Origin of the sequence: Vogesella indigofera (assembly GCF_028548395.1) — a bacterium.
Taxonomy (GTDB): Bacteria; Pseudomonadota; Gammaproteobacteria; order Burkholderiales; family Chromobacteriaceae; genus Vogesella; species Vogesella indigofera_A.
In genome coordinates, this window is record NZ_JAQQLA010000012.1 from 57,451 (window position 1) to 169,242 (window position 111,792).

112 protein-coding genes and 1 tRNA gene (2 of these 113 cut by a window edge) are annotated in these 111,792 nt (G+C 64.5%); 69 read left to right on the plus strand and 44 right to left on the minus strand.

All coding sequences use genetic code 11. From position 1 onward, the window contains the following. Window positions 1-763: the 3' portion of a GlxA family transcriptional regulator gene (locus tag PQU89_RS15960; protein WP_120812012.1), read on the plus strand. 212 nt of this gene lie to the left of the window's left edge; only the last 763 of its 975 coding nucleotides appear in the window; its start codon lies beyond the left edge, outside the window; it ends in the stop codon at window positions 761-763. Window positions 764-786: 23 nt separating this feature from the next. On the opposite strand, the gene PQU89_RS15965 is transcribed toward PQU89_RS15960, so the two are convergent. Then, window positions 787-987: a hypothetical protein gene (locus tag PQU89_RS15965; RefSeq protein WP_272766666.1), complete on the minus strand. Its 201-nt coding sequence runs from the start codon at window positions 985-987 to the stop codon at window positions 787-789. An 83-nt stretch (window positions 988-1,070) separates the two neighbouring features. On the opposite strand from PQU89_RS15965, the gene PQU89_RS15970 reads away from it, so the two are divergent. From PQU89_RS15970 to PQU89_RS15985, 4 genes are read left to right on the plus strand one after another with little or no spacing between them, the layout of a single operon-like run. After that, window positions 1,071-1,532 (plus strand): MarR family winged helix-turn-helix transcriptional regulator, encoded by a 462-nt coding sequence (locus tag PQU89_RS15970; RefSeq protein WP_272766667.1) that lies wholly within the window; start codon window positions 1,071-1,073, stop codon window positions 1,530-1,532. Continuing rightward, window positions 1,533-2,069, plus strand: coding sequence for a cytochrome b (locus tag PQU89_RS15975; protein ID WP_272766668.1), 537 nt, complete (start codon window positions 1,533-1,535; stop codon window positions 2,067-2,069). A gap of 21 nt (window positions 2,070-2,090) precedes the next feature. Next, window positions 2,091-2,633, plus strand: coding sequence for a YceI family protein (locus tag PQU89_RS15980; RefSeq protein ID WP_047966149.1), 543 nt, complete (start codon window positions 2,091-2,093; stop codon window positions 2,631-2,633). A 20-nt stretch (window positions 2,634-2,653) separates the two neighbouring features. Next, the gene (locus PQU89_RS15985; protein ID WP_272766669.1) at window positions 2,654-3,223 is read left to right on the plus strand and encodes a YceI family protein; all 570 of its coding nucleotides are present in this window, start codon (window positions 2,654-2,656) and stop codon (window positions 3,221-3,223) included. Between the two features lie 69 nt (window positions 3,224-3,292). On the opposite strand, the gene PQU89_RS15990 is transcribed toward PQU89_RS15985, so the two are convergent. Together PQU89_RS15990 and PQU89_RS15995 are read right to left on the minus strand one after the other, a co-directional pair. Next, complete coding sequence (locus tag PQU89_RS15990; protein WP_272766670.1) at window positions 3,293-5,116, minus strand: sensor histidine kinase; 1,824 nt, start codon at window positions 5,114-5,116, stop codon at window positions 3,293-3,295. Next, window positions 5,113-6,759, minus strand: a complete 1,647-nt coding sequence (locus PQU89_RS15995) for an EAL domain-containing response regulator (RefSeq protein ID WP_272766759.1) — start codon at window positions 6,757-6,759, stop codon at window positions 5,113-5,115. The genes PQU89_RS15990 and PQU89_RS15995 overlap by 4 nt, the downstream gene beginning before the upstream one ends. 300 nt (window positions 6,760-7,059) lie before the next feature. Between PQU89_RS15995 and queC the strand changes: the two genes are divergently transcribed. The 3 genes from queC to queE are packed head-to-tail and all read left to right on the plus strand — an operon-like array spanning window position 7,060 to window position 9,410. After that, the gene (queC, locus tag PQU89_RS16000; protein WP_272766671.1) at window positions 7,060-7,752 is read left to right on the plus strand and encodes a 7-cyano-7-deazaguanine synthase QueC; all 693 of its coding nucleotides are present in this window, start codon (window positions 7,060-7,062) and stop codon (window positions 7,750-7,752) included. Window position 7,753: 1 nt separating this feature from the next. Next, window positions 7,754-8,764: a 6-pyruvoyl trahydropterin synthase family protein gene (locus PQU89_RS16005; protein ID WP_272766672.1), complete on the plus strand. Its 1,011-nt coding sequence runs from the start codon at window positions 7,754-7,756 to the stop codon at window positions 8,762-8,764. 10 nt (window positions 8,765-8,774) lie between these two features. Then, window positions 8,775-9,410 carry a 7-carboxy-7-deazaguanine synthase gene (queE, locus tag PQU89_RS16010; RefSeq protein WP_272766673.1) on the plus strand — a complete coding sequence of 212 codons (636 nt, stop codon included), beginning with the start codon at window positions 8,775-8,777 and terminating at the stop codon, window positions 9,408-9,410. 217 nt (window positions 9,411-9,627) lie between these two features. Here queE and phhA read toward each other — a convergent pair whose 3' ends face one another. Further along, window positions 9,628-10,518 carry a phenylalanine 4-monooxygenase gene (phhA, locus tag PQU89_RS16015; protein ID WP_272766674.1) on the minus strand — a complete coding sequence of 297 codons (891 nt, stop codon included), beginning with the start codon at window positions 10,516-10,518 and terminating at the stop codon, window positions 9,628-9,630. Window positions 10,519-10,653: 135 nt separating this feature from the next. On the opposite strand from phhA, the gene PQU89_RS16020 reads away from it, so the two are divergent. Continuing rightward, window positions 10,654-11,133: an Lrp/AsnC family transcriptional regulator gene (locus PQU89_RS16020; protein ID WP_238377257.1), complete on the plus strand. Its 480-nt coding sequence runs from the start codon at window positions 10,654-10,656 to the stop codon at window positions 11,131-11,133. Window position 11,134: 1 nt separating this feature from the next. Here the strand turns inward: PQU89_RS16020 and PQU89_RS16025 are convergent, their stop codons facing one another. The 3 genes from PQU89_RS16025 to PQU89_RS16035 form a co-directional block, all read right to left on the minus strand. Further along, window positions 11,135-12,025, minus strand: a complete 891-nt coding sequence (locus PQU89_RS16025; protein ID WP_272766675.1) for a DMT family transporter — start codon at window positions 12,023-12,025, stop codon at window positions 11,135-11,137. A gap of 83 nt (window positions 12,026-12,108) precedes the next feature. Continuing rightward, window positions 12,109-14,742 (minus strand): aminopeptidase N, encoded by a 2,634-nt coding sequence (gene pepN, locus PQU89_RS16030; RefSeq protein ID WP_272766676.1) that lies wholly within the window; start codon window positions 14,740-14,742, stop codon window positions 12,109-12,111. A gap of 79 nt (window positions 14,743-14,821) precedes the next feature. Further along, window positions 14,822-16,603 (minus strand): M61 family metallopeptidase, encoded by a 1,782-nt coding sequence (locus PQU89_RS16035; RefSeq protein WP_272766677.1) that lies wholly within the window; start codon window positions 16,601-16,603, stop codon window positions 14,822-14,824. Window positions 16,604-17,046: 443 nt separating this feature from the next. Between PQU89_RS16035 and ccoN the strand changes: the two genes are divergently transcribed. From ccoN to PQU89_RS16070, 7 genes are all read left to right on the plus strand, one after another. Beyond that, entirely contained in the window at window positions 17,047-18,471 is a 1,425-nt protein-coding gene (gene ccoN, locus PQU89_RS16040; RefSeq protein WP_189374372.1) for a cytochrome-c oxidase, cbb3-type subunit I, read from the plus strand. Window positions 18,472-18,489: 18 nt separating this feature from the next. Further along, on the plus strand, window positions 18,490-19,104 hold the full coding sequence (ccoO, locus tag PQU89_RS16045) for a cytochrome-c oxidase, cbb3-type subunit II (protein ID WP_272766678.1): 615 nt from the start codon (window positions 18,490-18,492) through the stop codon (window positions 19,102-19,104). A gap of 3 nt (window positions 19,105-19,107) precedes the next feature. Next, window positions 19,108-19,293 carry a cbb3-type cytochrome oxidase subunit 3 gene (locus tag PQU89_RS16050; protein ID WP_047966162.1) on the plus strand — a complete coding sequence of 62 codons (186 nt, stop codon included), beginning with the start codon at window positions 19,108-19,110 and terminating at the stop codon, window positions 19,291-19,293. Further along, window positions 19,290-20,204: a cytochrome-c oxidase, cbb3-type subunit III gene (gene ccoP, locus PQU89_RS16055; protein WP_272766679.1), complete on the plus strand. Its 915-nt coding sequence runs from the start codon at window positions 19,290-19,292 to the stop codon at window positions 20,202-20,204. Before PQU89_RS16050 ends, ccoP begins: the two co-directional genes overlap by 4 nt. A gap of 151 nt (window positions 20,205-20,355) precedes the next feature. After that, a complete protein-coding gene (gene ccoG, locus PQU89_RS16060) occupies window positions 20,356-21,780 on the plus strand; it encodes a cytochrome c oxidase accessory protein CcoG (protein WP_272766680.1) in 1,425 nt (474 codons plus the stop codon). Between the two features lie 2 nt (window positions 21,781-21,782). Next, window positions 21,783-22,304, plus strand: coding sequence for a FixH family protein (locus PQU89_RS16065; RefSeq protein ID WP_272766681.1), 522 nt, complete (start codon window positions 21,783-21,785; stop codon window positions 22,302-22,304). Then, window positions 22,301-22,717 carry a YbaY family lipoprotein gene (locus tag PQU89_RS16070; protein ID WP_272766682.1) on the plus strand — a complete coding sequence of 139 codons (417 nt, stop codon included), beginning with the start codon at window positions 22,301-22,303 and terminating at the stop codon, window positions 22,715-22,717. The genes PQU89_RS16065 and PQU89_RS16070 overlap by 4 nt, the downstream gene beginning before the upstream one ends. Window positions 22,718-22,946: 229 nt before the next feature. Here PQU89_RS16070 and PQU89_RS16075 read toward each other — a convergent pair whose 3' ends face one another. From PQU89_RS16075 to PQU89_RS16095, 5 genes are all read right to left on the minus strand, one after another. Then, window positions 22,947-24,038: an alpha-hydroxy acid oxidase gene (locus PQU89_RS16075; RefSeq protein WP_272766683.1), complete on the minus strand. Its 1,092-nt coding sequence runs from the start codon at window positions 24,036-24,038 to the stop codon at window positions 22,947-22,949. A gap of 122 nt (window positions 24,039-24,160) precedes the next feature. Further along, a complete protein-coding gene (locus tag PQU89_RS16080; RefSeq protein WP_272766684.1) occupies window positions 24,161-24,550 on the minus strand; it encodes a hypothetical protein in 390 nt (129 codons plus the stop codon). A gap of 136 nt (window positions 24,551-24,686) precedes the next feature. Continuing rightward, window positions 24,687-25,448, minus strand: coding sequence for a hypothetical protein (locus PQU89_RS16085; RefSeq protein WP_272766685.1), 762 nt, complete (start codon window positions 25,446-25,448; stop codon window positions 24,687-24,689). An 89-nt stretch (window positions 25,449-25,537) separates the two neighbouring features. Then, window positions 25,538-26,926 carry a tryptophanase gene (locus PQU89_RS16090; protein ID WP_272766686.1) on the minus strand — a complete coding sequence of 463 codons (1,389 nt, stop codon included), beginning with the start codon at window positions 26,924-26,926 and terminating at the stop codon, window positions 25,538-25,540. A gap of 433 nt (window positions 26,927-27,359) precedes the next feature. Then, window positions 27,360-30,179 (minus strand): EAL domain-containing protein, encoded by a 2,820-nt coding sequence (locus PQU89_RS16095; protein WP_272766687.1) that lies wholly within the window; start codon window positions 30,177-30,179, stop codon window positions 27,360-27,362. Window positions 30,180-30,527: 348 nt separating this feature from the next. On the opposite strand from PQU89_RS16095, the gene PQU89_RS16100 reads away from it, so the two are divergent. The 6 genes from PQU89_RS16100 (at window position 30,528) to PQU89_RS16125 (ending at window position 35,464) form a co-directional block, all read left to right on the plus strand. Continuing rightward, on the plus strand, window positions 30,528-31,847 hold the full coding sequence (locus PQU89_RS16100; protein WP_272766688.1) for a TRZ/ATZ family hydrolase: 1,320 nt from the start codon (window positions 30,528-30,530) through the stop codon (window positions 31,845-31,847). Window positions 31,848-31,856: 9 nt separating this feature from the next. After that, window positions 31,857-32,555 carry a bifunctional 2-polyprenyl-6-hydroxyphenol methylase/3-demethylubiquinol 3-O-methyltransferase UbiG gene (gene ubiG / locus PQU89_RS16105; protein ID WP_189374353.1) on the plus strand — a complete coding sequence of 233 codons (699 nt, stop codon included), beginning with the start codon at window positions 31,857-31,859 and terminating at the stop codon, window positions 32,553-32,555. A 55-nt stretch (window positions 32,556-32,610) separates the two neighbouring features. After that, a complete protein-coding gene (gene tadA / locus PQU89_RS16110) occupies window positions 32,611-33,354 on the plus strand; it encodes a tRNA adenosine(34) deaminase TadA (protein ID WP_272766689.1) in 744 nt (247 codons plus the stop codon). Beyond that, the gene (locus PQU89_RS16115; RefSeq protein WP_272766690.1) at window positions 33,354-33,968 is read left to right on the plus strand and encodes a L,D-transpeptidase; all 615 of its coding nucleotides are present in this window, start codon (window positions 33,354-33,356) and stop codon (window positions 33,966-33,968) included. Before tadA ends, PQU89_RS16115 begins: the two co-directional genes overlap by 1 nt. 2 nt (window positions 33,969-33,970) lie before the next feature. Then, window positions 33,971-34,387 carry a DUF2721 domain-containing protein gene (locus PQU89_RS16120; protein WP_272758839.1) on the plus strand — a complete coding sequence of 139 codons (417 nt, stop codon included), beginning with the start codon at window positions 33,971-33,973 and terminating at the stop codon, window positions 34,385-34,387. A gap of 405 nt (window positions 34,388-34,792) precedes the next feature. Further along, on the plus strand, window positions 34,793-35,464 hold the full coding sequence (locus tag PQU89_RS16125) for a GntR family transcriptional regulator (RefSeq protein ID WP_272766691.1): 672 nt from the start codon (window positions 34,793-34,795) through the stop codon (window positions 35,462-35,464). Window positions 35,465-35,522: 58 nt separating this feature from the next. On the opposite strand, the gene PQU89_RS16130 is transcribed toward PQU89_RS16125, so the two are convergent. Further along, window positions 35,523-36,017, minus strand: a complete 495-nt coding sequence (locus PQU89_RS16130; RefSeq protein WP_272766692.1) for a dihydrofolate reductase — start codon at window positions 36,015-36,017, stop codon at window positions 35,523-35,525. Then, entirely contained in the window at window positions 36,014-36,808 is a 795-nt protein-coding gene (locus PQU89_RS16135) for a thymidylate synthase (protein WP_272766693.1), read from the minus strand. Before PQU89_RS16135 ends, PQU89_RS16130 begins: the two co-directional genes overlap by 4 nt. 140 nt (window positions 36,809-36,948) lie before the next feature. On the opposite strand from PQU89_RS16135, the gene flhB reads away from it, so the two are divergent. The 6 genes from flhB to PQU89_RS16165 are packed head-to-tail and all read left to right on the plus strand — an operon-like array spanning window position 36,949 to window position 44,040. Beyond that, the gene (gene flhB, locus PQU89_RS16140) at window positions 36,949-38,112 is read left to right on the plus strand and encodes a flagellar biosynthesis protein FlhB (RefSeq protein ID WP_272766694.1); all 1,164 of its coding nucleotides are present in this window, start codon (window positions 36,949-36,951) and stop codon (window positions 38,110-38,112) included. A gap of 24 nt (window positions 38,113-38,136) precedes the next feature. Then, entirely contained in the window at window positions 38,137-40,218 is a 2,082-nt protein-coding gene (gene flhA / locus PQU89_RS16145; RefSeq protein WP_272766695.1) for a flagellar biosynthesis protein FlhA, read from the plus strand. Window positions 40,219-40,224: 6 nt separating this feature from the next. Further along, complete coding sequence (flhF, locus tag PQU89_RS16150; RefSeq protein WP_272766696.1) at window positions 40,225-41,658, plus strand: flagellar biosynthesis GTPase FlhF; 1,434 nt, start codon at window positions 40,225-40,227, stop codon at window positions 41,656-41,658. Beyond that, a complete protein-coding gene (locus PQU89_RS16155; protein ID WP_272766697.1) occupies window positions 41,655-42,518 on the plus strand; it encodes a MinD/ParA family ATP-binding protein in 864 nt (287 codons plus the stop codon). The genes flhF and PQU89_RS16155 overlap by 4 nt, the downstream gene beginning before the upstream one ends. A gap of 2 nt (window positions 42,519-42,520) precedes the next feature. Continuing rightward, window positions 42,521-43,261 (plus strand): RNA polymerase sigma factor FliA, encoded by a 741-nt coding sequence (locus tag PQU89_RS16160; RefSeq protein ID WP_272766698.1) that lies wholly within the window; start codon window positions 42,521-42,523, stop codon window positions 43,259-43,261. A 29-nt stretch (window positions 43,262-43,290) separates the two neighbouring features. After that, window positions 43,291-44,040, plus strand: a complete 750-nt coding sequence (locus tag PQU89_RS16165; protein ID WP_047966182.1) for a flagellar motor protein — start codon at window positions 43,291-43,293, stop codon at window positions 44,038-44,040. A 128-nt stretch (window positions 44,041-44,168) separates the two neighbouring features. On the opposite strand, the gene PQU89_RS16170 is transcribed toward PQU89_RS16165, so the two are convergent. From PQU89_RS16170 to PQU89_RS16210, 9 genes are all read right to left on the minus strand, one after another. Continuing rightward, window positions 44,169-45,365: a tryptophan--tRNA ligase gene (locus PQU89_RS16170; RefSeq protein WP_189353228.1), complete on the minus strand. Its 1,197-nt coding sequence runs from the start codon at window positions 45,363-45,365 to the stop codon at window positions 44,169-44,171. 34 nt (window positions 45,366-45,399) lie between these two features. Continuing rightward, window positions 45,400-46,038, minus strand: a complete 639-nt coding sequence (locus PQU89_RS16175; RefSeq protein WP_272766699.1) for a site-2 protease family protein — start codon at window positions 46,036-46,038, stop codon at window positions 45,400-45,402. A gap of 18 nt (window positions 46,039-46,056) precedes the next feature. After that, window positions 46,057-46,677, minus strand: coding sequence for an L-threonylcarbamoyladenylate synthase (locus tag PQU89_RS16180; protein WP_272766700.1), 621 nt, complete (start codon window positions 46,675-46,677; stop codon window positions 46,057-46,059). Between the two features lie 3 nt (window positions 46,678-46,680). Continuing rightward, window positions 46,681-47,553, minus strand: a complete 873-nt coding sequence (locus tag PQU89_RS16185) for a 3',5'-nucleoside bisphosphate phosphatase (protein WP_272766701.1) — start codon at window positions 47,551-47,553, stop codon at window positions 46,681-46,683. 1 nt (window position 47,554) lies between these two features. Then, window positions 47,555-47,740, minus strand: coding sequence for an oxidoreductase-like domain-containing protein (locus PQU89_RS16190; RefSeq protein WP_272766760.1), 186 nt, complete (start codon window positions 47,738-47,740; stop codon window positions 47,555-47,557). A gap of 5 nt (window positions 47,741-47,745) precedes the next feature. Beyond that, window positions 47,746-47,961 carry an RNA-binding S4 domain-containing protein gene (locus tag PQU89_RS16195; protein ID WP_120812230.1) on the minus strand — a complete coding sequence of 72 codons (216 nt, stop codon included), beginning with the start codon at window positions 47,959-47,961 and terminating at the stop codon, window positions 47,746-47,748. A 201-nt stretch (window positions 47,962-48,162) separates the two neighbouring features. Beyond that, window positions 48,163-48,723, minus strand: coding sequence for an AAA family ATPase (locus PQU89_RS16200; RefSeq protein WP_272766702.1), 561 nt, complete (start codon window positions 48,721-48,723; stop codon window positions 48,163-48,165). Window positions 48,724-48,983: 260 nt separating this feature from the next. Continuing rightward, on the minus strand, window positions 48,984-49,982 hold the full coding sequence (locus PQU89_RS16205; RefSeq protein WP_272766703.1) for an asparaginase: 999 nt from the start codon (window positions 49,980-49,982) through the stop codon (window positions 48,984-48,986). A 107-nt stretch (window positions 49,983-50,089) separates the two neighbouring features. Further along, window positions 50,090-51,412, minus strand: coding sequence for a sodium-dependent transporter (locus tag PQU89_RS16210; RefSeq protein WP_272766704.1), 1,323 nt, complete (start codon window positions 51,410-51,412; stop codon window positions 50,090-50,092). A 398-nt stretch (window positions 51,413-51,810) separates the two neighbouring features. Between PQU89_RS16210 and PQU89_RS16215 the strand changes: the two genes are divergently transcribed. After that, window positions 51,811-51,884, plus strand: a tRNA-Gly gene (locus PQU89_RS16215). Window positions 51,885-51,925: 41 nt separating this feature from the next. Then, a complete protein-coding gene (locus PQU89_RS16220) occupies window positions 51,926-54,100 on the plus strand; it encodes an AsmA family protein (RefSeq protein ID WP_272766705.1) in 2,175 nt (724 codons plus the stop codon). Between the two features lie 310 nt (window positions 54,101-54,410). On the opposite strand, the gene PQU89_RS16225 is transcribed toward PQU89_RS16220, so the two are convergent. Further along, window positions 54,411-56,378, minus strand: coding sequence for a monovalent cation:proton antiporter family protein (locus PQU89_RS16225; protein WP_272766706.1), 1,968 nt, complete (start codon window positions 56,376-56,378; stop codon window positions 54,411-54,413). Window positions 56,379-56,476: 98 nt separating this feature from the next. Here PQU89_RS16225 and PQU89_RS16230 point away from each other — a divergent pair, with 98 nt between their 5' ends. The 17 genes from PQU89_RS16230 to PQU89_RS16310 all read left to right on the plus strand — a co-directional run bounded on the left by PQU89_RS16230 (window position 56,477) and on the right by PQU89_RS16310 (window position 71,076). Further along, on the plus strand, window positions 56,477-57,457 hold the full coding sequence (locus PQU89_RS16230) for a KpsF/GutQ family sugar-phosphate isomerase (protein WP_272758856.1): 981 nt from the start codon (window positions 56,477-56,479) through the stop codon (window positions 57,455-57,457). A gap of 8 nt (window positions 57,458-57,465) precedes the next feature. Continuing rightward, window positions 57,466-57,990 (plus strand): 3-deoxy-manno-octulosonate-8-phosphatase KdsC, encoded by a 525-nt coding sequence (kdsC, locus tag PQU89_RS16235; protein ID WP_272766707.1) that lies wholly within the window; start codon window positions 57,466-57,468, stop codon window positions 57,988-57,990. Continuing rightward, window positions 57,987-58,550 (plus strand): LPS export ABC transporter periplasmic protein LptC, encoded by a 564-nt coding sequence (gene lptC / locus PQU89_RS16240; RefSeq protein WP_272766708.1) that lies wholly within the window; start codon window positions 57,987-57,989, stop codon window positions 58,548-58,550. The genes kdsC and lptC overlap by 4 nt, the downstream gene beginning before the upstream one ends. Next, window positions 58,540-59,049, plus strand: a complete 510-nt coding sequence (gene lptA / locus PQU89_RS16245) for a lipopolysaccharide transport periplasmic protein LptA (protein WP_272766709.1) — start codon at window positions 58,540-58,542, stop codon at window positions 59,047-59,049. Before lptC ends, lptA begins: the two co-directional genes overlap by 11 nt. Next, window positions 59,046-59,774, plus strand: coding sequence for an LPS export ABC transporter ATP-binding protein (lptB, locus tag PQU89_RS16250; protein WP_272766710.1), 729 nt, complete (start codon window positions 59,046-59,048; stop codon window positions 59,772-59,774). Before lptA ends, lptB begins: the two co-directional genes overlap by 4 nt. A 3-nt stretch (window positions 59,775-59,777) precedes the next feature. After that, window positions 59,778-61,220, plus strand: coding sequence for an RNA polymerase factor sigma-54 (locus tag PQU89_RS16255; RefSeq protein ID WP_272766711.1), 1,443 nt, complete (start codon window positions 59,778-59,780; stop codon window positions 61,218-61,220). 62 nt (window positions 61,221-61,282) lie between these two features. Further along, entirely contained in the window at window positions 61,283-61,603 is a 321-nt protein-coding gene (gene hpf, locus PQU89_RS16260; RefSeq protein WP_047966198.1) for a ribosome hibernation-promoting factor, HPF/YfiA family, read from the plus strand. A gap of 162 nt (window positions 61,604-61,765) precedes the next feature. Further along, on the plus strand, window positions 61,766-62,230 hold the full coding sequence (gene ptsN / locus PQU89_RS16265; protein WP_047966199.1) for a PTS IIA-like nitrogen regulatory protein PtsN: 465 nt from the start codon (window positions 61,766-61,768) through the stop codon (window positions 62,228-62,230). Continuing rightward, a complete protein-coding gene (hprK, locus tag PQU89_RS16270) occupies window positions 62,223-63,179 on the plus strand; it encodes an HPr(Ser) kinase/phosphatase (RefSeq protein WP_047966200.1) in 957 nt (318 codons plus the stop codon). The genes ptsN and hprK overlap by 8 nt, the downstream gene beginning before the upstream one ends. Then, window positions 63,160-64,002 carry an RNase adapter RapZ gene (rapZ, locus tag PQU89_RS16275; protein ID WP_272766712.1) on the plus strand — a complete coding sequence of 281 codons (843 nt, stop codon included), beginning with the start codon at window positions 63,160-63,162 and terminating at the stop codon, window positions 64,000-64,002. The genes hprK and rapZ overlap by 20 nt, the downstream gene beginning before the upstream one ends. A 7-nt stretch (window positions 64,003-64,009) precedes the next feature. Then, window positions 64,010-64,372 (plus strand): NusG domain II-containing protein, encoded by a 363-nt coding sequence (locus PQU89_RS16280; RefSeq protein ID WP_272766713.1) that lies wholly within the window; start codon window positions 64,010-64,012, stop codon window positions 64,370-64,372. Beyond that, window positions 64,353-64,880 carry a Gx transporter family protein gene (locus tag PQU89_RS16285; RefSeq protein ID WP_272766714.1) on the plus strand — a complete coding sequence of 176 codons (528 nt, stop codon included), beginning with the start codon at window positions 64,353-64,355 and terminating at the stop codon, window positions 64,878-64,880. Before PQU89_RS16280 ends, PQU89_RS16285 begins: the two co-directional genes overlap by 20 nt. After that, window positions 64,867-65,493: a flavin prenyltransferase UbiX gene (locus PQU89_RS16290; protein WP_272766715.1), complete on the plus strand. Its 627-nt coding sequence runs from the start codon at window positions 64,867-64,869 to the stop codon at window positions 65,491-65,493. The genes PQU89_RS16285 and PQU89_RS16290 overlap by 14 nt, the downstream gene beginning before the upstream one ends. Continuing rightward, a complete protein-coding gene (locus tag PQU89_RS16295; RefSeq protein ID WP_272766716.1) occupies window positions 65,480-66,976 on the plus strand; it encodes an NAD(P)H-hydrate dehydratase in 1,497 nt (498 codons plus the stop codon). Before PQU89_RS16290 ends, PQU89_RS16295 begins: the two co-directional genes overlap by 14 nt. Further along, entirely contained in the window at window positions 66,973-67,872 is a 900-nt protein-coding gene (locus tag PQU89_RS16300; RefSeq protein WP_272766717.1) for a DMT family transporter, read from the plus strand. Before PQU89_RS16295 ends, PQU89_RS16300 begins: the two co-directional genes overlap by 4 nt. A gap of 78 nt (window positions 67,873-67,950) precedes the next feature. Further along, the gene (locus PQU89_RS16305; protein WP_272766718.1) at window positions 67,951-69,480 is read left to right on the plus strand and encodes a sensor histidine kinase; all 1,530 of its coding nucleotides are present in this window, start codon (window positions 67,951-67,953) and stop codon (window positions 69,478-69,480) included. Between the two features lie 15 nt (window positions 69,481-69,495). Next, the gene (locus PQU89_RS16310) at window positions 69,496-71,076 is read left to right on the plus strand and encodes a DUF3369 domain-containing protein (protein ID WP_272766719.1); all 1,581 of its coding nucleotides are present in this window, start codon (window positions 69,496-69,498) and stop codon (window positions 71,074-71,076) included. 69 nt (window positions 71,077-71,145) lie between these two features. On the opposite strand, the gene adk is transcribed toward PQU89_RS16310, so the two are convergent. From adk to PQU89_RS16340, 6 genes are read right to left on the minus strand one after another with little or no spacing between them, the layout of a single operon-like run. Beyond that, complete coding sequence (gene adk / locus PQU89_RS16315; RefSeq protein ID WP_272766720.1) at window positions 71,146-71,802, minus strand: adenylate kinase; 657 nt, start codon at window positions 71,800-71,802, stop codon at window positions 71,146-71,148. A 32-nt stretch (window positions 71,803-71,834) separates the two neighbouring features. Next, complete coding sequence (kdsB, locus tag PQU89_RS16320; RefSeq protein WP_189374280.1) at window positions 71,835-72,605, minus strand: 3-deoxy-manno-octulosonate cytidylyltransferase; 771 nt, start codon at window positions 72,603-72,605, stop codon at window positions 71,835-71,837. After that, entirely contained in the window at window positions 72,602-72,784 is a 183-nt protein-coding gene (locus tag PQU89_RS16325) for a Trm112 family protein (protein ID WP_047966211.1), read from the minus strand. Before PQU89_RS16325 ends, kdsB begins: the two co-directional genes overlap by 4 nt. After that, window positions 72,765-73,739, minus strand: a complete 975-nt coding sequence (gene lpxK, locus PQU89_RS16330) for a tetraacyldisaccharide 4'-kinase (protein ID WP_272766721.1) — start codon at window positions 73,737-73,739, stop codon at window positions 72,765-72,767. The genes PQU89_RS16325 and lpxK overlap by 20 nt, the downstream gene beginning before the upstream one ends. A 38-nt stretch (window positions 73,740-73,777) precedes the next feature. Beyond that, window positions 73,778-74,200 (minus strand): ExbD/TolR family protein, encoded by a 423-nt coding sequence (locus PQU89_RS16335; protein WP_272766722.1) that lies wholly within the window; start codon window positions 74,198-74,200, stop codon window positions 73,778-73,780. A gap of 11 nt (window positions 74,201-74,211) precedes the next feature. Then, window positions 74,212-74,823, minus strand: coding sequence for a MotA/TolQ/ExbB proton channel family protein (locus tag PQU89_RS16340; RefSeq protein ID WP_272766723.1), 612 nt, complete (start codon window positions 74,821-74,823; stop codon window positions 74,212-74,214). Window positions 74,824-75,186: 363 nt separating this feature from the next. Between PQU89_RS16340 and xseA the strand changes: the two genes are divergently transcribed. The 10 genes from xseA to ettA all read left to right on the plus strand — a co-directional run bounded on the left by xseA (window position 75,187) and on the right by ettA (window position 87,888). Next, on the plus strand, window positions 75,187-76,542 hold the full coding sequence (gene xseA / locus PQU89_RS16345; RefSeq protein WP_272766724.1) for an exodeoxyribonuclease VII large subunit: 1,356 nt from the start codon (window positions 75,187-75,189) through the stop codon (window positions 76,540-76,542). Between the two features lie 131 nt (window positions 76,543-76,673). Next, window positions 76,674-77,144: a DUF4442 domain-containing protein gene (locus PQU89_RS16350; RefSeq protein WP_272766725.1), complete on the plus strand. Its 471-nt coding sequence runs from the start codon at window positions 76,674-76,676 to the stop codon at window positions 77,142-77,144. A 109-nt stretch (window positions 77,145-77,253) separates the two neighbouring features. Beyond that, window positions 77,254-78,780: a 2,3-bisphosphoglycerate-independent phosphoglycerate mutase gene (gpmI, locus tag PQU89_RS16355; protein WP_272766726.1), complete on the plus strand. Its 1,527-nt coding sequence runs from the start codon at window positions 77,254-77,256 to the stop codon at window positions 78,778-78,780. Then, window positions 78,777-80,075, plus strand: coding sequence for a murein hydrolase activator EnvC family protein (locus PQU89_RS16360; protein WP_272766727.1), 1,299 nt, complete (start codon window positions 78,777-78,779; stop codon window positions 80,073-80,075). The genes gpmI and PQU89_RS16360 overlap by 4 nt, the downstream gene beginning before the upstream one ends. A 23-nt stretch (window positions 80,076-80,098) precedes the next feature. Continuing rightward, entirely contained in the window at window positions 80,099-81,514 is a 1,416-nt protein-coding gene (locus PQU89_RS16365; RefSeq protein WP_272766728.1) for a S41 family peptidase, read from the plus strand. A 228-nt stretch (window positions 81,515-81,742) separates the two neighbouring features. Then, a complete protein-coding gene (gene argA, locus PQU89_RS16370) occupies window positions 81,743-83,050 on the plus strand; it encodes an amino-acid N-acetyltransferase (RefSeq protein ID WP_047966218.1) in 1,308 nt (435 codons plus the stop codon). An 88-nt stretch (window positions 83,051-83,138) separates the two neighbouring features. Then, complete coding sequence (locus tag PQU89_RS16375) at window positions 83,139-83,408, plus strand: oxidative damage protection protein (RefSeq protein ID WP_189352884.1); 270 nt, start codon at window positions 83,139-83,141, stop codon at window positions 83,406-83,408. A 63-nt stretch (window positions 83,409-83,471) separates the two neighbouring features. Then, on the plus strand, window positions 83,472-85,529 hold the full coding sequence (gene ppk1, locus PQU89_RS16380) for a polyphosphate kinase 1 (protein WP_272766729.1): 2,058 nt from the start codon (window positions 83,472-83,474) through the stop codon (window positions 85,527-85,529). A gap of 101 nt (window positions 85,530-85,630) precedes the next feature. Then, window positions 85,631-86,116 carry a DUF456 domain-containing protein gene (locus PQU89_RS16385; RefSeq protein ID WP_272766730.1) on the plus strand — a complete coding sequence of 162 codons (486 nt, stop codon included), beginning with the start codon at window positions 85,631-85,633 and terminating at the stop codon, window positions 86,114-86,116. A 104-nt stretch (window positions 86,117-86,220) separates the two neighbouring features. Next, entirely contained in the window at window positions 86,221-87,888 is a 1,668-nt protein-coding gene (gene ettA, locus PQU89_RS16390; RefSeq protein ID WP_272766731.1) for an energy-dependent translational throttle protein EttA, read from the plus strand. A 71-nt stretch (window positions 87,889-87,959) separates the two neighbouring features. On the opposite strand, the gene PQU89_RS16395 is transcribed toward ettA, so the two are convergent. The 3 genes from PQU89_RS16395 to PQU89_RS16405 form a co-directional block, all read right to left on the minus strand. Next, entirely contained in the window at window positions 87,960-88,583 is a 624-nt protein-coding gene (locus tag PQU89_RS16395) for a hypothetical protein (protein WP_272766732.1), read from the minus strand. Window positions 88,584-89,404: 821 nt separating this feature from the next. Beyond that, entirely contained in the window at window positions 89,405-89,977 is a 573-nt protein-coding gene (locus tag PQU89_RS16400; RefSeq protein ID WP_272766733.1) for a phasin family protein, read from the minus strand. Between the two features lie 133 nt (window positions 89,978-90,110). Beyond that, the gene (locus PQU89_RS16405; protein WP_272766734.1) at window positions 90,111-90,350 is read right to left on the minus strand and encodes a hypothetical protein; all 240 of its coding nucleotides are present in this window, start codon (window positions 90,348-90,350) and stop codon (window positions 90,111-90,113) included. Here PQU89_RS16405 and minC point away from each other — a divergent pair. Genes minC through PQU89_RS16425 form a run of 4 tightly spaced genes read left to right on the plus strand, consistent with a single transcriptional unit; the run spans window position 90,350 to window position 93,099 of the window. Then, on the plus strand, window positions 90,350-91,060 hold the full coding sequence (gene minC, locus PQU89_RS16410; protein WP_272766735.1) for a septum site-determining protein MinC: 711 nt from the start codon (window positions 90,350-90,352) through the stop codon (window positions 91,058-91,060). The two genes, PQU89_RS16405 and minC, sit on opposite strands and share 1 nt — an antisense overlap. 29 nt (window positions 91,061-91,089) lie before the next feature. Beyond that, window positions 91,090-91,902 carry a septum site-determining protein MinD gene (gene minD, locus PQU89_RS16415; RefSeq protein ID WP_047966226.1) on the plus strand — a complete coding sequence of 271 codons (813 nt, stop codon included), beginning with the start codon at window positions 91,090-91,092 and terminating at the stop codon, window positions 91,900-91,902. 2 nt (window positions 91,903-91,904) lie between these two features. After that, window positions 91,905-92,165: a cell division topological specificity factor MinE gene (minE, locus tag PQU89_RS16420; protein ID WP_047966227.1), complete on the plus strand. Its 261-nt coding sequence runs from the start codon at window positions 91,905-91,907 to the stop codon at window positions 92,163-92,165. Between the two features lie 4 nt (window positions 92,166-92,169). Continuing rightward, window positions 92,170-93,099: a LysR substrate-binding domain-containing protein gene (locus PQU89_RS16425; protein WP_272758883.1), complete on the plus strand. Its 930-nt coding sequence runs from the start codon at window positions 92,170-92,172 to the stop codon at window positions 93,097-93,099. A gap of 95 nt (window positions 93,100-93,194) precedes the next feature. Here PQU89_RS16425 and fabG read toward each other — a convergent pair whose 3' ends face one another. Continuing rightward, complete coding sequence (gene fabG, locus PQU89_RS16430; protein WP_047966229.1) at window positions 93,195-93,935, minus strand: 3-oxoacyl-ACP reductase FabG; 741 nt, start codon at window positions 93,933-93,935, stop codon at window positions 93,195-93,197. A 296-nt stretch (window positions 93,936-94,231) separates the two neighbouring features. Continuing rightward, window positions 94,232-95,863, minus strand: coding sequence for an ABC-F family ATPase (locus PQU89_RS16435; protein ID WP_272758884.1), 1,632 nt, complete (start codon window positions 95,861-95,863; stop codon window positions 94,232-94,234). A 170-nt stretch (window positions 95,864-96,033) separates the two neighbouring features. Between PQU89_RS16435 and dapA the strand changes: the two genes are divergently transcribed. Both dapA and bamC read left to right on the plus strand, forming a co-directional pair. Then, a complete protein-coding gene (gene dapA / locus PQU89_RS16440) occupies window positions 96,034-96,909 on the plus strand; it encodes a 4-hydroxy-tetrahydrodipicolinate synthase (protein WP_272766736.1) in 876 nt (291 codons plus the stop codon). Window positions 96,910-96,921: 12 nt separating this feature from the next. Further along, window positions 96,922-98,064 carry an NlpB/DapX family lipoprotein gene (bamC, locus tag PQU89_RS16445; RefSeq protein ID WP_272766737.1) on the plus strand — a complete coding sequence of 381 codons (1,143 nt, stop codon included), beginning with the start codon at window positions 96,922-96,924 and terminating at the stop codon, window positions 98,062-98,064. Window positions 98,065-98,186: 122 nt separating this feature from the next. Here the strand turns inward: bamC and PQU89_RS16450 are convergent, their stop codons facing one another. Further along, complete coding sequence (locus PQU89_RS16450; RefSeq protein WP_082133648.1) at window positions 98,187-98,381, minus strand: hypothetical protein; 195 nt, start codon at window positions 98,379-98,381, stop codon at window positions 98,187-98,189. A 263-nt stretch (window positions 98,382-98,644) separates the two neighbouring features. Continuing rightward, on the minus strand, window positions 98,645-99,772 hold the full coding sequence (locus PQU89_RS16455) for a ribosomal protein uL16 3-hydroxylase (protein WP_272766738.1): 1,128 nt from the start codon (window positions 99,770-99,772) through the stop codon (window positions 98,645-98,647). Window positions 99,773-99,900: 128 nt separating this feature from the next. On the opposite strand from PQU89_RS16455, the gene PQU89_RS16460 reads away from it, so the two are divergent. After that, complete coding sequence (locus PQU89_RS16460) at window positions 99,901-100,380, plus strand: FKBP-type peptidyl-prolyl cis-trans isomerase (RefSeq protein WP_047966234.1); 480 nt, start codon at window positions 99,901-99,903, stop codon at window positions 100,378-100,380. 31 nt (window positions 100,381-100,411) lie between these two features. Here the strand turns inward: PQU89_RS16460 and PQU89_RS16465 are convergent, their stop codons facing one another. From PQU89_RS16465 to PQU89_RS16490, 6 genes are all read right to left on the minus strand, one after another. Beyond that, a complete protein-coding gene (locus PQU89_RS16465; protein WP_373322823.1) occupies window positions 100,412-101,107 on the minus strand; it encodes a phosphatase PAP2 family protein in 696 nt (231 codons plus the stop codon). Between the two features lie 26 nt (window positions 101,108-101,133). After that, the gene (prmC, locus tag PQU89_RS16470; protein WP_272766740.1) at window positions 101,134-101,949 is read right to left on the minus strand and encodes a peptide chain release factor N(5)-glutamine methyltransferase; all 816 of its coding nucleotides are present in this window, start codon (window positions 101,947-101,949) and stop codon (window positions 101,134-101,136) included. Window positions 101,950-101,952: 3 nt separating this feature from the next. Further along, a complete protein-coding gene (gene mgtE / locus PQU89_RS16475) occupies window positions 101,953-103,395 on the minus strand; it encodes a magnesium transporter (RefSeq protein ID WP_272766741.1) in 1,443 nt (480 codons plus the stop codon). 205 nt (window positions 103,396-103,600) lie between these two features. Further along, the gene (gene mtgA, locus PQU89_RS16480) at window positions 103,601-104,284 is read right to left on the minus strand and encodes a monofunctional biosynthetic peptidoglycan transglycosylase (protein ID WP_047966237.1); all 684 of its coding nucleotides are present in this window, start codon (window positions 104,282-104,284) and stop codon (window positions 103,601-103,603) included. 3 nt (window positions 104,285-104,287) lie between these two features. After that, window positions 104,288-105,109 carry a shikimate dehydrogenase gene (aroE, locus tag PQU89_RS16485; protein ID WP_272766742.1) on the minus strand — a complete coding sequence of 274 codons (822 nt, stop codon included), beginning with the start codon at window positions 105,107-105,109 and terminating at the stop codon, window positions 104,288-104,290. A gap of 100 nt (window positions 105,110-105,209) precedes the next feature. Beyond that, window positions 105,210-105,659, minus strand: a complete 450-nt coding sequence (locus PQU89_RS16490) for a rhodanese-like domain-containing protein (protein WP_272766743.1) — start codon at window positions 105,657-105,659, stop codon at window positions 105,210-105,212. Window positions 105,660-105,975: 316 nt separating this feature from the next. Here PQU89_RS16490 and glnA point away from each other — a divergent pair, with 316 nt between their 5' ends. The 5 genes from glnA (at window position 105,976) to PQU89_RS16515 (ending at window position 111,253) form a co-directional block, all read left to right on the plus strand. Beyond that, window positions 105,976-107,394, plus strand: coding sequence for a type I glutamate--ammonia ligase (gene glnA / locus PQU89_RS16495; RefSeq protein ID WP_272766744.1), 1,419 nt, complete (start codon window positions 105,976-105,978; stop codon window positions 107,392-107,394). 223 nt (window positions 107,395-107,617) lie between these two features. Next, complete coding sequence (locus PQU89_RS16500; protein ID WP_272766745.1) at window positions 107,618-108,085, plus strand: DUF4124 domain-containing protein; 468 nt, start codon at window positions 107,618-107,620, stop codon at window positions 108,083-108,085. 120 nt (window positions 108,086-108,205) lie between these two features. Then, complete coding sequence (gene glnL / locus PQU89_RS16505; RefSeq protein ID WP_255908677.1) at window positions 108,206-109,270, plus strand: nitrogen regulation protein NR(II); 1,065 nt, start codon at window positions 108,206-108,208, stop codon at window positions 109,268-109,270. A 22-nt stretch (window positions 109,271-109,292) separates the two neighbouring features. After that, entirely contained in the window at window positions 109,293-110,744 is a 1,452-nt protein-coding gene (gene ntrC, locus PQU89_RS16510; protein WP_373322824.1) for a nitrogen regulation protein NR(I), read from the plus strand. Further along, window positions 110,741-111,253 carry a GNAT family N-acetyltransferase gene (locus PQU89_RS16515; RefSeq protein ID WP_272766746.1) on the plus strand — a complete coding sequence of 171 codons (513 nt, stop codon included), beginning with the start codon at window positions 110,741-110,743 and terminating at the stop codon, window positions 111,251-111,253. The genes ntrC and PQU89_RS16515 overlap by 4 nt, the downstream gene beginning before the upstream one ends. Before the next feature lie 71 nt (window positions 111,254-111,324). On the opposite strand, the gene PQU89_RS16520 is transcribed toward PQU89_RS16515, so the two are convergent. After that, a protein-coding gene (locus PQU89_RS16520; RefSeq protein ID WP_272766747.1) for a universal stress protein crosses the window boundary here: on the minus strand, window positions 111,325-111,792 show its 3' portion. It continues 378 nt past the right edge of the window; only the last 468 of its 846 coding nucleotides appear in the window; its start codon lies beyond the right edge, outside the window — the gene reads right to left on this strand; it ends in the stop codon at window positions 111,325-111,327.

The window sequence follows — 111,792 nt, forward strand, 5'->3', positions numbered from 1 at the left end:
GGCCCACGCGCCGAAGCTGGACGTGCTGGTGGTGCTGGCCGATGAAGTCGGCGTCGACATCGCCGCCGACGAGCTGGCGCGCGTGATCGGCAGCCAGCTCAACGAACACACCATGCTCGCCGGCATCAACTGCGGCAGCTACTGGCTGGCACGCGCCGGGCTGCTGGCCGGCCATCGTGCCACCATCCACTGGCAGGAAATCAGCCGCCTGTCGGACGAATTCCCCGACGTGATCGTGTCGTCCAACCTGTACGAGATCGACGGCAACCGCCTGACCAGCACCGGCGGCGCCGCCACCTTCGACTTCATGATGGCGCTGGTTGCGGCCAACCTTGGCCAGGAATTCGCCGCGCAGCTGTCGGAAGTATTCAGCATGGAACGGCTGCGTCCCGGCAGCGAGCGGCAGCGCATTCCGCTGGCCACCCGCATCGGCGGCAGCCAGCCGAAGCTGACCGAGGCGGTCAGCCTGATGGAAGCCAATATCGAGGAACCGCTGACCACCGACGACATCGCCTACTACGTCGGCGTGTCGCGGCGCCAGCTGGAGCGCCTGTTCAAGCAGTACCTCGGTACCGTGCCGTCGAAATACTATCTGGAGCTGCGCCTGAACCGCGCGCGCCAGCTCTTGCAGCAGACCAGCAAGTCCATCGTGCAGATCGGCCTCGCCTGCGGCTTCTCCAGCGGCCCGCACTTCTCCAGCACCTACCGCAGCCACTTCAACATCACGCCGCGCGAAGAGCGGGCGCAGCGCACCCAGGGCTGAGAGCGCATTCAGTCCTCGCGCACTCACGCGAGGCAAGGCGAAAGCGGCTGCGACTGCAGCATTGACCAGTGCTCCATGCGCCTTGCCGGCTCGCACTTGACGCCGTCTCGCGCCATTGACATCACGTTGCCGCAGATCGTGAACCGGCGCTCGGCGTCTCCGCCTTGCAGCAACGCCCCCGGCGCGGCCACGATCCCCTCGCGCACAGCGCCCATTTCACTCATTCAGTTTTTCTGAATAGATACTCAGAAATGCTGTGTTTTATTTTGTACTAACTAAAACTATCCTGACGAGAACCAAATCCGCGATGACCACTCCTATGCAACAGCGCAGTGTGACCCGTTCGATGGCGCTGGTACGCGAACTGGTACGCACCTACCAGGCGTTCGAGCAACTGAGCAGCAGCCGCATCCGCAGCCACGGCCTGACACCGCCGCAATTCGACGTGATTGCGACGCTGGGCAACACCCCGGGCATGAGCTGCAAGGAACTCTCCAGCCGCACCCTGATCACCAAGGGGACGCTGACCGGCGTGCTGGACCGGCTGCTGGACAAGGGGCTGATCAGCCGCCGTGTCGACGCCAACGACCGGCGCAGCCTGTTCGTGGCGCTGACCAGCGAGGGTGACAGCGTGTTCCGTGCCACCTTCCCGGATGTCACCGGCCACTGCGATGGCGCATTCGATGCGATGAGCGATGAAGAACTGAAGCAGATCACGGCCACGCTGGCCGGCCTGCGTTTGGCCATTACGGCAAAACTGGAGTCCTGAATGAAGATGAACCAACGTTACCACCCGAGCCAGATCCTGCTGCACGCGGTGATCGGCCTGCTGATCGTGCTGACCTTTGCCTTCGGCAAGTACGTGGCCGGCCTGCCGCTGTCGCCGGCCAAGTTCCAGCTGATCAGCTACCACAAATGGGGCGGCATCATCGTGCTGCTGCTAGTCGTGGTGCGCATCGTGCTGCGCCTGCTCAAGGGCACGCCGCCGCTGCCGGCCACCATGTCACCGCTGGCCAGACTGGCCGCCCACGCCGGCCACCTGGCGCTGTACGTGCTGATGCTGGCGGTGCCGCTGTCCGGCTGGCTGATGAGCTCGGCCTACGGCATCCCGGTGGTGCTGTTCAGCGTGCTGCCGCTGCCGGACCTGATTGCGGCCAACCCTGCGCTGGCGGAACAGCTGGGCGAGGTGCACGAGCTGCTCAACCAGCTGCTGCTGATCACCGTGATCCTCCACGTGCTGGCGGCACTGAAACACCACTTTATTGACCGCGACGGTCTGCTGCAACGCATGAGCCTGCGTCGTTAACCCGAAGGACGAAAGCCCCCGATGAAAGCCCTGTTGATCTCCGCCGGCCTGCTGCTGGCCAGCCCGGTGTTTGCCCAGAATGTCGACCTTGGCAAAAGCCAGCTCGTGTTCACCATGAAACAGATGGGAGTGCCGGTATCCGGCAGCTTCAAGAAATTCGCCGCCAAGGTCAGCTTTGACCCGGCCAAGGCCGACAAGGGCAGCGCCGACATCACCATCGACGTGAACAGCATCAGCCTGCCCACCGCCGACGCCAACGCCGAAGCCCGCAAGAAGGACTGGTTCAACACCGCCCAGTTCGCCCAGGCCCGTTTCGTGTCCAGCAGCATCAAGCCGCTGGGCGGCAACCGTTACCAAGTCAGCGGCAAGCTGACGCTGAAAGGCATCACCCGCGAGCTGAGCGCACCGTTCACCGCCACCAGCCAGGGCAAGGCCGTCAGCATCGACGGTACCCTGCCGATTTCCCGGCTCGCCTTCAAGATCGGTGAAGGCAGCTGGAGCGACACCGGCACCGTTGCCGACAATGTCGACCTGCGTTTCCGTCTTGTAGTAGCCAACCCTTGAACCACCCCGGAGTGTTAACCATGATTCGTACCACCCTGTTTGCGACCCTGTTTGCGTCTGCCGGTCTGGCATTTGCGGCCCCGGCCAGCTACACCATCGACCCGAGCCACACCTACGCTGCCTACGAAGTCGGCCACCTCGGCCTGTCCAGCCAGAGCGGCGTGTTCACCAAGATCAGCGGCAATCTGAGCGTGGATGAAGCGGCCAAGAGCGGCAACGTCGACATCACCATCGACGCCGCCTCGCTGCAGACCTTCTTCGCCGATCGCGACAAGCACCTGAAGAGCGCCGATTTCTTCAATGTCGAGAAATTCCCGACGCTGACCTACAAGTCGGACAAGGTGGTGTTCAAGGGCAACAAGCCGGCCGCCGTCGAAGGCAAGCTGACCCTGCTGGGCGTGACCAAGCCAGTCACCCTGCAGCTGGTCAACGTCAACAAGGCCAAGCACCCGATGACCGGCAAGGAAAGCTGGGGCGCCAACGCGGTGGCCACCATCAAGCGCAGCGAGTTCGGCATGAAGACCTTCATCCCGGCCGTCAGCGACGAAGTGAAGCTGAGCATCGTTCTGGAAGCCAGCAAGGCCGAATAAGCCTGCCGGTGACGGAACAGAAAAAGCCGCCAGCATGCTGGCGGCTTTTTTGTTGCGGCCAACCTTGCGCTAGTGGCGCTCGTCCAGCGCCGGCAACAGCGGCAGGCGCACGGTAAAGCGCGTGCCCTCGTCCTCGCTGCTGTCCACCGTGATGCTGCCGCCGTGGCGCTGTACCAGCTCCCGCACCAGCGCCAGCCCCATGCCGCTGCCGGGAATGCCCTGCGCGGTACTGGCGCGGAAAAAGCGGGTGAACAGCTTGTCCTGCTCGTCCGCCGGGATGCCCACCCCCCAATCCTGCACCGTGACGTGCACCTCGCGCCCGGCGACCGTGCAGTGCAGCGCCAGCCTCTGCCAGCGCGGCGAGTACTTGATGGCGTTGGAGATCAGGTTGCCGAACACCACGCGCAACAGCTCGGCGTCGCCATCGACGATCAGCACGTCATCGGCGGCAAACGACACCTCGATCTGGCAATCGGGATGGATGTCCTGGCTCTGCTCCACCAGCTCGGCCAGCAGCGGCACCAGCCGCACCGGCCCCTGCTGCACCACCAGCTGCCCTTCCTCCAGCCGCGTCAGCGTCAGCACGCTGTCGGCGAGGCTGACCATGTGCTTGACCATGTCGCGCAGGCGCTGGGCGCGGCTTTGCAGCTGCTCGCCGTGGAACTGTTCCGGCTGGCGCTGCAGGCGCTGCGCGATGCCGTCGATCACCGCCAGCGGGGTGCGGTACTCGTGCGACACCATGCTGACGAAGCGGCGCTGCATCTCGGCCAGCTCGCGCTCGTGCTGCAGCGTGGCTTCCAGCGCGTGTTCGCGCTGCAGGATGTGGCTGATGTCGAGAATGCTGGCCAGCACGCAGGGAATGCCACGGTAGTCGATCAGGCAGCCGGTGAGGCTGGCGTCGAACGGGCGCTGCTCGCGGTCGCGCAGCACCGCGTGAAAGTCGATCACCCGCCCTTCCTGCTGCAGAATCTCCAGGAAACGCTTGCGCTCCGCCGCGTGCTCGTACAGCGCGGCTGAGGTCGGCGTGAACTCGCTGCTGCTGCCCAGCCACATGCCGTAGCGCTCGATCGCCAGCCGGTTGGCGTAGCGGATGCGCTCCGACGCCAGCTCGGAAATCACCATCGGCAGCGGCAGCGCATCGAGAATGCCCTGCAGCTCCTCGCTGCGTTCGCGCTGCAGCTGCAGCAGCTTTTCGCGGTCGCTGACATCGTGCTGGCTGATCAGCATCGCGCTCTCGCCGGTGGCCGGATCGCGGATGCGGAACAGCTGCACCTGATGGCGCACCATACTGCCATCGGCCAGTCGCACGTCCACCACCCGGCGCACGCCGCGGCTTTCCATCGCCGCCAGCCGCAGCTCGGCCAGCAGCTTGGGGTCCGGCAGCGAGGCCAGCAGCGCATCGCCCTCCGACGGCGGCAGCGCCAGCGCGGCGGCCGGGTTGCGCTGCAGCACCACGCCGTTGTCGTCGTACAGCGACACCATCTCGCGCACGTGGCGCAGCATCTCCACGCTGCGCACGGTATCGGCGTCGACCGACGACACCGGCACCGCCTCCACCTTCATCAGCTCCGGCCAGTCGTTATCGAAGCGGGCGCAGTGGCAGCGCACCTGCAGCGGCAGGCCATGCGGGTACAGCGTCCAGTTTTCCTCCACCGCGCGCTGCTCGGCAAAGGCGGCCTGGTACACGGCAAAGCGGGTGCGCAGCGTCTCGCTATTGATGGAGAAGTCGCGCTCCTGCAGCGACGCCAGATCCGCCGCGTCCCACAGCTGCAGGGCCTGGCGGTTGGCCCACACGATGCTCTGCCGGCGCATGTCGAAAAACCAGACCGCCAGATGCAGGCGTTCCAGCAGCGGCATGGCCGCGGTCAGTGATGGCGGCAATTCGGTACTCATGGCGTCCCCAGTAACGACAGCAGTTCGGACAGCGGCATCGGCCGGTAGAAGTGGTAACCCTGTGCAAAGCGACAGCCCAGCTCCGCCAGCAGCGCCGCCTGCGCCGCGCTCTCCACCCCTTCGGCCACCACCATGCAGCCCATGGCGCGGCCGAGGCTGATCAACCCTTCGATGATGCGCGCGTCGATGCTGCGGCGGCCGATGTCCATCACGAAGCTGCGGTCGATCTTGATCACCTCGGCGTGCAGCCGCTTCAGGTAGTCCAGCGACGCGTAGCCCATGCCGAAATCGTCGACCGCCAGCTTCAGCCCCAGCGCGCGCAGTGCGGCGATATCGGCCTCGATGGCGGCGGTAAGGTAGGTCATCGAGGTTTCGGTGACCTCGATTTCAAGGTTGGCCGCCAGCGCCAGCCGCCCCGCCTGCAGCTGGGCGTTGAGAAAGGCCGGCACCCCGCGGCCTAGGCTTTGCGCCGAGATATTGAACGACAGGATGAAGCCTGGCCGCAGGCTGACCAGCTCGGTGACCGCCTCCAGCGTCTGCGCGATCACCCAGTGGTCGAGATCGGTGGCCAGCCCGCTACGCTCCGCTGCCGGCACGAAGGCCCCCGGCGACAGCGCGCCGATATCCGCATGCGGCCAACGTACCAGCGCCTCGGCGCCGACGATGCGGCCGCTGAGCAGGTCGACGCGTGGCTGGAACAGCAGGGTCAGCTCGCCGGATTTCAGCGCCTGTCCCAGGTAGCGCTCGGCGTGGCGCGCCGCCTGCAGCGCCTGGTAGTCGCCGCGGCCCAGCTCGATGAAACGGCGCGGGTTGCCGGCGCTCTCGAAGTTGAGATGCAGCGCGCAGGACTCCACCAGCGTGGCGGCCTCGAAGTGGCGCAGCGCCGGCGCGTGCCAGTCCAGGTGGATGCACAGCGCGCTGCAGGTATAGGCGATGCTGATACCGCCGACCTCGAGCGTCATCCTTTGCGCCAGCACCGCCGCGGCCTGCGGCGCGGCATCCTCCGCCAGCAACAGCGCCCAGCAGCCGTCGGACCAGGTAAACACCTGCCCGCTACCGGCCAGCGGCGCGAGACAGGCCAGCATATTGTGTTGCAGCAGTGGCTGTTCGGCGGGCGCCAGACGCATGGTCAGCGCCAGATAGGTATCGACCTTGACCAGCAGCAGCGTCTGCGACGCCTGCGCGGTGCGCGCCGCGGCCACCTGTGCCAGCAGCAGCGCCCGTCCCGGCACCACTGGCGGTGGCGGCAGACTGTCGCCACGGCGGCGACGCTTGACCTTGGCGGCGATGGCGGCCAGCAGCAGATCAAAGTCGACCGGCTTGACCAGATAGTCGTCGACCTCGAGCAGGCGGCCGCGCACCTGGCTCTGGCTGTCCGCCAGCGCGGTGAGCAGGATGAACGGCAACTGCGCCAGCTCGCCGCCCTGCGCCGCCATCGCTTCCACCAGCTCGAAACCACCCATGCCCGGCATCGACACATCGCTCAGCACCAGATCCGGCAGCTGCTGCGCCATCAGCGCCAGCGCGGCGTGACCGTCCACCGCTTCCAGCACGCGGTAGCCGGCGCTGAGCAGCTCCTCGCTGATCAGCTGCCGCAGGTTGGCATCGTCCTCAACACAGAGAATGGTGTACACATCCGACATAGGCACTCGTCTTTTCCTTGCTAAGCCAGGCCGCGAGGCCAGCGGCCATGCATCCTGCTAATAATTCATCATATGCAACAAGCCGCCAGCGCGCCGTCTTTCTCACCGTACCACAGCCCCGGTGCCCGCATGCGGTGCGCTGGCCGCTCCGGCACCCGCCGCAGCGCGGTGCCGCGGTGCCGCCGCAAAATGCTGCGCAAAAACGGCTTATAGTGGGTTAAAATGGCGGGTTAAGCATGCCGGGAGAGACCGATCCCGTGTGTGTCATCCTACTCACCTCGACTGTTTCTCGACGGAATCATGAACAAGACATCCAAAGCCCTGGTCGTCCTTTCGGGCGGCCAGGACTCCACCACCTGCCTGTTTTGGGCGCTGCGCGAATTCGGCGCGGCCAACGTTGAAGCCGTGACCTTCGACTACGGCCAGCGTCACCGCATCGAGCTGGACGCCGCTCGCAAGGTGGCCGCCATGGCCGGCGTGCGCCAGACACTGCTGCCGATCGACACCTTTGCCGCCATCGGCGGCAACGCGCTGACCGAAGCCGGCATCACGCCGGAACAAGGCGCGCGCGACGACGGCGACAGCACCATCCCCAACACCTTCGTGCCCGGCCGCAACCTGATCTTCCTCAGCTTTGCCGCCGCCTTTGCCTACACCCGCGGCATCGAGCACGTGGTCACCGGCGTGGCGCAGACCGACTACTCCGGCTATCCGGACTGCCGCGAAAACACGCTGAAGGCGCTGGAGCTGGCGCTGCGCCTGGGCATGGACAGCCGCGTCACCCTGCACACGCCGCTGATGTTCATGAGCAAGGCGGAAACGGTACAGCTGGCGCAGGAGGTCGGCGCCATGGACGCGATGGCGTGGAGCCACACCTGCTACAACGGCGCCGTGCCGCCCTGCGGCCACTGCGCCGCCTGCGAACTGCGTGCCAAGGGCTTTGCCGAAGCCGGCGTCGCCGATCCGCTCGTCGTACGCTGCGGAGAACACTGACATGAACAGCAGCCATATCCTGGCCGGCGCCAGCTTCGAGGCGGCGCGCAACCTCGCCGGCATCGGCGAGCACGGCCACAGCTTCCGCGTACTGGCGCGCGCCGACGCCCATCCCGGCAGCGAGGCGGCACTGCATGCCGAGCTGGCCGCCGCAGTGGCGCCGTTCCACTACGCCCACGTCAACGCCACGCTGGCCGACGGCAGCGACCTGTCGATTGCGCGCTATCTGGCGTCGCAGTGCGGCCAGGCCGTCAGCCTGCAGCTGGCCAGTGCCGCCGATCGCGGCGTGCTGCTGGACGAGGACGGCAACGAGTACGTCTATGTCGACACCCGCTTCGAGGCCGCGCACCAGCTGCCGCACGTCGGCCCCGGCCACAAGTGCGGCCGTCTGCATGGCCACGGTTTCGGCGTGCGCATCGTCGCCGATGCCAGCCGCAGCAGCCTCAACGACATCCTGCTCAAGGCGTGGCCGCCGCTGTTCGCACGGCTGAACCACAAATACCTGAACGACATCGCCGGCCTCGACAACCCGACCAGCGAAGTGATGGCGGCGTGGTTGTACCGCGAGCTGGCCGCCAGCCTCGCCGGCCTGGCGTGGGTGGAAGTGCGCGAGACGCACACCGCCGGTAGCCAGTTCGACGGCCAGACCTATCGCATCTGGAAGGAACAGCACTTCGAGAGCGCGGTGCCGTTCGACGCCGCCGGCAACTACACCGGCCACAGCTACCTGATCCGCCTGCTGCTGCAAGGCAGCATCGACCGGGTGATGGGCTGGGTGCTGGACTTTGGCGACGTCAAGGACCGCTTCAAGCCGGTCTACCGCCAGCTGGACCACAACCCGCTGGACAAGCTGCCCGGCATCCGTGCCGCCGACGCCGCCAGCGTGGCGGAGTGGGTGCACGGCGAGCTGAAGCCGCTGGTGCCGGAACTGGCCCGCATCGATCTGATGGAAACCCCGCAACGCGGCGTGTCGCTGACCTTCCGCGGCGACATGCAGTGGCCGCTGCTGTAAGGAGACGACGATGACCATCTATACCGTCAAGGAAATCTTCTACACGCTGCAGGGCGAAGGCCGCCAGGCCGGCCGCGCCGCGGTGTTCTGCCGCTTTTCCGGCTGCAACCTGTGGTCCGGCCGCGAGGAAGACCGCAGCAAGGCGATCTGCCAGTTCTGCGATACCGACTTTGTCGGCACCGGCGACGACGGCGGCAAGTTTGCCGGCGCCGCCGCGCTGGCCGCGCGTATCGCCGCCGAGTGGCGCGGTGTCGGCGGCCAACCCTACGTGGTGTTCACCGGCGGCGAGCCGCTGCTGCAGCTGGATGACGCGCTGGTCGACGCCATGCACGCACTGGGTTTCGAAGTAGCGGTGGAAACCAACGGCAGCCTGCCGGCACCGGCCGGCATCGACTGGATCTGCGTCAGCCCCAAGGCCGGCGCCGACTGGGTGCAGAAAAGCGGCCACGAGCTGAAACTGGTGTTCCCGCAGCCGACGCTGCTGCCGTCGGAGCTGCCGGACGACCTGCAGTTCGAGCATCGCTATCTGCAGCCGATGGACAGCCCGCTGCAGCGGCAGAATACGCAGGAAGCCATCGCCTGGTGCATGGCACACCCGGAGTGGCGGCTGTCGGTGCAAACCCACAAGGTGATCAACATCCGCTAAGCGCGGCACGCGCCCAGCAAAAAGCCACGACCGAGGTCGTGGCTTTTTTACGGCCGCGTTGCGGCCAACCTTGCTCAGAACCTGTTCAATGTCTGCTGCGCTTCGGCGATACGGCGTTAAAAACGCCTTCGGAATGCTCATTTACCCCGTGTAAACTCCGCTTCCTCAGGCGTTTTTGCCTTGTCTCGCTCTAGCTCGCGAGGCCTTGAACGGGTTCTCAGATATCGTCGGTATCGGCCCAGCCGGCGCGCGAGCCGCGGTGGAACACCCGGTCCTGCGGCAACACGTCGCCGGCGCCATGCGCCGCCACGCCCTGCAGCTGCCGGTAGTAGGCGGTGAAATCCGGCGCGGTGGCGTCGAACAGCTGCTGGAAGCTGTCGATGACGAAGTAGGTCTTCTGGAAGGTGTCGATGCGGTAGCGCGTGTTCATGATGCGCAGCAGGTCGAAACCGATGCGGTTCGGGCTGTCGCTGTCCAGGCTGTACACCGATTCCGACTTGCTGGACACGATGCCGGCGCCGTAGATGCGCAGCCCCTGCGGCGTGTCGATCAGGCCGAATTCCACCGTGTACCAGTACAGCCGCGCCAGCAGTGGCAGCGCGCCGAGGTCCTTCGCCTTCATGCCACCGAGGCCGTAGGCCTGCAGGTAGTCGGCAAACACCGGGTTCATCAGCAGTGGCACGTGGCCGAACAGGTCGTGGAACACGTCCGGCTCCTGCAGGTAGTCCAGCTGCTGCGGCTCGCGCAGCCACCAGGTCACCGGGAAGCGGCGGTTGGCCAGATGCTCGAAGAACACCTCATCCGGAATCAGCCCCGGCACCGCCACGATCTGCCAGCCGGTGGCGGCGGCCAGTTTCAGGTTCAGCCGCACGAAGTCCGGCACCCGGTCGGCATCGATGGCCAGCGCCTCCAGCCCGGCGAGGAATTCGTCACAGACGCGGCCGGGCAGCATCTCGCACTGGCGGCGGTACAGCGTGGCCCAGGTCTGGTGATCTTCGGCGCTGTAGCGCTCCAGCGGTTGCGGCAGGGTGAAGTCGGCGGCGTGCTCGAGGCCGACATTCTTGCGGACGGTGATGTCCGGCACGGTAAACGGGGTTGTCTCCATCATCGATCTTCTTGTGTAGGCGGCAGCAAGGCCAGAGCCAGCAGTGTAGGCGCGCTACGCTGCGGCTTGGCCGCAACATTTGCCATCGGCACGGTTTATTTGCATACTTCCCGCACCAAAAACCGGAATATGCACAAAATGCGCAATATCGACTTCGACCGTTTCGACTACCAGATTCTGGAGGCGCTGCAGAAAGACGCGCGCGCCACCCACCAGAAGCTGGCACAGGACATCGCGCTGTCGCCATCGCAGATCGGCCGCCGCATCCAGCGGCTGGAAGAGTGCGGTGTGATCCAGGGCTACCATCTGGCGCTGCGTCCTGACCTGCTCGACCTGTCGGTAACGGCCTTCGCTAATGTCAGTCTAGAACGTCACGGCGAGGCGTCCATCCGCGAATTCGCCGCCGCCATCACCGACCTGCCGGAAGTGCTGGAGTGTTACGCGGTGGCCGGCGAGGCCGACTACTGGCTGCGCATCGTGGTGCCGGACCTGCCGTCGCTGTCGCGTTTCGTGATGAACAAGCTGATGACGCTGCCGCTGGTGCGCAGCGTGAAATCGACGGTGGCGCTGGAGCCGATCAAGCACACCACGCGCCTGCCGCTGCCGGAGCGACGCTAGGCTAGCGCCGCCACTCGCGCCGTAACGCGTACAGCGAGATCAGGATCAGCGCGGCGGCGATCAGCAGCATGCCGAGCGCCTCGGCGTGGCTGGGCACCTCGGCCAGCAGCAGCCACGCCATCAGCACCGCCACCGCCGGTATCGCCAGGATGCTCATGCCGGCCATGCCGGCCGACAGCCTTGAGAGCAGCAGCATCCACACCAGCCAGCCCAGGCCGCCGGCGAGCACGCCGGAGAACAGCAGCACCCCCAGCAGCGGCCAGCCCCACTGGATGTCGCGCCCGGGGAACAGCGGCAGCAGCAGCGCCAGCACCAGCGTGCCCCACACCATCTGCCAGAAGGTCAGCGCCAGGGTATCGACCTGGTGCTGCGCGCGCAGCTTTTTGGCGATGATCGCCGAGCTGGCCCACACCAGGCCGCCGGTGATCGCCAGCGCGTCCGACAGCCAGTTGCCGCCGAGATCCCACGGTTCAAGGATCGCCATCAGCCCGACCAGGGCCAGCGCCACGCCCAGCCACTGCAGTGGCGCCAGCTTTTCGTGCAGGAACAGCCGCGCCAGCAGCAGCGTCCAGAACGGCATGGTGTAGCACAGCACCGACACCTTACCGGCACCGCCGGCCACCAGCGCCAGATTGGTGAACACCACGAAGCCGGCGGTCTGCGTCAGTCCCAGCCAGAAGGTTGGCCGCAACGGCGTCGGCGTGAAGCGGCGGCCGGTGGCGCGCATGATCAGCGCCAGCGTGGCGATGGCGAGCACGGTGCGGCCGAGGCCGAGCTGGAAGGCGCTGGCGTAGGCCAGCCCGAGCTTGGTGACCACCCAGTTGGCCCCCCAGGCGAACCACAGCGCCAGCAACATCAACACACTGGTAGTACGGTCAGAAACAGCAGACATGATGGATAAGGTTGGCCGCAAGAAAACAGGAAACAAAAACGGGCCGGAAGCATCCGGCCCGCGTCAGTACGCCATGGTACGCTTTATGCCGAAAGGTTTTTCGACACAATCTCGAACACATCGTTCGACAGCCCCGGCTTGGCCAGGATCTGCTGCAGGGCGGCGGTCATCTGCTGCTGGCGTTGTGGCTCCAGCTTGCGGCGACGGTTGAATGCCGCCACCAGCCGGCTGGCCACCTGCGGGTTGATGTCGTCCAGCAGCATGATCTGCTCGGCCAGGAAGCGGTAGCCGGAACCGTCGGCGGCATGGAAATGCAGCATGTTGCGGCCGAAGCTGCCCAGCAGCGCACGCGCCTTGTTCGGGTTCTTGAGGGTGAACGCCGGGTGCGTCATCGCGTTCCTGACGTGATCCAGCGTGCACGGCAGCTGGCTGCTGGCCAGCAGGCTGAAGTACTTGTCCATCACCAGCGCGTTGTCCTGCCAGCGCTCGGCAAAGGCGAGATAGCAGTCGTCGCGCGCGCTGCCGTCACGGTCGCGCAGCGCCAGCAGCGCGCCCATCTGGTCGGTCATGTTGTCGGCGTTCATGCACTGCTGCTCGGCCGCTTCCTCCGGCCAGGCGTCGGCCAGCCGCGTCAGCATCGCCAGCGCCAGGTTCTTCAGCGCGCGGCGGCCGGCATCGTCCGGCTGGTAGTCGCCACACTGGTTGATGTCGAAGGCCTCATGCCATTCGCCGCGCAGCGCCTGCGCCAGCGCCGCCAGCACGAATTCGCGCACCGCGTGGATGCGCGCCGGATCGGCAACGTCGACCATTTCCAGAATCTCGGCTTCCGACGGCAGCGTCAGCATCAGCACCTTGAACGCGGCGTCGGCCTCGTGGTCGCGCAGTACCGCACGAAGCGCCTCGACAAAGCCCTCCGCCAGCTGCAGCGGGCGGCCGGCGACGTGATCGGCGATCAGCTGCTTGAACAGGCGCTCGGCGTAGGCCTGACCGGCCTCCCAGCGCGCGAACGGATCGCTGTCGTTGGCCATCAGGAACGCCAGTTCGTCGTCGCGCCAGTCGAACACCAGTTTCACCGGCGCCGAGAAACCGCGCAGCAGCGACGGTACTGGCTGTTGCAAGACATTAACGAAGGTGAAGCGCTGCTCGGCGGCACGCACGTCCAGCACACGGGTGGTGGCGCCCGCCTCGGCCTCGCCCTGCAGTTGCAGCGGCAGGTCCTGACCGTCGCGGCCAACCAGGCCTAGCGCCAGCGGAATGTGGAACGGCTGCTTGTCGCCCTGCCCCGGCGTCGCCGGGCAGTGCTGCACCAGCTGCAGGGTGTAGCTGAGCGCGACCGGATCGTAGTCGCCGCGCACCGTCAACTGCGGGGTGCCGGCCTGGCTGTACCACAGCGCGAACTGACCCAGATCGGCACCGTTGGCGTTGGCCATCGCGGCGCGGAAGTCGTCGCAGGTCACAGCCTGGCCGTCGTGGCGCTTGAAGTACAGCTGCATGCCCTTCTGGAAGCCTTCTTCGCCGAGCAGGGTGTGGTACATGCGCACCACTTCGGCACCCTTTTCGTACACCGTCATGGTGTAGAAGTTGTTCATCTCGATGTAGCTGTCGGGGCGGATCGGGTGCGCGGTCGGGCCGGCATCCTCCGGGAACTGCAGCTGGCGCAGGTTCTTCACGTCCTGGATGCGCTGCACCGCACGACTGTGCAGGTCGGAGCTGAACTCCTGGTCGCGGAACACGGTCAGGCCTTCCTTCAGCGACAGCTGGAACCAGTCGCGGCAGGTGACGCGGTTGCCGGTCCAGTTGTGGAAGTACTCGTGGCCGATGATGGCTTCCACGCGCTCGAAGTCGGCGTCGGTGGCGGTGTCCTGCCGTGCCAGCACCGCCGAGGTGTTGAAGATGTTGAGGCCCTTGTTCTCCATCGCCCCCATGTTGAAGTCGCCGACAGCGACGATCATATAGATGTCGAGGTCGTACTCCAGGCCGAAGCGCTGCTCGTCCCACTGCATCGAGCGCTTCACCGCGCCCATCGCGAACTCGACCTTGTCCTGGTCGGCCGGCACGGTCCAGATTTCCAGCGCCACGCGGCGGCCGCTGGCGGTGATGTAGCTGTCCTTCAGCGCCGACAGCCGGCCGGCCACCAGGGCGAACAGGTAGGACGGCTTGCGGTACGGATCAACCCACTTCACCCAGTGCCGCTTCTTGTCGGCCATGCCCTCGCCCACCTTGTTGCCGTTGGACAGCAGTACCGGGTACTTCTGCTTGTCGGCGATGATGGTGGTGGTGAACTTGGCCATCACGTCCGGACGGTCGGGATAGAAGGTGATCTTGCGGAAGCCTTCCGGCTCGCACTGGGTATACAGGTTGCTGCCGCCGGAGGCGTACAGCCCCATCAGGCTGCTGTTGGCCACCGGGTCGATCTCGGTTTCCACGTCGAGGATGAAGCTGTCCGGCACGTTGGCGATGCTCAGACCGTCATCGCGCAGGCTGTAGGCGTCGGCGGCCAGCACTTCGCCGTCCAGCTGCAGCGACAGCAGCGTGGCCGAGCCGTCCAGCTGCAGCACGTTGGCCGCGGTGGCCGCCGGATTGCGGTGCATGATCAGGCGCGAACGCACGCGCACCAGATGATCGTCGAGGATGTCGAAGGTCAGGTCGACCTTGTCCACCAGATAGCACGGCACTTGATAGTCTTGCCGGTACTTGATTTGGGCTTGTTGGCTCATGCCATGTTTCCTGTGTAGGGTACGGGGCGGGTCAGCACACTGCCCGCCCTCCTTGTTGTCTACGCGAAAGCGTCCCCGGTTAATGCTTCAGCCAGCCGGCGCCATTGTCCTCCAGGCGCAGGCGGCAGGTATCGGCGGCAGAGGCGGCCAGCGTTACCTTGTAAGTACTCAGTTCGTCACGGCGGAAGGCGTGCAGCTTGACCGTGTCGCCGATACGGCAGCGGCTGATCGCCTTGTCCAGATCGCCAACCTTCAATCCGTTGACGGCGATGACCACATCGCCACCGGCCAGCCCGGCCGCCTGCGCCGCACCGCCGTCCAGCACGCTGACGAGGCGCACGCCGAGGGCGTCGGGTGCACTCTTCACACCCAGGGTTGGCCGCAGCGGTGCGGCACCCAATTCGTCGACCACGCTGCCGCTGTCGGCAGGGCCGTCGGCCGGCACCGTCTGCATCTGAACCCCCTGCGTGGCGAGGAGTTCCGCCAGCGGCAAATCGGTGGTGCTGCGCAGGGCAAGATCGAAGAACGGCGCCAGCGGCAGGCCGGTGACCTGCTCGGCGATGCGCTCCCACTCGCCTTCCGCCAGCCCCTGGCCGTCGGCCAGCCACTTCTGCCACAGCGCCAGCATCACCGTGTCCAGACTCTTGGCACCACCGGTTTCGTGGCGGATGTGTAGGTCCAGCGCCAGCGCCGCCAGCGCGCCCTTGGTGTAGTAGCTGACGATGCTGTTGGGGCTGTTCTCGTCCTGGCGGTAGTACTTGGTCCACGCGTCGAAGCTGGAGTCGGCCAGCGTCTGCTTGGTGCGGCCGTTGCCGCGCAGCACGCCGCTGATGGTCTTGGCCAGCAGGCCGAGGTAGCGCTTCTCGTCGATCAGGCCGCAGCGCAGCAGCGCAAGGTCGTCGTAGTAGGAGGTGATGCCCTCGAACGCCCACAGCAACGTGGTGTGGCCTTCGCGGTTCAGGTCGTAGGGGGTGAACGCCGCCGGCTTCATCCGCTTCACGTTCCAGCTGTGGAAGTACTCGTGGCTGATCAGCCCCAGCAGCTTGAGGTAGCCGTCGGAGACGCCGCTCTCGTCATGGCGCGGCAGGTCGTCGCGGCTGGCCACCAGTGCGGTGGAGGCGCGATGCTCCAGCCCGCCGTAGATGTCGCCGCCGACAAACAGCATGAACACGTAGCGATCGAACGGCGCCGGCTCACCAAAGAAGCGGATCTGCCATTCGCAGATGCGCTTGCTGTCTGCGGCCAACCTTTTCAGGTCGGCCTTATGTTTGCCGGAGACCACGAATTCGTGCGGTACGCCGCAGGCCTTGAAGCGGATGCGCTCGAACTCGCCCAGCTCCACCGGATGGTCGATCAGCTCGTCGTAGCTGGCCGCTTGGTAGCGGCCGAAACCGGATTTCTTGACGTCCAGCGCCGGCAGGCTGGTGGCCACCTGCCACTTGGCCAGCGCCTTGTCCGGCGGCGGCAGTAGCTCCACCTCGCACGGCTCGTGCTCGAAGCCGTCCGCCTGCAGGAACACGCTGGTACCGTTGTAGAAGCCGCGCTGCTGATCAAGATAGGCGCCGCGCACCGACAGGTCGAAGGCGTACACGGTGTAGTGCAGGGTCAGCGCGCCCTTGACCGGCGCCGCCTGCCAGCTGTGCTTGTCCAGTTTCTGCAGCGCCACCGCCTTGCCACCGCTCTCGGCGCGAATGGCCACGATGTGGCGGGCGAACTCGCGAATCATGTAGCTGCCGGGAATCCACGCCGGCAGCCGCAGTACTTGTCCTGCGGCGGCGGGCTGGCGAATGGTCAGCGAGACTTCAAACAGGTGCGCCTGCGGATCAAGCGGGCAGAGGCGATAGCGGACGGCAAAGCTCATGACACAACCCCAGACTGGAAGGGAAAGTGGGGGATTCTAGCACCATGTCCTGTCTGGCGCAGGCAGGGTGGCCGCTTGATCTTCATCAAAATGGGCAAAGGCAATGACAATATAATCGCAGTGGGCAAAAAGGGCTTTTCAGCCTGACACGCCGCGACAGACAGCGCAAAAAGCCGGGCTCACCGGCGCTGTCGTCTGGCCGCTGACACCCGATTTGATTTAGAATGCCTGATTGAATAAATGGGGATTCGGGGCGCTTTCACAGCGACTGGAATAACACCGATACCGTGCACCACCAAATATGGTCACCCGGTCTTATGCCATCCACGGCCCTCTGCCATCCCCGCGACTTGCCCGACTTCATTTTCATATGGGGTTACGCACCGGGGTTTCAAGTCGCTACGGTTTTACGTTCTAGTTCGCAACCTTGGAGAAAACCCTAAATGGAAACGCAATCCACTTATAACTATAAGGTGGTGCGCCAGTTCTCGATAATGACCGTAGTCTGGGGCATTGTCGGCATGCTGGTTGGCGTCATTATTGCGGCCCAGCTGGTGTGGCCGGAGCTCAACTTCGGACCGTGGTTCCACTACGGCCGTCTGCGCCCTCTGCACACCAACGCCGTGATCTTCGCATTCGGCGGCTGCGCGCTGTTCGCCACGTCCTACTACGTGGTACAGCGCACCTGTAACGTCCGTCTGCTGTCGGACAAGCTGGCTGCCTTCACCTTCTGGGGCTGGCAGGCCGTCATCGTGCTGGCCGCCATCACCCTGCCGCTGGGCCTGACCGCCGGTAAGGAATACGCCGAGCTGGAGTGGCCGATCGACCTGCTGATCACCGTGGTATGGGTCGCCTATGCCATCGTGTTCTTCGGCACCATCGCCGTGCGCAAGGTCAAGCACATCTACGTGGCCAACTGGTTCTACGGTGCCTTCATCCTGGCCGTGGCCCTGCTGCACATCGTCAATAGCCTGGCGATCCCGGTATCGATGTGGAAGTCCTACTCCATCTACGCCGGCGCAGTCGATGCCATGGTGCAATGGTGGTACGGCCACAACGCGGTGGGCTTCTTCCTGACCGCAGCCTTCCTCGGCATGATGTACTACTTCGTACCGAAGCAGGCCGGCCGTCCGGTGTACTCCTACCGTCTGTCGGTGGTCCACTTCTGGGCGCTGATCTTCACCTACATGTGGGCCGGTCCTCACCACCTGCACTACACCGCCCTGCCTGACTGGACCCAATCGCTGGGTATGGCCTTCTCGCTGATCCTGTTCGCACCAAGCTGGGGCGGCATGATCAACGGCATCATGACCCTGTCCGGCGCGTGGCACAAACTGCGTACCGACCCGGTACTGAAGTTCCTGGTGGTGTCGCTGTCGTTCTACGGCATGTCCACCTTCGAAGGCCCGATGATGTCGATCAAGACCGTCAACGCGCTGTCGCACTACACCGACTGGACCGTTGGCCACGTGCACTCCGGGGCCCTGGGCTGGGTTGCCTTCATCTCCATCGGCTCGCTGTACTACCTGCTGCCACGCCTGTTCGGCCGTGACGGCATGCACAGCACCAAGCTGATCGAAGCCCACTTCTGGCTGGCTACCGTCGGCGTGGTGCTGTACATCGCCGCACTGTGGATCTCCGGCGTGATGCAAGGCCTGATGTGGCGTGCACTGAACGCGGACGGCACCCTGACCTACGCCTTCGTGGAAGCGGTAAAAGCAACCTATCCGTACCACTTCGTGCGCCTGCTGGGTGGCCTGCTGTTCCTGTCCGGCATGCTGATCATGGCGTACAACACCTTCCGTACCGTTGCCGCTGGTCGTCCGGTTGATGCCAAGATCCCGGCCGTTGCCGCTCACGCGCACTAAGGGACAGAAAGAACCATCATGGAAAAAATCCAGAAACTGATTGAAGAAAACGTCGCCTATCTGATCGTGCTGACCCTGCTGGTAATCAGCATCGCCGCACTGGTCGAGATCGTGCCGCTGATGTTCCAGAAGTCGACCACCCAGCCGATCGCCGGCGTCAAGCCGTACAACGCGCTGCAGCTGACCGGCCGTGACCTGTACATCCGCGAAGGCTGCTACAACTGCCACTCGCAGATGGTGCGTCCGTTCCGTGCCGAAACCGAACGCTACGGCCACTACTCGGTCGCCGGCGAATCGGTCTACGACCATCCGTTCCAGTGGGGCTCCAAGCGTACCGGTCCGGACCTGGCTCGCGTCGGTGGCCGCTACTCCGACGAATGGCATCGTGTGCATCTGGTGAACCCGCGTGACGTGGTACCGGAGTCCAACATGCCGGCATTCCCGTGGCTGGCACGCAACCTGGCCGACGCCGAGGGTGTCGCTGCCAAGATGACCGCGCTGCGCAAGGTTGGCGTACCGTACACCGACAAGGAAATTGCCGAAGCCCAGGCCATGGTCGAAGGCAAGTCCGAAATGGACGCGCTCATCGCCTACATGCAAGGCCTTGGTCTTGCGCTGAAGAACGCGCGCTAAGTCATGGACTTGACCAATCTGGCCCGCATCCTGTTCACGGTATTCTGCTTTGTGACGTTTATCGTGATCCTGATCGGTGCCTTCGGTAAAAAATCGCAGAGGCGTTATGACGATGCGGCCAACCTTGTCTTCAATGGCGACGAGGAAGAGCAACATGGGATTGACGCCGCTAACGGAGCGAAGAAATGAGTGATTTCGTGAGTGATTTCTGGAGTATCTACATCACGGTGATCGTGATCGTAGGTATCGTCGGTTTGACGTACTTGCTGTTCAGCCAGTCGAAGACCACGGTACAAAAAGGGGAAGAAGTAAAAACCATGGGGCACGTCTGGGATGACGACCTCGAGGAATACAACAACCCGCTGCCTCGCTGGTGGATGCTGATGTTCTACATCACCCTGCTCTTCGGCGCCGTCTACCTGGTGCTGTACCCGGGTCTGGGTACCTGGAAAGGCATCCGTGGCTGGACTTCCGTTGGCCAGTACAAGGAAGAGAAAGCCCAGGCGGAAGCCAAGTACCAGCCACTGTACGACAAGTTCATGAAAATGGACGTGAAAACCGTAGCGGCCGATCCGGAAGCGCAGGCCATGGGTAAGCGCCTGTTCCAGACCTACTGTGTACAGTGCCACGGCTCTGACGCACGCGGCGCCAAGGGCTTCCCGAATCTGACCGACAACGACTGGCTGTACGGCGGCACTCCGGAAATCATCAAGACCACGCTGGATGGCGGCCGTCACGGCCAGATGCCGGCCTTCGGCGCCGCCTTCGGTGAAGAAAAGGTCAAGGATGTGGCCAACTACGCGATGTCGCTGTCCGGCAAGAAGCATGACGCCGAACGTGCCAGCCGCGGCAAGGAGACCTTTACCGCGGTGTGCGCAGCCTGCCACGGCCCGGACGGCAAGGGTAACCAGGCACTGGGTGCACCGAACCTGACCGACAACGTCTGGCTGTACGGAGGTACCGAGAAGACCATCATCGAAACAGTGACCAACGGTCGCAACAACCAGATGCCAGCCTGGAAGGACTTCCTCGGCGACGGCAAGGTTCACCTGCTGACCTCTTATGTCTGGGGCCTCTCCAACAAAGCCAAAGCAGAGTAATTGATGCTGCTCAATACTGCCCGCGCAAGCGGGCAGTATCTTTTGCGGCATACAATATATCTATTGGTAAAATAAATCGCCATTCAGAACAGTTCGCACAGTACATAATGGATTGTGTACTTCGCGAAATTTTCTAGCCAGGAACCGCAGCATGAGCCAAAAGCTGAAAGACATCCCGGTCAAGGTCGAGCCGGCCAAACCGGAAATGCAGACCGTGTCGCTGTACGAGGCACAGAAAAAGATTCATCCGCGCAGCGTCAGCGGCCTGTTCAACAACTGGCGCATCCTGTTCGTGGTCGCCACCCAGCTGTTCTACTTCGGCCTGCCCTGGCTGCAATGGAACGGACGCCAGGCGGTGCTGTTTGACCTGGTCAACCGCAAGTTCTACCTGTTCGGCCTCACCATCTGGCCACAAGACTTCGTCTACCTCGCCGCACTGCTGATGTGCTGCGCCTTTGCGCTGTTCGCCTGGACCACCATCGCCGGCCGGCTGTGGTGTGGTTACTCCTGTCCGCAGACCGTCTACACCGAGATCATGATCTGGATCGAACAGCTGGTGGAGGGTGACCGCAACAAGCGCCTCAAGCTCGACAAGGAGGCGATGGGGCTGCGCAAGCTGCGCCTGCGCGCCACCAGCCAGGGCTTGATGATCGTGTTCTCGCTGCTGACCGGCTTTACCCTGGTCGGCTACTTCACGCCGATGCTGGATCTGGTCGCCGCGCTGCCGAGCTTCGACTACGGCTCGTGGGAACTCTTCTGGATGTTCTTCTACGCCGGCTTCACCTACCTGCTGGCCGGCCACATGCGCGAGCAGGTGTGCAAGTACATGTGCCCGTACGCCCGTTTCCAGAGCGCGATGTTCGACGAAGACACGCTGATCATCTCCTATGACGAAAAACGTGGCGAACCGCGCGGCGCGCGCAAGAAAGGCCAGGACAACACCAATCTCGGCGACTGCATCAATTGCGGCATTTGCGTACAGGTGTGCCCGGTCGGCATCGACATCCGTAACGGCCTGCAGTACGAATGCATCGGCTGCGCCGCCTGTATCGACGCCTGCGACGAGGTGATGGTCAAGGTCGGCAGCCCGAAAGGCCTGATCCGCTACACCACCGAGGCGGCACTGGAAGGCAAGTATCCGGAAAGCGAATTCTGGTCGCGACTGAAACGGCCGCGCGTGGTGCTGTACCTGCTGCTGCTGGTCATCATTTTTGGTGCCGCGGTCACGTCCTTGGCGCTGCGCAAGCCGTTCAAGGTCGACATCCTGAAGGACCGCGCCTCGCTGGTGCGCGAGACCGACGACGGCTGGCTGGAGAACAACTACAGCGTGCGCATCATCAACGTTTCCGAAACGGAACAACACTTCCGCATCACGGTCGAAGGCCTGCCGGACCTGAAACTGGTGGTCGACCGCAAGGACATCGTGGTCAAGGCCACCGAGAACGAACAGATCGACGTGCGGGTGCAGGCTGATCCACAATACGCGACCAAGGGCAGCCACAAGATCTACTTCCGGGTCGAGTCGCTACCGGATGGCACCGCCATCGAGGAAAAATCGAGCTTTATCGGAGAATGACGATGCAGAAACAAACAGGGGCGGCTCGCCCCTGGTACAAGGAACGCTGGTTCTGGCTGTTGATGTCGGGGCCGCTGCTGGTGGTGATTGCCGGCTTTGTCACCTTCGGCATCATCGTGCGTGGCGCCGACGACATGGTCAATGACGACTACTACAAGCAGGGCAAGGACATCAACCTGGAGCTGAAACGCGACCTGGCCGCCCAGTCGCTGGGCATCAACGCCCAGGTGATGTTCAGTGACGACATGCGCAGCGTGCGCGTGGTCGACACCAGCGCCAAGCCGCTGACCGGCACCCCGGAACTGCTGCTGCTGCACCCGACCCGGCAGCAGGGCGACCAGCGCATCGCGCTGCAGCGCGTCGGCGACAAGCTGTACCAGGGCGTGCTGAAACCGGATCAGGTCAGCCACTGGTATGTGCGGCTGCAGGACAAGCAGGGCAGCTGGCGGGTACAGAGCGAATGGCTGCCTGCGGAAGGCGCGATGGTCACCCTTGGCAAGGCCAGCACGGAGCAAACCCCATGATGCACACCCCGTTTCCCCGCCGCCAGCTGCTGCTGGCGCTGTCGGCCGGCCTGCTGGCCGCCTGCGCCACCCCGTTGCGGCCAACCCTGGCCTATCTGAACGGCACGGTGTCGTACCGCGAGAAAATGCTGTGGCCGCAGGACAAGACCCTGCTGCGCGTGCGCCTGCTGGCGCTGGGTGACGGCACGGAGGCCGCGGCGGTGATCGCCGAGCAATCGCTGGAAAAGATCACTTTTCCGGCCGCCTTCGCACTGTGCTACGACCCGCAGGCCATCCAGGCCGGCCAGCGCTACGCCGTGGATGTGCGCCTGTTCGTCGACGGCGAGTTGCGCATGCACAGCGCCCACCCCCATCCGGTACTGGATGGCGGCACAACGGCACCGGACATCACACTGCAGATGATCTCCGCCTGAGAACCTGGTCACGAGCTGCTGCGACGAATATCAACGAGGTGATACGGCGTTGAAAACAGCTTCGGCATGCTGGTTTATATCCAGCTGAACGCTGCGTCCTCAGTCGTTTTCGCCTTGTCTCGCGTGAGTTCGCGAGATCGTGAACACGCTCCAAGCAAAACGGCCCGCGATTGCGGGCCGCTTTGCTTTAACGCGACAGATGGTTGCGGCCAACGTTGGCCGCAACGCCTCACTCGGGCCACAGCACCTCCGGCGAGATGTCGGCCAGTGTGCGGCAGCCGGTCAGCGCCATCGCTACCTCCAGCTCCTCCTGCAGCGTGCGCAGCAGGTGCGCCACCCCCAGCGCGCCGGCGGTCGCCAGCGCGTGAATGTAGGGACGGCCGATCAGCACCGCCGAGGCCCCCAGCGCCAGCGCTTTCAGGATGTCGCTGCCACGGCGGATGCCGCCGTCCAGCAGCAAGGGCAGCGCACCGTCCACCGCCGCGGCGATGCGCGGCAGCGCATCGAGGCTGGCTGGCACCGAATCCAGCACCCGCCCGCCATGGTTGGACACGATCAAGCCATCCACGCCCTGCTGCACGGCCCGCCGTGCATCGCGTGGCGCCAGCACCCCCTTCAGCAGCAGCGGCAAGCGCGTCTGCTGCCGCAACCAGTCGATATCCGCCCAGCTCGGCGCCACCGCCATCAACCCGTCAAACACCATGCTCTGCCCCGCCGCCAACGCGGGCTGGTACGGCGTCATGCCCACCAGGTTGGCGGCCTGTACCCGTGGCGGCAGCTGGAAGCCGGCGCGCGCCTCTGCATTGCGCACCCCGGCCAGCGGCGCATCCACCGTCAGCACCAGCGCGCGGTAACCGGCGGTCTCGGCGCGCCGAACCAGTTCCACCACCACCGCGCGATCGTGCTGCCAGTACAGCTGGAACCACAACGCGCCCTGCGCCGCGGCGGCGACCTCCTCCAGCGGCGTGCTGGCTAGGGTGCTGACCAGCATGCTGCTGCCCATGGCGGTGGCGGCATAGGCGGCCGCCCGCTCGCCGTCTGCGTGCACCAGCTTCTGGTACGCCACCGGCGCCAGCAGCAACGGATGGCTGAGCGACAGCCCGAACAGCTCGCTACGGCAATGGCCGCCGCGGACATCGGCCAGTACCTGCGTCTGCAACTGCCGGCGCGCGAAAGCGGCAAGGTTGGCCGCATGGCTCAGCTCGTCCGCGGCGGCGCTGTCGACATAGGCACGGGCATTGGCGCTCATGTGACGTGCAGCGTAGCGCTGGTAGTCGGCTGCGGACACCAGATCGGCGGGGATGTGATCGAGGGGGGGCAACTGGGCGGTCATGGCATGGCGCGGACGAAGTGAAAACCGCACCATAGCCAAATCGAGAATTACTATCAACTACAAGATGCGCACAAGCAACCGCTACCAGCCAATAGTACGATCAGGCACGGCTAGTTGCCGGCATTGCGGAACACGTTGAGGGCAAACAGCAGCACCGCGATGCCGAGCACGATGGACGCCACGCCGGCGACCGGCTCCATGGCGCGGTAGCCGCGGTGGATGGCCGCCACCGCCAGCATCAGCAGCGGCAGGCCGAGGTTGTACAGCCAGAACTGGATGCGCGCCAACGGCGAGGCACCCATGGCCGGAAACTTGCGGAACAGGATGCCGAACAGTGCCATCGACACCCAGCCCAGCAGGTTGAGGTGGGCGTGCACCGGGTACAGCAAGTGGTCACCGGAGGCGCCCATGTAGATGCCAAGCCAGACGCCGACCACGAAATACACGGCGGCCAGCCGCAGCCAGACGGTGCCGTGCGGATTGTTCAGTTTGATTTCCATGCCGGCAGCTCCCGGAAAACCTGCTCTGGCCTACCACCGTCGGCCGCGACAGGCAGCCAGCCGGAGCAACACTCTTGCCTAACCATAGAACAGTCCGGAGCAACATCAAACCCGGCCCGTACCCGCAACGGCAGCGTCATGACGCGCCGGCACAGTCCAGCAACCGGTCGATCGCCATGTCCGGCGCAATGCAACCGAAGCGGCCCGGCGCCTCGATCAGCAACAGGCCATGCCTGGCCGGGCGCGGAAACCAGCGCTCACCGCTGCTGACGCGAATATCTCGCACGCCGAATTGCGCCAGCATGGCCAGCGAATAAGTCCACGACGGGTAGCGCGCCAGGGCGGCGCGATACGGCGCCTGATAGGCATAGGAGGTGATGCGCTGATCCACGCCGATATCGCGGAAAAAGCGCGTTTCACGCTGCTGGGCGTCGCGCAGATAGCGTTCCAGCCGTGCCTCCACCGTTGCCGGGCTGCCCGGTGCAAGCTGCGCTTGCAGCTGCGCGCGGCGGTCGGCCGTGTCCGTCATGCCGCCATGAAAGGCGACGATGGCGTAATCGCCCAGCTCGCGGCTTGTCGCGGCGGTGAACACGTAATTGGCACAGGCGGAATTGCAGTACGCCGGCACATGCAGCTGCAGCGGCTGGCGATGCAGCCATGCGCCCAGCTCCAGACCGTGCGCGAAATGGCCGCCGGCACTGCTGATCACCAGCGTCACCGGCTTCACCGTCGCCGCGTCATAGAGGGCGAACAGGCGGCGGTTGGCGGCGGCGGTGAGCTCGCCGTCGTAGATCAGCGCGCGGCCGGAATAGGACAGTGTCACGGTGGTGACGGCCTCGGCCGGCGCCGACCAAGGCAGGCTGCTGGCAAGCAGGACCACGACAAGGAGCTGTTTCATCACGCTATCGTCGCCCGAGAAGCAAAAACGGACAAGCCGCGCGTCATGGTGAACGCCGGGCTTGTCCGTTTGAGGTGAGCGCTAGCGCGTTAAACCGGCTTCAGCCGTGCGGTGAAATGACGCAGGATAGGCGGCTCGTAATCGAAAGCGAGGCCGCGAATGCCGGCAGCACGCGACTGGATGTCGATCAGGCAATCGGCGATGTAGTCCATGTGGTCATTGGTGTACACCCGGCGCGGGATGGTCAGGCGCAACAGCTCGAACGGCGACGCCTCCTGCTCGCCGGTGGCCGGATTGCGTCCCAGCAGCAGCGAGCCGATCTCCACGCCACGGATGCCGCCTTCCAGATACAGCTCGCAGGCCAGCGCGTGCGCCGGGAACTGCCCGGCCGGGATGTGCGGCAACAGCTTTTTGGCATCGACGAACACCGCGTGACCGCCGGTCGGAGTCTGGATCGGGATACCGCCGGCCGCCAGACGCTCGCCCAGATACGCCACCTGGCCGATGCGGTAGGCGAGGTAGTCTTCGTCCATGCCCTCCCGCAGGCCGATCGCCATCGCCGCCATGTCGCGGCCGGCGAGGCCGCCGTAGGTGATGAAGCCTTCCATCGCCACGCAGCGTACCTGCACCGTGCGGAACAGCTCGATGTCGTCCTTGAAGCAGCACAGGCCGCCGATGTTGACCAGCGCGTCCTTCTTCGACGACATGGTGAACATGTCGCCGTGGCTGAACATCTCGCGCACGATGGCCGGCACCGGCACGCCGGCGTAGTCCGGATCGCGCTGCTGGATGAACCAGGCGTTCTCGGCAAAGCGCGCGGCGTCGATGATCACCGGGATGCCGTGCTGGCGCGCCAGCGCCGCCGCCTCGCGGATGCTGGCCATGCTCACCGGCTGGCCACCGGCGCTGTTGCAGGTGACGGTGATGATCAGGCCGGCGACGTTGGCCGCACCGACTTCTTCTATCGTTGCGGCCAACCTTGGCAGGTCGAAGTCGCCCTTCCAGTCGTACGGCGTGGTGGTGTCCAGCGCCTTCGGCGTCAGCACGTTGATGGCGCGGGCGCCGGCGATCTCGACGTGGGCCTTGGTGGTGTCGAAGTGATAGTTGGACAGGAACACCGGGCTATCGCCCTGGCAGCGCTTGACCAGCTCCGGGAACAGGATCTGCTCGGCGCCGCGGCCCTGGTGGGTCGGCAGCGTGTGCTGGTAGCCGAACGCCTCTTTTACGGTATCGGCCAGCTGGTAGTAGTTGCGGCTGCCGGCGTAGGCCTCGTCGCCGGTCATGATGCCGGCCCACTGCCGGTCGGACATCGCGCCGGTGCCGCTGTCGGTGAGCAGGTCGATATAGACATCCTCGCCACGCAACAGGAAAGGGTTCCAGCCGGCGTCGGCCAGTGCCTGGCGACGGAATTCCGGTGTGGTCTGCTTGATCGGCTCTACCATCTTGATGCGGAATGGTTCGGGAATGCGTCGTGCCATGATGATGCTCCTTGCCTTGCGGCCAAGCTTCAGGCGCACGCCGGCATGCTGCCGGGCACGGGATGTGCGCAGGCAGGCGGCGTGGCAGCGAGGGCCACAAGCGTCAATTCAATTGTAGGAAAGGAAAAGCAGGGGCAGCCGGACGGCTGCGGCAGGCATCAGGCGCGCGGGAAGTCGTAGGCAAGAACGATGTCGAGGGTGTACCAGTGTTCCGTCAGGCAGCCGGACATGGCGGCAGCCCGGAACGAGCAAGCGTTGCGCTTCATCGGGCAGTTTCTCCAGGGCTTGGCAACAGGTCGTGCCCATGCACGACAGACAACAGGCTACACCCGCCATCCGTCGTCAGCAAGCTGCGCTGCAACATGCGACGGCAACAAAAACGCCACGAGGCAGACTCGTGGCGTGGGGCGAAGCCCGGGCAAACCGCCACCGCTTACTCCAGTCGCGGCAGCAGGCACTTCTGCCGCAGCAGCGGCTCCACCGCCTCTGCAGACACCGGCTTGGACAGCAGGTAGCCCTGCACCTGGTGGCAGCCTTCCTGCGCCAGGAACTGCCACTGCTCCACCGTCTCCACCCCTTCCGCCACCACCTGCATGTTGAGGTTCTTCGACATGTTGATGATGGCGCGGGTAATCGCGGTATCGTCCTGGTCGCCCGGAATGTCGCGTACGAAGGAGCGGTCGATCTTCAGCTTGTCGGCCTTGAAGCGCTTGAGGTAGGCCAGACTGGAATAGCCGGTGCCGAAGTCGTCGATCGACATGCGGATACCCATCGCCTGGATGGCGCGGATGGTCTGCACCGTCGACTCCAGGTCGTCCATGATCACGCTCTCGGTCACTTCCACATCGAGGCAGCTGCCCGGCAACTGGTACTCGGCCAGCGCGTCCTGCAGCAAGCCGACCAGATCCTGGTGACGGAACTGCAGCGCCGACAGGTTGACCCCCACCGTCATCAGCGGCAGGCCCTTGCCGTGCCATTCCGCGATCTGGCGGCAGGCTTCGCGGATCACCCAGTTGCCGATCTGCACGATATAGCCGCGCTCCTCGGCGACATCGATGAAGTGCAGCGGCCCCAGCAGCCCCAGCGTCGGGTGGTTCCAGCGGATCAGCGCCTCGGCGCCGATGATGTTGCCGCTGCTCATCTCCACCTGCGGCTGGTAGTGCAGCACGAACTCGTGGCGGTCGACGGCGTGACGCAGCTGGCTTTCGATGGCCAGGATCTCGCGCGCCCGGGCATTGAGATCGGCGGTATAGAACTTGTAGTTGTTGCGACCGCTGGACTTGGCGTGATACATCGCCGCGTCGGCATTGCGCACCAGGGTGTCGAAATCGCGGCCATCGTCCGGGAACAGGCTGATACCGATACTGGCGGTGATTGCCAGCGAGTGGCTGTAGACGTCGATCGGTGCGGCGAACTCGGCGAGAATGCTTTCCGCCACATGCACCGCATCGGCGGCATCGTTGATCAGCGGCAGCAGCACCAGGAATTCGTCACCGCCCTGCCGCGCCACCACTTCCCCGGCACCCAGTACACGGCGGATGCGCTCGGAAGCGATCTTCAGCAGGATGTCGCCGGCGGCGTGACCCAGCGATTCATTGATGGTCTTGAAGCGGTCGAGATCGAGCAGCAGCACGCCAAGCTTGCCATTGTCGTGCGAGGCATTCTGGATCGCCAGCAGTGCGCGATCCTGCAGGTGACCGCGGTTGGGCAGGCCGGTGAGCACGTCGAAGTGGGCCAGGAACTGGATGCGTTCGTCGGCGGCCTTGCGCTCCGACTGGTCGCTGAAGATCGCCACGTAGTGCGTCACTTCGCCGGCCAGGCTCTTCACCGCATTGATCGCCAGCCATTCCGGGTACACCTCGCCGTTCTTGCGGCGGTTCCATACCTCGCCCTGCCACTGCCCCTGCTCGTTGAGCACCGACCACAGGTTGTCGTAGAACTCCTTGTTGTGGCGGCCGGAGCTGAGCACCGTTGGCCGCTGGCCCAGCACTTCGTCCTGGCCGAAGCCGGTAATCTCGGTAAAGGCGCGGTTGACGCTGCGGATGCAGACCTGGGCATCGGTGATCATGATGCCTTCGGCGGTGTTCTCGAACACCTTGGCCGCCAGCTGCATGCGTTCTTCCGCGGCTCGGCGCTCGGAGATGTCGCGCACCATGCGCCACACCGCGGTGATGCGGCCGTCGGCGTCACGCATCGCCACCGTCTTGACGCTGACCGGGATGGCGCTGCCAAGGCGGTTGATGTACTCGACCTCGAACTCGTCGCAGAAACCGAAGCGCATCACCTTGTTGTCGAGGTTGTAGCGCTCCACCGCCTCGCTGTTGTCGGATACCACCTTCCAGAAGTTCTGCAGCTTGAGCTGGTCGAGGCTGTAGCCGATCAGGCTGAGGAAGGCGGGGTTGGCGTCGATCACCTGCCCTTCCAGCGAGCTGATCACGATGCCGTCCAGATTGGACCAGAACAGCTCACGGTACTTGTTCTCGGAACGGCGCAGCGCGTCTTCCACTTCGCGGCGGCGCTCGATGTCCGCCTCCAGCGCCAGCGTCTTGGCCTTCAGCTCGTCGATCAGCCGTTTCAATTCGGCGCGCATCCATTCCAGATGCTTGCCGACGGTGCCAATCTCGTCCTGGCGCCCCCACTGGAACGGCTGGTCCAGCTTCAGTGCGGCCAACTGCGTGGCCTGCTCCGACAGCTGGCGGATCGGCTTCAGGAAGCGCGAGTTGAGGATACTCATGATCAGCACGATGGACAGCAACAGCTGCGCCGCCACGATCAGCAGCAGGTCTTTCAGCTGGTTTTTCTGGGCAATGCCCAGATGCTCGGTATCGAACTCGATATTGACCTGCCCGATTTCCTCACCGCGATAGACCACCGGTTTCTGCACGAAGGCCACGCCGCCGATACGGCGTTCGCTGCGCAGCGCGGACAGGAAGATGGTATTGGACTGGGTGTCGGAAACGCGGACCGAAATGATGCGTTCGTCGTCCATCACCGACGATACCAGCGGTGCACCGGCCTGACGGCTGAGGTTCCACAGCGGCTCCTGCATCCCCAGCGCCACGATTTCCAGCAGCCGGTTCTGGTCGACGGCCAGTTGCGTCTCCATCTTGTCGCGCTGCAGGTTGAAACTGAGGAAACTGATCAACAAGGCGGGAAACAGCAGGCCGAGCACAACGGCAATCAGGAATGCCTGGCGTAGCGACAATCGGCCGCCAGGCTGGGAGTAATCAAACGTTTCTGCTTGTCTTGTCATATATCGGGTTGCCGCAGGGCTGCCACATTATTTTATTTTTAAGAAAAGCCTGACTGTTACCAAGCCAGATCATTTGCCGCTCGCCACGGGTGGGGCGCTTGCAAGCCTGCAGTGACGGCTGCAGCGTGAATCCGCTTATGCGTCTGCGCTACAATCGTCGTACCGAATCATTGTGTCTCAGCGGCAAAGCGACTGCAAATGTTTGCCATCGCGCAGCGCAGCACGAGCCTACCGCCGCTTTGCCTTACAATTACGCTTTATCGCGCGCGCCGGCTACCGCAGGCGGGTTGTCGAAAGCGTACGGCGCTGCCTACAATCGCCGGCAATTATTTACAGGGTCACACACCAATGTCGCATCGTCATTACGACCAACTCATCACCGCACGCTGGATTATTACAGTAGAACAAGATGGTGTCATTCTTGACAACCACTCGCTGGCGATCAGCGATGGCCGCATTGTTGCCATTCTGTCGCCGGCCGAAGTCGCCGGTGTCAGCGCCAGCGAACACCTGAACCTCGACAACCACGTGCTGATGCCGGGCCTCGTCAACCTGCACGGCCACTCGGCGATGACCCTGCTACGCGGCATGGCCGACGACAAGGCGCTGATGGACTGGCTGCAGAACCACATCTGGCCCGCAGAGGGCAAACATGTCAGCGATGCCTTCGTGTTTGACGGCGCGCTGCTGGCGATGGGCGAGATGTTCCGCAGCGGCACCACCACCATCAACGACATGTACTTCTTCCATGCCGCGATGGCGCGCGCCGCGCTGGCCGCCGGCATGCGCACCTTTGTCGGCTGCTCGATCCTGGAATTCCCCACCGTCTACGGCCAGAACGCCGACGACTACATCAGCAAGGCAATGGCCGAGCGCAGCCAGTTCCTCGGCGAGGAGCTGGTGACCTTCACCCTGGCACCGCACGCACCGTACACCGTGGCCGACGACACCTTTCGCAAGGTGGTGACGCTGGCCGAGCAGGAAGACATGCTGATCCACTGCCACATCCACGAGACCCTGGATGAGGTCAACGGCAGCATCGAGCAGTACCAGCAGCGGCCGCTGGCACGCCTGGCCAATCTCGGCCTGCTGTCACCACGCCTGATTGCCGCGCACATGGTGCACCTCACCGACGCCGAAATCGCGCTGGTGGCCAAGCATGGCGTGTCCATCGCCCACAACCCGACCTCCAACATGAAGCTGGCGTCCGGCATCGCACCGGTGCAGAAACTGTTGGCCGCAGGCGTCAACGTTGGCATCGGCACCGACGGCGCGGCATCGAACAACAAGCTGGACATGCTGAGCGAAACCCGTATGGGCGCGCTGCTGGCCAAGGTAGGCACCCTGGACCCGACCGCGGTGCCGGCCGCCACCGCCATCCGCATGGCCACGCTACACGGCGCCCGCGCGCTGGGCATCGAGCACAAGGTCGGCAGCATCGCCGTCGGCAAGCAGGCCGACCTGATCGCCGTCGATCTGGCCCAGATCGAGACCAGCCCCAACTTCGATCCGATCTCGCACATCGTTTACGCCGCCGGCCGCGAACAGGTCAGCCACGTGTGGGTCAATGGTCGCAATGTCCTGCGCGAGCGCAAGCTGACCACGCTGGACGAAGCAGAACTGAAAGCCCGCGCCGACAGCTGGCGTGTCCGCATTCTCGGTAATTAAGGAACCAGCATGAGCAACGTTGACGAACAGGAACTCGACAAATTCAGCCAGATCGCCCACAAGTGGTGGGACATGGACAGCGAGTTCAAGCCGCTGCATGAAATCAACCCGCTGCGCCTCGACTTCATCGACCAGCACGCGGCCCTGGCCGGCAAGGCGGTACTGGATGTCGGCTGCGGTGGCGGCATCCTATCGGAAAGCATGGCCCACTACGAGGCCAGCGTCACCGGCATCGACCTCGCCAAGAAATCGCTGAAAGTGGCGCAGCTGCACAGCCTGGAATCCGGCGTCAGCGTCAACTACCGCTGTGTCGCGGTGGAAGACCTCGCCGCCGAGGCGCCGGCCAGCTTCGACGTGGTGACCTGCATGGAAATGCTGGAACACGTGCCCGATCCGCAGAGCATCGTGCGCGCCTGCGCGCAGCTGGTGAAACCGGGTGGTTGGGTGTTCTTCTCCACCCTCAACCGCAACGCCAAGTCCTACCTGCTGGCGGTACTGGGCGCCGAGTACGTGCTGAACATGCTGCCCAAGGGCACCCATGAGTACGCGCGCTTCCTCAAGCCGTCGGAGCTGTCGCGCATGGCGCGCAACGCCGGGCTGGGCGTGGAAACCCTGGCCGGCATCGGCTACAACCCGCTGACCCGCGTCTACAGTCTCAATGACGACACCGACGTCAATTACCTGATGGCCACCCGCCGCCTCGCCTGAGGCCGCCCCCCGGCCTGCGGCCAACCTCAAGGTTGGCCGCAACCGTCTGGATACCATGACCACACCCCTGCTCTCCCCACCGCTGCCCCCTGCCGCCATCCGCTGGCTGCACGAACTGGACATCAGCGATCGCCCGACACTGGCGCAATACGGCGCCGCGCGCGCCTATGCCCTGCTCAAGGCCGGCGGCCACACCGTGACGCTGAAGCTGCTGTACGCGCTGGAGGCGGCGATCCGCGGCGTACACTGGTCGCAGCTGAACGATGACGACCGCCTGCGGCTGCGCACGGCGCTGGCGCAATTGCCGCCGCAGCGCCCGCTGCCGCCGCTGGCCGAACGCCAGCGCTTCATGGCGCTGGCGCGCGAACTGGCGCAGCAGGCGGCGATGGAGGGCGAGGTGCCGGTTGGCGCGGTGGTGGTCAGGAATGGCGAGGTGATCGGCCGCGGCTACAACCGTCCCTGCGCCAGCCACGACCCGTCGGCGCACGCCGAGATGCTGGCACTGCGCGACGCTGCGGCCAACCTTGGCAACTACCGGCTGGCCGGCTGCCAGCTCTACGTCACGCTGGAGCCGTGCCCGATGTGCAGCGGCGCCATCCTGCACGCACGCATCGACCACGTGCTGTTCGGCGCCTTTGACGCCAAGACCGGCGCCGCCGGCAGCGTGCTGAACCTGTTTGCCGAGACTAAACTGAATCATCAGACCGCCATCGACGGCGGCATCGACGCCGAAAGTTGTGCCGGCCTGCTGGCCGACTTTTTCCGCCAGCGCCGCCACACCGCCAGGAAGGAAGCGTGATGAAATGGCTATTGCTACTGCTGCTGTGCTGCAGCGGCAGCCTCGTTGCCGGCCCGGCAGACTTCATCCTGCAGCAGCAGGACGGTCCGCTGGTGGCCGCCCATGCCAACCGCCTCAACCCCGGCCAGCCGTGGCTGCACGTCAGCGTCGCCGAGCAGTCGCTCACCCTCTACGACGGTCGCGGCCTGCCGCAGAAGCGCTACACCGTGTCCACCGCCAGGAACGGCGTCGGCGAGCGCGTCAACAGCTACCAGACCCCGCGCGGCTGGCACCGGGTGTGCGAACGCATCGGCGATGATGTCGCCGCCGACACCATCATCTACCGGCGCAAGGTGACGCCGTGGAAGTACACACCGCAGCTGGCCGCCGAATACCCGGACAAGGACTGGATCCTGACCCGCATCCTGTGGCTGTGCGGCATGGAGCCGGGCAAGAACCAGGGCGGCGAGGTCGACAGCTATGACCGTGCCATCTACATCCACGGTGCCGGCCAGCACGTGCCGTTCGGCACGCCGACCTCGCGCGGCTGCGTGCGCATGCGCAACGAAGACGTGATCGAACTCTACAACCTGACCGCCAACGGCATCGACGTGCTGATCAGCGAAGAAAACTAGCCATGCTCAACCTGACCACCCCGGCCCTGCTGTTTCCGGCCATTTCCCTGCTGCTGCTCGCCTACACCAACCGCTACCTGGCGCTGTCCAGCATCGTGCGCGGCCTGTATGACGACTATCAGCAGCAGCCCAGCGACAAGATCGTGCGCCAGATCGGCACCCTGCGCCGCCGCATCGCGCTGATCAAATGGATGCAGAGCATGGGCGTGGCCAGCCTGTTCCTGTGCGTGGTGGCGATGTTCCTGATCTATACCGGTTGGCCGCAGGCGGCGCAGATGACCTTCGGCGCCAGCCTGCTGTTGCTGATCAGCTCGCTGGGCATGTCGCTGCTGGAGTTGCGCATGTCGACCGACGCGCTGAACATCCTGCTGTCCGACCTGGTCGCCGCCGAGCGCGCGCGCGACAAGAGCCCGCACTGACGCGCGGGCAGGCAAAAAAAAAACCTCCCCGCGCTAGCGGAGAGGTAACACCCGTGTCGTACCTGCAAGGTTCCCGATGGAACACGCAATAACAAGCGACGTTATTGCTCTTGAAGCAGCTGTCTCAACCATTTCCTTGCGAGCCACTTATGATGTTAGCCCCTCATGATCCTCGCCCGGCCCTGATTTAAACAAGCGTTTGAATCGTAAGGTGAGGGGCGTTTTCGCGCAAGTGCTTTTTGGCGCCGGCGGCGAAAACGGGTGATTTTGCAACACGCGGCGCTTGCGGCGCTGCCGACCAGGGCACCGGTTTGATGCTAGAATGCGGATACAGTCCGATTGCCGGACAATATAAAGTTTACAGTGCGTGCCGCAACGCCCCAGTCGAATTCATCAGGAGCTTTAATGAGCTTCAAGGCCAACGATTCCCTCACCGAACAGATTGCCCGCTTTCTCGGCAACCAGATCATCAGTGGCAACATGCTGCCCGGCGAACGCATCCAGGAACTGCGCATTGCCGCGGAACTGAACGTCAGCCGCGGCTCGGTGCGCGAGGCCTTGCTGATCCTGCAGCGCCGCCATCTGGTTGACATCTATCCGCGCCGCGGCGCCATTGTCGCCAGCATGACCGCCGGCGACGTGCGCGACTTCTTCGAGCTGTGGTTCGTGCTACTGGAACAGGCGGTGTCGCATCTGGCGCACAACTGGCAGAACGACGACCTCGCCGACTTCTTCGAACTGATGACGGCACTGGGCGAGTGCAACCGCAACGACGATCTTGACGGCTTCTACCGCCACGGCGTCAGCTTTCTCGGCGCCCTGTATCAGCACGCCGGCAACCGCTACCTGGCGCAGACGCTGCATGACCTGCTGCCGCTGTCGCAGCGCTGCCTGTTTGCCATCCTGCGCGCCGGCAAGAGCCGCATCGAACAGACCCACGACTTCCTCGACGGCCTGCTGCAGGCGATCATCGCCCGTGACCAGACCAGGCTGCGCCACATGATCCAGCAGTTCGGCCACGACTACAGCCAGCTGGCGCAAGCCTCGGCCACGGCACTCGGCGCCGACGGCAGCTAAGCCGCAGCAGCCATGAAAAAGGCGGCCTCGCGGCCGCCTTTTGCTTGTTCACGCCGCGTCAGGCACGGCGCCGGTAATCGACGAAGCGGTACACCAGCCCGTTGGCGGCGGTCTGCGCCGGCTGCGCCGTGGCCAGCCACTCCTCGTCGCGCCACGCCGGGAAAGTGGCATCGCCGGCCACCGCCAGCTCGATATGGGTCAGCCGCAGCTGGTCGGCCAGCGGCAGCGCCTGGCGGTACAGCTCGGCGCCGCCGATCACGCACACCTCGTCAACGTTGGCCGCCAGCGCCAGCGCCTCGTCCAGCGAGTGCGCCACCGTCACGCCCTCGTGCTGCCAGTCCGGCTGCCGGGTAATCACGATGTTCAGCCGACCGGGCAAGGCGCGGCCGATGGAATCGAAGGTCTTGCGCCCCATCAGCACCGGCTTGCCCAGCGTTACCGCCTTGAAGTGCTTCAGGTCCTCCGGCAGATGCCACGGCAGGGTGTTGGCGATGCCGATCACGTTGCCGCGCGCCATCGCCGCCACCAGGGTCAAGGTTGGCCGCAGGCTCATACCGCCACCTCCGCCTTGATGTGCGGATGCGGGTCGTAGCCCTCCAGCGTGAAGTCTTCGAACTTGAAGGCGAACAGGTCGTTGACCTCCGGGTTGATGCGTATCGTCGGCAACGGCCGCGGCTCGCGCGTCAGCTGCAGGCGGGCCTGCTCGAAGTGGTTGCTATAGATGTGCGCGTCGCCCAGCGTGTGCACGAAGTCGCCCGGTTTGAGGCCGCACACCTGCGCCACCATCATGGTCAGCAGCGCATAGCTGGCGATGTTGAACGGCACGCCGAGGAAGATATCGGCCGAGCGCTGGTACAGCTGGCACGACAGCTTGCCGTCCGCCACGTAGAACTGGAACAGGCTGTGGCACGGCGGCAGCGCCATCTCGTCCACCAGCGCCGGGTTCCACGCCGACACCATCAGCCGGCGCGAATCGGGGTTGCGGCGAATCATGTCCAGCAGGTTGGCGATCTGGTCGATGTGGCGGCCATCCGGCGCCGGCCAGCTGCGCCACTGGTAGCCGTATACCGGGCCGAGGTCGCCGTTGTCGTCGGCCCATTCGTCCCAGATGCGGACGCCGTTCTCCTGCAGATAGCGGATATTGGTGTCGCCGGACAGAAACCACAGCAGTTCGTGGATGATGGAGCGCAGGTGGCACTTCTTGGTGGTCACCAACGGAAAGCCGGCGGCGAGATCGAAGCGCATCTGGTAGCCGAATACCGAACGGGTGCCGGTGCCGGTGCGGTCGGACTTGTCGGTGCCGTGCGTCAGCACGTGCTGCATCAGGTCGAGATACTGTTTCATGTAAAGCGCCAGTCAATTGAATGCACCAATTCTACTATCAACCGCTGGTGACGACACCTGCCGCGCGGCGCGCAGAGCACAGGCAAATACGCTACCATCGCGCATCGAATCATTAATCCACAGGGTCACATCACCGCGCCATGGCTGAAGACTCAGACAAGGAAGATCGCACCGAATCACCCTCGGCGCGAAAACTCGAACAGGCGCGCGAGGACGGCAACGTCCCGCGCTCGCGCGAGCTGAACACTTTTGCCGTCACCATGGCAGGCTTGGCCCTGCTCATCGCCACTGGCGGCCAGCTGTTCACCGCCATGAAGGAAAGCATGATCGCCTGGTTTACCTTCAACCAGGAAAGCCTGCGCGACCCGCTGGTCATCATGGAGCGGCTGCGGCAGAGCGTGCAGGACACCCTGCTGCAAATGGCGCCGCTGCTGGGCGGGCTGCTGCTGGTGGCGGCGCTGACACCGCTGCTGATCGGCGGCTGGAACTTCACCAGCAAGGGCTTCATGCCCAATTTCGGCAAGCTCAACCCGCTCAGCGGCATCAAGCGGCTGTTCTCGGTCAATGCCGCCACCGAAGGGCTAAAGGCGGTGCTGAAAAGCGCGCTGATCGGCGGCGTCGCCACCTGGACAATCTGGAACGAGCGCGACGAGCTGATGGGGCTGATCAGCATGCCGCTGGATGGTGCGCTGCTGAAACTGGTGGCGCTGATGGAGCACACCTTTCTGGTGGTGGTCGGTGCCATGCTGCTGCTGGTGGTACTGGATGTACCGTTCCAGCTATGGCAGTACCACAAGAACCTGCGCATGACCAAGGATGAAGTGAAGCAGGAATACAAGCAGCAGGAAGGTTCGCCCGAGGTCAAGGGCCGCATTCGCCAGCTGCAGCGCGAGGCGGCACGCAAACGCATGATGCAGGAGATCCCGAACGCCAATGTAATTGTTACCAACCCGACTCACTATGCCGTTGCATTCAAGTATGATGAAGAAATGGCCGCTCCGGTGCTGATCGCCAAGGGCAGCCTGAAGCTGGCGGAACGCATCATCAACGCCGGCCAGGAACACCGTATCGCCATCCTGCGCGCGCCCAGCTTTGCCCGCGCGCTGTACTTCAACGTCGAGCTGGGCGAGCAGATTCCGTCGCAGCTGTATACCGCCGCCGCACAGGTGCTGGCCTATATTCACCAGCTGAAACACTTCGAGCAAAGCGGCGGTCTGGCCCCGGTGTTCCCCGAGCAGCTGGACGTCCCTGCCGAACTTGACCCCGAAAGCAAACGCCAGCAACATACGCCGCCAAAAACCTAACGCAGCACGTCATCGCAACGAGGCATGAACACACTGCAGGACTTCCTGAAAAAGATTGATCTGAACACCCTGGCAGGCCCGGTCCTGATCATCCTGGTACTGGCCATGATGGTGTTGCCGCTGCCGCCGGTGCTGCTGGACATCTTCTTTACCTTCAATATTGCCGTCTCCATCATCGTGCTGATGGTGGGTATCAACACGCGCGAACCGCTGGAATTCTCCTCCTTTCCCTCGGTGCTGCTGATCACCACCCTGCTGCGCCTGTCGCTGAACGTGGCCAGTAGCCGGGTGATCCTGCTGGAAGGCCATAACGGCTCCGCCGCCGCCGGCGCGGTGATCGAATCCTTTGCCCACTTCCTGATTGGCGACAACGTTACCATCGGTATCGTGGTGTTCATCATCCTTACCATCATCAACTTCGTGGTGATCACCAAGGGTGCCGGCCGGATCGCCGAAGTCTCGGCCCGCTTCGCGCTGGACGCGATGCCCGGCAAGCAGATGGCGATCGATGCCGACCTCAACGCCGGCCTGATCGGCGAGGACGAGGCGCGTACCCGCCGCGCCAAGATCGGCGAAGAGGCCAACTTCTTCGGCTCGATGGACGGTGCCTCCAAGTTCGTGCGCGGCGATGCCGTGGCCGGCATCATGATCATCGTGATCAACATCGTCGGCGGCTTGATCATCGGCATCGTACAGCACGACCTGCCGGTGGCCGAGGCCGCCGAAACCTATACCCTGCTCACCATCGGCGACGGCCTGGTGGCACAGATCCCGGCGCTGATCATCTCCACCGCCGCCGGCATGGTGGTAGCACGGGTCGGCACCGAAAAAGGTCTGTCGGAACAACTGCTGGGGCAGATGTTCGCCAACCCGACGGTGCTGTACCTCACCGCCGCGGTGATCGGCATGCTGGGCCTGATCCCGAACATGCCGCACGTTGCCTTCCTGATGATCGCTGCCATTCTCGCCGGCAGTGCCCGCTGGCTGGAAATCAGCGCCGCGCGCCGCGCCACGCAGCCAGCCGAAATCGAAGTGCTGCCACCGGCGGTGCTGGACCAGCCGCTGACCGAAGTCAGCTGGAAAGACGTGCAGCCGGTCGATGCCCTCGGGCTGGAGGTCGGCTACCGTCTGATCCCGCTGGTCGATCGCGAACAGGACGGCGAGCTGCTGCGCCGCATCCGCGGCATCCGCAAGAAAATGGCGCAGGAACTCGGCTTCCTGGTGCCGCCGGTCCACATCCGCGACAACCTGGAAATCCGCCCCAACGCCTACCGCATCCTGCTCAAGGGCGTGGAAGTGGGCAGTGGCGAGGCTTTCGTCGGCCAGTTCATGGCCATCAACCCCGGCCAGGTCAGCGGCGAGCTGCAAGGCAGCCCGACGACCGATCCGGCCTTTGGCCTGCCGGCAATCTGGATCGATGCCAGCAAACGCGACGAGGCGCAGACGCTGGGCTATACCGTGGTCGACGCCAGCACCGTGGTCGCCACCCACCTGTCCAACCTGCTGCAGACCCACGCTGCCGAACTGCTCGGCCGCGAGGAAGTGCAGGCGCTGATCGACCACCAGGCCAAGGAAGCGCCGAAACTGATCGAGGACCTGGTACCGAAGGTGGTACCGATCGGCACCCTGCAGAAAGTGCTGCAGCAGCTCTTGACCGACGGCATCCACCTGCGCGACTTCCGTACCATCATCGAGACGCTGGCCGATCACGTCGGCGTTACCGCCGACATCGACGAACTGACCTCGGCGGTGCGTACCGCGCTGTCGCGCGCCATCGTGCAGCAGCTGTTCCCCGGCGAGCAGGAGCTGCCGCTGATGACGCTGGACCCGCAGCTGGAAGGCATCCTGCTGCAGGCGGTACAGAGCAAGGGCGGCGGTCTGGAGCCGGGGCTGGCGGAAAACCTGCTGGCCAATGCCGCGGAACAATCGGAACAAGTCGAAAACCAGGGCTTTAATCCCGTATTATTGACCCCACCGGCATTACGGCCTTTGCTGGCACGCTTTCTGCGCCGTGCCCTGCCGCAGTTACGCGTGATTTCGCATAATGAAATACCGGACAGCAAATCCATTCGTATAATTGCGGTGATCGGGGGGAGCAAAAGCTAACGCATCATGGTGGTCAGAAAGTTCTACGGCAAAACAACACGGGATGCGCTACGCCAGGTTCGCGAAGAACTGGGCGCCGATGCGCTGATCCTGTCCAACCGCCCTACCCTGGGCGGTGGCGTAGAGATCATGGCCGTCGCCGATGCCGACGTGTCCGCGCTGGCCACCACCCTGACGCCGCCGTCGCAGCCGAAACACCCGCCGCGCAATGCGCCGACACCGTCACCGGTGCCCGCGCCCGCCGCCGCGGGCGGCAGCATGAACCGCGCCATCGCCCGCACCTACGCGATGCCGGTGGAGCCACTGGAAGCGCCGGCGGTGCCGACACCGCCACCACCACCGCCGCAGGCAAAAGCCAGCACCGAACCGAAACCGTTCCTCGCCCACGTGCAGGGCAACAGCCCGCCACCGAAGGCGGCACCACAGCCGCAAGTTGCGCCGGCCCGGCCTGCGGCCAACCTTGCCAGCAACAGCGACGTCGAGCGCGAGCAAATGGCGCAGGAACTGAAACAGATCGGCGACGAGATCAAGCAGCTGCGCAGCCTGCTGCAAAGCCAGCTGGCCGGTTTTGCTTGGTCGGACATGGAGCAGCGCACACCCAACCGTGCCGAGCTGTTCCGGCACCTGCTCACCGCCGGCTTCAGCTCGACGCTGATCCGCCAGCTGACACAGAAGCTGCCGCCACAGTACGAAGGTGATGTCGCGCAGAAGTGGGCGCGTTCGGCGCTGATCCACAACCTGAAGTGCATGGACCCGCAACACGATCCGATCGAGCGTGGCGGCATCTACGCGCTGGTCGGCCCCACCGGCGTCGGCAAAACCACCACCGTCGCCAAGCTGGCCGCCCGCGCCACCATGCGCCACGGCGCGCAGAATGTGGCGCTGATCACCACCGACACCTACCGGATTGGCGCCCAGGACCAGCTGCGCATCTACGGCAAGATCCTCGGCGTGCCGGTGTTCTCGGTGCAGAACGAAGGCGACCTGCAGCTGACGCTGGCTGATCTGGCGCAGCGCAAGATCGTGCTGATCGACACCGTCGGCATGGGCCAGCGCGACGCGCGGGTGCAGGCGCAGCTGGACATGTTCAACCAGACCGGCCGCCCGGTGGAGCGCCTGCTGCTGCTGGCCGCCAACGCCGACGGTCACACACTGGAAGACGTGGTGCGCCACTACCGCGGCGACGGCCTCGCCGGTGCCATCCTGTCCAAGATCGACGAGGCGCTGATGCTGGGACCGGGGCTGGACGTCGTCATCCGCCACCGCCTGCGCCTGTTCTACGTCACCAACGGCCAGCGCGTGCCGGAAGACATCCATGCCGCCCATGCCGAGCTACTGATCGACCGCGCGCTGCGCGCCGCACAGCTGGCCTCGCCGTTCAATCCGGAAAGCGATGAAATGGCGATGCTCAATGCCGCGCAGTCCGGCTGGCTGTCATGAGCGTGCTGGATCAGGCTTCCGGTCTGCGCCGCCAGGCACAGCACGACTACCCGCCGTCCTTCGCCTTTTTCGGCGCCGACCACTGCGGCCAGAGCACCGTCGCCGGCGAACTGGCGGCGGCGCTGGCGCTGCAGCGGCAACGCCCGCTGCTGATCGAGCACCGTAACGGCCAGCAACTGGCGCGTCGCCTCGGCTTGCCGGCGGCCGGCACGCTGGGCAGCGTCGCGGTGAGTCTCGGCGATCTCAACGAACTGATGGTCAGCAACCGCCACGGCCTGACCCTGGTCAACCTCGCCGCCAGCGTCGACGAGCGCACGCGGCTGTCGCCGCGCATCTGGCGCCGCCTGATCAACGAATTCGCATCGGTGGAACAGGACGCGGCACTGCTGCTGCTGGATACCCCGTCGCTGAGCGAAGACCCCGGCCCCTGCTGCATCGCCGACAACCTGGTGCTGGTGCTGACCCCGTCCTCCGACAGCCTGATGGGCGGCTACGCGCAGCTGAAGCGGCTGGCACAGGACTACGCGCGCCGCCGCTTCAACGTGCTGGTCAACCGTGCGGCCAACTTTGACGAGGCGCAGGCGATCTTCAGCCGCCTGCAGCGCGTGGCCGGTGACTACCTGCCGGTCGGCCTGCGCTGGGTCGGCTTCGTCCCTGATGACAACACCATCAGAAAGAGTCAGACTTTACGGCGCCCGGTGGTGGAGGCGTTTCCGGACAGCGAGGCCGCGCACGCCTACCTGCAGCTGGCGCAGATGCTGCCGCAGTGGCACGCGCCCGACGACGACACCCCGCGCGGCAGTTATCTCGAACATCTTTTAATGACAAGCAAAGCGCTTGCAGATTTGACAGGTCATTAAATATGGCAGTAGCAAATAAATGGCAGGCCTATCAGCAGCACAGCCAGCGCGAAACCATCGACATCAACCAGCACGCACCGCTGGTCAAGAAACTGGCCAGCCTGATGATGGCGCGGCTGCCGGCCAGCGTCGACATCAACGACCTGATCCAGGTTGGCACCATCGGCCTGATCGAGGCCGCGCGCCAGTTCGACAGCGCGCAGGGCGTGCTGTTCGAAACCTTCGCCAGCCAGCGCATCCGCGGTGCGATGCTGGACGAGCTGCGCCGCGAGGACTGGCTGCCGCGCCAGGCGCGACGCAATGTGCGCCAGATCGAAAGCGCCATCCACCAGCTGGAACAGCAGCTGGGACGCAGCCCGGCGGAAAGCGAGATCGCCGACAGCCTATCCATGCCGCTGAGCGACTACCAGGCGATGCTGGCCGAGTGCAAGGGGCTGACCCTGGTGCACTTCGAGGACTTCCACGATGACGAAGGCAATGGCAGCAAGCAGATCGACAACATCGTCGACGGCGACGCCGCCACCCCGCTGGACAACCTCGCCGAAGACCACTTTCGCAGCGCGCTGATCGACGCCATCAAGCTGCTGCCGGAGCGCGACCAGCTGGTGATGAGCTTGTACTACGAGCAGGACCTCAACCTGAAAGAAATCGGCGCCGTGCTGGGCGTCTCCGAATCCCGCGTCTCGCAGCTGCACAGCCAGGCCATCGCCCGCCTGCGCACGCGTCTGCGCGACTGGACCTGAACCCGCCACGCGTACGGAAACCATAACCTGTGGATAAAATCAGCCTCATAGCCATCATCGGCGGCCTGACCGCCATTCTGGCCGGACAAGCACTGGAAGGCGGCCATATCGGCTCGCTGATCCAGGTCACCGCCTTCATGATCGTCATCGGCGGCACCTTCAGCGCGGTGATGCTGCAGTCGACGCCGAAGCAGTTCCTCACCGGCCTGCGCATGGCCGGCTGGGTGCTGCGCCCGCCGGTGCACGACCAGGAAAAGCTGATCCGCGACCTGGTCAGCTGGAGCCAGGCGGCACGCCGCGGCGGCCTGCTGTCGCTGGAAGGCTATATCAACAACCAGAAGGACCCGTTCGTGCGCAAGGGGCTGCAGATGCTGGTCGACGGCGCCGAGCCGCAGATCATCCGCGACGTGCTGGAAACCGAGATCGGCATCTTCGAGCACGCGCGCAAGCAGGCGGCCAAGATCTGGGAGTCCGCTGGCGGCTACGCGCCGACGATGGGCATTCTCGGCGCGGTGCTGGGCCTGATCCACGTAATGGAAAACCTGTCCGATCCGTCCAAGCTCGGCGGCGGCATCGCGGTGGCCTTCGTCGCCACCGTGTACGGTGTCGGCATCGCCAACCTGTTCCTGCTGCCGATCGCCAACAAGCTGAAAAACCTGATCAGCCTGGAGGTCAATCTCAAGGAGCTGACGCTGGAAGGCCTGATCGCCATCGCCAATGGCGAGAACCCGCGCATCATCGAGGCCCGCCTGCGCAGCTTCCTCGGCCTCAACGACTGAGGCACCCCGCCCACGGCCTTGCGGCCAACCTTGTGCCGCATGGCAGACAAAAACCCCCGCCAGCGGCTGCCAGCGGGGGTTTTGCCTTGCAAGGTTGGCCGCAACAGCGGCCAGTCCGGGTATGGCGCTCAGTAGCCCAGGCCCATCGCCTCGCGCACTTCCTTCATCGTCTCGCGCGCCACCAGTTCCGCCTTGTGGCAGCCCTCGAACACGATCTCCTTGACCAGATTCGGGTTGGCCAGGTACTTCTCGGCGCGTTCGAACATCGGCTGCTGCTCGCGCACCACCGCCTCGATCACCGGCTGCTTGCACTCCAGGCAGCCGATGCCGGCGCTGGTACAGCCGGCCTTCACCCACTGCTTGGTATCGTCGCCGCTGTACACCTCGTGCAGTTGCCACACCGGGCACTTGTCCGGATTGCCGGCGTCGGTGCGGCGCACGCGGGCCGGGTCGGTCGGCATCGCGCGGATCTTCTTGCTGACCTCTTCCGGCGTCTCGCGCATGGTGATGGTGTTCTTGTACGACTTGGACATCTTGTTGCCGTCCAGCCCCGGCATCTTCGACGCCGCGGTCAGCAGGGCCTCGCTCTCCGGCAGGATGATCTTGCCCTTGTTTTCCAGATAGCCCTGCAGCCGCTCGCGGTCGCTGTTGCCCAGGTTCTGGCTGGCGGCTAGCAGCTCGCGCGCCGCCAGCAGCGCCTCGCCGTCGCCGTCCTGCAGGTAGCGGGTACGCAGCTGCTCGAACTGCTTGCCGGCCTTGCCGATCTTCTTCACCGCCGCGCGCGCCAGCTCCTCGAAGTTCGGCTCGCGGCCGTACAGGTTATTGAAGCGGCGCGCCACTTCGCGCGTCAGCTCGATGTGCGGCACCTGGTCTTCGCCGACCGGCACCAGCCCGGCCTTGTACACCAGGATGTCGGCGGCCTGCAGCAGCGGATAGCCGAGGAAGCCGTAGGTGGCCAGATCCTTGTGGTTCAGCTTGTCCATCTGGTCCTTGTAGGTCGGCACCCGTTCCAGCCAGCCCAGCGGCGTCACCATCGACAGCGCCAGGTGCAGCTCGGCGTGCTGCGGCACCTTGGACTGGATGAAGATGGTGGCCTGCTCCGGATCGACACCCGAGGCCAGCCAGTCGATCACCATTTCCCAGATCGACTTCTCGATGATGGCGACTTCGTCGTAGTTGGTGGTCAGCGCGTGCCAGTCGGCGACCATGAAGTAGCAGTCGTGGCGGGTTTGCAGCTCGACCCAGTTCTTGATCACGCCGTGGTAGTGGCCCAGATGCAGGCTGCCCGTCGGGCGCATGCCGGAAAGAATGCGGTTGGCAAACATGGTGTGTCGGGTTCCGTGAGTGACAGGTTAAGGCTCAGAGCAAAAAGCCGAGCAGCTCGTAAACCATGGTGGTAAAGGGACGCAGGATCGGGGACAGCAGGCCGGTAAACACCAGCGCCAGCAGGATCCACATGCCGTACGGCTCCAGACGCGAGAAGTTGTAGGCCAGCCGGCGCGGCAGCAGGCTCTCCACGATGCGGCCGCCGTCCAGCGGCAGGATGGGCATCAGGTTGAGCACCATCAGCACCACGTTGATGCCGATGCCGGCCTGGCTCATCAGCGCCAGCGGCCGGCTGTAGTCGTTGTCCATCACGATGGCCAGCTTGAGCAGCAGCACCCACAGGATCGCCATCAGCAGGTTGGCCGCAGGCCCGGCGGCGGCGACCCAACGCATGCCGACACGCGGATTGCGCAGCGCGCCGAAATTGACCGGCACCGGCTTGGCCCAGCCGAACAGGAAACCCCCGATCACCAGCGACAGCAGCGGCAGCAGCACGGTGCCGACCGGGTCGATGTGTTTCAGCGGGTTGAGCGTCATGCGCCCCATCATGTAGGCGGTGGCGTCGCCAAAGCGCTTGGCGGCGTAGGCGTGGGCGGCTTCGTGCAGGGTGATCGCCAGCAGCACCGGCAGTGCGTAGATGGCGATCTTCTGGATCAGGTTCAGTTCTTCCAAGAGGGTTTCCTTGTCGGGTTACAGGCCCAGCAGTGCCGGGTCGCCCTTGCCGCGGCGGATCAGCTCGATGCCGTCGGTCATGTCGATCACGGTGGTCGGCTCGGTACCGCACCAGCCACCATCGATCACCAGATCGACCAGATGTTCCAGCCGCTCGCGGATTTCGTAGGGATCGGTCAGCGCCTCGGCGTCACCGGGCAGCAGCAGGGTACAGGACAGGATAGGCTCGCCCAGTTCCGCCAGCAGCGCCAGCGTCACCGGATGGTCCGGCACGCGCAGGCCGATGGTGGCGCGCTTGGGGTGCAGCGTGCGCTTGGGCACCTCGCGGCTGGCCTGCAGGATGAAGGTGAAGCTGCCCGGCGTCGCCGCCTTCAGCTGGCGGAACTGCGCATTGTCCACCCGCGCGTAGTTGGCCAGCGCCGACAGGTCGGCGCAGACCAGGGTCAGGTGGTGCTTGAGGTCGAGCTGGCGGATGGCCAGCAGCCGCTCCATCGCCTTCTTGTCGCCGAGGTGGCAGCCCAGCGCGTAACAGGAGTCGGTGGGATATACCACCACCCCGCCCTCGCGGATGATCTTGGCCGCCTCGCGGATCAGCCGCGCCTGCGGCGTTTCCGGGTGGATCATGAAAAATTGCGACATCGGCTACTCCTCAACGTTGGCCGCAGCGCGGTGGATGCGTGGCGCCAGCGCCTGCCAGATCGGCTGGCAGATCGGCGGCAGGTCAGTGGTGCTGCCGACATCACGGCCGCCCTCGCCGGGGGCGTGGAAATCGCTGCCGGCACTGGCGTACAGGCCGTGCTTCTGCGCCACCAGCGCGAAGCGCAGCATGTCGTCCAGGCTGTGGCTGCCGCTGACCACTTCCAGCGCCTCGCCGCCGGCGGCCTTGAAATCGGTCACCAGCCGCTCGATCAGGGTGCGGCCCATGTCGTAGCGGCCGGGATGGGCGATCACCGCCATGCCGCCGGCGCCGCGGATCCAGCCGACCGCGTCTTCCAGCGTCGCCCACTCGTGCGCCACGTAACCGGGCTTGCCGGTGGTCAGGTATTTGCGGAACACGCTCTTGACATCCTTCACCTCGCCGCTTTGCACCAGGTAGCGGGCAAAGTGGGTGCGGCCGATCATCTCCGGATTGGCCGCCAGCCGCATCGCGCCGTCGAAGACGCCGGGAATGCCGATCTTGGCCAGCGATTCACCCATCTGCCGCGCGCGCTCGACGCGGCCGTCGCGGATAGACTGCAGGCCGGCGCGCAGCGCCGCGTTGTCCGGGTCGATGCCGAGGCCGAGGATGTGCACGGTGTGACGCTCGTTCCACGTCACCGACACCTCGACACCGTCGAGGAAATCGACACCGGCGGCCAGCGCCGCGGCGCGTGCCTCGGCGAGGCCAGCGGTGCAGTCGTGGTCGGTCAGCGCCAGCAGGCTGGCCTCGCGTGCCGCGGCGCGCCGGATCACCTCTGCCGGCAGCAGGCCGCCGTCGGAGGCGGTGGAATGAAAGTGCAGGTCGATGCTCGCCATGTCAGTTACCGGGCTTGGCCGCCTGGCGTGCCGCTTCGCGCGCCTGCCAGTCCGCCAGTTGGCGGCGGTAGAGCTGCACCGCCGCATTGTAGGTGTCCCACACGCAGGGATCGCAGCCGCTGCCGCAGCACATGTCGTCGCCCGGTGCTTCCGGTGCCTCCGGCATCGGGTCGAACACGTCGTCCATCACGCTCACGCCGCGATCACCTTGATCTCGAAGCCGTCGCCGGATACCACCTGCCCGGCGCGGATCTTGTTGGTCTTGCGCAGCTCGACCTGGCCGTCGACCAGCACATTGCCCTCGGCAATGAACTGCTTGGCGATGCCGCCGGTCTCCATGATGCCGGTGGTCTTGAGCAAATCACACAACGCGATGTATTCACCGCGCAATTCAAAGATTTCGTTCATGTTCTGCACACTGTCTTTTGACAGCCTTGTGAGTGGCCTGTGCATAAGCGGCACAAGCCATTGATCAAATTAGCCATTTTCACGTTGCCCATTTTTTGGGCAATCACGCCGGACTTTCCACACCACGACGGGACAGGGCTGTTGAGTGGCTGTGGACAAGCGTCACAAGCTCCTGATCAGACAGGGAAAAGTCGCGGCTGTTCAAAAATTGGGCAGCTGCGGCAGCCACTGCTGCAGCGCGCGCCACGCTGCGGCCAACCTTGCCTGCCGCGTCCCGGCCAGCAGCAGCGGCGTGACGCCGGCGTCGACCAGCGCCTGTTGATACAGGCCGAACAGCCAGTCGCGCTGCTGCGGATGGCTGCGCAACGGGTCCGCCTGCCACGGGATGTCGGGACAGGCCAGCAGCGTCAGCGCGTAGTCCTGCGGCCTGTCCAGCGCCAGCAGCGCCGGCTCGGCGGCGCCGAACGCCACCTCGGCCCAGATGCGGCAGGTCAGCACCGTGGTGTCGCACAGCAGCACTTGGGCACCCGCAGCCGCCGCGGCAGCTTCGGCCGCCAGCTGGCCACGAGCGATCGCCAGGATGTCGGCGGGGCTGACGTGGTAGGCGCGCGCGGCGTAATACTCGCGCGCGTACTCCGGCACCCACGCGGCGGCGATGCCCTGCGCCTGCAAGGCGGCGCACAGCTCGGCGGCCAGCGTGCTCTTGCCACAGCACTCCGGCCCGACAATGGCAAGCCGCAACGGCACGGGATAAGTCGGCAACATAAGCTGCCATTATACGCTGTGCACCGGCCGCACGGAAAACGCCCACACGCTGCGGGGACAGCAGTGTGGGCGGCATGTGTACGCGCTGTGGAAAACTGTGCTAACTGACTGATGGCAAAGGGCAAGCCGCGCGCTGCACAAAAAACAGGCAACGGCGGCGTTTTACCCACGGCCGGACTGCATAGCGCTGTGGGCGGCCTGTGGACAAGCCGCACAAGCCCTTGATGCGGCAGGCAGAAAAAGCCGGCGCCTGTTTTTTAGGCAGCCGGCGTCAGCTCGCCGCGGCAGTCTTCCGCCAGTTGCGCACGCACCTGCGCCGGACTCAGCGACTGCGACAGCAGCCACAGCAGCTTGGCCTGCGCCGCCTCCGGCGTCATGTCGCCACCGGCGACCGCGCCGGCCTGCGCCAGCGGCTGGCTGGCGGCATAGGCACCGACCGCCACCGCACCGCGCACGCACTGCGTCAGGTTCAGCACCACGCAGCCCCTGGCGCTGGCGGCCTGCACGCCGGCCAGCAATTCGGCATCGGCCGGCGTGTTGCCGTTGCCGTAGCTGAGCAGGATCGCCGCGTCGGGCGTGTCCTGCGCCAGCCAGCGACCAAACGCCGCCGCCATCGCGCCGGGCAGCAGCATGCCGCAGCGGATGTCGGGGCTGGCCGGCAGCTGCGGCCGGAACGGGCCGCTGGCCTGGCGCCAGCTGGCGCGATGCCACTGCGGCTGGATGCCGAATTGCGCCAGCGGCGGTGCATTGGGGCTGTCGAAGCCGGCAAAGCTGGCGGCATCCAGCTTGCGCGCGCGCACGCCGCGCAGCAGCAGGCGGTTGAAGCTGATCGCCACCTCGTGCAGCTCGCTCTGGCAGGCGGCCTCGATGGCGTCGGCAAGATTGCCCCAGCCGTCGCTGCGCGGGTGCACCAGCGGCAGCTGCGAGCCGGTGACCACCACCGGCTTGGCCAGCCCCTGCAGGCAGAACGCCAGCACGCTGGCGGTATAGGCCATGGTGTCGGTGCCGTGGATCACCACGAATCCGTCGAAGGCGTCATGGTTGGCCGCGATGTCGGCCACCAGCCGCTGCCAGTCGGACAGCGTGATCGCCGACGAGTCCAGCAGCGGCGCGTATTCGCGCACCTCCCAGCTCACCCCGTCGCGCGCCAGCCGCGCCAGCTGTTGCGGCAGGAAGCCGGGCACCGGCGCCAGCCCCTCTGGGGTGTGGTCCATGCCGATGGTGCCGCCGGTATAGAGAATGAGCAGTCGCTTCATCACAGGTACTCCTGACAACAATGACTAAATGATAGGCGTCGCCCGCGATGGCGGGCAGACGGAAAAACGGCGTGGCTCCGAGCCGGAGGCCACGCCGCAGGTGACGGTTACAGATTGTGCACCAGGATACCGGCAATCAGCGCCGGCGCCACGTAGCGGCAGAAGCCGCGCATCGCCCGCAGCCAGGCCGGCACCCGTGCGCCGCCGGACAGCTCGGCCTCGATCACCGGCCACACCTTCCAGCCGACGAAGATCGCCAGCAGCACCTCGCCCACCGGCATCAGCAGCTTGGAGGTAAGGAAGTCGAGCAGGTCGAAGAAGCCGAGGCCGAACACGGTGTACTCGCTCCAGATGCCCAGCGACAGCGACGCCGGGATGCCGAGCAGAAACACCAGTAGCGACACGCCCAGCGCCGCCGCCTTGCGGCCAACCTTGAACTCGTCGATCACGAAGCTGACCACCACCTCCAGCAGCGACACCGACGAGGTCAGCGCCGCCACCAACAGCAGGAAGAAGAACAGCACCGCAAACAGCTGGCCGCCCACCATCTGCGCGAACACCGCCGGCATGGTAACGAAGGTCAGCCCCGGGCCGGTAGACGGATCGAAACCGAAGGCGAACACCGCCGGCAGCACCATCAGGCCGGCAAGGAAGCAGGTCAGCACCGTCAGCGCGATCACCCACAGCGAGGAGCTGAGCAGGTTGGCCTCCTTATCGACATAGGAGCCGTAGGTAATCATGATGCCCATGCCCAGCGACAGCGAGAAGAACGCCAGCCCCATGGCATCGACCAGCATGGTGCCGGTGACCTTGGAGAAGTCCGGGGTCAGGAAGTACAGCAGCCCGTCCACCGCGCCCGGCAGGGTCAGCGCGCGCGCGATCAGCACCAGCATCAGCACGAACAGCGCCGGCATCAAGAATTTCGACAGGTTCTCGATGCCCTTCTGCACGCCGCCGATCACCACCGCCAGCGTCAGGCCGGCAAACAGCCCGTGATACAGCAGCGGCTGCGCCGGATCGGTGATGAAACCGTTGAAGATATTGCCCAGCGCCTTGGCGTCGGAGGTAAGGATCTCGCCGCCGAAGGACTTGCCGATATAGGCGATGGTCCAACCACCGACCACGCTGTAGAAGGAGTAGATCAAAAAGCACACCAGCACGCCGACGAAACCGACCAGCGGCCAGCGGCCGCCGCGCAGGTCGCGGAAGGAGCCGACCGCGCTGTTGCCGGCGGCACGGCCGAGTGCCATTTCGCCCAGCATCAGTGCCAGGCCGACACTGAGGCAGATCAGGAAGTAAATCAGCAGGAACGCCCCGCCGCCGTTGGTGGCGGCCACGTAGGGGAATTTCCAGATTGCGCCCAGGCCGATGGCCGAGCCGGTTGCTGCCAGGATGAAACCGAGGCGCGAGCCCCATTGAGATCTAGCCATACATCACTTCTTTTCAAAAACGGAACGAAAACCGCCGGCGGGTAGCCGGCTGCGCAAGAAACCGCCGGGTCGGTGAACCGGGCGGCTCGTCTGGCGCTCGTTGCAGCCGCCGGCCGGCATGATTGCTGCCGGTTGGCGGATGACTGCAGCCGGGTAGGCTGTCCGTTGCAGGCCAGGCAGGCGCAGTACCGGTTGACTGCGCGCCGCCGCCCGCTCAGGAAAGAACGCATGGCCTTGTCAGAAAGCCACGACCGCCCGCGGCCATGTCGGCAGGGGCGGCCCTGTATACGGGATACAATCGGCGAAAATACCATGTCTGGCGATGCAGGGGAACCGCTGGCGGCCACGGCTGCGTTGCAAGGCGCACCCGCTATGCGTATACTCTGCGCTCGCCTTGTGCGGGTGTAGCTCAATGGTAGAGCAGAAGCTTCCCAAGCTTACGACGAGGGTTCGATTCCCTTCACCCGCTCCATGACCGCCCTCCCCCTTTGACCGTCCCAGAACCGCACGCCCATGAACTGGAACTCCGGCCGGCTATGGCTCAAAATCTCCGTCTATACGCTGCTGACACTGGGCATCCTGTTCGTTGCCATCCTGACGCTGTTCTTTACCCGTTTTGACGCCGACAGCGCGCGCCGCAACCTGGAGCGTTCGCTGGCCGACAGTGGCCGCACGCTGAGCATAGGCGGCACCATTTCGCCGATGCTGTTGCCGTCGCCGGGGCTGGAAATCAGCGAGGTGCGCGTCAGCGAACAGGACGGCAAGACCGCGTTTGCCCACGTCGCGCAGATCGAGGCACGGCTGGCGTGGCTGCCGCTGCTGTTCGGCCGCCTGGAAATCACCCATGTCGCGCTGCACGACGCGCAGCTGACCGTGGTGCGGCAGACCGACGGCAGCCTCAACTTTGCCGACCTGCTGCGCAGCCGCCCGTCGAGCAAGTTCATGTTCAACCTCGATTCGCTGGCCATCAACGGCACCCGCCTGGAATACCAGGACCGCGTCAACGGCCAGCTGCTGAAACTGGAGGACGCCAGCCTGCTGGCCGACGAGCTGCGCGCCAATGCGCAGATGGCGTTCGGCGGCCGCCTGCAAAGCGGCGGCCGGCTGGTGAACCTATCGCTGACCGCACCGTTCACCCGCAACGACGACCAGATCGACATTCCGCAATTCAGCGCCACCGCCATCAGCAGCAGCGAAGAGCTGGGCGAGATCCGCGCCAACGCCAGCGGCAAGCTGCAGCTGAACCTGGCCACGCTGCTGGCACAGGGCGAAACGCTGAAGGTCGCCATCGACACCACCAAGCCGAGCAGCCACAGCGAGATCCTGATCCCCACCGTCAGCGCCAGCCTCAGCGAACTGAGCACGCCGGCGGCCAGCCTCAGCGGCAACATCAGCTACCAGCGCACGCAATACCGTTTCAGCAGCCGGCTGGCGCAGCTGCAGCTCAACCAAAACGGCCTGTTCGCCGCCAGCAGCAATAACGACTTCTCGTGGAGCGTCGGCCCACACTCGCTGAACATGGTGGTGCAGGCACCGTTGAAGCTGGCCCAGTTCAGCCTGCTCAGCATGAGCCCGCTGACGCTGTCGGCACACCTGAAGACGCCGGAACTGCCGCGCGGCCAACTGCGCGCCACGCTGCAGGGCGCGCTGGAAGGCGACCTCGCCGACAGCCGCCTCAACCTGCGCGTCAGCGGCGAGCTGGACGGCGCCAAGCTCGCCTCCACCATCACCCAGTACGGCTTTGTCGCGCCGCGCCACGAGGCGACGCTGTCGATCGGCAAGCTCGACCTCAACCGCTACCTGCCGGAACAGAAGGCGGAGCAGGCGGTGGCGCTGTTCCAGAACGACAAGCCGTTCCGTCTCGACTGGATGGACTTCATCAATGTGCAGGGCAAGCTTGCCATCGGCGAGCTGGCGGTCGGCAATTTCCGCGTCAACGGCATCAACGCCGACGTCACCGGCACCCCGCAGCAGCTGCAGCTGGACAACCTCACCGCCGACATCTACGAAGGCCACCTCACCGGCCGCGCCACGCTGTTCCGCGAGCGCATCCCGCGCCTGACGCTGCAGCAGGAGCTGACCGGGATGCAGATCCGGCCACTGATGCTGGACCTGTTCGCCTTCAGCCGCATCGAAGGCAGCGGCAACGGCTGGGTGCAGCTGGAGGCGAGGGGGCAATCGCTGCAGGCACTGCGCAACACTCTCAACGGCAAGGTCGCCGCGCGACTGGAACGCGGCGCGCTGACCGGCATCGACCTCGTCGCCGCGCTGCGCGACCTGCCCGGCGAGAGCGAACGCTGGAACGGCCCGGTCAGCACCGCGCCGGACCAAAAGACCACCTTCTCCGCGCTGTCGGCACAGTTCGAGCTGCAGGACGGCGTGGCGCGCAACCAGGACATGAAGCTGGCGTCGTCGCTGGTCAATGTCCGCGGCAGCGGCAAGTTCGACCTGACGCAGAGCATCATCGACTACACGCTGGACGTGCAGGCCAACCCCAGCGCCTTCGCCAAGCTGGGCGGCATCAGCATCCCGCTGAAGATCACCGGCCCGCTGCAGCAGCCAGTGTACTCGCTGGACTTCAACGCCATGGTCAAGGGCAAGAAAACCGAAGGCGAGAAGCAACAGGTGCTGAAGCAGGAACTGGGCAAGCAGATCACCAGCATCCTGCCGGTCAAGCCTTCGCCGTAGTCGCAGCCCGGCACGGAACATTGATTGCGGCCAACCTTGGCATCAAGGTTGGCCGCAGTGCTTTGTACCGCCGACAGGCGAGGCGGTGCTGATACGAGCAGGCCCCGCGTCTGGCACCACGGCCACGGGGTGAACACTGGTGGCCGCAACGGCACGCGGCGGCTGGCGACGCCCAGCAACCGCCCGCGCGCCCTACACACCGCCGCATGTAGCCAGGTCCGACATCGCCATGCCACCGCAGCCCCAAGAAAATGGCGGCCAACCCCGATACCAGGGTTGGCCGCCATCTCCGGCAACGGTCCACACGCCACTAGCCCTGCAGCAGCAGCGCCTCCGCCTGCGCCAGCGCCGCCGGCCGGCCGAGCAGCACCAGCACGTCGCCTTCTTGCAACTCCGAATCCGCCGCCACGTGGGCGAGACGGATATTGCGGCGGCGGATGCCGCGCACCCCGACGCCGAGGCTGTCCAGCTTCACCCCGCCCAGCGGCATGCCGATGGCGTGGGCACCGGCCACCAGCTGCACACTGAGCAGGCGCGGCTGATCGCTGTCGTCGATGCCGTCCAACTCGTCGCTGGCGCCGCGGAAGAAGCCGGTGAACAGGCTGTAGCGCTGTTCGCGCACGGTACGGATGCGGCGCAGCACGCGGCTCATCGGTACTCCCATCACCATCAGTGCGTGCGAGGCCAGCATCAGGCTGCCTTCCATCACCTCGGCCACCACCTCGTCGGCGCCGGCTTCGCGCAGGCGGGTGATGTCGGAGTCGTCGATGGTGCGCACGATCACCGGCAGGTCGCGGCGCAGGTCGTGCACCATGTGGATGATGCGTTCCGAGGCATGGGTATCGGCAAAGGTGATCACCACCGTCTTGGCACGCATCGCGCCGGCCGCCATCAGCACCTCGCGCTTGGCGGCGTCACCGAACACCACCGGGTCCCCCGCCTCGCCGGCCTCGCGCACCCGCTCCGGGTCCATGTCCAGCGCGAAAAAGGAAATACCTTCCGCCTCCAGCAGGCGCGCCAGCGACTGGCCGCTGCGGCCGTAGCCGCAGATGATCACGTGTTCGTCCTTGGCCATGCTCTGCACCAGCACCTGGTGCAGGTCCACCGCCTGCAGCGCCCAGTCCTGCTTGATCAGGCGGCTGCAGATGCGCTCTGCGTGCTGGATCAGGAACGGCGCCACCAGCATCGACAGCACGATCGCCGCCAGCGCCGACTGCTCCACCGGCGACGAGATCAGCCCCAGGTTGCCGGACAGCGCCAGCAGCACGAAGCCGAATTCGCCGCCCTGCGCCAGCGCCAGCGCGCCCTTCAGGCTGTCCTTGGCACGCTGGCCGAACAGTCGCGCCAGCAGGTACACCACCGCCAGCTTCACCGGCAGCAACAGCAGCAGCATCACGCCGATGTCGCCGGCACGGTCGAGCAGCACGCCGATGTCCAGCTTCATGCCGACGGTGACGAAGAAGAAGCCGAGCAGGATGTCGCGGAACGGCTTGATGTCCTCCTCCACCTGGAAGCGGTACTCCGTTTCCGAGATCAGCATGCCGGCGACGAAGGCGCCCAGCGCCAGCGACAGGCCGGCCAGCTGGGTGAGAAAGGCGATGCCCAGCGTCACCAGCAGCACGTTGATGGTGAACAGCTCGCCGGAGCGCTGCCGCGCCACCAGGTGGAACCACGGCCGCATCAGGCGCTGGCCGAACACCAGCAGCAGGCTCATCACCACCACCACCTTGACCAGCGCGAGGCCGAGGTCCATCCACAAGCGGTCAGAGTTGGCCGCAAATGCCGGCAGCAGGATCAGCAGCGGTACTACCGCCAGGTCCTGGAACAGCAGCACACCGATCGCCAGCTGGCCGTGCGGCTGCGCCATTTCCAGCCGCTCCGACAGCAGCTTGCTGACGATGGCCGTCGACGACAGCGCCAGCGCGCCGCCCACGGCAAAGCCGGCCAGCGGGCTGCCGGTCAGCCACCACACGATGGCACCGATCAGGAACAGGGTCAGCAGCACCTGTGCCAGGCCGATGCCGAACACCAGCTGCCGCATCGCCTTCAGCTTGGCCAGCGAGAACTCCAGCCCGATGGAGAACATCATGAACACGATGCCGATTTCCCCGAGGAACTCGGTCTCCTCGCCCTGCGGGATCAGGTTCATCACGCCGGGGCCGGCCATGAAACCGACCACTAGGTAACCCAGCATGGGTGGTACGCGCAGACTGCGGCACGCGGTCACCGCCAGCACGGCGACCAGCAATACCAACACGATGGGAGACAGGGAGTGCATCGAAAAAACGGCTCCAGAAGAGAATTGAATGGCGCTCAAGCAAAACTTGCACCTGCCAGGCAGTGCCCGGCGATTATAAGCTGATATAATTGCGCATTATGAAAAATGACCAAAAACAATCCTGCCTCGCGCTGGCGCGCGACGTCCTCGCCATCGAGGCCGCCGCCATTACCCGGCTGGCGTCGCGGCTGGACGACAGCTTCAGCGCGGCGGTCGCCCTGATCCTGGCCTGCGAAGGCCGCGTGGTGGTCAGCGGCATGGGTAAGTCCGGCCACATCGGCAACAAGATCGCCGCCACACTGGCCAGCACCGGCACGCCGGCGTTTTTCATGCACCCGGCGGAAGCCGCCCACGGCGACCTCGGCATGCTGACCGAACGCGACATCCTGCTGGCGCTGTCCAACTCCGGCGAGAGCGACGAGCTGCTGGCGCTGTTGCCGGCGCTGAAGCGCAAGGGCGTGCCGATCATCGCGCTGACCGGGCGCCCGCAGTCGACCCTGGCGACCGAGGCCAGCATCCACCTCGACGCCGGCGTAGAGAAGGAAGCCTGCCCGCTGGGGCTGGCACCGACCGCCAGCACCACCGCGGCACTGGCACTGGGCGACGCACTGGCGGTGGCGCTGCTCGACGCGCGCGACTTCAAGCCGGAAGACTTTGCGCTGTCGCATCCGGGCGGCAGCCTCGGCCGCAAGCTGCTGGTCCACATCAGCGACCTGATGCACGGCGGCGAGGCGCTGCCGCGGGTCATCAGCGGCAGCAGCCTGAAGGACGCGTTGCTGGAGATGACGCGCAAGGGTCTCGGCATGACCGCGGTCTGCGCCGCCGACGGCCAGCTGCTCGGCATCTTCACCGACGGCGACCTGCGCCGCACGCTGGACAAAAGCCTGGATCTGGCCGGGCTGCGCATCGATGACGTGATGGCACGCCAGCCGCGTACCATCGAGTCACACCGTCTGGCCACCGAAGCGGCCAACGAAATGGAACACCACAAGATCAACGGCCTGCTGGTCACCGACCGCGCCGGCAATCTGGTGGGCGCCCTGAACATGCACGACCTGCTCAAGGCAGGCGTGGTCTGAGAGACACCATGCAAACCATCACCGAACTGGCCAAACGCACGCGACTGCTGATCATGGATGTGGACGGCGTGCTGACCGACGGCCGCATCTTCATCACCGCCAGCGGCGAAGAGCTGAAAGCATTCAACACCCTGGACGGCCACGGCCTGCGCATGCTGCAGTCCACCGGCGTGCAGCTGGCGATCATCACCGGCCGCGACGCCCCCGGCGTCGCCCACCGTGCCCGCGGCCTCGGCATCGACCACTACTACGCCGGCGTGCACGACAAGCGCACCGCGTTTGCCGAACTGCTGCACAAAACCAGCCTTGCCGCGGAAGACTGCGCCTACATCGGCGACGACGTCATCGACCTGCCGGTGATGAGCCGCGTCGGTCTGGCGGTGGCGGTACCGGACGCACCCAGCTTCGTGCGCCAGCACGCCCACTTCGTCACCGGCTGCAGCGGCGGCCAGGGCGCGGTGCGCGAACTGTGCGAGCTGATCCTGCAGGCGCAAGGCAACTACGACCGCCTGATGGCCGGCTACCTGGCATGAACCGCGCCGCCCGCCTGTTTCCGCTGGGCCTGATGCTGGGCATGGCCCTGCTCGCCTTCTGGCTCAATGTGCTGACCATGCAGCGCGGCGATGCGCCGGGCAAGATCGACCTGAGCCGCCCGGAATACACCATCAACCGGCTGACGGCGAAGCGCTTCGACGCCCAGGGCCGGCCGCAGCAGTACCTGCAGGCAGCCCAGATGTGGCAACTGCCGCGCAATCCGAATGTCTATCTCAGCAAGCCGCGCATCGAAGTCTTCCAGCAGGGCATCCCCGACTACACGGTGACGGCCGCGGCCGGGCGCTACCACAAGCAGCAGAAAACGGCGGACTTCAGTGATAATGTGCGCTGGGAACGCAAGGCCACCGCCGCCGCCCCGGCCATCCTGCTGCAAACCTCGGTACTGCATGTCGACACCGTCGCGCGCAGTGCCAGCAACCGCGCACCGCTGGTGGCCGACTACGGCACCTCGCAACTGAAATCGACCGGCTTCATTTACCAGCAGGACAGCGGCCAGCTGAACCTGCTGTCCAACGTAAGGATTACCTATGCGCCATAGTGTGCTGATCGCGCTGACCGCCCTCGTGCTGAGCGCCCCTGTCATGGCTGAAAAGGCCGACAGCGAAAAACCGATCGAACTGTCCGCCGACCGCGGCTCGCTGGACCAGAAGAAAGGCGTGACGGTATGGGAGGGCAATGTCGTGGTGGTACAGGGCACGCTGAACCTGAAAGCGCAGCGCGTGACCGTGACCCGCGACGCGCAGGGCAACCAGCAGCTGCAGGCGCAGGGCAGCCCGGTCACCTTCCGCCAGAAGGTCGACGGCAGCAATGAATATGTCGAGGGCAGCGCCAGCAACGTCAACTACAACACTGCGGCCAACCTTGCCACCCTGACCGGCAACGCCCGCGTCAAGCGCGGCCAGGACTCGGTCAGCGGCGCCGTCATCGTCTACAACACCGCCACCGAAACCTACCAGGCCAGCGGCGGCACCGCCGCCAGCGGCACCAGCGGCCGCGTGACGGTGATCCTGCAGCCCAAAGCACAGGGTACGCCATGACCCAGAGCCAGCTTTCCATCCAGCACCTGAAGAAGACCTTCAAGAAGCGCACCGTGGTGCGCGACGTGTCGCTGGAGATCGCCAGTGGCGAGGTGGTCGGCCTGCTCGGCCCCAACGGCGCCGGCAAGACCACCAGCTTCTACATGGTGGTCGGGCTGATCGCCGCCGATGCCGGCGAAATCCGCCTCGACGGCCAGACCATCACCCACCTGCCTATCCACCAGCGCGCGCGGCTCGGCCTCGGCTATCTGCCGCAGGAAGCGTCGATCTTCCGCAAAATGACGGTGGACGAGAACATCCGCGCGGTACTGGAGATTGCCGGTCTGAAGGGCGAGGAGCTGGAAAACGAGCTGACCCTGCTGCTGGACGACCTCAACATCAGCCACCTGCGCGACAGCAACGCGCTGGCGCTGTCCGGTGGCGAACGCCGCCGCGTGGAAATAGCCCGCGTGCTGGCCACCCGCCCGCGCTTCATCCTGCTGGACGAGCCGTTTGCCGGCGTCGATCCGATCGCGGTGATCGACATCCAGAAGATCATCGCCTTCCTCAAGGAACGCGGCATCGGTGTGCTGATCACCGACCACAACGTGCGAGAAACGCTGCGCATCTGCGATCGCGCCTACATCATCTCCGAAGGCAGCGTGCTCGCCTCCGGCCTGCCGGAAGCGCTGGTGCTGAACGAACAGGTCCGCCAGGTGTATCTGGGCGAACACTTCCATCTGTAAGCCATGAAACAGACCCTCCAGCTCAAAACCAGCCAGCAACTCACGCTCACCCCCCAGTTGCAGCAATCGATCAAGCTGCTGCAGATGTCGACGCTGGACCTCAGTACCGAGCTGGAGCGCTACCTGCTGGAAAACCCGCTGCTGGAACGTGCCGACAGCGACAGCCACGACGAGCCCGACAGCCCGTTGCCGGTGCTGACACCCGGCGGCGACACACCGGTGACGGACAGCGGCAGCGAGGCGGAGCGGCCGGAAGCGGACAGCAGCCGTGACGACGGCGAACTGCTCGGCGACTGGGGCAGCAGCGGGAGCGGCAGCAGCCGCAACGATGACGACGACGAATTCGACCCCATTCTCAACACCCCGTGCCGGCCGTCGCTGCGCGAGCACCTGACCGCGCAGATGGGCGAAACCCAGCTCAGCCAGCGCGACAAGGCGCTGATGTCGCTGCTGATCGACGAACTGGACGACGACGGCTATCTGCCGACCTCGCTGGACGACATCGCCGCCGAGCTGCCGCTGGAGCTGGAAGTGGAAGGCGACGAACTGGAGTGCCTGCGCAAGCTGCTGACCCAGTTCGAGCCGACCGGCATCGGCAGCCGCAACCTCACCGAATTCCTCAGCCTGCAGCTGCAGCAACACGCGGCACCGGCCGCGGTGCGCCAGCTGGCGCTGGACATGGTGCAGCAGCACCTGCCGCTACTGGGCAACCGCGACTTCACCAAGCTCAAGAAGCTGCTCGCCATTGACGAGCAGCAGCTGAAAACTGCCCACGCGCTGCTCGCCAGCCTGCGGCCGCGCCCCAGCAGCGGCTTCGATCAGGGCGAGACCCACTACGTCGCCCCCGATATCCTGGTGGTGAAGCGCCAGCAGCGCTGGGTGGCGCGCCTCAACCAGGGCACGCTGCCCAAGCTGCGCGTCAACCAGATGTATGCAGGCATGCTACAACAGAAGGGCAGCAGCCATAATCTGGGTGGCCAGCTGCAAGAGGCACGCTGGCTGGTAAAAAACATTCAACAACGGTTTGACACCATCCTGAAAGTGGCAGAATCTATTGTTGACAGACAGCAAGCGTTCTTTGAACAAGGTGAAGTGGCCATGCGCCCGCTTATCCTGCGAGACATCGCGGAAGAACTCGGTCTGCATGAGTCAACCATCTCCCGTGTCACCACGCAAAAATACCTGCTGTGCAGCCGTGGCTTGTTCGAACTCAAATATTTCTTTGGCAGTTCGGTCGATACTGACAGTGGTGGCGAGTGTTCCGCCACCGCGATCAAGGCACTGATCCGGCAGATCATTGATGCGGAAGACCACAACAAACCGCTGTCTGACAGCGCCATTGCAGACAAGCTGATCGCACAAGGTATTCAGGTTGCAAGACGTACCGTAGCCAAGTATCGTGAAGCCATGCAGATCCCGCCGGTCAGCCAGCGCAAGAATTTTTAGGTTGTTCATAACAAGATCGCCATGCCCAGTCCGGATATGGCACCAACAGAAGGAGTTAGGGTATGAACCTCAAGATTACCGGCCTCCACCTCGACGTTACCCCGGCGCTTCGTGACTACATCGAAAGCAAACTGGAACGCATTACCCGCCATGTCGATAATGTGATCGGTGTCAACGTGACACTGTCTGTCGACAAACTGGTACAGAAAGCCGAAGTCAATGTTCATCTGGCAGGCAAGGACATCCATGCCGAAGCCACCGAAGCGGACATGTACGCGGCCATCGACCTGCTGACTGACAAACTGGATCGTCAGGTACTGAAATTCAAGGAAAAACAGGTCGAGCATCGCGCACCGGTACCGCAAGAGCAAGCGTCGCTCTGATCAGGATTTGCTGAACAAAAACGGATAATGCAAGCGCTGCTTGCTTATCCGTTCTTTTTTTGGCTACCGCTTTTTCTCCTGACGATCATCCTGCGCTTTCCGCTATGGTATTCCGTGGACTCGGCGTAGAATGGCCCTCGATTTTTTCGGGCAAATGGCATTATGGGCTTGATCAGTAAAATACTCTCCGTGGACAACGTCATTGCTGACATGGACGTTTCCAGCAAAAAACGACTCTTTGAACAAGTCGGCCTGATGGTCGAAAACAGTCACGCCATCGCGCGCAGCGATGTCTTCGACAGCTTGTTTGCCCGAGAAAAACTCGGCTCCACCGGCCTGGGACAAGGCGTCGCCATCCCGCACGGCCGCATCAAGAGCCTGAAGGAAGCCACCGGCATCTTCATCCGCCTGAAGGCACCGATTCCGTTCGATGCCCCCGATGGCAAACCGGTCTCGCTGCTGTTCGTGCTGTTGGTGCCGGAACAGGCCACCGACATCCACCTGCAGGTGTTGTCCGAGCTGGCTCAGCGCTTCTCCAGCAAGGCGCTGCGCGAACAGATGAACGATCCCGCCTGCGATGCGCAGAAGCTGTTTGAACTGATTTCCGACACCCCAGACCATGCCTAATATCAGTGTTCGCCGCCTGTACCAGGACAATCAGCACAAGCTCAACCTGAGCTGGGTCGCCGGCCGTTCCGGCTCCGACAACCTGATTTCGAATGATGAACAGCGGCCAACCCAGGCACTGGTCGGTCACCTCAACTTCATCCACCCCAACCGCGTCCAGGTCCTTGGCCTCGCGGAGGTGGAATACCTGAACAAGCTGGAGCAGGCCGCTGCACGGACCGCCCTCGACCAGCTGTTCCACCGCACCATGGCGGTGGTGATCGTCGCCAATGCACAGCCGGTACCCAACCTGCTGCGCGACTACTGCCAGAGCCACAATGTGCCGCTGATGAGTACGCCGCTGGAAAGCCCGTACCTGATGGACGTGCTGCGCATCTATCTGGCGCGCGCGCTGGCGGTATCCACCGTGATGCACGGCGTGTTTCTCGACGTGCTGGAAATCGGCGTGCTGATCATGGGCGATTCGGCGATGGGCAAGAGCGAACTGGCGCTGGAGCTGATCTCGCGCGGCCACGGCATGGTTGCCGATGACGCGGTCGAGCTGTACCGCATCGGCCCGGAAACGCTGGAAGGCCGCTGCCCGGCGCTGCTGCGTGACTTCCTCGAAGTGCGCGGTCTCGGCATCCTCAATATCCGCACCATCTTCGGCGAAACCGCGGTGCGTCCGAAGAAGGTGCTGAAGCTGATCATCCACCTGATGAAGGCCAACGACCAGGCGATGCAAACGCTGGACCGCCTCAACATCCAGTCCGAGACGCAGGACATCCTTGGCGTCACCGTGCGCAAGGTGATCCTGCCGGTGGCCGCCGGCCGCAACCTGGCGGTGCTGGTCGAGGCTGCGGTGCGCAACTACATCCTGCAGCTGCGCGGCATCGACAGCACCCGCGAATTCATCGATCGCCACACCAACCTGCTACGGGACCAGGAACATGCAGCTGATTCTGATTAGCGGCCTGTCCGGCTCCGGCAAGTCGGTTGCCCTGCGCCTGCTGGAAGACAACGGCTACTACTGCGTCGACAACCTGCCGGCCACCATGCTCACCGACGTGGTGGCGCTGTACAGCGAACAGGGCTACCAGCATGTCGCCATCAGCGTCGATACCCGTTCCGCGCCAACGTTGGCCGCATTGCCGGAGGTGATGGCCAGCCTGAAAGCGATGCGGGTCGACGTGCGCCTGATCTATCTGGAAGCCACCACCGAAGTGCTGGTGCAGCGCTTCTCGGAAACGCGGCGCCGCCACCCGCTGTCCGGCAACGGCCTGACGGTGGAGGAGTGCATCCGCCTCGAACGCGAGATGCTGGAGCACATCCACGAGCTGGGCCACCGCATCGACACCAGCCACCTGTCCGCCAACGCGCTGCGTGCCTGGGTCAAGGTACTGGTCGACGCCGGCGCCGACTGCCTGACCCTGGTGTTCGAATCGTTTGGCTTCAAGCACGGCCTGCCGCTGGACGCCGACTTCGTGTTCGACGTGCGCTGCCTGCCCAACCCCTACTACGAGGTCGCGCTGCGGCCGCTGACCGGCCAGGACGAGGCGATCTGCCGCTTCTTCGAGGGCGAAGCCAGCGTGGCGCAGATGCTGGCCGACATCCGCCAGTTCCTGCAAAACTGGCTGCCGCGCTTCCGCCAGGACAACCGCAGCTACGTCACCGTCGCCATCGGCTGCACCGGCGGCCAGCACCGCTCGGTCTATCTCGCCGAACAGCTGGCCAAGGCCTTTGCCGGCGAACAGGTCCTGCTGCGCCACCGCCAGCTGCCCGCCAAAAAATAAGCCGGCCATGTTCAAGGCCGGGGACTATCTGGTGCTGCTGGCACTGTGCGCGCTGTTGCTGGCCGCCTTCCTGCAGCTTGGCCGCCACGCCGGCGAGGCCAGCAGCGTCATCGTGCGCCAGAACGGCACCGAAACCCTCCGCCTGCCGCTGCGCCTGAACCGGCTCCATATTGCCCACGGCCCGCTGGGGCTGACCGAAATCGAGATCCACAATGGCCAGGCCCGCATCCGCCGCGATCCGAGCCCGCGCCAATACTGCGTGCAGCAGGGCTGGCTGCGCCACAGCGGCGACATTGCCGTGTGCCTGCCCAACCGCGTCAGCATCGAGCTGGCCGGCCCCGACCTAGCCCATGACTCGCTCGCCTACTGAACGCACGCTGCAAGCCAGCACCGACGATCACCGCATCGCCAGCCTGGCCGCGCTGGCCATCGCGCTGGGCATGGTCGATGCCGCCATTCCGTCGCCGCTGCCCGGCGTCAAGCCGGGGCTGGCCAACATCATGACCCTGTTCGCGCTGCATACCCTGGGCTGGCGCGCCGCGGTGTGGGTCACGCTGCTACGCGTCGTCGGCGCCGGCCTGCTGCTGGGCAGCCTGTTCACCCCCGGCTTCTGGCTCAGCCTCGGCGGCGCACTGGCCAGCCTGCTGCTGCTGGGCGCCTGCCGGGCGCTGCCCGAGCGCCATTTCAGCCTGGTCAGCCACAGCCTGCTGGCGGCGCAGGCCCATCTGCTGGGACAATTGCTGCTGGTCAGGCTGTTCCTGATTCCATACGACAATATACTGGTACTGTTCCCGCCGCTGGCGCTGGCCGCCCTGCTAGGCGGCGTCGCCAACGGTCTGATAGCAAGCCATCTGGTACAAGCGCATGACAAAGATTGATACCGTTACCGTCGCCCTCACCGGCGCCTCCGGCCTGCCCTACGGCCTGCGCCTGATCGAATGCCTGCTGCGTGCCGGCAAGCGGGTGTGGGTGATGTATTCGCAGGCGGCACAGGTGGTGGCGAAACAGGAGATGAACCTGACGCTGCCATCGCGGCCGGAAGGTTTCCAGCAGTGGCTGCAAGAGCGCTACCAGGCCGCCGACGGCCAGCTGGCGGTGTTCGGCCGTGAGGCCTGGTTTGCGCCACCCGCCTCCGGCTCCAATCCGGCCGACGCGATGGTGATCTGCCCGTGCTCGATGGGTACCCTCGCCGCGGTGGCGCACGGCATGAGCGACAACCTGATCGAACGCGCCGCCGACGTGATGCTGAAGGAACAGCGCAAGCTGGTGCTGGTACCGCGCGAGGCACCGCTGTCGGTGATCCACCTCGAAAACATGCTCAAGCTGGCTCGCCTCGGCGTCTGCATCCTGCCGCCGTCACCCGGTTTCTACACCCACCCGCAGACCATAGCCGACATGGTCGACTTCGTGGTGGCGCGCATCCTCGATCAGCTGGCGGTACCGCACCAGCTGCTGCCGCGCTGGGGAGAGAGTCACCATGCCGGCGAATGAACGCGCGCTGATCGACGCCGCCGCGCTGCGGCAGTGGGAGCGGCAGGCGGCACAAGCCGGCCTCGACCTGATGGCCCGCGCCGGCGCTGCCATCGCGCAGTGGCTGCGCCAGCACTACCCGCCGCCACGCCAGCTGCTGTTCGCCGCCGGTAGCGGCAACAACGGCGGCGACGCGCTGATCGCGGCACGGCTGCTGCTGGCCGATTACGAGGTCGGCGTGTGGCAGCCGCAGCCGCCTGCCACTGCCGCCGCGCAGGCGGCACGGCAGCAGTACCTCGCCGCCGGCGGCCGGCTCGACAGCACACTGGCCGCGCTCCCTCCGGCCGAAGTCCTGATCGACGGCCTGTTCGGCGCCGGGCTGAACCGGCCGCTGGACGCCGGCTGGCAGGCGCACCTCGCCGCGCTGGACGCGCTGACCTGCCCGCGAGTGGCGCTGGACGTACCCAGCGGCCTCGACGCCTGGAGCGGCTGCGTGCAGGGTGCCGCCCTCCCCGCCGACCATACCCTGGCGCTGCTGTGCCACAAGCCGGGGCTGTTCACCGCCGACGGCAGCGACTACAGCGGCCGCGTCGAGCTATTGACTCTCGACTGCCCGCCGGCGCTGCTACCGGCGGCACAGGGCGAGCTGCTTGCGACCGACCTTGCGTCGCTGCGGCGCCGACACAACAGCAACAAGGGCAGCTTCGGCTGCGTCAGCATCATCGGCGGCTGCGCCGGCATGGGCGGCGCAGCGCTGCTCGCCGGTCGCGCGGCACTGGCGCTGGGGGCCGGCAAGGTGCGCATCCACAGCCTCGATGCACGACTGGCGCTGGACCCGCTGTGGCCGGAGCTGATGATTGCGCCGCTGGGCAACAGCAGCCTTGCCGCCGACGAGGTGGTCGCCATCGGCCCCGGCCTCGGCCAGAGCCCGCAGGCGCACCGCATCCTCGCCAGCGTGTTGGCCCATCCCGGCGCGCTGCTGCTCGACGCCGACGCGCTCAACCTGCTGGCCGGCGACGATGCCCTGCAGCAACAGCTGCGACAGCGCCCGCGCCCGGCGGTGATCACCCCGCATCCTGCCGAAGCGGCGCGCCTGCTCGGCTGCAGCACCGCTAGCGTGCAACAGGACCGCCTCGCCGCGGTGCGCCGCCTTGCGGCCAACCTTGGCGTGATCGCCGTGCTCAAGGGCGCCGGTTCGCTGCTCTGCGGCGCGGACGGCTACTACCGGCTGTGCACCGCCGGCAACGCCGCGCTGGCCAGTGCCGGCCAGGGCGACATCCTCAGCGGCAGCATCGCCGCGCTGCTGGCACAGGGCCAGGACGAGACCACCGCCGCCGGCAACGCGGTGTGGCTGCACGCCAGCGCCGGCGACCGGTATCTGGCCGATGCCGGCGGCCCGATCGGCCTGCGCGCCAGCAGCACGCTGCCGCTGATGCAACGGCTGCTCAACCAGCAACTCGCCGCCAGCGACCACGATCTCCACCACAGAAAGCCCCCGTTTTGACCTCGCAACAAAAAGCCTACCTCTACGGCCTCGGCGCCGTGCTCGCCTGGTCCACCGTGGCCACCGCCTTCAAGATCAGCCTGCAACACCTCAGCCCGGCACAGCTGGTGCTGTACGCCAGCGCCTTTTCGCTGCTGTCACTGCTGTCCATCCTCGCCTGGCAGGGCCGTCTCGGCGAGCTGCTGCCGGCACTGCGCCGGCACTGGCAGCGTTCGCTGCTGCTGGGCGCGGTCAATCCCTTCGTCTACTACCTGATCCTGTTCCAGGCCTACCACCTGCTGCCGGCGCAAGAGGCACAGGCGATCAACTACACCTGGGCGCTGACCATGACCCTGCTCGCCATCCCGGTGCTGAAGCAGAAACCGCGACCGCAGGACGCGCTGGCGGCGCTGGTCTGCTACGCCGGCGTGCTGGTGATCGCCACCCGCGGCCAACCTTTGGCGCTGGAATTCAGCAACCTCGCCGGCGTCGGCTATGCGCTGGTCTCCACCGTGCTGTGGGCTGGCTACTGGCTGTTCAATACCCGCGACCAGCGCGAGCCGGTGCTGGGGCTGACGCTGAACTTCCTGTTCGCGCTGCCGCTGGCCTGGCTGTGGTGCCTGTGGCGCGGCGAGCTGGGCGCGGTGGCGTGGCAAGGCATCGCCGGTGCTGCCTATGTCGGCTCCCTGGAAATGGGCTTCACCTTCGTGCTGTGGCTGGCGGCGATGAAACTGACCAGCAGCACCGCGCGCATCGCCAACCTGATCTTCCTCGCGCCGCTGCTGTCGCTGCTGCTGATCTACCTGCTGATCGGCGAGCAGATCCTGCCCTCCACCCTCAACGGCCTGGCGCTGATCCTGGGCGGCCTGATCCTGCAAAAAATCCCGCTGCCGCGTCGCCCCGCCAGCAGCGTCTGAAAAAACCGCCGCGCCGGTACACCGGGCGCGATCGGCTGCGTTACCATGACCAATGCCTTATCTGTGCAGGGTGACGACATGAGCAGCATAAAAAGCCGGCTGGCGATCTGGATCATTTCGGTACTGTCCGTCGTGATGGGGCTGACCGGCTTTCTCAGCTACGAAGCCGCCCGCGACGCCGAGGAACGCGACTACCTGCAGATGAAGCAGGGCCTGCAGGAGCGGCTGGCACTATCGCTGCCGCACGGGGTGTGGCAGCTGGACGACCAGTTCATCCGTCTGACGCTGGACGCGGAGCTGAAATCGGCGGCGGTGGTCGGCCTGATGGTGGAAGGCGATGCCGGGCTGTTCTTCGGCCGCATGCGCAGCGCGGACGGCCGCATCACCTCGCTGGCCAAGGCGGCACCGCCGCCGCACGACGAAACCCTGCTGCTGCCCATTCTTTACCAGCAGCGCAACAACCTCGGCCAGATCACGGTGTATCTGTCGCGCGACAAGATCACCACCCGGCTTGCCCACGAACTGACACGCCAGATCGTGCAGGCGCTGCTGATCAACCTGTTGCTGTTCATCATCCTGATCGCCGGCCTGAAACGCTACGTGTTCTCGCCGCTGCACGAGCTACAGCAGGCGCTGTACGGCGCCGCCCGGCTGGAAGCGGAAGCCGACCTGCAGCTGCCGCAAAGCCGTTTCAGCGAGTACGCCGAGCTGGTCGGCGGCGTCAACCTGATCATCCACAAGATCAGCCGCGAGCTGGGCCTGCGCCGCGGCGCGGAACAGGCCGCCATTGCGGAAAAGGAACGCGCTGAAGTTGCCTACCGGCAACTGCTGGACACCCAGAACACGCTGGTGGAAACAGAAAAACTGGCGTCGCTGGGCAGCCTGGTGGCCGGTGTGGCGCACGAGATCAACACCCCGGTCGGCATCACCCTTACCGCCGCCTCGCACCTGGCGCTGATCACCGGCCAGGTCGGGCAACAGTTCCAGAGCGGCCAGATCAAGAAAAGCGAGCTGGAACGCTATCTCGACGACGCCCGCGAATCCACCGCACTGATCCTGAGCAACACCGAGCGTGCGGCCAACCTGATCCAGAGTTTCAAGCAGGTCGCCGTCGACCAGACCAGCGAGGCGCGGCGCCAGTTCGACATCGCGCACTACATCGGCGAAATCATCACCAGCCTGCGTCCCAAGCTGCGCCACAGCAAGGTGATGATCGATGTCGACTGCCCGCCCCAGCTGCAGATGGACAGCTACCCCGGCGCCCTGTCGCAGGTGCTGACCAACCTGCTGATGAACGCGCTGCTGCACGCCTACGACGACGGTGCCGAGGGCAGCATCCAGATCCGCGTCGACGCGCTGGCCGAGCAGAAGATCCGGCTGTCGGTGACCGACGACGGCAAGGGCATTCCGCCGGAAAACCTGAAACGCATCTTCGAGCCGTTCTTCACCACCCGCCGCGGCAGTGGCGGCAGCGGCCTGGGGCTGCACATCGTGTTCAATATCGTGTTCAAACGCCTGGGCGGCACGATTCGGGTTGACAGCACCGTCGGGGAAGGCACATCTTTTATTCTGGTGCTGCCCTGCACGGCACCGGAAACGGCCAACTGAAGGGGGCGGCACGTGATGAATCTCGACAATAACAATGACTGGCTGATCGACGACAGCAGCAGCGTGCAGGACAGCCATCCGGCACTGCGACCGTGGAAAGTGCTGATCGTCGACGACGAAAAGGATGTCCACACCGCCACCCGGCTGGCAATCCAGGACCTGCGCTACAAGGAGCGGCCGCTGACGCTGCTCAATGCCTACAGCGCGCAGCAAGGCTTCGAGCTGGTGCGCGAGCATCCCGACGTCGCGCTGATCCTGCTCGACGTGGTGATGGAAACCGACAATGCCGGCCTCAAGCTGGTACGGCGCATCCGCGAGGAGCTGGGCAACAGCCTGGCGCGCATCGTGCTGCGCACCGGCCAGCCGGGGCAGGCGCCGGAACAGGACGTGATCCTCAATTACGACATCAACGACTACAAGACCAAGACCGAGCTGACGGTGCAGAAGCTGTTCACCGTGGTCATCGCCTCGCTGCGCGCCTATGAAAACCTGGTCGCCATCGAGAAAAACCGCCAGGGGCTGGGCAAGATCCTGGAAGGCGCCAGCGACCTGTACCAGCTGCGTTCGCTGAAGGAATTCGCCTCCGGGGTGCTGAAACAGATCAGCGCCATTCTCGATGTCGGCACCGACGGCGTGCTGTGCATGGAAAACACCCCTGCCAGCGCCGGGCGGCCGAAGCTGGAGGTGCTCGCCGCCACCGGCGAGTTCGAGGGGCTGCTCGGCGGCGTGCCGCTGGCCACCTTTCCGCAGCTGCAGCAGGCGATCAACGACGCGCTGGCCGAGAAGCGCACCATCTACCGTCATCCCTACGACGTGCTGTACATCACCGCGCAGAACGGCCGCGAATTCGTGGTCCACTTCGAGCCGCCGTGGCCGCTGGAGGACGTGGAGCGCAACCTGCTGGAGGTCTTCTGCCAGCGCATCTCCTCCGCCTACGACAACCTGTACCTGTACTCGCAGCTGGTCAGCGCCCAGGAAGCCACGGTGGTGGCGCTGGCCGACCTCGCCGAATTCCGCGACAGCGACACCGGCGAACACGTGCTGCGCGTGCAGCGACTCAGTGACGCCATCGCCAGGGAGCTGCAGCGCATGGGCGCCTATCCGGAGCTGCTGACACCGCAGTTCATGGAGATGATCGGCATGGCCAGCATCCTGCACGATGTCGGCAAGGTCGGCACCCCCGACCACATCCTGTTCAAGCCCGGCAAGCTGGACCCGGAAGAGCGCGTCATCATGGAGCAGCACGCCAGCATCGGTGCCAACATCCTGCGCAAGGCCAGCAAGCTGGTGGAAGGCACCAGCTACCTGTCACTGGGCGCCGACATCGCCGGCGGCCACCACGAATACTTCGACGGCAGCGGCTACCCGCAGCGCCAGGCCGGACAGGACATCCCGCTGGCGGCGCGCATCGTCGCCATCGTCGACGTGTTCGACGCGCTGCTGCACAAACGGCCATACAAGGATCCGTGGACGCTGGGCGACACCATGAGCTACATCAACGGCCGCTGCGGCACCCAGTTCGACCCGCTGGTGATCGAGGCGCTGGACCGGCTGGTGCGCGAGAAACGCATCCCGATCAGGTTGCCGGAACAGTAAACCGCCTGCGGCAGGCGACAAAAAAGGCAGCCTGAGCTGCCTTTTTGCTTGCCTGCGACGCTAGCGCGCTCAGGCGCCCAGTGCCGCCAGCACGTTGTCGCGCACGGTTTCCACCGCCTGGGTGCCGTCGATCTTCACGTACTGCGGTGCCTTGGCATCGCCGGAGGCGGCCATCTGCGAGTAGAAGCCGACCAGCACTTCGGTCTGCTCGTGGTAAACGTCGAGACGCTTCTTCACGGTTTCCGCCTTGTCGTCGTCACGCTGCACCAGCGCTTCGCCGGTTTCGTCGTCGATGCCTTCCACCTTCGGCGGATTGTACTTGACGTGGTAGGTGCGGCCGGAAGCCACGTGCACGCGGCGGCCGGACATGCGGTCGATGATGTTTTCATCCGGCACGTCGATTTCGACCACGAAGTCGATATCGACACCGGCTTCCTTCATCGCTTCCGCCTGCGGGATGGTGCGCGGGAAACCGTCGAACAGGAAACCGTTGGCGCAATCCGCCTCGGTGATGCGTTCCTTGACCAGACCGATGATGATGTCGTCGCGCACCAAGCCACCGGCGTCCATGATCTTTTTCGCTTCCACGCCCAGCGGGGTACCGGCTTTCACCGCGGCACGCAACATGTCGCCGGTCGAGATTTGCGGAATACCGAATTTCTCGCGGATGTAGTTGGCTTGGGTACCTTTACCGGCGCCAGGAGCGCCCAACAGAATCAATTTCATCTCTCTAAACTCCCATCGTTAACTTCGTTGTGTTATCCGGAAAGGTTGGCCGCAAAGTAGGCGCGCACCCGGGCCAGGTCCTCCGGCGTGTCGACGCCGGCAGGTGGCGCCTCGGCCACGCACTCCACGACGATGTCGTAACCGTGCCACAGCATGCGCAGCTGCTCCAGTGCCTCGAACTGCTCCAGCGGTGCCGGGGCCAGGCTGCCGTAGGTGTGCAGCAGGCTGGCGCGGTAGGCATACATGCCGATGTGGCGATACACCGGCAGGCCGGGCGGCAGCTGTGTCTTGTCGGCGGCGAAGGCATCGCGGGCGTAGGGAATCGGGGCGCGGCTGAAATACAGCGCCTTGCCGTGGCGGTCGAGCACCACTTTCACCACATTCGGATTGAACATCTCGGCGGCGTCGTGGATCGCGTGCGCCACGGTGGCCATCGGCACCGCGCGTGCCGCCATCAGCGCGGCCAGGCGGTCGATCAGCGCCGGATCGATCAGCGGCTCGTCACCCTGCACATTGACCACGATGGCGTCGTCCGGCAGCGCCAGCAGTGCGGCGACCTCGGCCAGACGGTCGGTGCCGCTGGGGTGATCGGCCCGCGTCAGCAGCACCTCGACGCCGTGCTGGCGGCAGGCCGCCTCGATGCGGGCATCGTCGGTGGCCACGATCACGCGGCTGGCGGCCGATTGCGCGGCGCGCTCGGCGACGCGGACCACCATCGGCTTGCCGCCGATGTCCGCCAGCGGTTTTTCCGGCAGCCGGCTGGAAGCCAGTCGCGCCGGAATCACCACTACAAAACCGTTCATTTCACTTCTTCCTCGGCGGCCAACTCGCGGGCTTCGCCTTCCAGCATCATCGGGATGCCGTCACGGATCGGGTAGGCCAGGCGGTCACCCTTGCAGATCAGTTCCTGCGCGCCCTTGTTGTAGACCAGTGGGCCTTTGCACAGCGGGCAAACCAGGATTTCAAGAAATTTTGCGTCCATTTTTTAGTTCCAGTTGGGACAGAATCCACGCGGACAGGTCCGGTTCCAGCCGGGCCGAAACCGGCAGAACCCATAGTCTAGCATGATTGATGCACTGCAACTTAACCGCATCCTTGGCGGTGACGATCACCGCATCGGCATCCTGTGGCAGATCCGCAGCGACGAACTGGTGGTGGTCGGGAAAGGCGTGCGTGGCCGCCAGTTCCACGCCCAGCTCGCGCAGGGTGCGGAAGAAGCGCTCCGGATGGCCGATACCGGCCACCGCCACCACGCGCTGGCCGGCAAAATCGGCGGCCGTGCGCGGCGGCAGCAGGCCGCCGGCATGGACAAACGCCCCCGCCTGCAGCCGCTGCTGGAACTGCGGCACTGACTCCGGCAGGCGCAGGCTGGTGCGCGACTCGCCATTGATCACCAGCGCATCGGCTGCGGCCAACCTTGACACCGGTTCGCGCAGCGGGCCGCCGGGCAGCAGGTGACCATTGCCGACGCCGCGAGCGCCGTCGAGCACCACGATCTCCAGCGTGCGCGCCAGCGCGTAATGCTGCAGCCCGTCGTCGCTGAGGATGAAACGGGTCTGCGGATACAAGGCCAGCAGGTGGCGGCCGGCGGCGACGCGATCGCGGCCGACCACTACCGGCACGCCGCTGGCGGCCAGCAGCAGCGGCTCGTCGCCGACCTCGGCAGCCGTGCTGTGCCGCGTCACCAGCGTCGGCTGCTTGTGCGCGCCACCGTAGCCGCGGCTGATCACTCCCACCGGCACGCCCAGGCGGGCAAAGTCCTGCAGCAGCGCCAGCGTCAGCGGCGTCTTGCCGACGCCGCCGACATTGATGTTGCCGATCACCACCACCGGCACCGACAACTGCTTGGCCCGACACCAGCCCAGACGATAGGCAAGACGACGCAACGCCGCCAACAGGGCAAACAGCCCTTCCGGCAAGGCCAGAAGGGCTGTCATCCACCACGATGGCTGATACCAGTGCCGCTCCAGCCGGGTCACGGCGTCCCCTGCTGGGTGGCAAAGGTCAGCTGCAGCAGGCCGGCGAGACGGGCCGCCTCCATCACCGTCACCACAGACTGGTGGCTGGCCTTGGCGTCGGCGTTGATCACCACCACCGGCGCCGGGTTTTTGCCGCTAGCCTGCCGCTTCAGGCGCTCGCCGAGCTGGGCCACGTCGCTGCTGGCCACGGCCTCGCCGTCCACCGCGTAGCCGCCGCTGGCGCTGATGTCGACGCGCAGGCGGCTATCCTTCTGCATCTCCGCCGGCCCGCTGGCCTGCGGCAGATTAACTTCCAGTTCAGAAAAGCGGGCGTAGGTGGTGGTCACCATCAGGAAGATGAGGATGACCAGCAGCAAGTCGATCAGCGGGATGAAGTTGATTTCCGGCTCTTCGCGATGACGGTGACGGCGAAAGTTCATGGTCGTCCGCCTCAGTCGCCGCGACGTTCGCCGTGCACCGCTTCCAGCAGGTGCACCGCCTGCGCTTCCATCTCGACCAGCAGGCCGTCGATCTTGGCGCGGAAATGACGATAGAAGAACATGCTGGGGATGGCCACGATCAGGCCGAAGGCAGTGTTGTACAGCGCCACGGAAATGCCGTGCGCCAGCGCGCGCGGGTCGGTGCCGCCCGGCGCCTGCGAGCCGAAGATCTCGATCATGCCGATCACGGTGCCGAGCAGGCCCAGCAGTGGCGCCATCGCGGCGATGGTGCCCAGCATGGTCAGATAGCGCTCCAGCAGGTGCGCCACCACGCGGCCCTCGTCCTCGATCGCCTCTTTCATCACCACACGGCTGCTGCCAAACTGGCGCAGCCCGGCGGCGAACAGCCGGCCCAGCGGCGAATGGTCGCGCAGTTCAGCCAACATGCTCTGGCTCACCGCGGCACGGCGATACTCTTGCAGCGTCTGCGACAGCAGGTTTGGCGGTATGATCAGCGCCGCGCGCAGACTGTAAAAACGCTCCAGTACGATGGTCGACGCCACCACCGACGCGAGAATGATGGTCCAGATCGGCCAGCCGGCCGCTTCAATGATTGACCACACGGGCAATTCCTCAGGCGTTATCCAAGGCCGAGACTTTATCGGCTCAGGCTGTCGCCTGCAACCGCCACGCTCGGCCGGTGCCATGATGTTGCGCTTTAAACAAAAGCGCTAAGTCGCGAATTTACAAGGGAATTACCCGCTCGCCCACAGCGCCTGTGCATAACTTTGTGGACAACCCTGCCGCCGGCACGACAAAGCCTTGCCGTTGCTGGCCGGACATTACGGCAATATTATTGCCACAAAATCACTAAGCCACTGATTAACAACAATTTTTAGTTTATCTATTTATGTGCCGGTGGCGTATTAAGATAAACAATCGACGCCAGCCGCCGCCCCAACCTGCCTGTGGATGACTTGACAAGCATGCTTTTCAGCCAACACCAAAACGACGTCATCAGCGTCACCTCGCTCAACCGCATGGCGCGGGATCTGCTTGAAAGCGGCCTGCCACCGATGTGGATTGCCGGCGAAATTTCCAATCTGACCCTGGCCGCATCCGGCCACGCCTACTTCTCGCTGAAGGACGAACGCGCGCAAATCCGCTGCGTGATGTTCCGTAACCGTCTGAGCGGACTGGGATTCCGGCTGCAGGAAGGCATGCAGGTCGAGCTGCGCGGCACGGTGTCGCTGTACGAGGCGCGCGGCGACTACCAGATCAACGTCGACCTGATGCGTTCGGCCGGCCTCGGCCGCCTGTACGAGGCCTTCGAGCAGTTGAAGGCGAAACTGGCTGCGGAAGGATTGTTCGACAATCGCCACAAAAAAGCGCTGCCCGGCCACCCCGCCGCCATCGGCATCGTCACCTCACCGGCCGCCGCCGCGCTGCGCGACGTGGTCACCACCCTGCGCCGGCGCATGCCCAGCATCCCGCTGATCCTGTACCCGACGCCGGTACAGGGCGACAGCGCCGCGGCGCAGATCGCCGCCGCCATCGATGCGGCCAACCTTCGCCAGGAGGTAGCGCTGCTGATCGTCTGCCGCGGCGGCGGCAGCATCGAAGACCTGTGGGCGTTCAACGAAGAGGTGGTCGCCCGCGCCATCGCCCGCTCCACGCTACCGGTGATCAGCGGCGTCGGCCACGAGACCGACACCACCATCGCCGATTTCGTCGCCGACCACCGCGCGCCGACCCCGACCGCCGCCGCCGAGCTGGCCTCGCCCAGCCGCGAGGCGCTGCAGCAAGGCGTCGACTACGCGCAGCGCCGGCTGGAGCGCGCGCTGGGACGGCTGCTGACCGACAAGTCGCAACAGCTGGACTTCCTCGGTCGCCGCCTGCAGCACCCCGGCGAGCGGCTGCAGCGCCAGCGCCAGTTGCTGCAGGCGCAGCAACTACGCCTGGCCCGTGCCAGCACCCAGCTGCTGCAAGCGCGGCTGCGACAACTGGAGCAGTGCCAGCACCAACTGCAGCGCATCCGTCCCGATCTGGCGCGCTGGCAGCAGGTGCTGGCGCGGCGCGGCGACCAGCTGCGACAGCTGATACACCAGCACTGGCAGCAGCGGCAGCTGGTGCTGGCGCGACATCAGGCGACGCTGGCCGCCATCAATCCGGAGGCGGTGCTGCAACGCGGCTACGCCATCGTGCAGCAGCAAGACGGCAGCGTGGTGCGCTCCGCGGCGCAACTGCGTGCCGGCGAACTGCTGCACATCCGGCTGGCGGAAGGCGAAACCACCGCCGTGGTCGGCCAGCAGCAGGGCCGGCAAAGCGAGCTGCCGTTCTGAAACGGATCCGCTGACGGGCGTCCCGGCGCCAGCGGCGGGCACGGGTGGGCATGGCAGGACGGGCGACGGCTTGACGGCGGCCGCCGTTGCCGCGACGATAGCCTGATTCAAACAATCGTTTTATCGCCACCATGAACCATCGTCTCGCCAAGTTCGTCCTCAATCTGTGGCCGCCCTTTCTCGGCGCCGGGGTCAAGGTGCGCCGCATCAGCCCGGACTGGAAGGAAATCGACGTCCAGCTGCGGCTGGGGCTGACCAACCGCAACTATGTCGGCGTCCATTTCGGCGGCAGCCTGTACGCGATGACCGACCCGTTCTACATGCTGATGCTGCTGAAAAACCTCGGCAATGACTACATCGTGTGGGACAAGGCCGGCAGCATCGACTACCTGAAGCCCGGCCGCGGCGTGGTCTGCGCCCGCTTCCGCATCGACGACGACATGCTGCAGCGTTTTCGTGACGCCACCGCCGGTGGCGACAAGCATCTGCCGGCGCTGCACGTCAGCGTCTACGACGCCGAAGGAGCCGAAGTGGCACGCATCAACAAGACGCTGTACATCCGCCGCAAGCCGCCGCGCAGTAGTCGCCAGGCTACAAGCTGAGGCACTGACAGCCAGCGTCCGATGCTTTACTATCTTGATTGCTCAACCGTGGCCGCCTGCTGCCACGGCTTCGGGTTTTCCTGCTCTCACCACAAGATAATTGGACATCATGGCTACTGTTACGCCGGTTTTGCTACTCATCCTTGACGGTTTCGGTCACCGCCTCGAAGGCGACGATAATGCCATTCTGGCGGCAAACACCCCGAACTGGGACGCGCTGAAAGCGCGCTATCCCTACAGTACGCTGGACGCCTCCGAGCACAATGTCGGCCTGCCCTCCGGCCAGTTCGGCAACTCCGAAGTCGGTCACCTCAATATCGGCGCCGGCCGCATCGTGCAACAGGACATCAGCCGCATCGACTGCGACGTCGAGGCCGGCACGCTGGCCGCCAACCCGGTGCTGGCACAGGCGATCGCCACCGCCAAGCAGCAGGGCAGCACCCTGCACCTGATGGGCCTGCTGTCCGATGGCGGCGTGCACAGCCATGAAAACCACATCCACGCGCTGATCGAAGGCGCGCAGGCGGCCGGCGTTGGCCGCATCGCCCTGCACGCCTTCCTCGACGGCCGCGACACGCCGCCGCGCAGCGCCGAGACCTACCTCAAGCGCCTCGACGCGGTGCTGGCCCGCTGCCCGAACGCGCGCGTCGCCACCGTCTGCGGCCGCTACTGGGCGATGGACCGCGACAAGCGCTGGGAGCGCATGGCGGCACCGTACCAGGCCCTGGTGGAAGGCGAAGCCGAATTCCACGCCGCCAATAGCCACGACGCGCTGGCCGCCGCCTACGCCCGCGACGAGAACGACGAATTCGTCAAGGCCACCATCGTCGGCGAGCCACTGCAGATGCAGGACGGCGACGTGGTGGTGTTCATGAACTTCCGCGCCGACCGCGCCCGCCAGCTGACCACCGCGCTGACCGATCCGGCCTTCGACGGCTTCAAGGCACGCCAGCCGAAATTCGCGCTGTTCACCAGCCTGACCTCCTACGGCGAGGCCTACAGCCACCCGGTCGCCTACGCACCGCAGAAGATCCGCAACGGCCTCGGCGAATACCTGTCCAGCCTCGGCCTGAAGCAGCTGCGCATCGCAGAAACCGAGAAATACCCGCACGTCACCTACTTCTTCAACGGTGGCGAGGAGCAGGTCTACCCCGGCGAGGACCGCATCCTGGTACCGTCGCCGAAAGTGGCCACCTACGACTTGCAGCCGGAAATGAGCGCGCCGGAGGTGACCGACAAGATCGTCGACGCCATCCACAGCCGCCAGTACGCTGTCATCATCTGCAACTACGCCAACTGCGACATGGTCGGCCACACCGGCATCTTCGACGCCGCGGTCAAGGCGGTAGAAACGCTGGATGCCTGCGTCAAGCGCTGCGTCGACGCGATGCAGGCCATCGGTGGCGAAGTGCTGATCTCCGCCGACCACGGCAACTGCGAGCAGATGAACGACGAGATCCACCACCAGGCGCACACCCAGCACACGCTGGAAAAGGTGCCGCTGCTGTACGTTGGCCGCAACGCCACGCTGCAGGACGGCGGCGCGCTGCGCGACCTCGCCCCGACGCTGCTGGCGATGATGGGGCTGCCGCAACCGGCCGAAATGACCGGTCACTCGCTGATCGAGTTCCAGTGAAAGCACGCCTGACGCTCAGCCTGCTCGGCGCGCTGTACGGCGTGGCGCAGGCCGCCCCACCGGCGGCCGCGCCGCAGCAGGACCTCAACACGGTGCGCAAGGAAATCAGCAGCCTGCAACAGGACATCGCGCGCAAGGAAGCCGAGCGGCAGCAGACCGCCGGCGAAATCGCCAAGTCCGAACAGGCGCTGCAGGCCACGCATCAGGTGCTGAACGAGCTGGAGAAGAAGCAGGATGCCAGCAGCAGCCAGCTGGACACGCTGCAGGCCGAGCTGCAGACCATCCGCATCAAGGTGGCCGAGACACGGCAGCGCGTCAGCCGCCTGCTGGCGGCGGAGTACAAGCGCGGCCAGCAGGACGCGATGGCCATCATGTTCAATACCCAGGACCCGAACCAGAGCGCGCGCGACCTCACCTACTACACCCACATCCACCGCGCGCAGCAAAGCCTGATCCAGACACTGCGCGACCAGGAAGTGCAGCTGCAGGCGATGAGCGAGCGCATCGAGGACGAACTGGTGCGGCTGGGGCGCTTGTCCAGCGCCAAGGTGCAGGAAAAGCGCCAGCTGCAGCAGGCTCGCAACCAGCACAGCCAGCAGGTCAGCCAGCTGGACAGCGCCATCCGCAACCAGCAGCAGAAACTGCAGCAGCTGAAGGAAGACGAGCGCGAACTGAGCGCGCTGATCGCCCGCATCAACGCCGACATCCGCCGCCGCCAGCTCGCCGCCGCCGCCAAGGCCGCACAGGCGAAAAAGGCGCGCGAACAGGCGACAAAGTTGGCCGCAGAGAAACGCCGCCAGCAGGTCGCCGACGCGAAAAAGCAGGGCAAACCGCTGCCGGCAGAACCGAAAGCCCCGGCCAGGGTCGAAACGGTGGATGAGGTGGCCGATGCCAGCCTGTCCGGCAACGCCTTCCGCAGCCTGCAAGGGCGGCTGAAACTGCCGGTGGCCGGCGAAATCGGCGGCCGCTTCGGCGCGCGCCGCGGCGAGGGCGCCAGCTGGAAGGGCATGTTCATCAAGGTCGCCCCCGGCAGCCCGGTACGCGTGGTCGCCGACGGCACCGTGGTCTATGCCGACTGGTTGCGCGGTTTCGGCAATGCGATGATCATTGATCACGGCGGCAACTACATGACGGTCTATACCGGCTTTGCCACCATGGTGCGCGGCAACGGCGCCACGGTCCGCGGCGGCGACGTGCTCGGCGCCAGCGGCAGTCTGGAAAGCGGCGAAACCGGGCTTTACTTCGAGCTGCGCTATATGGGCCGGCCGATCAATCCACAGTCCTGGGCACGATAGCCCGTACGAACGGAACACACACCATGAGCTCTCCCCGCTTACGCAAACTTGCCTTGCTGACCACCGGTGCCCTGGTGGGCGGTGCGCTCACCATCAGCATCCAGGCCTTTGCCGACAAGAATAACGGCATCCTGCCGCTCAACGAGCTGCGCACCTTTGCCGAGGTGTTCGGCCGCATCAAGCAGGACTATGTCGAGCCGGTCGAAGACAAGAAGCTGATCAACGAGGCGATCAAGGGCATGCTGTCCGGCCTGGATCCGCACTCCGACTACTACGATCCGGAGGCGTTCAAGGAATTCCGCGAAGGCACCCAGGGCGAGTTTGGCGGCCTCGGCATCGAGATCGGCACCGAGGACGGTCTGGTCAAGGTGGTGGCGCCAATCGAGGACACCCCGGCACAGAAGGCCGGCATCAAGAGCGGTGACCTGATCGTCAAGATCGACGACACCCCGGTGCGTGGCCTGTCGATCAATGACGCGGTGAAAAAGATGCGCGGCGCGCCGGGCAGCAAGGTGACGCTGACCATCGCGCGCAAGACCGAATCCAAGCCGCTGGTCTTCACCCTCACCCGCGCGGTGATCAAGACCAAGAGCGTGAAGTCGCGGCTGCTGGAACCGGGCTTCGGCTACGTCCGTGTCGCCCAGTTCCAGGAACACACCGTCGAGAACTTCGCGCAGGCACTGACCCAGCTGTACAAGGACAACAAGACGCCGCTGAAGGGCATGGTGCTGGACCTGCGTGACGATCCGGGCGGCGTGCTGCACGGTGCCGTCGGCGTCTCCGCCGCCTTCCTGCCGCAGGATGCGCTGGTGGTGTACACCGAGGGCCGCGCCAGCGACTCCAAGATGCGCCTGTACGCCAACCCGCGCGACTACCAGCGCACCAAGGGGACCAGCGACTACGCCAAGGTGCCACCGGCCATCAAGAACGTGCCGCTGGTGGTGCTGGTCAACGCCGGCTCCGCCTCCGCCTCGGAGATCGTCGCCGGTGCGCTACAGGATCACAAGCGGGCGCTGATCGTCGGCACCCAGACCTTCGGCAAGGGCTCGGTGCAGTCGGTACTGCCGCTGGCCAACAACGGCGGCATCAAGATGACCACCGCGCGCTACTTCACCCCCAACGGCCGCTCGATCCAGGCCAAGGGCATCGTGCCGGACATCGTAGTCGAGGAAGGCAACGAAGCGCTGGCCTCGCTGCGCGTACGTGAGGCCGATCTGGAACGCCACCTGCAGAACCCGAACGATCCGGCGGAAAGCGCCAAGCCGGTGGCCAAGCCGGCCGCCAAGCCCGCCAGCAACGGTGACAAGCCGAAGAACGGCGACAGCAACGGTAACGGCAATGGCAATGGCAACGGCGATGCCGCCAACGACGTGCAGCTGAACCAGGCGCTGAACATCCTCAAGGTGCAGCAGATCATGCTCAAGAAGACCCCGTCCTGAGTCTTTGCCGCTGTCCGTCATGGCCGGGTCGCCGCAAGGTGCCCGGCCATTGTCATTGCCGCGGCGGGCGGCCGTTGCGGCCAACCTTGGCCCGCGACCGGTCCCCGGCGGCGGGCAGCGCCGAGCCGCTAGCGTGCCGCAGCGCGCACGCCGGTGCCGGCACTGTCTATAAAGCCATCATTCCTGCTAATCTTGCGTTTTTGTGGCTGTCTACCTGTGGGGCCCATCATGCTGCACCCTGATTTTGTGCTCGCCTTTCGCGAGGCGGCGCCTTACATCAACGCCTTTCGTGGCAAAACCTTCGTCGTCGCCGTCAATGGCGAGAGCCTGGCGCGCGGCAACCTGTACGGTCTGGCGCAGGACCTGAACCTGCTGGTCAGCCTCGGCGTGCGCATCGTGCTGGTGCACGGCGCGCGGCCGCAGATCGACGAACAACTGCGCCTGCGCGGCATTGCGCGCCACTTCCACCAGGGCCGCCGCGTGACCGACGGCCCGACGCTGGAGGCGGTGAAATCGGCGGTCGGCGGCTTGCGCCATGATCTGGAAGCCTTCCTGTCGATGGGGATGCCCAATTCGCCGATGCACGGCGCCCACCTGCGCGTCGCCGGCGGCAACTTCGTCACCGCGCAGCCACTGGGCGTGATCGACGGCGTCGACATGCAGTACAGCGGCCGCGTGCGCAAGATCGATACCGAGGCCATCAACGAGCGCCTCAACCGCGGCGAGCTGGTGCTGACCTCGCTGATCGGCTACTCGCCGACCGGCGAGGCCTTCAACATGACCATGGAAGAGGTCGCCTGCCATACCGCCATCGAGCTGAAGGCGGAAAAGCTGATCTTCCTGGTGCAGGGCCACGGCCTGGTCGATGCCGACGGCGTGCTGCACAACGCCATCTCCGCCGACCAGGCGGAGGCGATCTACCAGCGCGGCATCAGCAGCGAGGAGTGCCGCCTCAGCCTGCCCTACGCCATCCGCGCCACCCGCGAGGGCGTGGTGCGCTCGCACCTGGTCAGCCACGACGACGACGGCGCGCTGCTGGTGGAACTGTTCACCGACTACGGCACCGGCACCATGATCGCGCGCGATTCGCTGGTCAAGATCCGCGAGGCCAGCATCGAGGACGTCGGCGACATCCTGGCGCTGATCCGCCCGCTGCAGGAACAGGGCATCCTGATCAAGCGCAGCCGCGAACACTTGGAAATGCAGATCCGCAACTACTCGGTACTGGAACACGACGACCGCATCGCCGCCTGCGTCGCGATGCTGCCGTTCCCGGAAGACGGCATGGCCGAGCTGGCCTGCCTCGCGGTCAGCGCCGACCGCCGCAACAGCGGCTTCGGCGACCTGCTAGTACAGCACGTGGAGCAGCGCGCGCGGCTGTACGGCTACAAGGCGCTGTTCATCCTCACCACCCAGACCGCGCACTGGTTTGCCGAGCGCGGCTTCGTTGCGGCCAACATCGAGCAGCTGCCGCAGTCACGCCGCGAGCTGTACAACCACAACCGCCGCTCCAAAGTGCTGATCAAAGCCTTGTAAATGGCGGCGGCGGCACAAAGTTTGGTGACCTGTCATCTCTGTGACACAATTAGTCTCTATCGTTTCGACACTTCTCAAGGAATTCACCATGGCACGAATGGTCAACTGCGTTAAGCTCGGTCGCGAAGCCGAAGGCATGGACTTCCCTCCGCTGCCCGGCGCACTGGGTCAGCGCATTCTGGAAAACGTCTCCAAGGAGGCGTGGCAGGGCTGGCTGCGTTACCAGACCATGCTGATCAACGAAAACCGCCTCAGCCTGGCCGATGCCCGCGCCCGCCAATATCTGGCTGCGCAGCTGGAAGCCTACTTCTTCGGCCAGGGGGCCGATCAGGTCGCCGGCTTCACGCCGCAGCAGTAACAAACGACCGCGCCCTCCCCGTGAGGGCTTTTTTTTACTCCCGCACCAGTACCAATGCATAAAATGCCGACGACACACGAAAACCTGCTTAACCGCGAACTGGCCCTGATCGAGTTCAACCGCCGCGTCATGGCGCAGGCCGAAGAGGAACGCCTGCCACTGCTGGAGCGCCTGAAATTCCTCTGTATCGTGTCGTCGAACATGGACGAGTTTGCCGAGGTGCGGGTGGCGTGGCTGAAGGAAGCGGCACAAGTCACCCCGGATCGCATCCTCGCCGACGGCAGCAAGCCGGCCGAGGTGCTGACCCGGCTGTCCGAGGCCGCCCATGCGCTGGTGCGCGAGCAATACCGTCTGCTGCGCGAAGAAATCTTTCCGGCGCTGCGCGCCGAAGGCATCATCTTCATGCGCCGCAACGAGTGGGACAGCGAACAGAAAGCCTGGATCCGCGACTACTTCTTCCGCGAACTGATGCCGATCCTGACCCCGATCGGGCTGGACCCGTCGCACCCGTTCCCGAAACTGCTCAACAAGAGCCTGAACTTCATCATCGAGCTGGAAGGCGCCGACGCCTTCGGCCGCGAGTCCGGCATAGCCATCGTGCAGGCGCCGCGCATCCTGCCGCGGGTGATCAAGCTGCCGGCCAAGCTGTGCGGCGGCAACCAGCACAGCTTCGTGTTCCTGTCTTCCATCCTGCACTCGCACGTGCAGGAGCTGTTCCCCGGCATGACGGTAAAGGGCTGCTACCAGTTCCGCGTCACCCGCGACAGTGACCTCAACGTCGACGACGACGACGTCAAGAACCTGCGCACCGCGCTGCAGGGCGAACTGCGTCAGCGCCAGTATGGCGACGCGGTACGGCTGGAGATCGCCGACACCTGCCCGACGCACATGGAAGAATTCCTGCTGCACACCTTCAACCTGCAGCAGCAGGACATCTACCGCGTCGACGGCCCGGTCAACCTGGTGCGTCTGATGCAGGTGCCGGACAAGGTCGACCGCCCAGACCTGAAATTCGCGCCGTTCGAAGCCACGCTGCCGCCGGCACTAGCCAAGAAGACGCCGCTGTTCGAGGCCATCCGCAAGAGCGACATCCTGCTGCACCACCCGTTCCAGTCGTTCCAGCCGGTGATCGACATGCTGGTCAACGCCGCTACCGATCCGGAGGTGGTGGCGATCAAGATGACGGTGTACCGCACCGGCACCGATTCGGTACTGATGGAGTCGCTGATCGCCGCCGCCCGCGCCGGCAAGCAGGTAACGGTGGTGGTGGAACTGATGGCGCGCTTCGACGAAGAGGCCAACATCAGCTGGGCGTCGCGACTGGAAGACGCCGGCGCGCACGTGGTGTACGGCGTGTTCGGCTACAAGGTGCACGCCAAGATGCTGCTGGTGGTGCGCCGCGAGGAAGGCCAGCTCAAGCGCTACGTGCATCTGGGCACCGGCAACTACCATCCGCGCACCGCGCGGCTGTATACCGACTTCGGCCTGCTGACCTGCAACGAGGACATCGTCAGCGACGTCAACGACCTGTTCGTGCAGATCACCGGCCTCGGCCGCGCCGGCGAGCTGAAGCACCTGTACCAGTCGCCGTTCACGCTGCACAACATGATCATCAGCGCCATCGACCGCGAGATCGCCCACGCCCAGGCCGGCAAGCCGGCGCAGATCATCGCCAAGATGAACGCGCTGCTGGAGCCGCAGGTGATCCAGGCGCTGTACCGCGCCAGCCAGGCCGGGGTCAAGATCAGCCTGATCATCCGCGGCGTGTGCGCGTTGCGCCCCGGCGTGGAAGGGCTGTCGGAGAACATCACCGTGCGTTCCATCGTCGGCCGCTTCCTCGAGCACACCCGCGTGTTCTACTTCTACAACGACAAGGCCGAGGACATGTACATCGCCAGCGCCGACTGGATGGGGCGCAACTTCTTCCGCCGCATCGAGACCTGCGTGCCGATCCTCGACATCAAGCTGAAGCGCCGCATCATGAAGGAAGGGCTGCGCATCTACCTCGACGACAACACCAACGCCTGGGAAATGCAGGCCGACGGCAGCTATCGCCGGCGCATGGCGCGCGGCAAGGGCCGCTGCGCGCAGGAAACCCTGCTGCAGGAATACAGCAGCTGACCGGCTGCCAGCCGCAAGGTTGGCCGCAACACACGGCGCGGGCGGAACTTCTGCCTCGCGCCGTTTTCTTTGTTTCTCCCCCTGTTGCCTTCGGAGACCCCATGGACCTGTCCCTGCTCTGGTATCTGCTGTCCATCCTGCTGGTGCTGATCGGCCTCGCCGGCACCATCTACCCCGCCCTGCCCGGCCTCGGCCTTCTCGCCGCCGGTTTCCTGCTGGCGGCGTGGAACGGCAACTTCGTGCACGTCGGCTTCTGGCCGCTGACCACCATCGTCCTGCTCGCCGTGGCCGGCATGGTGATCGAGAGTGCCGCCAGCCTGCTCGGCGCCCAGAAAAGCGGCGCCAGCCGCGAGGCGCTGATCGGCGCGCTGATCGGTGGCCTGGTCGGGCTGTTCTTCGGCCTGTTCGGCGCCATCGCCGGGCCGGTGCTCGGCGCCGTCATCGGCGAGCTGATCGCACGCCGCAACCTGCCGCAGGCCAGCCGCGTCGGTGCCGCCACCTTCCTCGGCTTTCTGGCCGGCACCGTCGCCAAGATCGCCTGCGCCTTCGCCATGCTCGGCGTGTTCATCCTCGCGCTGCTGTTCTGAGCCGGTTGCGGCCAACGTTGGCCGCACGGCACGGACACGCCGAATTTGCTACACTTCCCCGGTTAATCTCCCTATCGCAATCCAGCAGGAATCAAGCACAACCTATGGCTCAATACGTGATGTCCATGCTCCGCGTGAGCAAGATCGTTCCCCCGAAACGCCAGATCATCAAGGACATTTCGCTGTCCTTCTTCCCCGGTGCCAAGATCGGCCTGCTCGGCCTCAACGGTGCCGGCAAATCCACCGTGCTGCGCATCATGGCCGGTGTCGACAAGGAGTACGACGGCGAGGTGCAGCATCTGGCCGGCGTCAAGATCGGCTACCTGGAGCAGGAGCCGAAGCTCGACCCTGACAAGACCGTGCGCGAGGAAGTGGAAAGCGGCATGGGCGACGTGATGGGCGCGCAGAAGCGGCTGGAAGAGGTGTACGCCGCCTACGCCGAAGAAGACGCCGATTTCGACGCGCTGGCCGAAGAACAGGCCAAACTGGAGGCCATCATCTCCGCCGGCGCCGGCGACAACGTGCAGCTGCAGCTGGAACTGGCCGCCGACGCGCTACGCCTGCCGCCGTGGGACGCCAAGATCGGCCCGCTGTCCGGCGGTGAAAAACGCCGCGTGGCGCTGTGCAAGCTGCTGCTGTCGCAGCCGGACATGCTGCTGCTGGACGAACCGACCAACCACCTCGACGCCGAATCGGTGGAGTGGCTGGAGCAGTTCCTGGTGCGCTTCCCCGGCACAGTGGTCGCCGTCACTCACGACCGCTACTTCCTCGACAACGCCGCCGAATGGATCCTGGAGCTGGACCGCGGCGAAGGCATCCCGTGGAAAGGCAACTACTCCAGCTGGCTGGAGCAGAAGGAAGCGCGCCTGGAGCTGGAAAGCAAGCAGGAAGGCGCGCGCATGAAGGCGATGAAGCAGGAGCTGGAGTGGGTACGCCAGAATCCGAAAGGTCGCCAGGCGAAATCCAAGGCGCGTCTGGCCAAGTTCGAGGAGCTATCCAGCCACGACTACCAGAAGCGCAACGAGACCCAGGAAATCTTCATCCCGGTGGCCGAGCGCCTCGGCAACGAAGTGATCGAATTCGACGGCGTGTCGAAAGGCTTCGGCGACCGCCTGCTGATCGACAACCTGTCATTCAAGGCTCCGCCGGGTGCCATCGTCGGCATCATCGGCCCCAACGGTGCCGGTAAGTCGACGCTGTTCAAGATGATCGCCGGCAAGGAACAGCCGGACAGCGGCACCGTGAAGATCGGCCAGACCGTGCAGATGGCCTTCGTCGAGCAGCACCGCGACACGCTGGAAGGCGACAAGACCGTGTTCGACGACGTCTCCGGCGGCCTCGACATCCTCAACGTTGGTCGCTTCGAGATGTCCAGCCGCGCCTACCTCGGCCGCTTCAACTTCAAGGGCGGCGACCAGCAGAAAAAGGTCGGCATGCTGTCCGGTGGCGAACGCGGTCGCCTGCACCTGGCCAAAACCCTGCTCAAGGGCGGCAACGTGCTGCTGCTGGACGAACCGTCCAACGACCTGGACGTGGAAACCCTGCGCGCGCTGGAAGACGCGCTGCTGGAATTCGCCGGCACCGTGTTCGTGATCTCCCACGACCGCTGGTTCCTCGACCGTATCGCCACCCACATCCTGGCGGCGGAAGGCGAATCGCAGTGGACCTTCTTCGACGGCAACTATCAGGAATACGAAGCCGACAAGAAGAAACGTCTGGGCGAAGAAGGCGCCAAGCCGAAGCGCATCCGCTACAAGCCTATCGTGCGCTAAGCACGACGCCGGCTGGTAGCAGTCGCAAAAAAACCCCGCTTGTTGCAAGCGGGGTTTTTTCCTGTAGAGGCTTAGACAATCATGTACGGAGCGTCACCGCCTTCACGACGGGCAACCATGTACGGCGCATCACCGCCTTCACGACGCGCAACCATGTACGGCGCATCACCGCCTTCACGACGCGCAACCATGTACGGGGCATCGCCGCCTTCACGACGGGCGACCATATACGGGGCATCGCCGCCTTCACGACGGGCGACCATGTACGGGGCGTCACCACCTTCGCGACGCGCAACCATGTACGGGGCGTCGCCGCCTTCACGACGCGCAACCATGTACGGGGCATCGCCGCCTTCACGACGCGCAACCATGTACGGGGCGTCGCCGCCTTCACGACGGGCGACCATGTACGGGGCGTCGCCGCCTTCACGACGCGCAACCATGTACGGGGCATCGCCGCCTTCACGACGGGCGACCATGTACGGGGCGTCGCCGCCTTCACGACGCGCAACCATGTACGGGGCGTCGCCGCCTTCACGACGCGCAACCATGTACGGGGCGTCGCCGCCTTCACGACGCGCAACCATGTACGGGGCGTCACCGCCTTCACGACGGGCGACCATGTACGGCGCATCACCACCGTCACGACGGGCGATCATGTATGGAGCATCGCCGCCATCACGTTTCGCAGTCATCTCTACATCTTGCTGCTGCACAGCAGCAGGGGCAGCGTAAACCGGAGCAACAACACTGGCCAGCACAACAGCGATAGAGGTAATTAGCAGCTTTTTCATGATCAATATCCTTTTATTTAAATTGGTAGCTTTGATTGTTTCAGCATTTGATTCGAATAATTTGTACAGCTATTTTATGGTGCTAGTAACGACGGGCTTCAGGTCAGCCTGTACCGACAATGACCACAGAAGCAATGCTGTAACTATACGACTGGTCTAATTCTATTAATAGCGAAGTAAACTGAATGTCTTGTTCAGATTTTGCGAACTAGCCGGAGCCGGCATCAGCGGGCCGTGGTGGCCAGCATTTGCAATGCAGCAACGGCGATATGAGAAAGACGGTGGAAACGGCAGGCCGAGCACTCGCCACCGCGCCGGACCCGCGAAACCATAACGGCGGCGGCACTGCGGCCAACGTTGGCCGCAATGCAAAAAGCCCGCGCAGCGCAGCACGGGCTTATGGCAGACAAAAAAAGGGGTACGGCCCACCACCGTACCCCAAACACACACATCAAGAGGAAAAGCGTCGTTTGCCTGCCAGCGCCAAATCAATCCCTGATCCGACACCTTGCTTGCTCGCCACAGGCAAACTCAGATCAGCGGCGCCGCTTGCCGACACCGCTCACCTCATACCGAGAGCATAGCCGGTGGCGGCAATCGTGCTTTGATGCACGTCAAGCGCGGCACAGTGCCGCCGCCAACGGCCAGTAGAGAAGGCAGAAACGAAAAAACCTCCCGTGCAGGCACGGGAGGTTTCGGTCAAACCGAATGATGCGTGTCGATCAGGCAGAAGCGGACGGCGTCGCCTTGCGGGTACGGCTGACCGCAGCAGAGGCGGCCTTGGCCGAGGTTTCGGCCGCTTCAACGCTGGCTTCGGCAAACTCGGAACCGACTTTCTTGGCGGTCTTGGCGGCGCTTTCGAAGGCCGCGTTGCTGGAAGTCACGATATTCTTCAGCGCCTGTACCGCAGCGTCGGAACCGGTCGGTGCGTTTTTCGCCAGACGGTCGATCACATCCAGGACGTTCTTGTTGGTTTCGGCAACCTGCTCTTCCACGAAGGAAGTCAGCTCGGTCTGGGCCGCCAGCGTGACATCGTAGACTTCACGTGCCGCGGCGAAGGCCTTGTCCAGGCTAGGCTGGGTCAGGCTGCTCTGGAATTCGGCCAGCGCTTTCGGATCCTTGATCGCCGACAGCTGCTTCAGCGTCTGGGCATTCTCGGCCAGCAGCTTGCGCGACATTTCCAGCTGCAGGGTTGCCAGGCGCTCGGCGCTGGCCAGCAGGATGCCGGAAAAACGGACGGCTTTGTCGAACTGCGACTGACCGAAAGCGGAAAACTCTTGTGCAGTAGTAAACATGATTAATCCTTTTCGAAAAATGAAACACTCAGCAGCAATATCGTCTTGAAACTCGTCGTTGCCGCATTGCAACAGCTTGCATTATTGTGTTGCACCGCATCAATGTCAATCATTTTGTTGCAGCGCAACATCGCTAAGTTGCTATTTTTACAACAGCAAACACATTCATCATGGCAGTCATGCATTGCAGCAGTGTGTCCGGCCGGTGACCACCGTGCGCACCGGCAAGCGTCGCCAGCAAGCACGCCCTCGCCGTAGCAGTCACCGTGATCTGCGGTACCGGCAATGACACCAGCCTTTGATTGAAAGGCTCAGGACAAAGCGATACACTCCAGCCATAAAATAAATCTATCCATCCGGCGATAAAATCCAATGAGTTCTGCGGCCAACCTTTTCGACATCAAATCCGCCAGTCTTGACCTGCTGGCCATCGTGCTGCGCAGCACCGACCTGCCCGCCCTGCAAGCCGCCATCCAGCAACGTTTCAACAGCCACGAGCCCGAGCCCTTCGTGCTGGACATCGAGCAGCTACCGGCGCCGGATAGCAACACCCTGGCCCCTGTCTGCGCCATGCTGCAGCAACACGGCCTGCACATTGCCGCCGTCCGCCACCGCGATACGCAATACGCCGCCCTCGCCCACCGCCTAGGCTTGCCGTTCATCAGCGGCAGCGGTGGCGGCAAGAGCAGCGCGGAAAGCGTCAGCGCGCCGGCAGCGGCGGCCCCCGTCGCGGACAGCATCCTGCCGACGCCGACCATGATCATCGACCGTCCAGTGCGCGCCGGACAGCAGATCTACGCCAAGGGCGGCGATCTGGTGGTGCTGGAGATGGTCAGCGCCGGCGCGGAACTGATCGCCGACGGCAGCATCCATGTCTACGCGCCGCTGCGCGGCCGGGCCCTGGCCGGTGCCCGCGGCAACACCGCGGCGCGCATCTTCGTCAAGAGCATGGAAGCCGAACTGGTTTCCATCGCCGGCGTGTACCGCACCATCGAACAGGACTTGCCGCAGAGCATCAAGGGCAAGCCGACCCAGATTTATCTCGAACAAGAGCGCGTGGTCATGATCCCGCTCGACAAATAACCAGCATCGTTATTCCAAGGATCGATATCGTGGCAAAAATCATCGTTGTGACCTCCGGCAAGGGTGGTGTCGGCAAAACCACCACCAGCGCCAGCTTTGCATCCGGCCTCGCCCTGCGCGGCCACAAGACCGCCGTGATCGACTTCGACGTCGGCCTGCGCAACCTGGACCTGATCATGGGCTGCGAGCGTCGCGTGGTGTACGACCTGATCAACGTGATCAATGGCGAAGCCAGCCTCAACCAGGCGCTGATCAAGGATAAGCACTGCGACAACCTGTACGTGATGCCGGCGTCGCAGACCCGCGACAAGGACTCGCTCAGCCGTGAAGGCGTGGAAACGGTACTGAAGAACCTGGACGAAATGGGCTTCGAGTTCATCGTCTGCGATTCGCCGGCCGGCATCGAAAAAGGCGCTCTGATGTCGCTGTACTTTGCCGATGAAGCCATCGTGGTCACCAACCCGGAAGTGTCATCGGTACGCGACTCCGACCGCATTCTCGGCATCCTGTCGTCGAAATCGCGCCGCGCCGAAGAAGGCCGCGAGCCGGTGAAGGAACACCTGCTGATCACCCGCTACTCGCCGGCCCGCGTCGACAAGGGCGAGATGCTGTCGGTGGAAGACGTGAAGGAAATCCTGCGCATTCCACTGATCGGCGTGATCCCGGAATCGCAGGCCATCCTACAGGCGTCCAACTCCGGTACCCCGGCGATCCACATCAAGGGTTCCGACGCCGCCGAAGCTTACGGCGATGTGGTGGCCCGCTTCCTTGGCGAGGACCGTCCGATGCGCTTTGTGGAAGCGGAAAAAATCGGCTTTCTGAAACGACTGTTTGGAGGCTAGCCATGTCCCTGATCGATATGATTTTTGGCAAGCGCCAGAAAACGGCCTCCATCGCCCGTGAACGCCTGCAGATCATCCTGGCGCACGAACGCGACGGCAAGACCGGCGCGCCGGACTACCTGCCGGCGCTGCAGCGCGAGCTGATGGAAGTGATCTCCAAGTACGTGGCGGTGAACCAGGACGACATCAAGGTGCACCTGGAACGCCAGGACAACTTCGAGGTACTGGAAGTGAACATCGTCCTGCCGGAACACCAGCGCTGACACCATGACTCTGACCGAACTGCGTTATATCGTCGCGGTGGCGCGCGAGCGCCACTTCGGGCGGGCGGCCCAAAGCTGTTTTGTCAGCCAGCCGACGCTGTCGATCGCGATCAAGAAACTGGAAGACGAGCTGGGGGTCACCCTGTTCGAGCGTGGCGGCCAGGAGGTGAGCGTCACCGAAATCGGTGAACGCATCATCGAACAGTCGCAGCGAGTGCTGGAGGAAGCGGAGACGGTGAAGCGCCTGGCCGGCGAGCACCAGAACGAGCTGGCCGGGCCGCTGAAGCTGGGGGTGATCTTCACCATCAGCCCCTACCTGCTGCCGAAGCTGATCCCGGCACTGCGCATCCTGGCGCCGGAAATGCCGCTGATCCTGGAAGAGAACTACACCGCGCGGCTGGCAGAAATGCTCAAGCGCGGCGAAGTCGACGCCATCATCGTCGCCGACCCGTTCGACGAAGCCGGCACGGTGGCGGTGCCGCTGTACGACGAAGAATTCGTCGTCGCCACCCCCAAGGGCCATCCGTGGGAGAAGCGTGACGCGGTGCGCTCGTCCGATCTGGCCAGTGAAAGCGTGCTGCTGCTGTCGCAGGGCAACTGCTTCCGCGACCACGTGCTGCAGGCCTGCAGCGAGGTGGCCAGCCGCCAACACCAGAACAACGGTCTGGCCGCGTCGCTGCAGGGCAGCTCGCTCAACACCATCCGTCACATGGTGGCCAGCGGCATGGGCGTCACCGTACTGCCGCAGACCTCGGTGTCGGCGGCGGATGAAGGCCTGCTGTCCATCATCCCGTTTGCCGCCCCGGTGCCGCAGCGCCGCGTGCTGCTGGTTACCCGCAAGCAGTTTTTCCGCAAGCAGGCGATCCACACCCTGCAGCAGGCGGTGTTCCGCTCCGGCCTGAACGGCGTCACCATGCTGGAGCACGAGGCCTGAACCACTGCCCGTGATCTGGCAACAGGCATGAAAAAAGGTTGGCCGCAATTGCGGCCAACCTTTTTTACGTGCGGCAAGCTGCCGCAGCAGGCGGCTTACAGTGTCAGGCCACCGGTCACTTCGATGGCGGCACCGTTGATGTAGCTGGCTTCGTCGGAAGCAAGCCAGGCGTAGACGTTGGCGATTTCTTCCGGCTGCGCCATGCGCTTCATCGGCACCTTGTCTTCCATCGCCTGGATCACCTTTTCCGGCATCGACTTCAGGATAGGAGTGGCAACAAAGCCCGGGCACACCGCGTTGGCGCGAATGCCCTTCTTGCCCAGTTCCTTGGCCCAGGTCTTGACGAAACCGATGACGCCGAACTTGGAGGCGGCATAGTTGGTCTGGCCAAAGTTGCCGTACACACCCACGACCGAGGATGCGTTGAGGATCACACCGGCACCCTGCTCGATCATGGTGTCGACCACGGCCTTGGTACAGTTGTAAACACCCTTCAGGTTGATGTCGATCACCTTGTCGAACTGGTCTTCGCTCATCTTGATCAGCTGTGCATCCATCACGATGCCGGCGTTGTTGACCAGTACGTCGATGCGGCCGTAGCTGCTCTTCAAGGCACCAACCATGTCGGCGATCTGCGCCTTGTTGGTCACGTCCACCTGATAGCCGACGGCTTCGCCACCCAGGGCTTTCAGCTCTTCCACCACGGCATTGACTGCATCCATATTGATGTCACAAACCGCTACGATGGCGCCTTCCTTGATGAATTTCTCTGCAGTAGCCTTACCGATACCACTGGCACCACCGGTGATGATGGAGACTTTCCCTTTCAAGCGCATGATTTTTCCTTTGCTAGGTTGCAGGCAACCCGATTGTCGAACGGATATTCCTCCACCACCGACCTTCGAGATTCAAGTCCCTGTTTTTCTCTGTCTTTTGTTATGGCTTTGACATTGCACTGCGGCATCCTGTTTTGCAACGCACAACATCTTGCGCTGCAATATAGCGCAAGGCTGTCGCCAACGTAAAGCAATCGCTCTAAGAAGCTGACGTGGGCGGCAAGGGCTGTTGCGGCCAACCTGCACATAAAAAAACAGGCAGCGCTAGCTGCCTGTTTTGTATGGGATTGTGGGAATTACTCCAGGCCCTTGCTGGACAGGTATTCCTCGTAATCGCCGGTGTAGTAGTCGTAACCGCCCTTGCCATCCAGTTCCAGGATCTGGGTGGCCAGCGAGCTGACGAACTGGCGGTCGTGCGACACGAAAATCAGCGTGCCCTTGTACTTTTCCAGCGCCATGTTCAGGGCTTCGATCGACTCCATGTCCATGTGGTTGGTCGGTTCGTCCATGATCATCACGTTCGGCTTCTGCAGCAGCAGCTTGCCATACAGCATGCGGCCCTTTTCACCACCGGACAGCACGCGCACCGCTTTTTCCACATCGTTGCCGCCGAACAGCAGGCGGCCCAAGGTGCCACGGATCACCTGCTCGTCGTCGCCGTCCTGACCCCACTCACGCATCCACTCCGTCAGCGTGCGGTCGCTGTCGAACTCGGCTTCGTGATCCTGGGCAAAGTAGCCGATCTGCGCCTTCTCTGCCCATTTCACCGTGCCGTAATCCGCAGTCAGGCCTTCCGCCAGCACCGGATCGAAGGCACCGGCCAGCATTTTCACCAGCGAGGTTTTACCGGCACCGTTAGGGCCGATGATGGCCAGCCGCGCACCGGCCTCGAGGATGAAGTTCATGTCCTTGAACAGCACCTTGTTGTCGTAGGCCTTGCTCAGCGACTGCACTTCCACCGCCTGACGATGCAGCTTGAAGCGTTCGTCCATTTCGAAGCGAATGAATGGGCTCTGGCGGCTGGAAGGCTTCACTTCCACCATTTCCGACTTCAGCTTGTCGACCTGCTTCAGACGCGAGGTAGCCTGACGGGCCTTGGACTTGTTGGCGGAGAAGCGGGCGGCAAATTCCTGCAGGTCCTGGATGCGCTCCTTAGCCTTGGCGTTGGAGCTGAGCTGACGTTCGCGCGCCTGGGTGGAGGCAATCATGTAGTCATCATAGCTACCCGGGTAGATACGGATGGTGTTGTAGTCCAGATCCGCCATGTGGGTGCAGACCGAGTTCAGGAAGTGACGGTCGTGCGAGATGATGATCATGGTGGAGTTGCGCTCGTTCAGCACATGCTCCAGCCAGCGGATGGTGTTGATGTCCAGGTTGTTGGTCGGTTCGTCCAGCAACAGGATGTCCGGGTTGGAGAACAGCGCCTGCGCCAGCAGCACGCGCAGCTTCCAGCCCGGTGCCACTTCGCTCATCGGGCCGAAATGCTGCTCGGTGGCAATGCCGACCCCCATCAGCAGTTCGCCGGCGCGCGCCTCGGCGGTGTAGCCATCATATTCGGCAAACTTGGCCTCCAGTTCGGCCGCGTGCATGTAGTCGTCTTCGGTGGCCTCCAGGTTGGCGTAGATGGCATCGCGCTCGCTCATCGCCGCCCACATCTCGGTGTGCCCCATCATGACCACATCGATCACGCGCTGGTCTTCATAGCCGAACTGGTCCTGGCGCAACTTACCCAGGCGCAGGCCGTTCTCAATGGCGACTTCGCCACTGGTTTGCTCGAGGTCTCCCCCGAGAATTTTCATGAAAGTCGATTTGCCGGAACCGTTGGCGCCGATCAGGCCATAACGGTTACCTTCACCAAATTTGACGGAAACCTTCTCGAAAAGCGGCTTGGCGCCGAACTGCATGGTAATGTTGCTTGTCGTAATCACTCGATCATTCCTCAGCCAGTCACTGCATGTACCGGAAAACCCTGCATTTTACCACAAACACCCTCTGCAATCAGGGTGTTGCGGCCGGTACATCTTTGCTTTCGCAGCTGCCTCGGAATTCCGCTACAATCGAACACCATTTAAACCCTTAACCAGAATAGGCAGATCTTATGCTTACCGGTAGCCTCGTTGCGCTGGTCACCCCGATGTTCGAGGACGGCCAGGTCGATTTTGAATCGCTGAAACGTCTCGTAGATTTCCACATCGATAACGGTACCGACGGCATCGTGGCCGTGGGTACCACTGGCGAATCCGCCACCCTGGGCGTGGAAGAACATATCAAGGTCGTGGCGGCCGTGGCCCAACACGCCGCCGGCCGCATTACCGTCATTGCCGGCACGGGTGGCAACTCCACCAGTGAGGCCATCGAACTGGCGGCTCTCGCCAAGCAGGCCGGCGCCAGCCATTCGCTGTCGGTCGTGCCGTACTACAACAAGCCGACCCAGGAAGGCATCTACCAGCACTTTCGCACGATCGCCGAAGCGGTGGAACTGCCGGTCATCCTGTACAACGTACCGGGCCGTACCGTGGCCGACATGAGCAACGACACCGTGCTGCGCCTGAGCGAAATCGGCAACATCGTCGGCCTGAAAGACGCTACCGGCGACATCGGCCGTGCCTGCGACCTGATCAAGCGCGTGCCGCAAGGTTTCAGTCTCTACTCCGGCGACGATCCGACCGGCATGGCCTTCATGCTGTGCGGCGGCCACGGCGTGATCTCGGTCACCTCCAACGTTGCCCCCAAACTGATGAGCGCCATGTGCCAAGCCGCCCTCGCCGGCAATGTCGCCGAAGCGCGCCGCATCAATGACAAGCTGCAAGGTCTGCACAAGTTCCTGTTCGCCGAGCCGAATCCGATCCCGGCAAAATGGGCACTGCACCGCCTCGGCCTGATGCCAGCCGGCCTGCGCCTGCCGCTGACGCCGCTCACCGATGCCAGCGTTTCCCTCGTCGAACATGCGATGCAACAAGCAGAGGTGCTGTAACCCGTGAATGCCATGATGAAAAAAGCCCTGCTCACCGGTGTCGTCTCCTCGGCACTGCTCTCCGGCTGCGCCAGCAGCGGCCCGGACAGCGCCATCGCCTACAAGTCCGACGCACCGGCAGCCAAACGCTCGCTGGAAGTACCGCCAGACCTGAGCACACCGCAACAGCAAGACCGCTACCCACTGCCGGTGGTCAACAGCAACGGCAGCAGCACCGCTCCCGCCGATGTTGCCCTCAACAACAAGGTTGCGGCCAACGTGGTGGTCAGCGCCGACCAGAAAGCCAAGGCGCAAATCGAACGCGCCGGCAGCCAGCGCTGGATCAGCGTGGAAGGCAAGAGCCCGGCACAAGTCTGGCCACTGCTGAAGGCCTTCTGGCAGGATAACGGCTTCGTGATCCAGACCGAAGAACCGGATGTCGGCCTGATGGAGACCGACTGGGCGGAAAACCGCGCCAAGCTAGGCCGCGACCCGGTGCGCAACCTTCTGGAAAACATCGGCCTGGGTTCGGTACTGTCCACCCCGGAACGTGACCGCTTCCGCATCCGCGTCGAACAGTCCGCCACCGGCACCGACGTGTTCTTCACCCATCGCGGCATGTACGAGATCTACATCAACGAAGCGAAGGATGCCACACGCTGGCAGCCGCGTCCGGCCGACCCGGAGCTGGAAGCGGTATTCCTGTCGCGCTTCCTGGTCCGACTAGGCGTGGATGAAGCCACTATCGCGCAAAATGCCCGCAAGCTGGAGGCCAGCGCCAATCCGGTCGCCAGCAGCAAGGTTCGCAGCGAAGGCGGCGACATCATTCTTGCCGACAGCTTCGAGCGCAGCTGGCGCCGCGTCGGCCTGGCACTGGAACGCCAGGGCCTGGCTATCGTCGACCGCGACCGTTCGATGGGCGTCTACTTCGTCAGCCCGGTACAGGACGAGGCGCTGAAGGCGACCGAGAACAACAGCGGCGGCATCTGGTCCTCGCTGGCCTTCTGGCAGGACAAGGAAAAAGCGTCCGAGCCGATGCGCGAGCAACTGCGCATCGAACTGAAGCCGGCCGATGCGGAGCAGACCCGTATCAGCATCCGCAACAGTCAGGGCACACCGCTGTCGGCCAAGCAGCTGCAGGCGCTGCAGCAGAAACTGCTCAACGAACTGCAGTAAGCCCACCCGGCAAGCAAAAAGCCCGCGATCGCGGGCTTTTTTCATGCTTGCCAGCGGCGCAGCCGCTGGCGACAGACGTAAAAAAACCGGCGCTAGCGCCGGTTTTTCTTGCTAACTCAGAATTACTGAGCAGCGGAAGCAGCTGGAGCGGAAGCGTCAGCAGCGGAAGCGTCAACTGCTGGAGCGGAAGCTTCAACAACTTCAGGAGCGGAAGCTTCTACAGCTGGAGCGGAAGCTTCAACTGGAGCTTCTTCTTTTTTGCCGCAAGCGGACAGAGCAACGGCCAGCAGAGCAGCAACGAGGAGCGACTGTTTCATTTGTAAATACCTTTGAAAGCGAGTGTTGAACAAGACGTTTAAACTACTACTTTCTCAAGCAAGAAAAGTGTGATGAGGAAGTAGTGCAGATTTAATCAGTGCGCGAATTGTAGCATGAAAAAATTTGCTGAAAAGGGGGTAAACAATAATTTATTGCGAATATCAGACACGATTCTGCGGCGATGCAACAACAGAATAATTTAGGGTCAAAACAATATACGCACCAAGTCCGCTACCCGCAACATTGTAGACAATGTCCTTTTTCAGTTTTCGCCGGCTGGCTGCCACCAACCGGTATGGTAACCCTCTAATAATAAAGGCATCATTGACGGTGACAGCTGCTGCGGAGATATACGGCGCCGGTTGGCCAACTGTTGCCACGCCGCGACATCGCCCGCAGGCACCGGCAGCGCCTCTCCGTTGCAGTACAGCATGTCATCAGCGTAAAGAATCAGTGTTTTCAGATCCAGCTCCACCCCTGTTGCCACTACCGCAGCAGCGAACTCGTCTTCGTCCAGCTCCTCTTCCGGCGCCTCGTAGAACACGTGCGGCTTCGGTTCCGTCAGGTAATGACCGAGAAAATCGGTCACCGTGTGGCGATCCCAGCTGATCTGCGACAGGATGCGGCCAACCTGCTCCACCATGCTGTCGTCCAGCCGTGCCGGTTCCTGCGGTGGCCGCAGCTCTGGGTCGGCATATCTGCCATCAATACAAATTCTGTCCTGCAGGTAAACCAAGAATTCGGTCGCCAACTCCTGTGCGGACGGCGCCCTGAAGCCGATCGAGTAAGTCATGCCCGGCTCCAGCGCCACGCCGTAATGGGCGTAGCGCGGCGGCAGGTACAGCATGTCGCCGTGCTCCAGCACGAACTCCTCTTCCATTCGGAAGTCCTTCAGTACCTTGATAGGCGCATCCTCGATGAAGGCTTCGTCCTGCTGCGAGGAGATCTGCCAGTGCTTGCGGCCGCCGACCTGCAGCAGGAACACATCGTAGGAATCGAAATGCGGGCCGACGGTGCCGCCGGGCGGGGCATAGCTGATCATCAGGTCATCCAGCCGGGCATAAGGCATGAAATCGAAACGCCACAGAATGTCGGCAATATGCGGCAGGTGATGGTTGACGTTCTGCACCAGGATGGTCCAGTCGCTTTCCGGCAGGCGGCGCAAGCGGCCGGGGCGGAACGGGCCGCGCTCCAGCGACCACTTGCCCTGCTTGAACTCGATCAGTCGCGACTCGACATCCTCGCTGCGCGACAGCTCGGTCAGCCACGCCAGATCAACCGGCGTCCCGACATCCGTCAGCGCACCGCGGATCAGCAGCGGCTTCTTGTGCCAGTAGTCCTGCAAAAAGGTTTCGGCGGTCATGCCGCCCAACAGATCAATCGCTTTCATGTCAGAATCTCGTTGTGCCATCTGGCAATGGTTTACAATAGGGGATGCCGATTATGACCCTTCGTGCTGGCAGCGCCCGGCTCTGGGTCAAACATCGTTATCATTCTTTATCTTTACGGTACCGCCACATGCAAATCGTCAAAAACTCCGTTGTCACCATCCACTACGAAATGTACGACGCTGACAACAACCTGCTCGACAAGACGGAAGAGCCGATCGCCTACCTGCATGGCGGCTACGATGGCATTTTCCCGATGGTGGAAGAGGCGCTGCACGGCAAGAACGTGGGCGAATCCATCACCGTCACCATGACGCCTGACGATGCGTTTGGCGAACCGGAAGAAGAGCTGGTTCGTGTCGAGCCGCTGGACGTACTGCCGGAAGAAGTCGAAGTCGGCATGATGTTCGAGGCTGACGATCCGGAGACCGGCGACGTGATCCTGTTCCGTGTGACCGACGTTGCCGACGGCAAGGCGGTACTGGACGGCAACCACCCACTGGCCGGCCTGACCATCCGCTTCGTTGCCACCGTGGCCGAAGTACGTCCGGCATCGGCAGAAGAAGTGGCACACGGCCACGCCCACGGCGAGCACGGTCACCACCACTAAGCCGCGGCTGACGTGCACGACAAAACGGGGCTCAGGCCCCGTTTTTCTTTGGCCGCAGCAACTGCAGCGCGGCCAGCAATGTCAGCAGATTGAACAGCACATAGGCCTCGTTCGGCGGCGACCGCCACAATTTCCAACCACTATACAGCAGCAGTACCAGCCCCAGGCTACGCAACAGCGCCGGCGTCCATGCAGCCGGCCAGGCCGGCCACTGCCGTCGCACGCAAAACAGCGCGATGGCCCAGCCCAATGCGGCGCCGACCAGCACATCCAGCGGCCAGTGCACGCCGATGGCGATACGCGACCAGCACACCAGCAGCACCAGACCCATCAGCCCAGCCTGCCAGCACCAGCGCCCCCCCTGCGCCATCACCCCGGCCAGCAGCGCGCTGGCGATGGCATGGCCGGAGGGAAAGGCGCCGTTGGCTGGCAGCACATCCAGCAACTGCACGCTGCCCGCCGGCAACACCAGGAATGGACGCGGCACGGCGAACGCCGCCTTGAGCAGGATGGCACTGCCGATGCCTAGCAGCACCGCCACCACCAGCGACGGCAACAGCGGTGGGCGCCGCTGCGCCAGCAGCAACAAGGCAGCGATCACCAGCGACCACTCGCCGAACATGCTGAGCAAACGCCACAGCAGCGCCGGCAACACCGCGCCGGCGTGGTGCAACTGCAAAAACAGCGCCTGATTGCGGCCACTCAGCAGTAGCAGCAGCGCCAACACTCCGCACGCGGCAACAAAGCCGCGACTCACGCGCGGCAGCCCAGCGTCACGCGGTCATTGCCGGCCAGATCCGGCAGCGTCGCCACCTGCTGCAACCCGGCCGCAGCAAACAGCGCGCGACAGGCCGCACCCTGGTCGTAGCCATGCTCCACCAGCAGCCAGCCGCCGGCGACCAGCCGCGCCGGCGCCTGCGCCGCAATCTCGCGCAGGCAATCCAGGCCGTCGTTGCCGTCGGTCAGCGCCATGCGCGGCTCGAAGCGAACATCGCCCTCATCCAGATGGTGATCCTGCGCGTCGATATACGGCGGATTGCTGACGATGGCATCGAACATCGCATCCGCCGGTAGCGGCGCCAGCCAGCTGCCCAGATGAAAACCGACCGTGGCGCCAAGGTTGGCCGCATTGTGCTGCGCCACCGCCAGCGCTGCCGGAGACAGGTCCACGGCACTGAGCTGCCACAGCGGCGCCTCCAGTGCCAGCGTCACCGCGATGGCGCCACTGCCGGTGCCGAGATCGACCACCCGCGCGCGACGATTGCGGCCAACCTTGTCCAGTGCCGCGTCGACCAGGTGTTCGGTTTCCGGGCGCGGAATCAGCACCGCGGGGCTGACGCGGAACGGACGGCCATAGAACTCGCGCTCGCCGAGCAGGTAGGCCACCGGCTCGCCGGCCAGCCGCCGCTGCGCCAGCGTGGCAAACGCCTGCCACTGCTGCAAGGTCAGCTCGTCGGGGGCGAACGACACCAGCTCGGCGTGACTAAAACCGGTCACTGCCGACAGCAGCAGCCGCGCCTCCAGGCGGGGCAGTTCGAAGTGGCGCAAGGCCTCGTTGATCGTCTTCATCGTCTAGAGCAGAAACAGGCTGGCGAGGCCGAGAAAAATGAAAAAGCCGCCGGAATCGGTACAGGCGGTGATCAGCACGCTGGAGCCGACCGCCGGATCCTTACCGAAACGCTCCATCATGGTCGGGATCAGCACTCCCATCGACGCCGCCAGCATCAGGTTGAGGGTGGTGGCCGCCAGCATCACCAGCCCCAGCGAGAAATTACCGTACAGCAGCCACGCCAGTACGCCCAGCGCCGAGCCCCACACCAGGCCGTTGATCACGCTGACGCCCAGCTCCTTGCGCCACAGACGCTGCGCCTGCCCCGGCTGCAACTGCCCCATCGCCAGCGCCCGCACGATCATGGTAATGGTCTGGTTGCCGGAATTGCCGCCGATGCCGGCAACGATCGGCATCAGCGCCGCCAGCGCCACCAGCCTCTCGATCGAGCCTTCGAAGGCGCCGATCACGCGGCTGGCAACGAAGGCGGTGCACAGGTTGATCGCCAGCCACGCCCAGCGGTTTTTTACCGAGTCGATCACCGGCGCGAACAGGTCTTCCTCTTCCTTCAGACCGGCGAGGTTCAGCGCCTCGGTTTCCGATTCCTCGCGGATCACGTCCACCATCTCGTCGACAGTGAGGCGGCCAACCAGCACACCGTGTTCGTCGACCACCGGCGCGGTCACCAGGTCATAGCGCTCGAACGCCAGCGCGGCATCGGCGGCGTCCTCGTCGGGGTGGAAGCTGACCACCTCGGTCGCCATCACCTCCTCTACCAGCCGCTCCGGATCGCACACCAGCAGGCGGCGTATCGGCAGCACGCCCTTGAGCACACCGTCTTCGTCGACCACGAAAATCTTGTCGGTCTGGCTCGGCAATTCGTCGAAACGGCGCAGGTAGCGCAGCACCACTTCGCAGCTGACGTCCGGGCGGATCTTGACCAGCTCGTAGTCCATCAGCGCGCCGACCTGTCCCTCTTCATAGGATAGTGCCGATTGCAGCTGCTGGCGCTCTTCTTCGTCGAGGCCGCCCATCACCTCGTACACCACCTGCCGCGGCAGATCCGGGGCGAGGTCGGCAAGATCGTCGGCGTCGAGCTGTTCGGCGGCGGCCACCAGCTCGTGCTGCTCCATCGACTCGATCAGCGATTCGCGTACCGCGTCGGACACTTCCAGCAGGATTTCGCCTTCATCCTCGCTGTCGACCAGATCCCACACCAGCAGGCGGTCGTCCAGCGGCAGGGCTTCGAGGATGTAGGCGATATCCGCCGGGTGCAACGATTCGAGCTTGTGCTCCAGCTCGACCAGGTTCTGCTTGTGGACGAGCGATTCCACCAGGTCATGCTTGGGCATGTCCTGGCGATGTACGAGGTCCTCGACCAGTCGCTGGCGCTCGATGAGGCGCTGCACCTGGTTGAGGTTATCCTGCAGACGATCGGTTGGTTGTTTTTTGTCGATAACCGTCATGCACGTCTCCTGCCGCCCGTGGCGGAGTGAGTGCAATCCGGTAACAGGCGGGGTTATTGACTAGCCAAAAAGGTAGTGGTGGTTATGAGATAACTGGGTAAGTCCATGCGTTTCAGCTGCGCGTATCGCAGCGATCACGAAAGAAGCCGAAATTGTAGCATGCGAATGTGACAGCCAGCCACCGCGACGGCCGGCCGTCACCGGCTCAGGGAGCGAGCGCCTGCGACATGCGGCGCTGGATGATGCGGGTCTTGCGGGCCAGACCCTGGGCATTGCGGTGAGTGTCGTAGTAGCGCGGGTTGGGCACCATCGCTGCCAGCTTGGCCGCCTGTCCGCTCGACAGCCGGGCGGCTGAGGTGCGGTAGTAGTGACGCGCGGCGGCCTCGGCGCCGAACACGCCGTCACCCCACTCGATCACGTTGAGGTAGATCTCCAGGATGCGGCGCTTGTCGAGCACCGCCTCCAGCATCACGGTGATGAACGCCTCGTCTATCTTGCGCCACGGCGTCTTCTTGCTGGACAGGAACAGGTTCTTCGCCAGCTGCTGGCTGATGGTGGAGCCGCCGGCGACAATGCGGCCCTGCTTCAGGTTCTTCTCGAAGGCGACCTCGATGCCTTCCCAGTCAAAACCCTCATGGTCGACAAACTTGGCGTCCTCGGCCGCGATCACCGCCCGCTTCAGGTTGCCGGAGATGCGGTCATACGCCACCCAGCGATGGCGCAGTTCGGCATCGGGGTCGTCTTCCTGCAGCCGCGACAGCTGCGCGTCCATGAACGAGCTGCTGGACGGATTGGCATGCCGCCAGTAGACGATATGGCCGAAGATCCACAGGTAGTACAAAAAAAGAGCGGTCAGGACGACCGCTCCGATCTTAAGGAACCAACGCATGACTCAGGCCAGTACCTCGCGCAGCATATTGGTGACCTTGCGCGTGGCCGGCTGAATGCCGCGCCAGATGCGAAACGACTCCGCAGCCTGCTCCACCAGCATGCCGAGGCCGTCGGCCAGCATGCCGGCATTCTCGGACTGCGCGCGGCGCAGGAACGGCGTCAGGCCGCGGCTGTACACCATGTCGTAGGCCAGCGAGCGGCCGCTGAAGATACCGGCCGGGATCGGTGGCAGCTCATTGGACAGGCTGGTCGAGGTGCCGTTGATGACGATGTCGAACTGGCGGCCTTGCAGCGCGTCGTAACCGACCGCCTCGATGCCGCCCAGCGCGCGGAACTGGTAAGCCAGCGATTCCGCCTTGATCACGGTGCGGTTGGCGATGGTCAGCGCCTGTGGCTGCTGCGCCAGCAGCGGCTGCAGCACGCCGCGCACCGCGCCACCGGCGCCCAGCAGCAGCACCCGCTGGCCGGTCACCGGCACGTCGAGGTTATCGACGATGTCGCGCACCAGGCCGGTGCCGTCGGTATTGTCGCCATAGATCCGGCCGTCGCGCAGCGTCAGGGTGTTGACCGCCTCGGCCAGACGCGCCGCTTCGGTCACCTCGTCGGCAAAGCGGAAGGCGTCGCCCTTGAACGGCAGCGTCACGTTGAGGCCCTTGCCGCCATTGGCGAAGAAGGCCTGCACCACCGGCACGAACTGGCCGAGCTCGGCAAACAGTTTTTCGTAATTCATGTCCTGCCCGGTGGCCTGGGCGAATTCGGCATGAATGAACGGCGACTGGCTGTGCGATATGGGATTGCCGATCACGGCGTAACGATCAGTCATGATTTACATCTCTTCAGAATAGGAATAAGGCAAAGCCGGTGGCAGCCGCTCGACCAAAAACACACTTTGCCTTGTCAGGCCGGAAACTGCAAGCCGTGGCTCAACCCTGAATCCACGGCAGGCCGTGCGCCTTCCAGCCATTGACGCGGCCGCGATGCTGCTCGGCATCGCGATCGCCCTCGAAACCTTCCAGAATATTGTAAACCTCGGCATAACCTGCCTCTGCGGCCAACCTTGCCGCCTCGTCCGAGCGCGCGCCGGAGCGACAGATGAACAGCACGGTCTTGTCCGTGCCGACCTGCTGCTGCAGCTGGCTGACAAAGGCGGCGTTCGGCACCATGCCGGGGTAGGCACGCAGCTCGACGCGCACCGCCTCCGGAATCACGCCGACAAACTGCCATTCCGCCGCGCTGCGCACATCGACGATCACCGCCTGCGGCAGCGACTGGCGCACCGCCCACGCCTCCGACGGCGTCAGTGCGCCGCTGTAGGTCAGCCCCAGTTCACTGCCGCGCGACTGTGCTGTTGCCAAAATGGTTTCTACTGTCATGGGGAGGCTCCTGTGTAACGCGCTAATAATGGTCAGACCCTTACAGTAATGCAGTGTTCAACGACTGTCATCACGCGGCCGGCACCGCAAGCGCGGTCCAAAAGCGGGCATTGGCACCATCAGGCACCAGCTTGGTGCGATTTGCACAATAATGGCACCACTGTCGTGCAACAGTGCCGCGGCAGGTGCCGGCAAATGTGGCAAAATGGGCTTTCCCACGCCCGCATACAGCTGGCACGCTTCATGCTTTTACCCCGGTACATAAATTTGTGCCATCCAGATTGATGCACTTAGCTAGCTCATTTAGGAGATCACCATGGCGGTTGCAGACGTAGTCAAGCTCATCACCGAAAACGACGTAAAATTTGTCGACCTGCGCTTTACCGACACAATGGGTAAAGAACAACACGTGACCATTCCTGCTCACGTGCTGCTGGACGATGCCGACGCATGGTTCGAGAACGGCCACGCGTTCGACGGCTCCTCCATCGCCGGCTGGAAAGGCATTCAGGCCTCCGACATGCTGCTGATGGCTGACCCTGCCACTGCCAAGATCGATCCGTTCTTCGACGAACCGACCGTCTTCATGTCCTGCGACGTGATCGACCCGGCCGACGGCAAAGGTTACGACCGCTGCCCGCGTTCGGTTGCCAAGCGCGCCGAAGCCTACCTGAAGGCCTCCGGCATTGGTGACACCGCCTACTTCGGTCCGGAACCGGAATTCTTCATTTTCGACAGCATCACCTGGGGCACCGACATGTCCGGCTGCTTCGTGAAGATCAAGGCCGAAGAAGCTGCCTGGGCTTCCGCTGAAGAATTCGAAGGCGGCAACACCGGTCACCGTCCGGGCGTGAAGGGCGGCTACTTCCCGGTACCGCCGGTTGACTCCTCGCAAGACATCCGCTCGGCCATGGTGCTGCTGCTGGAAGAGCTGGGCGTACCGGTAGAAGTTCACCACCACGAAGTGGCCACCGCCGGCCAGAACGAAATCGGCACCAAGTTCAGCACCCTGACCCAGCGTGCCGACTGGACCCAGATCCTGAAGTACGTGGTACACAACGTAGCTCACAGCTACGGCAAGACCGCGACCTTCATGCCGAAACCGATCGTTGGCGACAACGGTTCCGGCATGCACGTGCACCAGTCGATCTGGAAAGACGGCAAGAACCTGTTCGCCGGTGACGGCTACGCCGGTCTGTCCGATCTCGCCCTGTACTACATCGGCGGCATCATCAAGCACGCCAAGGCGCTGAACGCGATCACCAACCCGGGCACCAACTCCTACAAGCGTCTGGTTCCGCACTACGAAGCACCGGTGAAACTGGCCTACTCCGCCAAGAACCGTTCCGCCTCGATCCGTATCCCGCACGTGGCCAGCCCGAAAGGCCGCCGCATCGAGGCGCGCTTCCCGGATCCGCTGGCCAACCCGTACCTGTGCTTCGCCGCGCTGATGATGGCCGGCCTGGACGGTATCCAGAACAAGATCCACCCGGGCGATGCCGCCGACAAGAACCTGTACGACCTGCCGCCGGAAGAAGACAAGCTGATCCCGACCGTGTGCGCGTCGCTGGACGAAGCGCTGGCTGCTCTGGACGCCGATCGCGAGTTCCTGACTCGTGGCGGTGTGTTCTCCAACGAGTGGATCGACGCCTACATCGATTTGAAGATGAAGGAAGTGAACCTGACGCGCATGACTACCCACCCGGTAGAATTCGCGATGTACTACTCGCTGTAAGCTGACGCGCGTTCCGGCACCGTCCGGAACCGTCGCACCGACCCGCAGTGCCATCGGCGCTGCGGGTTTTTCATTGTGCGGCCACGGCCTGCGGCCAACGTTGGCCGCAATCCTTGACCGCCAACTGCGCCCGTCGCCGGCGACAATTTAATGCGCCGGCGCGCTGACGCGACGCGCAACTTTCACTATCATCGGCGCTGGTCCGTTCTTCCCTGGTAATGCCATGCTGCGCCCGCTTCTCGCTTCCCTGCTGCTGTGCAGCGCTGCCACGACGGCCAGCGCCGCCACCATCTACAAACACGTCGACAAGGATGGCCACGTCACCTTCACCAACGTGCCGATGCGCGGCGCGCGCGCGGTGCTGGTCACTCCTGCCGCCGACGAAGCGCCACCGGCGCCGCCCCGCGCCAGCAGCCCGCGTCCGGCCAGTGCCGCCGCCCCGGCGCACATTCCATCGGTGGACAGCGGCACCCAGCGCCAGCGCGACGCAGGCCGCCGCCGCATCCTGCAGACCGAGCTCGACAACGAGCAGCGCGCGCTGGGCGAGGCGCGGCAAAGCCTGCAGGACGCCGGCAAAAAAGCCGGCGCCACGCCTGCCCAACTTCAGCGCCTGCGCGATGCGGTCACCGACCGCGAGCGCAATATCGCGGCACTGAAGCAGGAGCTGGGCAACGCCGGCGACGGCAACTAGCACCAAAGCGACACGAACGCACCAAAACAGGGCAAACTATTCTGCATTGCGGTCGCCAGAGCGCGCCCATCCGGGCTTGTTTCTTGCTAAAGCCAGTACAAGCAATGTGGAATGCCCACCATGACCTACCAAAACTATCCCCAGCAGTACGCCGGTCTGGAATTGCTGGAAACGCCGGTGATGATCGTCGAGCGCAACGGCCAGCTGCTGTTCGCCAACCCGGCCTGCGAAAGCCTGCTCAAGGTTGGCCGCAAGGAGCTGCAAAAGCACTCGCTGTACGCGCTATTCCATGACGCGCGCGCGCTGAAGAACGCGGTGCAGATGGCGCTGGATCATGCCGGCAGCTATATCGAGCACGATCTGGAGCTGATGCCGGAAGGCGACATCCCGTTGCACATCGGCCTTACCGTCACCCCGATCGACAGCCCGCCACGGCTGGCACTGGTCGAGCTGCGCCCGATCGACCAGCAGCTGCGCATCGCCAACGAGGAACGGCTGCTGCTGCAGCAACAGGCCAATCGCGAGCTGATCCGCAACCTGGCGCACGAAATCAAGAACCCGCTCGGCGGCATCCGCGGCGCGGCGCAGCTGCTGGAACACGAGATCGCCGACCGCCCCGAGCTGCTGGAGTACACCGGCGTGATCCGCGAGGAGGCGCTGCGGCTGCAGCACCTGGTCGACCGCCTGCTGGCGCCGCACCGCCGCCACATCGCCAGCGACGTCAACATCCACGAAGTACTGGAACGGGTACGCAGCATCCTGCTGGCCGAGTACCCGCAGGGGCTGACGGTACGCCGCGACTACGACGTCAGCCTGCCGATGCTGGCCGCCGACAAGGAGCAGCTGATCCAGGTGGTGCTCAATATCGCCAAGAACGCGGTGCAGGCGATGAAGGGCAGCGGCGAGATCATCCTGCGCACCCGCGTCGCGCGCCAGGTCACCCTCGCCCGCAAGCGCCACAACCTGGCACTGAAATTGCAAGTCATCGACAACGGCCCCGGCATTCCCGACGACATCCGCGACCACGTGTTCTACCCGCTGGTCACCGGCCGCGCCGAGGGCACCGGCCTAGGCCTGACGCTGGCGCAGACTTTCGTACACCAGCACGGCGGCACCATCGAATTCGAATCCCGTCCGGGCAACACCTGCTTTACGGTACTGATGCCATTCGGCCCGGACCAATAAAACTACTTCAAGGCGAACAAGCATGATGCAAGCGGTCTGGATCATTGACGACGACAAGGCGATTCGCTGGGTACTGGAAAAGTCGCTGGCGCGCAGCGGTATCGCCTACCAGAGCTTCTCCAGCGCGGACGACGCGCTCAACGCGCTGTACGACGCCACCCCCAGCGTGATCATCAGCGACATTCGCATGCCGGGCACCGACGGCCTGAAATTCCTCGGCAAGGTGAAGCAGGAGCATCCGGCGTTGCCGGTGATCATCATGACCGCGCACTCCGATCTCGACTCGGCGGTGGCGGCATTCCAGGGCGGCGCCTTCGAATACCTGCCCAAGCCCTTCGACGTCGACCAGGCGGTGGCGCTGATCGAGCGCGCGCTGGCGGAAAGCCGCAGCAGCGAGGCGGCCAGCGAGGACGCCGAGGCGATGCCGGCGCTGCTGGGCCAGGCGCCGGCGATGCAGGACGTGTTCCGTGCCATCGGCCGCTTGTCGCAATCCAGCGTCACGGTGCTGATCACCGGTGAATCCGGCACCGGCAAGGAACGCGTCGCCGAGGCGCTGCACCGCCACTCGGTGCGCTCGGCCAAGCCGTTCATCGCGCTCAATACCGCGGCGATTCCGAAGGACCTGCTGGAGTCGGAACTGTTCGGCCACGAGAAAGGCGCCTTCACCGGCGCGCTGGGCACCCGCCGCGGCCGTTTCGAAGAAGCGGAAGGCGGCACCCTGTTCCTGGACGAGATCGGCGACATGCCGACCGAGCTGCAGACACGGCTCTTGCGCGTGCTGTCCGACGGCCACTTCTACCGCGTCGGCGGCCACACCCCGATCAAGGCCAATGTGCGCGTGATCGCCGCCACCCACCAGCACCTGGAAGAGCGCGTCAAGCTCGGCCAGTTCCGCGAAGACCTGTTCCACCGCCTCAACGTGATCCGCCTGCGCCTGCCGCCGCTACGCGAGCGCAGCGAGGACATCCCGCTGCTGGTGCGCCACTTCCTGGCGCGCAGTGCGGCCAACCTTGGCGTGGAGCCGAAGCGGCTCTCCGAAGCGGCGATGGCGCTGGTGCAGCACTACGCCTTCCCCGGCAACGTGCGCCAGCTGGAAAACCTGTGCCAGTGGATCACGGTGATGGCACCGGGACAGTCGGTGGAGATGCAGGACCTGCCGCCGGAATTCCGCCCCGAACTGATCGCCGGCAGCGGCGGCGCCATCGAGCTGCCGCTCGCCGCCGACGGCAGCGGCGTACTGCCGCAGCTGGCCGGCGACTGGACCATGCTGCTGGCGCGCGAGGTGGCGCAAAGGTTGGCGGCCGGCGAATCCGGCATCATCGACGACCTCACCGCCCGCTTCGAAAGCACCTGCATCAAGAGCGGCCTCGCCCACACCGGCGGGCGCAAGGTGGAAGCGGCCAACCTGCTGGGCTGGGGTCGCAACACGCTGACGCGCAAGATCCAGGAACTGGGGCTGGAACACGGCGAATGATCATCCGTGAATGGCTGGCCGGCGAAACAGCGGACCCGGCACAACTGGCTGGGCTGCTGCTAAGTTGCGTGCAGGACGGCGCTTCCATCGGCTTTCTTTCGTCGCTCCATCACACCGAAGCCGAGGATTACTGGCAGGCCCTTGCGGCCAACCTTGGGGTGGAATTGCGCTGCTGGCTGGCCATCAGCGAGGGACGCATCATCGGTAGCGTACAGCTTGCGTCCTGTGGCAAGGCCAATGGCCGCCACCGTGCCGAAATCCAGAAGCTGATGGTGCACCCGGACGCTCGCGGCCAGGGAGTGGCAGCGAAACTGATGCAGCAGGCGGAGGCGGCCGCCCGAGCCGATGGCCGGCTGCTGCTGGTACTGGATACCGATGCCGGCTCGCTGGCGGCACGACTCTACCCGCGCTGGGGTTGGCAGCACGCCGGCGACATCCCCGGCTATGCCGCAAGCCCGGATGGCCACCTGCACGCCACCCGCTATTTCTACAAGCAATTGACCAGCTGACACGCCATCAGCAAAAACAATGCGGCCAACCTCAAGGTTGGCCGCATTGTCATCCAGCGTGCGCCGTCGGCTTAATGGAACATCAGCAGCGGCACGTGGCAGTGCTTCATCAGCGTACGGGTGGTGGAGCCGAACAGACGCTCCTTCCAGCTGTTGTGACCGAAGGCACCCATCACCAGCAGCGCGGCACCCTGGCTGTCGGCGGCGGCGATCAGGGTCTGCGACGTGGAGCCGCGCGCGGTCAGTGCCACCGGCTCCGCCGGCAGGCCGTGGCCGGCGAGATAGGCGGCGCCTTCGCAGGCCAGACGCTCGGCTTCCTGCGGATCGGTGTGGTTGGCGATCACCTTGCGCGGCAGGTCATGCGCGAGGCCGAGGAACACGAACTGCTGCAGCGCACGGGCGGCACACGGGCTGCCGTCGTAGGCCAGCACCACGCAACGCGGGTGTGCGGGGACCACGGTATCGGCCGAGAACAGCAGCATCGGCCGCGCCGGGTTTAGCAGGTAGTTTTCCAGCCAGCGGCTGTCGTGCGGCCGCTC

Bases quoted from the DNA above. Each gene is read 5' to 3' on its own strand.
- PQU89_RS15965 (WP_272766666.1), bottom strand. From the start codon at position 987: ATGAGTGAAATGGGCGCTGTGCGCGAGGGGATCGTGGCCGCGCCGGGG.
- PQU89_RS15970 (WP_272766667.1), top strand. From the start codon at position 1,071: ATGACCACTCCTATGCAACAGCGCAGTGTGACCCGTTCGATGGCGCTG.
- PQU89_RS15975 (WP_272766668.1), top strand. From the start codon at position 1,533: ATGAAGATGAACCAACGTTACCACCCGAGCCAGATCCTGCTGCACGCG.
- PQU89_RS15980 (WP_047966149.1), top strand. From the start codon at position 2,091: ATGAAAGCCCTGTTGATCTCCGCCGGCCTGCTGCTGGCCAGCCCGGTG.
- PQU89_RS15985 (WP_272766669.1), top strand. From the start codon at position 2,654: ATGATTCGTACCACCCTGTTTGCGACCCTGTTTGCGTCTGCCGGTCTG.
- PQU89_RS15990 (WP_272766670.1), bottom strand. From the start codon at position 5,116: ATGAGTACCGAATTGCCGCCATCACTGACCGCGGCCATGCCGCTGCTG.
- PQU89_RS15995 (WP_272766759.1), bottom strand. From the start codon at position 6,759: ATGTCGGATGTGTACACCATTCTCTGTGTTGAGGACGATGCCAACCTG.
- queC (WP_272766671.1), top strand. From the start codon at position 7,060: ATGAACAAGACATCCAAAGCCCTGGTCGTCCTTTCGGGCGGCCAGGAC.
- PQU89_RS16005 (WP_272766672.1), top strand. From the start codon at position 7,754: ATGAACAGCAGCCATATCCTGGCCGGCGCCAGCTTCGAGGCGGCGCGC.
- queE (WP_272766673.1), top strand. From the start codon at position 8,775: ATGACCATCTATACCGTCAAGGAAATCTTCTACACGCTGCAGGGCGAA.
- phhA (WP_272766674.1), bottom strand. From the start codon at position 10,518: ATGATGGAGACAACCCCGTTTACCGTGCCGGACATCACCGTCCGCAAG.
- PQU89_RS16020 (WP_238377257.1), top strand. From the start codon at position 10,654: ATGCGCAATATCGACTTCGACCGTTTCGACTACCAGATTCTGGAGGCG.
- PQU89_RS16025 (WP_272766675.1), bottom strand. From the start codon at position 12,025: ATGTCTGCTGTTTCTGACCGTACTACCAGTGTGTTGATGTTGCTGGCG.
- pepN (WP_272766676.1), bottom strand. From the start codon at position 14,742: ATGAGCCAACAAGCCCAAATCAAGTACCGGCAAGACTATCAAGTGCCG.
- PQU89_RS16035 (WP_272766677.1), bottom strand. From the start codon at position 16,603: ATGAGCTTTGCCGTCCGCTATCGCCTCTGCCCGCTTGATCCGCAGGCG.
- ccoN (WP_189374372.1), top strand. From the start codon at position 17,047: ATGGAAACGCAATCCACTTATAACTATAAGGTGGTGCGCCAGTTCTCG.
- ccoO (WP_272766678.1), top strand. From the start codon at position 18,490: ATGGAAAAAATCCAGAAACTGATTGAAGAAAACGTCGCCTATCTGATC.
- PQU89_RS16050 (WP_047966162.1), top strand. From the start codon at position 19,108: ATGGACTTGACCAATCTGGCCCGCATCCTGTTCACGGTATTCTGCTTT.
- ccoP (WP_272766679.1), top strand. From the start codon at position 19,290: ATGAGTGATTTCGTGAGTGATTTCTGGAGTATCTACATCACGGTGATC.
- ccoG (WP_272766680.1), top strand. From the start codon at position 20,356: ATGAGCCAAAAGCTGAAAGACATCCCGGTCAAGGTCGAGCCGGCCAAA.
- PQU89_RS16065 (WP_272766681.1), top strand. From the start codon at position 21,783: ATGCAGAAACAAACAGGGGCGGCTCGCCCCTGGTACAAGGAACGCTGG.
- PQU89_RS16070 (WP_272766682.1), top strand. From the start codon at position 22,301: ATGATGCACACCCCGTTTCCCCGCCGCCAGCTGCTGCTGGCGCTGTCG.
- PQU89_RS16080 (WP_272766684.1), bottom strand. From the start codon at position 24,550: ATGGAAATCAAACTGAACAATCCGCACGGCACCGTCTGGCTGCGGCTG.
- PQU89_RS16085 (WP_272766685.1), bottom strand. From the start codon at position 25,448: ATGAAACAGCTCCTTGTCGTGGTCCTGCTTGCCAGCAGCCTGCCTTGG.
- PQU89_RS16090 (WP_272766686.1), bottom strand. From the start codon at position 26,926: ATGGCACGACGCATTCCCGAACCATTCCGCATCAAGATGGTAGAGCCG.
- PQU89_RS16095 (WP_272766687.1), bottom strand. From the start codon at position 30,179: ATGACAAGACAAGCAGAAACGTTTGATTACTCCCAGCCTGGCGGCCGA.
- PQU89_RS16100 (WP_272766688.1), top strand. From the start codon at position 30,528: ATGTCGCATCGTCATTACGACCAACTCATCACCGCACGCTGGATTATT.
- ubiG (WP_189374353.1), top strand. From the start codon at position 31,857: ATGAGCAACGTTGACGAACAGGAACTCGACAAATTCAGCCAGATCGCC.
- tadA (WP_272766689.1), top strand. From the start codon at position 32,611: ATGACCACACCCCTGCTCTCCCCACCGCTGCCCCCTGCCGCCATCCGC.
- PQU89_RS16115 (WP_272766690.1), top strand. From the start codon at position 33,354: ATGAAATGGCTATTGCTACTGCTGCTGTGCTGCAGCGGCAGCCTCGTT.
- PQU89_RS16120 (WP_272758839.1), top strand. From the start codon at position 33,971: ATGCTCAACCTGACCACCCCGGCCCTGCTGTTTCCGGCCATTTCCCTG.
- PQU89_RS16125 (WP_272766691.1), top strand. From the start codon at position 34,793: ATGAGCTTCAAGGCCAACGATTCCCTCACCGAACAGATTGCCCGCTTT.
- PQU89_RS16130 (WP_272766692.1), bottom strand. From the start codon at position 36,017: ATGAGCCTGCGGCCAACCTTGACCCTGGTGGCGGCGATGGCGCGCGGC.
- PQU89_RS16135 (WP_272766693.1), bottom strand. From the start codon at position 36,808: ATGAAACAGTATCTCGACCTGATGCAGCACGTGCTGACGCACGGCACC.
- flhB (WP_272766694.1), top strand. From the start codon at position 36,949: ATGGCTGAAGACTCAGACAAGGAAGATCGCACCGAATCACCCTCGGCG.
- flhA (WP_272766695.1), top strand. From the start codon at position 38,137: ATGAACACACTGCAGGACTTCCTGAAAAAGATTGATCTGAACACCCTG.
- flhF (WP_272766696.1), top strand. From the start codon at position 40,225: ATGGTGGTCAGAAAGTTCTACGGCAAAACAACACGGGATGCGCTACGC.
- PQU89_RS16155 (WP_272766697.1), top strand. From the start codon at position 41,655: ATGAGCGTGCTGGATCAGGCTTCCGGTCTGCGCCGCCAGGCACAGCAC.
- PQU89_RS16160 (WP_272766698.1), top strand. From the start codon at position 42,521: ATGGCAGTAGCAAATAAATGGCAGGCCTATCAGCAGCACAGCCAGCGC.
- PQU89_RS16170 (WP_189353228.1), bottom strand. From the start codon at position 45,365: ATGTTTGCCAACCGCATTCTTTCCGGCATGCGCCCGACGGGCAGCCTG.
- PQU89_RS16180 (WP_272766700.1), bottom strand. From the start codon at position 46,677: ATGTCGCAATTTTTCATGATCCACCCGGAAACGCCGCAGGCGCGGCTG.
- PQU89_RS16185 (WP_272766701.1), bottom strand. From the start codon at position 47,553: ATGGCGAGCATCGACCTGCACTTTCATTCCACCGCCTCCGACGGCGGC.
- PQU89_RS16190 (WP_272766760.1), bottom strand. From the start codon at position 47,740: ATGGACGACGTGTTCGACCCGATGCCGGAGGCACCGGAAGCACCGGGC.
- PQU89_RS16195 (WP_120812230.1), bottom strand. From the start codon at position 47,961: ATGAACGAAATCTTTGAATTGCGCGGTGAATACATCGCGTTGTGTGAT.
- PQU89_RS16205 (WP_272766703.1), bottom strand. From the start codon at position 49,982: ATGAAGCGACTGCTCATTCTCTATACCGGCGGCACCATCGGCATGGAC.
- PQU89_RS16210 (WP_272766704.1), bottom strand. From the start codon at position 51,412: ATGGCTAGATCTCAATGGGGCTCGCGCCTCGGTTTCATCCTGGCAGCA.
- PQU89_RS16220 (WP_272766705.1), top strand. From the start codon at position 51,926: ATGAACTGGAACTCCGGCCGGCTATGGCTCAAAATCTCCGTCTATACG.
- PQU89_RS16225 (WP_272766706.1), bottom strand. From the start codon at position 56,378: ATGCACTCCCTGTCTCCCATCGTGTTGGTATTGCTGGTCGCCGTGCTG.
- PQU89_RS16230 (WP_272758856.1), top strand. From the start codon at position 56,477: ATGAAAAATGACCAAAAACAATCCTGCCTCGCGCTGGCGCGCGACGTC.
- kdsC (WP_272766707.1), top strand. From the start codon at position 57,466: ATGCAAACCATCACCGAACTGGCCAAACGCACGCGACTGCTGATCATG.
- lptC (WP_272766708.1), top strand. From the start codon at position 57,987: ATGAACCGCGCCGCCCGCCTGTTTCCGCTGGGCCTGATGCTGGGCATG.
- lptA (WP_272766709.1), top strand. From the start codon at position 58,540: ATGCGCCATAGTGTGCTGATCGCGCTGACCGCCCTCGTGCTGAGCGCC.
- lptB (WP_272766710.1), top strand. From the start codon at position 59,046: ATGACCCAGAGCCAGCTTTCCATCCAGCACCTGAAGAAGACCTTCAAG.
- PQU89_RS16255 (WP_272766711.1), top strand. From the start codon at position 59,778: ATGAAACAGACCCTCCAGCTCAAAACCAGCCAGCAACTCACGCTCACC.
- hpf (WP_047966198.1), top strand. From the start codon at position 61,283: ATGAACCTCAAGATTACCGGCCTCCACCTCGACGTTACCCCGGCGCTT.
- ptsN (WP_047966199.1), top strand. From the start codon at position 61,766: ATGGGCTTGATCAGTAAAATACTCTCCGTGGACAACGTCATTGCTGAC.
- hprK (WP_047966200.1), top strand. From the start codon at position 62,223: ATGCCTAATATCAGTGTTCGCCGCCTGTACCAGGACAATCAGCACAAG.
- rapZ (WP_272766712.1), top strand. From the start codon at position 63,160: ATGCAGCTGATTCTGATTAGCGGCCTGTCCGGCTCCGGCAAGTCGGTT.
- PQU89_RS16280 (WP_272766713.1), top strand. From the start codon at position 64,010: ATGTTCAAGGCCGGGGACTATCTGGTGCTGCTGGCACTGTGCGCGCTG.
- PQU89_RS16285 (WP_272766714.1), top strand. From the start codon at position 64,353: ATGACTCGCTCGCCTACTGAACGCACGCTGCAAGCCAGCACCGACGAT.
- PQU89_RS16290 (WP_272766715.1), top strand. From the start codon at position 64,867: ATGACAAAGATTGATACCGTTACCGTCGCCCTCACCGGCGCCTCCGGC.
- PQU89_RS16295 (WP_272766716.1), top strand. From the start codon at position 65,480: ATGCCGGCGAATGAACGCGCGCTGATCGACGCCGCCGCGCTGCGGCAG.
- PQU89_RS16305 (WP_272766718.1), top strand. From the start codon at position 67,951: ATGAGCAGCATAAAAAGCCGGCTGGCGATCTGGATCATTTCGGTACTG.
- PQU89_RS16310 (WP_272766719.1), top strand. From the start codon at position 69,496: ATGAATCTCGACAATAACAATGACTGGCTGATCGACGACAGCAGCAGC.
- adk (WP_272766720.1), bottom strand. From the start codon at position 71,802: ATGAAATTGATTCTGTTGGGCGCTCCTGGCGCCGGTAAAGGTACCCAA.
- kdsB (WP_189374280.1), bottom strand. From the start codon at position 72,605: ATGAACGGTTTTGTAGTGGTGATTCCGGCGCGACTGGCTTCCAGCCGG.
- PQU89_RS16325 (WP_047966211.1), bottom strand. From the start codon at position 72,784: ATGGACGCAAAATTTCTTGAAATCCTGGTTTGCCCGCTGTGCAAAGGC.
- lpxK (WP_272766721.1), bottom strand. From the start codon at position 73,739: ATGACAGCCCTTCTGGCCTTGCCGGAAGGGCTGTTTGCCCTGTTGGCG.
- PQU89_RS16335 (WP_272766722.1), bottom strand. From the start codon at position 74,200: ATGAACTTTCGCCGTCACCGTCATCGCGAAGAGCCGGAAATCAACTTC.
- xseA (WP_272766724.1), top strand. From the start codon at position 75,187: ATGCTTTTCAGCCAACACCAAAACGACGTCATCAGCGTCACCTCGCTC.
- PQU89_RS16350 (WP_272766725.1), top strand. From the start codon at position 76,674: ATGAACCATCGTCTCGCCAAGTTCGTCCTCAATCTGTGGCCGCCCTTT.
- gpmI (WP_272766726.1), top strand. From the start codon at position 77,254: ATGGCTACTGTTACGCCGGTTTTGCTACTCATCCTTGACGGTTTCGGT.
- PQU89_RS16365 (WP_272766728.1), top strand. From the start codon at position 80,099: ATGAGCTCTCCCCGCTTACGCAAACTTGCCTTGCTGACCACCGGTGCC.
- argA (WP_047966218.1), top strand. From the start codon at position 81,743: ATGCTGCACCCTGATTTTGTGCTCGCCTTTCGCGAGGCGGCGCCTTAC.
- PQU89_RS16375 (WP_189352884.1), top strand. From the start codon at position 83,139: ATGGCACGAATGGTCAACTGCGTTAAGCTCGGTCGCGAAGCCGAAGGC.
- ppk1 (WP_272766729.1), top strand. From the start codon at position 83,472: ATGCCGACGACACACGAAAACCTGCTTAACCGCGAACTGGCCCTGATC.
- PQU89_RS16385 (WP_272766730.1), top strand. From the start codon at position 85,631: ATGGACCTGTCCCTGCTCTGGTATCTGCTGTCCATCCTGCTGGTGCTG.
- ettA (WP_272766731.1), top strand. From the start codon at position 86,221: ATGGCTCAATACGTGATGTCCATGCTCCGCGTGAGCAAGATCGTTCCC.
- PQU89_RS16395 (WP_272766732.1), bottom strand. From the start codon at position 88,583: ATGACTGCGAAACGTGATGGCGGCGATGCTCCATACATGATCGCCCGT.
- PQU89_RS16400 (WP_272766733.1), bottom strand. From the start codon at position 89,977: ATGTTTACTACTGCACAAGAGTTTTCCGCTTTCGGTCAGTCGCAGTTC.
- minC (WP_272766735.1), top strand. From the start codon at position 90,350: ATGAGTTCTGCGGCCAACCTTTTCGACATCAAATCCGCCAGTCTTGAC.
- minE (WP_047966227.1), top strand. From the start codon at position 91,905: ATGTCCCTGATCGATATGATTTTTGGCAAGCGCCAGAAAACGGCCTCC.
- PQU89_RS16425 (WP_272758883.1), top strand. From the start codon at position 92,170: ATGACTCTGACCGAACTGCGTTATATCGTCGCGGTGGCGCGCGAGCGC.
- fabG (WP_047966229.1), bottom strand. From the start codon at position 93,935: ATGCGCTTGAAAGGGAAAGTCTCCATCATCACCGGTGGTGCCAGTGGT.
- dapA (WP_272766736.1), top strand. From the start codon at position 96,034: ATGCTTACCGGTAGCCTCGTTGCGCTGGTCACCCCGATGTTCGAGGAC.
- bamC (WP_272766737.1), top strand. From the start codon at position 96,922: ATGATGAAAAAAGCCCTGCTCACCGGTGTCGTCTCCTCGGCACTGCTC.
- PQU89_RS16450 (WP_082133648.1), bottom strand. From the start codon at position 98,381: ATGAAACAGTCGCTCCTCGTTGCTGCTCTGCTGGCCGTTGCTCTGTCC.
- PQU89_RS16455 (WP_272766738.1), bottom strand. From the start codon at position 99,772: ATGAAAGCGATTGATCTGTTGGGCGGCATGACCGCCGAAACCTTTTTG.
- PQU89_RS16460 (WP_047966234.1), top strand. From the start codon at position 99,901: ATGCAAATCGTCAAAAACTCCGTTGTCACCATCCACTACGAAATGTAC.
- prmC (WP_272766740.1), bottom strand. From the start codon at position 101,949: ATGAAGACGATCAACGAGGCCTTGCGCCACTTCGAACTGCCCCGCCTG.
- mgtE (WP_272766741.1), bottom strand. From the start codon at position 103,395: ATGACGGTTATCGACAAAAAACAACCAACCGATCGTCTGCAGGATAAC.
- mtgA (WP_047966237.1), bottom strand. From the start codon at position 104,284: ATGCGTTGGTTCCTTAAGATCGGAGCGGTCGTCCTGACCGCTCTTTTT.
- aroE (WP_272766742.1), bottom strand. From the start codon at position 105,109: ATGACTGATCGTTACGCCGTGATCGGCAATCCCATATCGCACAGCCAG.
- PQU89_RS16490 (WP_272766743.1), bottom strand. From the start codon at position 105,659: ATGACAGTAGAAACCATTTTGGCAACAGCACAGTCGCGCGGCAGTGAA.
- glnA (WP_272766744.1), top strand. From the start codon at position 105,976: ATGGCGGTTGCAGACGTAGTCAAGCTCATCACCGAAAACGACGTAAAA.
- PQU89_RS16500 (WP_272766745.1), top strand. From the start codon at position 107,618: ATGCTGCGCCCGCTTCTCGCTTCCCTGCTGCTGTGCAGCGCTGCCACG.
- glnL (WP_255908677.1), top strand. From the start codon at position 108,206: ATGACCTACCAAAACTATCCCCAGCAGTACGCCGGTCTGGAATTGCTG.
- ntrC (WP_373322824.1), top strand. From the start codon at position 109,293: ATGATGCAAGCGGTCTGGATCATTGACGACGACAAGGCGATTCGCTGG.
- PQU89_RS16515 (WP_272766746.1), top strand. From the start codon at position 110,741: ATGATCATCCGTGAATGGCTGGCCGGCGAAACAGCGGACCCGGCACAA.